103 protein-coding genes, 3 tRNA genes and 1 pseudogene (2 of these 107 running past the window's edge) are annotated in these 112688 nt (G+C 65.6%); 37 read left to right on the top strand and 70 right to left on the bottom strand.

The window, feature by feature from the left end:
* The 9 genes from H8F24_RS18715 to H8F24_RS18675 form a co-directional block, all read right to left on the bottom strand.
* Nucleotides 1-1708 carry the 5' portion of a V-type ATP synthase subunit I gene (locus H8F24_RS18715; RefSeq protein ID WP_197170489.1) on the bottom strand. 101 nt of this gene lie to the left of the window's left edge, so only the first 1708 of its 1809 coding nucleotides appear in the window; its start codon is at nucleotides 1706-1708; its stop codon lies beyond the left edge, outside the window.
* The gene (locus tag H8F24_RS18710; RefSeq protein ID WP_197170488.1) at nucleotides 1705-2316 is read right to left on the bottom strand and encodes a V-type ATP synthase subunit D; all 612 of its coding nucleotides are present in this window, start codon (nucleotides 2314-2316) and stop codon (nucleotides 1705-1707) included. Before H8F24_RS18710 ends, H8F24_RS18715 begins: the two co-directional genes overlap by 4 nt.
* Nucleotides 2313-3764 carry a V-type ATP synthase subunit B gene (locus H8F24_RS18705; protein ID WP_231597971.1) on the bottom strand — a complete coding sequence of 484 codons (1452 nt, stop codon included), beginning with the start codon at nucleotides 3762-3764 and terminating at the stop codon, nucleotides 2313-2315. Before H8F24_RS18705 ends, H8F24_RS18710 begins: the two co-directional genes overlap by 4 nt.
* 408 nt (nucleotides 3765-4172) lie before the next feature.
* Nucleotides 4173-5504, bottom strand: coding sequence for a S41 family peptidase (locus H8F24_RS18700; protein WP_197156526.1), 1332 nt, complete (start codon nucleotides 5502-5504; stop codon nucleotides 4173-4175).
* 95 nt (nucleotides 5505-5599) lie between these two features.
* The gene (gene ispG, locus H8F24_RS18695; protein ID WP_231597970.1) at nucleotides 5600-6877 is read right to left on the bottom strand and encodes a (E)-4-hydroxy-3-methylbut-2-enyl-diphosphate synthase; all 1278 of its coding nucleotides are present in this window, start codon (nucleotides 6875-6877) and stop codon (nucleotides 5600-5602) included.
* 44 nt (nucleotides 6878-6921) lie between these two features.
* Nucleotides 6922-7410, bottom strand: coding sequence for a solute carrier family 23 protein (locus H8F24_RS18690; RefSeq protein WP_197156524.1), 489 nt, complete (start codon nucleotides 7408-7410; stop codon nucleotides 6922-6924).
* On the bottom strand, nucleotides 7371-7844 hold the full coding sequence (locus H8F24_RS18685) for a cache domain-containing protein (protein ID WP_231597969.1): 474 nt from the start codon (nucleotides 7842-7844) through the stop codon (nucleotides 7371-7373). Before H8F24_RS18685 ends, H8F24_RS18690 begins: the two co-directional genes overlap by 40 nt.
* Nucleotides 7841-8551: a uracil-DNA glycosylase family protein gene (locus tag H8F24_RS18680; RefSeq protein WP_197156520.1), complete on the bottom strand. Its 711-nt coding sequence runs from the start codon at nucleotides 8549-8551 to the stop codon at nucleotides 7841-7843. The genes H8F24_RS18685 and H8F24_RS18680 overlap by 4 nt, the downstream gene beginning before the upstream one ends.
* A gap of 81 nt (nucleotides 8552-8632) precedes the next feature.
* Entirely contained in the window at nucleotides 8633-9571 is a 939-nt protein-coding gene (locus H8F24_RS18675) for an urea transporter (protein WP_197156518.1), read from the bottom strand.
* A 151-nt stretch (nucleotides 9572-9722) separates the two neighbouring features.
* On the opposite strand from H8F24_RS18675, the pseudogene H8F24_RS18670 reads away from it, so the two are divergent.
* Nucleotides 9723-11000 (top strand): annotated as a pseudogene (locus H8F24_RS18670) (IS256 family transposase).
* A gap of 195 nt (nucleotides 11001-11195) precedes the next feature.
* On the opposite strand, the gene H8F24_RS18665 reads toward H8F24_RS18670, so the two are convergent.
* Nucleotides 11196-12008: an urea transporter gene (locus H8F24_RS18665; protein ID WP_197156516.1), complete on the bottom strand. Its 813-nt coding sequence runs from the start codon at nucleotides 12006-12008 to the stop codon at nucleotides 11196-11198.
* A gap of 246 nt (nucleotides 12009-12254) precedes the next feature.
* Here H8F24_RS18665 and H8F24_RS18660 point away from each other — a divergent pair, with 246 nt between their 5' ends.
* From H8F24_RS18660 to H8F24_RS18640, 5 genes are all read left to right on the top strand, one after another.
* Nucleotides 12255-13433: a pyridoxal phosphate-dependent aminotransferase gene (locus tag H8F24_RS18660; protein WP_197156514.1), complete on the top strand. Its 1179-nt coding sequence runs from the start codon at nucleotides 12255-12257 to the stop codon at nucleotides 13431-13433.
* Between the two features lie 51 nt (nucleotides 13434-13484).
* Entirely contained in the window at nucleotides 13485-14423 is a 939-nt protein-coding gene (locus H8F24_RS18655; RefSeq protein ID WP_197156512.1) for a putative selenate ABC transporter substrate-binding protein, read from the top strand.
* Between the two features lie 113 nt (nucleotides 14424-14536).
* Complete coding sequence (locus H8F24_RS18650; RefSeq protein ID WP_197156510.1) at nucleotides 14537-14773, top strand: hypothetical protein; 237 nt, start codon at nucleotides 14537-14539, stop codon at nucleotides 14771-14773.
* 815 nt (nucleotides 14774-15588) lie between these two features.
* Nucleotides 15589-17976 (top strand): phosphoketolase, encoded by a 2388-nt coding sequence (locus tag H8F24_RS18645; RefSeq protein WP_197156508.1) that lies wholly within the window; start codon nucleotides 15589-15591, stop codon nucleotides 17974-17976.
* Between the two features lie 2 nt (nucleotides 17977-17978).
* Complete coding sequence (locus tag H8F24_RS18640; RefSeq protein ID WP_197159352.1) at nucleotides 17979-19112, top strand: acetate/propionate family kinase; 1134 nt, start codon at nucleotides 17979-17981, stop codon at nucleotides 19110-19112.
* Here the strand turns inward: H8F24_RS18640 and H8F24_RS18635 are convergent.
* The 5 genes from H8F24_RS18635 to H8F24_RS18615 all read right to left on the bottom strand — a co-directional run bounded on the left by H8F24_RS18635 (nucleotide 19097) and on the right by H8F24_RS18615 (nucleotide 24920).
* Nucleotides 19097-21025: a glycogen-debranching protein gene (locus tag H8F24_RS18635; RefSeq protein WP_231597968.1), complete on the bottom strand. Its 1929-nt coding sequence runs from the start codon at nucleotides 21023-21025 to the stop codon at nucleotides 19097-19099. The genes H8F24_RS18640 and H8F24_RS18635 overlap by 16 nt on opposite strands.
* Nucleotides 21026-21141: 116 nt before the next feature.
* Nucleotides 21142-22152 (bottom strand): 2-hydroxyacid dehydrogenase, encoded by a 1011-nt coding sequence (locus tag H8F24_RS18630; protein ID WP_304623200.1) that lies wholly within the window; start codon nucleotides 22150-22152, stop codon nucleotides 21142-21144.
* Between the two features lie 303 nt (nucleotides 22153-22455).
* Nucleotides 22456-22749, bottom strand: coding sequence for a hypothetical protein (locus H8F24_RS18625; protein WP_197156504.1), 294 nt, complete (start codon nucleotides 22747-22749; stop codon nucleotides 22456-22458).
* A gap of 569 nt (nucleotides 22750-23318) precedes the next feature.
* The gene (locus H8F24_RS18620) at nucleotides 23319-23783 is read right to left on the bottom strand and encodes a hypothetical protein (RefSeq protein WP_197156502.1); all 465 of its coding nucleotides are present in this window, start codon (nucleotides 23781-23783) and stop codon (nucleotides 23319-23321) included.
* 225 nt (nucleotides 23784-24008) lie between these two features.
* A complete protein-coding gene (locus tag H8F24_RS18615; protein ID WP_197156500.1) occupies nucleotides 24009-24920 on the bottom strand; it encodes a cation transporter in 912 nt (303 codons plus the stop codon).
* A gap of 720 nt (nucleotides 24921-25640) precedes the next feature.
* On the opposite strand from H8F24_RS18615, the gene H8F24_RS18610 reads away from it, so the two are divergent.
* The 4 genes from H8F24_RS18610 (at nucleotide 25641) to H8F24_RS18595 (ending at nucleotide 29862) form a co-directional block, all read left to right on the top strand.
* Nucleotides 25641-26405, top strand: a complete 765-nt coding sequence (locus tag H8F24_RS18610; RefSeq protein WP_197159350.1) for an ATP-binding cassette domain-containing protein — start codon at nucleotides 25641-25643, stop codon at nucleotides 26403-26405.
* A complete protein-coding gene (locus H8F24_RS18605) occupies nucleotides 26402-27976 on the top strand; it encodes an ABC transporter permease (protein ID WP_197156498.1) in 1575 nt (524 codons plus the stop codon). The genes H8F24_RS18610 and H8F24_RS18605 overlap by 4 nt, the downstream gene beginning before the upstream one ends.
* Before the next feature lie 140 nt (nucleotides 27977-28116).
* Nucleotides 28117-28812 carry a GDSL-type esterase/lipase family protein gene (locus tag H8F24_RS18600; RefSeq protein ID WP_197156497.1) on the top strand — a complete coding sequence of 232 codons (696 nt, stop codon included), beginning with the start codon at nucleotides 28117-28119 and terminating at the stop codon, nucleotides 28810-28812.
* A 102-nt stretch (nucleotides 28813-28914) separates the two neighbouring features.
* Nucleotides 28915-29862, top strand: coding sequence for a sigma-70 family RNA polymerase sigma factor (locus H8F24_RS18595; RefSeq protein WP_197170486.1), 948 nt, complete (start codon nucleotides 28915-28917; stop codon nucleotides 29860-29862).
* Here the strand turns inward: H8F24_RS18595 and H8F24_RS18590 are convergent.
* On the bottom strand, nucleotides 29834-30610 hold the full coding sequence (locus H8F24_RS18590; RefSeq protein WP_197156493.1) for a DUF92 domain-containing protein: 777 nt from the start codon (nucleotides 30608-30610) through the stop codon (nucleotides 29834-29836). The genes H8F24_RS18595 and H8F24_RS18590 overlap by 29 nt on opposite strands.
* 95 nt (nucleotides 30611-30705) lie before the next feature.
* Here H8F24_RS18590 and H8F24_RS18585 point away from each other — a divergent pair, with 95 nt between their 5' ends.
* Nucleotides 30706-31098, top strand: coding sequence for a hypothetical protein (locus H8F24_RS18585; RefSeq protein WP_197156491.1), 393 nt, complete (start codon nucleotides 30706-30708; stop codon nucleotides 31096-31098).
* A 33-nt stretch (nucleotides 31099-31131) separates the two neighbouring features.
* On the opposite strand, the gene H8F24_RS18580 is transcribed toward H8F24_RS18585, so the two are convergent.
* Both H8F24_RS18580 and H8F24_RS18575 read right to left on the bottom strand, forming a co-directional pair.
* Nucleotides 31132-31992, bottom strand: a complete 861-nt coding sequence (locus H8F24_RS18580) for a 16S rRNA (uracil(1498)-N(3))-methyltransferase (protein WP_197170485.1) — start codon at nucleotides 31990-31992, stop codon at nucleotides 31132-31134.
* 38 nt (nucleotides 31993-32030) lie between these two features.
* Entirely contained in the window at nucleotides 32031-32486 is a 456-nt protein-coding gene (locus H8F24_RS18575) for a DUF3531 family protein (protein ID WP_197156488.1), read from the bottom strand.
* Between the two features lie 97 nt (nucleotides 32487-32583).
* Between H8F24_RS18575 and H8F24_RS18570 the strand changes: the two genes are divergently transcribed.
* Nucleotides 32584-33258 carry an ABC transporter ATP-binding protein gene (locus tag H8F24_RS18570; RefSeq protein ID WP_197156486.1) on the top strand — a complete coding sequence of 225 codons (675 nt, stop codon included), beginning with the start codon at nucleotides 32584-32586 and terminating at the stop codon, nucleotides 33256-33258.
* Nucleotides 33259-33397: 139 nt separating this feature from the next.
* On the top strand, nucleotides 33398-34312 hold the full coding sequence (gene hslO / locus H8F24_RS18565) for an Hsp33 family molecular chaperone HslO (RefSeq protein WP_197156484.1): 915 nt from the start codon (nucleotides 33398-33400) through the stop codon (nucleotides 34310-34312).
* Nucleotides 34313-34353: 41 nt separating this feature from the next.
* Here the strand turns inward: hslO and H8F24_RS18560 are convergent, their stop codons facing one another.
* The 3 genes from H8F24_RS18560 to H8F24_RS18550 form a co-directional block, all read right to left on the bottom strand.
* Nucleotides 34354-35028 (bottom strand): CPP1-like family protein, encoded by a 675-nt coding sequence (locus tag H8F24_RS18560; protein WP_197156482.1) that lies wholly within the window; start codon nucleotides 35026-35028, stop codon nucleotides 34354-34356.
* 57 nt (nucleotides 35029-35085) lie between these two features.
* Complete coding sequence (locus H8F24_RS18555; RefSeq protein WP_197156480.1) at nucleotides 35086-35310, bottom strand: hypothetical protein; 225 nt, start codon at nucleotides 35308-35310, stop codon at nucleotides 35086-35088.
* A gap of 117 nt (nucleotides 35311-35427) precedes the next feature.
* Entirely contained in the window at nucleotides 35428-37095 is a 1668-nt protein-coding gene (locus H8F24_RS18550) for a peptide chain release factor 3 (RefSeq protein WP_197156478.1), read from the bottom strand.
* Between the two features lie 93 nt (nucleotides 37096-37188).
* Here H8F24_RS18550 and H8F24_RS18545 point away from each other — a divergent pair, with 93 nt between their 5' ends.
* The gene (locus tag H8F24_RS18545; RefSeq protein ID WP_197170484.1) at nucleotides 37189-37383 is read left to right on the top strand and encodes a hypothetical protein; all 195 of its coding nucleotides are present in this window, start codon (nucleotides 37189-37191) and stop codon (nucleotides 37381-37383) included.
* Nucleotides 37384-37465: 82 nt separating this feature from the next.
* Here H8F24_RS18545 and H8F24_RS18540 read toward each other — a convergent pair whose 3' ends face one another.
* Nucleotides 37466-37864: a GGDEF domain-containing protein gene (locus H8F24_RS18540; protein ID WP_197170483.1), complete on the bottom strand. Its 399-nt coding sequence runs from the start codon at nucleotides 37862-37864 to the stop codon at nucleotides 37466-37468.
* 183 nt (nucleotides 37865-38047) lie between these two features.
* The gene (locus H8F24_RS18535; RefSeq protein ID WP_231597967.1) at nucleotides 38048-38827 is read right to left on the bottom strand and encodes a trans-aconitate 2-methyltransferase; all 780 of its coding nucleotides are present in this window, start codon (nucleotides 38825-38827) and stop codon (nucleotides 38048-38050) included.
* Between the two features lie 171 nt (nucleotides 38828-38998).
* On the opposite strand from H8F24_RS18535, the gene nrdJ reads away from it, so the two are divergent.
* Entirely contained in the window at nucleotides 38999-41392 is a 2394-nt protein-coding gene (nrdJ, locus tag H8F24_RS18530) for a ribonucleoside-triphosphate reductase, adenosylcobalamin-dependent (RefSeq protein ID WP_197159348.1), read from the top strand.
* 151 nt (nucleotides 41393-41543) lie between these two features.
* Here nrdJ and siaD read toward each other — a convergent pair whose 3' ends face one another.
* The 4 genes from siaD to H8F24_RS18510 form a co-directional block, all read right to left on the bottom strand.
* Entirely contained in the window at nucleotides 41544-42344 is an 801-nt protein-coding gene (siaD, locus tag H8F24_RS18525; protein ID WP_231597966.1) for a biofilm regulation diguanylate cyclase SiaD, read from the bottom strand.
* Between the two features lie 5 nt (nucleotides 42345-42349).
* Complete coding sequence (siaC, locus tag H8F24_RS18520; RefSeq protein ID WP_304623199.1) at nucleotides 42350-42658, bottom strand: biofilm regulation phosphoprotein SiaC; 309 nt, start codon at nucleotides 42656-42658, stop codon at nucleotides 42350-42352.
* Between the two features lie 95 nt (nucleotides 42659-42753).
* Nucleotides 42754-43302, bottom strand: coding sequence for a biofilm regulation protein kinase SiaB (gene siaB, locus H8F24_RS18515; RefSeq protein ID WP_197156473.1), 549 nt, complete (start codon nucleotides 43300-43302; stop codon nucleotides 42754-42756).
* 101 nt (nucleotides 43303-43403) lie between these two features.
* Nucleotides 43404-44558 carry a SpoIIE family protein phosphatase gene (locus H8F24_RS18510; protein WP_197170482.1) on the bottom strand — a complete coding sequence of 385 codons (1155 nt, stop codon included), beginning with the start codon at nucleotides 44556-44558 and terminating at the stop codon, nucleotides 43404-43406.
* 233 nt (nucleotides 44559-44791) lie between these two features.
* On the opposite strand from H8F24_RS18510, the gene H8F24_RS18505 reads away from it, so the two are divergent.
* Nucleotides 44792-44876: transfer RNA gene (locus H8F24_RS18505), tRNA-Ser, on the top strand.
* A gap of 387 nt (nucleotides 44877-45263) precedes the next feature.
* On the opposite strand, the gene H8F24_RS18500 is transcribed toward H8F24_RS18505, so the two are convergent.
* The 5 genes from H8F24_RS18500 to H8F24_RS18480 all read right to left on the bottom strand — a co-directional run bounded on the left by H8F24_RS18500 (nucleotide 45264) and on the right by H8F24_RS18480 (nucleotide 48966).
* On the bottom strand, nucleotides 45264-45764 hold the full coding sequence (locus H8F24_RS18500) for a tellurite resistance TerB family protein (RefSeq protein WP_370594652.1): 501 nt from the start codon (nucleotides 45762-45764) through the stop codon (nucleotides 45264-45266).
* Nucleotides 45765-45975: 211 nt separating this feature from the next.
* Complete coding sequence (locus H8F24_RS18495; RefSeq protein WP_197156462.1) at nucleotides 45976-46269, bottom strand: hypothetical protein; 294 nt, start codon at nucleotides 46267-46269, stop codon at nucleotides 45976-45978.
* A gap of 162 nt (nucleotides 46270-46431) precedes the next feature.
* Nucleotides 46432-47358: an MlaD family protein gene (locus H8F24_RS18490; protein WP_197156460.1), complete on the bottom strand. Its 927-nt coding sequence runs from the start codon at nucleotides 47356-47358 to the stop codon at nucleotides 46432-46434.
* Complete coding sequence (locus tag H8F24_RS18485) at nucleotides 47355-47993, bottom strand: hypothetical protein (RefSeq protein WP_370594774.1); 639 nt, start codon at nucleotides 47991-47993, stop codon at nucleotides 47355-47357. The genes H8F24_RS18490 and H8F24_RS18485 overlap by 4 nt, the downstream gene beginning before the upstream one ends.
* A 91-nt stretch (nucleotides 47994-48084) precedes the next feature.
* Nucleotides 48085-48966 (bottom strand): PfkB family carbohydrate kinase, encoded by an 882-nt coding sequence (locus H8F24_RS18480; RefSeq protein WP_231597965.1) that lies wholly within the window; start codon nucleotides 48964-48966, stop codon nucleotides 48085-48087.
* A 51-nt stretch (nucleotides 48967-49017) separates the two neighbouring features.
* On the opposite strand from H8F24_RS18480, the gene H8F24_RS18475 reads away from it, so the two are divergent.
* A complete protein-coding gene (locus H8F24_RS18475) occupies nucleotides 49018-49320 on the top strand; it encodes a hypothetical protein (protein WP_197156456.1) in 303 nt (100 codons plus the stop codon).
* Between the two features lie 61 nt (nucleotides 49321-49381).
* Here the strand turns inward: H8F24_RS18475 and H8F24_RS18470 are convergent, their stop codons facing one another.
* Entirely contained in the window at nucleotides 49382-50848 is a 1467-nt protein-coding gene (locus H8F24_RS18470; protein WP_197156454.1) for an FAD-linked oxidase C-terminal domain-containing protein, read from the bottom strand.
* Between the two features lie 265 nt (nucleotides 50849-51113).
* Here H8F24_RS18470 and hemL point away from each other — a divergent pair, with 265 nt between their 5' ends.
* Complete coding sequence (gene hemL, locus H8F24_RS18465) at nucleotides 51114-52352, top strand: glutamate-1-semialdehyde 2,1-aminomutase (RefSeq protein ID WP_231598337.1); 1239 nt, start codon at nucleotides 51114-51116, stop codon at nucleotides 52350-52352.
* Nucleotides 52353-52361: 9 nt separating this feature from the next.
* Here hemL and H8F24_RS18460 read toward each other — a convergent pair whose 3' ends face one another.
* Nucleotides 52362-52616, bottom strand: a complete 255-nt coding sequence (locus H8F24_RS18460) for a Nif11-like leader peptide family natural product precursor (protein WP_197170480.1) — start codon at nucleotides 52614-52616, stop codon at nucleotides 52362-52364.
* 185 nt (nucleotides 52617-52801) lie between these two features.
* Between H8F24_RS18460 and H8F24_RS18455 the strand changes: the two genes are divergently transcribed.
* The 6 genes from H8F24_RS18455 to H8F24_RS19810 all read left to right on the top strand — a co-directional run bounded on the left by H8F24_RS18455 (nucleotide 52802) and on the right by H8F24_RS19810 (nucleotide 57045).
* On the top strand, nucleotides 52802-54214 hold the full coding sequence (locus tag H8F24_RS18455; protein WP_197170479.1) for an NAD(P)/FAD-dependent oxidoreductase: 1413 nt from the start codon (nucleotides 52802-52804) through the stop codon (nucleotides 54212-54214).
* A gap of 16 nt (nucleotides 54215-54230) precedes the next feature.
* On the top strand, nucleotides 54231-54800 hold the full coding sequence (locus H8F24_RS18450) for a DoxX family protein (RefSeq protein ID WP_231597964.1): 570 nt from the start codon (nucleotides 54231-54233) through the stop codon (nucleotides 54798-54800).
* Between the two features lie 4 nt (nucleotides 54801-54804).
* Nucleotides 54805-55050: a hypothetical protein gene (locus H8F24_RS18445; RefSeq protein WP_197156448.1), complete on the top strand. Its 246-nt coding sequence runs from the start codon at nucleotides 54805-54807 to the stop codon at nucleotides 55048-55050.
* Nucleotides 55051-55061: 11 nt separating this feature from the next.
* Nucleotides 55062-55289, top strand: coding sequence for a hypothetical protein (locus tag H8F24_RS18440; RefSeq protein WP_197156446.1), 228 nt, complete (start codon nucleotides 55062-55064; stop codon nucleotides 55287-55289).
* Between the two features lie 71 nt (nucleotides 55290-55360).
* Nucleotides 55361-56287 carry a TolC family protein gene (locus H8F24_RS19815; RefSeq protein ID WP_231597963.1) on the top strand — a complete coding sequence of 309 codons (927 nt, stop codon included), beginning with the start codon at nucleotides 55361-55363 and terminating at the stop codon, nucleotides 56285-56287.
* Nucleotides 56230-57045: a TolC family protein gene (locus H8F24_RS19810; protein ID WP_231597962.1), complete on the top strand. Its 816-nt coding sequence runs from the start codon at nucleotides 56230-56232 to the stop codon at nucleotides 57043-57045. Before H8F24_RS19815 ends, H8F24_RS19810 begins: the two co-directional genes overlap by 58 nt.
* Here H8F24_RS19810 and H8F24_RS18430 read toward each other — a convergent pair.
* Genes H8F24_RS18430 through H8F24_RS18420 form a run of 3 tightly spaced genes read right to left on the bottom strand, consistent with a single transcriptional unit; the run spans nucleotide 56973 to nucleotide 59385 of the window.
* Nucleotides 56973-57239, bottom strand: coding sequence for a hypothetical protein (locus H8F24_RS18430; RefSeq protein WP_197159374.1), 267 nt, complete (start codon nucleotides 57237-57239; stop codon nucleotides 56973-56975). The two genes, H8F24_RS19810 and H8F24_RS18430, sit on opposite strands and share 73 nt — an antisense overlap.
* Nucleotides 57236-58549: an NHLP bacteriocin system secretion protein gene (locus H8F24_RS18425; RefSeq protein ID WP_197170478.1), complete on the bottom strand. Its 1314-nt coding sequence runs from the start codon at nucleotides 58547-58549 to the stop codon at nucleotides 57236-57238. Before H8F24_RS18425 ends, H8F24_RS18430 begins: the two co-directional genes overlap by 4 nt.
* A gap of 17 nt (nucleotides 58550-58566) precedes the next feature.
* Entirely contained in the window at nucleotides 58567-59385 is an 819-nt protein-coding gene (locus tag H8F24_RS18420; RefSeq protein ID WP_370594773.1) for an SDR family NAD(P)-dependent oxidoreductase, read from the bottom strand.
* Between the two features lie 37 nt (nucleotides 59386-59422).
* On the opposite strand from H8F24_RS18420, the gene H8F24_RS18415 reads away from it, so the two are divergent.
* Both H8F24_RS18415 and H8F24_RS18410 read left to right on the top strand, forming a co-directional pair.
* Nucleotides 59423-60352 (top strand): DMT family transporter, encoded by a 930-nt coding sequence (locus tag H8F24_RS18415; protein WP_197156444.1) that lies wholly within the window; start codon nucleotides 59423-59425, stop codon nucleotides 60350-60352.
* Nucleotides 60349-61335 carry a VOC family protein gene (locus tag H8F24_RS18410; protein ID WP_197170477.1) on the top strand — a complete coding sequence of 329 codons (987 nt, stop codon included), beginning with the start codon at nucleotides 60349-60351 and terminating at the stop codon, nucleotides 61333-61335. The genes H8F24_RS18415 and H8F24_RS18410 overlap by 4 nt, the downstream gene beginning before the upstream one ends.
* Before the next feature lie 27 nt (nucleotides 61336-61362).
* Here H8F24_RS18410 and H8F24_RS18405 read toward each other — a convergent pair whose 3' ends face one another.
* From H8F24_RS18405 to H8F24_RS18370, 8 genes are all read right to left on the bottom strand, one after another.
* On the bottom strand, nucleotides 61363-62973 hold the full coding sequence (locus tag H8F24_RS18405) for a GMC family oxidoreductase (protein ID WP_197170476.1): 1611 nt from the start codon (nucleotides 62971-62973) through the stop codon (nucleotides 61363-61365).
* Between the two features lie 92 nt (nucleotides 62974-63065).
* A complete protein-coding gene (locus H8F24_RS18400) occupies nucleotides 63066-65801 on the bottom strand; it encodes a glucosidase (protein WP_197170475.1) in 2736 nt (911 codons plus the stop codon).
* On the bottom strand, nucleotides 65798-67318 hold the full coding sequence (locus tag H8F24_RS18395; RefSeq protein ID WP_197170474.1) for a GMC oxidoreductase: 1521 nt from the start codon (nucleotides 67316-67318) through the stop codon (nucleotides 65798-65800). The genes H8F24_RS18400 and H8F24_RS18395 overlap by 4 nt, the downstream gene beginning before the upstream one ends.
* The gene (locus H8F24_RS18390) at nucleotides 67315-67926 is read right to left on the bottom strand and encodes a heme-copper oxidase subunit III (RefSeq protein WP_197170473.1); all 612 of its coding nucleotides are present in this window, start codon (nucleotides 67924-67926) and stop codon (nucleotides 67315-67317) included. Before H8F24_RS18390 ends, H8F24_RS18395 begins: the two co-directional genes overlap by 4 nt.
* Nucleotides 67927-67929: 3 nt before the next feature.
* Nucleotides 67930-69621 carry a cbb3-type cytochrome c oxidase subunit I gene (locus H8F24_RS18385; RefSeq protein ID WP_197170472.1) on the bottom strand — a complete coding sequence of 564 codons (1692 nt, stop codon included), beginning with the start codon at nucleotides 69619-69621 and terminating at the stop codon, nucleotides 67930-67932.
* Between the two features lie 10 nt (nucleotides 69622-69631).
* Complete coding sequence (locus H8F24_RS18380) at nucleotides 69632-70582, bottom strand: cytochrome c oxidase subunit II (RefSeq protein ID WP_197156430.1); 951 nt, start codon at nucleotides 70580-70582, stop codon at nucleotides 69632-69634.
* 57 nt (nucleotides 70583-70639) lie between these two features.
* Nucleotides 70640-71263, bottom strand: a complete 624-nt coding sequence (locus tag H8F24_RS18375; protein ID WP_197156428.1) for a DUF2231 domain-containing protein — start codon at nucleotides 71261-71263, stop codon at nucleotides 70640-70642.
* Nucleotides 71263-71760, bottom strand: coding sequence for a DUF2231 domain-containing protein (locus H8F24_RS18370; RefSeq protein ID WP_197156426.1), 498 nt, complete (start codon nucleotides 71758-71760; stop codon nucleotides 71263-71265). Before H8F24_RS18370 ends, H8F24_RS18375 begins: the two co-directional genes overlap by 1 nt.
* Nucleotides 71761-71901: 141 nt before the next feature.
* Here H8F24_RS18370 and H8F24_RS18365 point away from each other — a divergent pair, with 141 nt between their 5' ends.
* Complete coding sequence (locus H8F24_RS18365) at nucleotides 71902-72426, top strand: HdeD family acid-resistance protein (protein ID WP_231597961.1); 525 nt, start codon at nucleotides 71902-71904, stop codon at nucleotides 72424-72426.
* 77 nt (nucleotides 72427-72503) lie between these two features.
* Here H8F24_RS18365 and ggt read toward each other — a convergent pair whose 3' ends face one another.
* From ggt to H8F24_RS18290, 14 genes are all read right to left on the bottom strand, one after another.
* Nucleotides 72504-74468: a gamma-glutamyltransferase gene (ggt, locus tag H8F24_RS18360; protein WP_197170470.1), complete on the bottom strand. Its 1965-nt coding sequence runs from the start codon at nucleotides 74466-74468 to the stop codon at nucleotides 72504-72506.
* Nucleotides 74468-78478, bottom strand: a complete 4011-nt coding sequence (locus H8F24_RS19805) for a hydantoinase B/oxoprolinase family protein (RefSeq protein WP_231597960.1) — start codon at nucleotides 78476-78478, stop codon at nucleotides 74468-74470. Before H8F24_RS19805 ends, ggt begins: the two co-directional genes overlap by 1 nt.
* A 5-nt stretch (nucleotides 78479-78483) precedes the next feature.
* The gene (locus tag H8F24_RS18345) at nucleotides 78484-79458 is read right to left on the bottom strand and encodes a GNAT family N-acetyltransferase (RefSeq protein WP_197170469.1); all 975 of its coding nucleotides are present in this window, start codon (nucleotides 79456-79458) and stop codon (nucleotides 78484-78486) included.
* 76 nt (nucleotides 79459-79534) lie between these two features.
* A complete protein-coding gene (locus tag H8F24_RS18340; RefSeq protein WP_197170468.1) occupies nucleotides 79535-80725 on the bottom strand; it encodes a DUF3419 family protein in 1191 nt (396 codons plus the stop codon).
* Nucleotides 80726-80736: 11 nt separating this feature from the next.
* The gene (locus tag H8F24_RS18335) at nucleotides 80737-83520 is read right to left on the bottom strand and encodes a PEP/pyruvate-binding domain-containing protein (protein WP_197170467.1); all 2784 of its coding nucleotides are present in this window, start codon (nucleotides 83518-83520) and stop codon (nucleotides 80737-80739) included.
* Nucleotides 83499-84461 carry a hypothetical protein gene (locus H8F24_RS18330; RefSeq protein ID WP_197170466.1) on the bottom strand — a complete coding sequence of 321 codons (963 nt, stop codon included), beginning with the start codon at nucleotides 84459-84461 and terminating at the stop codon, nucleotides 83499-83501. Before H8F24_RS18330 ends, H8F24_RS18335 begins: the two co-directional genes overlap by 22 nt.
* Nucleotides 84458-84961 (bottom strand): hypothetical protein, encoded by a 504-nt coding sequence (locus H8F24_RS18325; RefSeq protein ID WP_197156413.1) that lies wholly within the window; start codon nucleotides 84959-84961, stop codon nucleotides 84458-84460. The genes H8F24_RS18330 and H8F24_RS18325 overlap by 4 nt, the downstream gene beginning before the upstream one ends.
* Before the next feature lie 16 nt (nucleotides 84962-84977).
* A complete protein-coding gene (locus tag H8F24_RS18320; protein WP_197170465.1) occupies nucleotides 84978-85997 on the bottom strand; it encodes a hypothetical protein in 1020 nt (339 codons plus the stop codon).
* Nucleotides 85988-87259, bottom strand: a complete 1272-nt coding sequence (locus H8F24_RS18315) for a radical SAM/SPASM domain-containing protein (protein WP_197170464.1) — start codon at nucleotides 87257-87259, stop codon at nucleotides 85988-85990. The genes H8F24_RS18320 and H8F24_RS18315 overlap by 10 nt, the downstream gene beginning before the upstream one ends.
* Nucleotides 87260-87399: 140 nt before the next feature.
* Complete coding sequence (locus tag H8F24_RS18310; RefSeq protein ID WP_197156407.1) at nucleotides 87400-87888, bottom strand: YajQ family cyclic di-GMP-binding protein; 489 nt, start codon at nucleotides 87886-87888, stop codon at nucleotides 87400-87402.
* Nucleotides 87889-87935: 47 nt separating this feature from the next.
* Nucleotides 87936-89288, bottom strand: coding sequence for a diguanylate cyclase domain-containing protein (locus H8F24_RS18305; protein WP_197170463.1), 1353 nt, complete (start codon nucleotides 89286-89288; stop codon nucleotides 87936-87938).
* Between the two features lie 3 nt (nucleotides 89289-89291).
* Nucleotides 89292-90152, bottom strand: coding sequence for an RNA polymerase sigma factor RpoD/SigA (locus H8F24_RS18300; protein ID WP_197170462.1), 861 nt, complete (start codon nucleotides 90150-90152; stop codon nucleotides 89292-89294).
* A gap of 301 nt (nucleotides 90153-90453) precedes the next feature.
* Entirely contained in the window at nucleotides 90454-93351 is a 2898-nt protein-coding gene (locus H8F24_RS18295; RefSeq protein WP_231597959.1) for a chemotaxis protein CheB, read from the bottom strand.
* 161 nt (nucleotides 93352-93512) lie between these two features.
* A complete protein-coding gene (locus H8F24_RS18290) occupies nucleotides 93513-93656 on the bottom strand; it encodes a hypothetical protein (RefSeq protein WP_197170461.1) in 144 nt (47 codons plus the stop codon).
* A gap of 38 nt (nucleotides 93657-93694) precedes the next feature.
* On the opposite strand from H8F24_RS18290, the gene H8F24_RS18285 reads away from it, so the two are divergent.
* Complete coding sequence (locus H8F24_RS18285; protein WP_197156394.1) at nucleotides 93695-94759, top strand: helix-turn-helix transcriptional regulator; 1065 nt, start codon at nucleotides 93695-93697, stop codon at nucleotides 94757-94759.
* Between the two features lie 82 nt (nucleotides 94760-94841).
* Nucleotides 94842-95315, top strand: a complete 474-nt coding sequence (locus tag H8F24_RS18280; protein WP_197156392.1) for an MAPEG family protein — start codon at nucleotides 94842-94844, stop codon at nucleotides 95313-95315.
* Nucleotides 95316-95342: 27 nt separating this feature from the next.
* On the opposite strand, the gene H8F24_RS18275 is transcribed toward H8F24_RS18280, so the two are convergent.
* Complete coding sequence (locus tag H8F24_RS18275) at nucleotides 95343-96257, bottom strand: SPFH domain-containing protein (protein ID WP_197156390.1); 915 nt, start codon at nucleotides 96255-96257, stop codon at nucleotides 95343-95345.
* 58 nt (nucleotides 96258-96315) lie between these two features.
* Between H8F24_RS18275 and H8F24_RS18270 the strand changes: the two genes are divergently transcribed.
* Nucleotides 96316-96735 carry an NfeD family protein gene (locus H8F24_RS18270; protein WP_231597958.1) on the top strand — a complete coding sequence of 140 codons (420 nt, stop codon included), beginning with the start codon at nucleotides 96316-96318 and terminating at the stop codon, nucleotides 96733-96735.
* Between the two features lie 13 nt (nucleotides 96736-96748).
* Here H8F24_RS18270 and H8F24_RS18265 read toward each other — a convergent pair whose 3' ends face one another.
* The 3 genes from H8F24_RS18265 to ebsA all read right to left on the bottom strand — a co-directional run bounded on the left by H8F24_RS18265 (nucleotide 96749) and on the right by ebsA (nucleotide 98834).
* Complete coding sequence (locus tag H8F24_RS18265) at nucleotides 96749-97261, bottom strand: DNA recombination-mediator protein A (RefSeq protein ID WP_197156386.1); 513 nt, start codon at nucleotides 97259-97261, stop codon at nucleotides 96749-96751.
* 65 nt (nucleotides 97262-97326) lie between these two features.
* Entirely contained in the window at nucleotides 97327-98403 is a 1077-nt protein-coding gene (locus H8F24_RS18260; protein ID WP_197170460.1) for a phosphotransacetylase family protein, read from the bottom strand.
* Nucleotides 98404-98453: 50 nt separating this feature from the next.
* Nucleotides 98454-98834 carry a type IV pilus biogenesis protein EbsA gene (gene ebsA, locus H8F24_RS18255; protein WP_197170459.1) on the bottom strand — a complete coding sequence of 127 codons (381 nt, stop codon included), beginning with the start codon at nucleotides 98832-98834 and terminating at the stop codon, nucleotides 98454-98456.
* A gap of 67 nt (nucleotides 98835-98901) precedes the next feature.
* On the opposite strand from ebsA, the gene H8F24_RS18250 reads away from it, so the two are divergent.
* Entirely contained in the window at nucleotides 98902-99675 is a 774-nt protein-coding gene (locus H8F24_RS18250) for an NAD-dependent epimerase/dehydratase family protein (protein WP_197156380.1), read from the top strand.
* A 16-nt stretch (nucleotides 99676-99691) separates the two neighbouring features.
* Here the strand turns inward: H8F24_RS18250 and map are convergent, their stop codons facing one another.
* Nucleotides 99692-100546, bottom strand: coding sequence for a type I methionyl aminopeptidase (gene map, locus H8F24_RS18245; RefSeq protein ID WP_197156378.1), 855 nt, complete (start codon nucleotides 100544-100546; stop codon nucleotides 99692-99694).
* A gap of 65 nt (nucleotides 100547-100611) precedes the next feature.
* On the opposite strand from map, the gene H8F24_RS18240 reads away from it, so the two are divergent.
* The 5 genes from H8F24_RS18240 (at nucleotide 100612) to gltX (ending at nucleotide 104110) form a co-directional block, all read left to right on the top strand.
* Nucleotides 100612-100965 (top strand): peptidase, encoded by a 354-nt coding sequence (locus tag H8F24_RS18240; RefSeq protein WP_197156376.1) that lies wholly within the window; start codon nucleotides 100612-100614, stop codon nucleotides 100963-100965.
* Between the two features lie 270 nt (nucleotides 100966-101235).
* Nucleotides 101236-101652 (top strand): 50S ribosomal protein L19, encoded by a 417-nt coding sequence (rplS, locus tag H8F24_RS18235; protein ID WP_197159339.1) that lies wholly within the window; start codon nucleotides 101236-101238, stop codon nucleotides 101650-101652.
* 34 nt (nucleotides 101653-101686) lie between these two features.
* Nucleotides 101687-101759, top strand: a tRNA-Trp gene (locus H8F24_RS18230).
* Nucleotides 101760-102491: 732 nt separating this feature from the next.
* A tRNA-Asp gene (locus H8F24_RS18225) sits at nucleotides 102492-102565 on the top strand.
* A gap of 27 nt (nucleotides 102566-102592) precedes the next feature.
* Nucleotides 102593-104110 (top strand): glutamate--tRNA ligase, encoded by a 1518-nt coding sequence (gene gltX, locus H8F24_RS18220; RefSeq protein ID WP_197170458.1) that lies wholly within the window; start codon nucleotides 102593-102595, stop codon nucleotides 104108-104110.
* Nucleotides 104111-104201: 91 nt separating this feature from the next.
* Here gltX and H8F24_RS18215 read toward each other — a convergent pair whose 3' ends face one another.
* Both H8F24_RS18215 and H8F24_RS18210 read right to left on the bottom strand, forming a co-directional pair.
* Nucleotides 104202-105482, bottom strand: coding sequence for a cation:proton antiporter (locus H8F24_RS18215; protein WP_197170457.1), 1281 nt, complete (start codon nucleotides 105480-105482; stop codon nucleotides 104202-104204).
* Between the two features lie 21 nt (nucleotides 105483-105503).
* The gene (locus H8F24_RS18210) at nucleotides 105504-105746 is read right to left on the bottom strand and encodes a hypothetical protein (protein ID WP_197156369.1); all 243 of its coding nucleotides are present in this window, start codon (nucleotides 105744-105746) and stop codon (nucleotides 105504-105506) included.
* Nucleotides 105747-105857: 111 nt separating this feature from the next.
* Between H8F24_RS18210 and polA the strand changes: the two genes are divergently transcribed.
* Nucleotides 105858-108953: a DNA polymerase I gene (gene polA, locus H8F24_RS18205; protein WP_197156367.1), complete on the top strand. Its 3096-nt coding sequence runs from the start codon at nucleotides 105858-105860 to the stop codon at nucleotides 108951-108953.
* Between the two features lie 49 nt (nucleotides 108954-109002).
* Here polA and H8F24_RS18200 read toward each other — a convergent pair whose 3' ends face one another.
* The 4 genes from H8F24_RS18200 to H8F24_RS18185 form a co-directional block, all read right to left on the bottom strand.
* Nucleotides 109003-109749: a hypothetical protein gene (locus tag H8F24_RS18200; protein WP_197156365.1), complete on the bottom strand. Its 747-nt coding sequence runs from the start codon at nucleotides 109747-109749 to the stop codon at nucleotides 109003-109005.
* A gap of 70 nt (nucleotides 109750-109819) precedes the next feature.
* Nucleotides 109820-111061, bottom strand: a complete 1242-nt coding sequence (gene glnT, locus H8F24_RS18195; RefSeq protein WP_197170456.1) for a type III glutamate--ammonia ligase — start codon at nucleotides 111059-111061, stop codon at nucleotides 109820-109822.
* A gap of 63 nt (nucleotides 111062-111124) precedes the next feature.
* Nucleotides 111125-112165, bottom strand: coding sequence for an alpha/beta fold hydrolase (locus H8F24_RS18190; protein WP_197156361.1), 1041 nt, complete (start codon nucleotides 112163-112165; stop codon nucleotides 111125-111127).
* Nucleotides 112162-112688: the 3' portion of a fatty acid desaturase gene (locus H8F24_RS18185; RefSeq protein ID WP_370594651.1), read on the bottom strand. Its footprint extends 526 nt past the window's final position; the window shows 527 of its 1053 coding nt (coding positions 527-1053); its start codon lies beyond the right edge, outside the window — the gene reads right to left on this strand; it ends in the stop codon at nucleotides 112162-112164. Before H8F24_RS18185 ends, H8F24_RS18190 begins: the two co-directional genes overlap by 4 nt.

The raw sequence follows: 112688 nt of genomic DNA, 5'->3' as shown, positions 1-112688 counted from the left end.
CAAATCCACTGATGATCGCCAGCAACAGATTGATGCCATGGCCCAGCACCAGAATCAACAGTGCAATCGGCACACCCAAGGCCAGGCCCGAGTGTGAGACCTGCCCAGCCAGCTGGTTGAAGGTGATCGCCAGGGAAGCGCTCGCCAGGCCCAGGGCAAACAGACGGAGGTAACTCATCACATCGCCGAATAACTTCGAGATGGCGGTGAGCGATCCCAGCCCGTCCAGCAGGCGCAGCAGCAGATCGGCCGGATGGCTGATACGGCGTTCACTGCTGAGCAGCAGAACGGTGAGCAGTCCACCCGCAATCAGGCCGATGCCCAGGTGAAGGAAGGGAGTCTCGGCCTGGCTGAGATAGAGCGTCAGCCCGCCCAGAATCACCGCCATCCAGCCGATCGGTGGTGCCGTCTGGGCCAGCGACTGGCCCCGCAGGGCCACCACGCCATTGGCCAGGAGCAGGTGGGCACAGCCCACCACCAGCGACAGCTTCATCATCGCGGCGAAATCATTGAGATCCAGCAGCTTGCAGTGCGCCAACAGGGAACCAGCTGGAGGGGCTACGCCGAAATAGCTGCCGGCCAGAATTCCATAGATCAGCGCCATCACCAGGCCCACAACCGCCAGAATGCGGAAGTGGCGTCCACCGGACGAGCGCCCCATCGCTGTCCACTTCAGGCCTACCACCAGCCCCAGCACCAGGGCATAGCCGGCGTCCGCCATGATCATGGCGAAGAAGAACGCGAACGAGAAAAAAACCACGATCGAGGGATCCCAGTCGCGGTAGCCCGGGGTCTCGTAAAAGGTGACCAGATCCTGGCCGCCGCTCAGGGTGGCGGGGTTGCGCAACAGGGTGGGTGGGGAGTCCTTCGGCTCCGGCACCTCGGCGAGATAGGCCAGACCGTGCTGTTGCGCAAACGCGTCGAGACGGGGCAGGGCGGGGCGAGGAATCCAGCCCTGCAGTTGCACCAGCGTGTCGTCATCGAGGGCCATGCCGCTGGCCTGCTCCCGCGCCTGGGCGTCCTCGGCCCGGGTGAGGTGTTTGGAGAGCAGAAACACCCAGCGGCTGAGCGATTCGTGCTCGGCCTCCACATCCTCCAGGGCGGTGCGGGCGTCATCGAACTGGCGCTGCACATCCCGATGGGATTGGGCCCCCACATGGGAACGGGCCACGGGCAGGAGTGCCTGATCGGGTTCCTGCTCGGCGATCAGGGCGTAATACCCATGGGCGGGGGATTCGTGCAGCAATTGCCAGGGCAGACCAAGACTGCCAAGGGCACCACGAAATGCGGCGGCCTTGGGGTGGGGCACCCGGTAGAACCACAGGAGATTGCCCGCCAGTCCATCCTGATCGGGAAGGCTGAAGTCTCCCCAGGGCTCCAGTTCATCCAGTCGCTTGCCCAGGGCCAGCACCCGATCCTCGGCCTGCTGCTTGCGTTGCCTGTTGGCCAGGGCTTCGGCCACGATGCGGTCGAAATCAAACGTGGCATCGACCCTCGTCTGATGGCGCCGTCGCCGGACATCCATCAGATAGCGCAGGGCCTTGCGGGCGTCTTCGCTGGGCCGTGCGACCACGAAATTCTCGTCTTCCGTGGTGCTGGTCAGGGGGATCAGATGCACGCAGCCGAGGCTCTGGAGGCCATCGAGCAGGGGTTTCCGGTCGGCCGAGAGCCCGAACAGCGTGAGCTTGGCCAGAGGAATGATCGTCATGGCGCCACGGCGATGTCCCGTTGTTTCTTGCGTTTGGCGATCTTGGAATTGACCACCCCGGCGCGCTCCGCATCGGCCAGGTAGATGGTGATCTGTCTGATGTTGCTGCGGGTCCGGGGGATCAGCACCCGATCGAACAGATTGAACCGTTGGGTCACCTTGCGCTCGGCCTGTCGCAGCAGCTCCAGCCGCTGCTCGGCCACCTGCAGTTGCAGCTGATTGCGCAGGGCCTCCTGCAGCCAGCCCACCACGGCATCCACCCAGAAGGGCCGGCTCAGCAAGCCATAGTCGGCCACCCGGAAGTCCACCCCTTGCAGTTTCGGCAGGCGGGTGCCCATCAGGTTTTCCTCCTGTTGATGAACGGCGGTGATGGTCACCAGATCCGAGAGGTCGATCCGCTCGTGGGCCAGCATCGGACAGGATTTCCCAACCTCCGCCTCGATGGCGGCCGCCCGGGTTCGGGCCTCCTCCAGCTGCTGGCGGGCGGCTTCTCGCTCCGCACTGAGTTGACGACGTTTGAGGTCCAGGGACGGCAAGACGTCGTGATAGGTCTTGAGCAGACCCTTCTGCCGGCTGAGGGAGGCTTTGGTGAGGGAGAGTCTGCTCATGCGACGGTGGTTGTCTGCGGGCCTGATGGCGGAGAGCCTGGCTGCGAAGAATCTGTTTGCGTTGAAGCCGGCTGCGTTGAAGTTGGCTGGGCAGGAGTTGGCTTCGGAGGAACTGGATGGGGAAAGTACTTGTCGATCAGTTCCTGCTTCATCAGCAACTCCTGAGGCTCGAAGCACTCGGCCAGGGTCTGCCAGGCCAGATCCAGGGCTGCCTCCAGCGGTAGATCCACATTGATGTCCATGAAGCGATCACGGAAGAGGTCGCCGAAGTGGATCAGTTTGCGGTCGTAGTCCGAGAGCTCGAATGCCATGGCCTGCTTCTGCTGCGCATCCCTGGCGCCGGCATACAGCCGGATCGTGGTGTTCATGATCTGGCTGTGGTCTTCCCGGGTCACCTTGCCGATCACGTTCTGCTTGAGCCGCGACAGAGAGCCGAAGGGATCGATCATGCCGTCGTGCAGATAGAACTGCCCTTCGGTGATATAGCCGGTGTTGTCCGGCACCGGGTGGGTCACATCGCCGCCAGGCATGGTGGTGACGGTGAGCAGCGTCACCGAGCCCCCCTTGGCGTAATCGGCAGCCTTTTCGTACCGGCGCGCCAGCTGGGAGTAAAGGTCTCCCGGGTAGCCGCGGTTGGCCGGTACCTGATCCATGGCGATGCTGATCTCCTTGAGACCATCGGCAAAGGAGGTCATGTCGCTGAGCAGCACCAGCACCCGTTTTCCTTCTTCCACGGCAAATTTCTCGGCCACCGCCAGGGCCATGTCGGGGATCAGGATCCGTTCCACGATCGGGTCGGAGGCCAGATTGACGAACATCACCGTGCGGGGGAAGACACCCGCTTCTTCGAAGGTCTTGCGGAAGGCGTAGTAGTCGTCGAAGATCAGACCCAGACCGCCGAAGACCACCACATCGGCATCCGCCTGAATGCCGATCCGTGCCAGGAAGGGATTGAACGGTTCGCCGGAGATGGAGAAGATCGGAATCTTCTGGCTTTCCACCAGACAGTTGTAAATATCAATCATCGGCACGTTTGTGCGGATCAGCTTGGAGGCCAGGATGCGGCACATCGGATTCACCGATGGACCGCCGATTGGCACCCGGGGATCCTGCGAAAGTTCGGGTCCACCATCCATCGGCTCGCCGGTGCCGCGAAACACCCTGCCGAGGATGTTGTCGGAATAGGTGGCCGTCATCGGATGGCCGAGAAAGCGTACCTGCGAGTTGGTCGAGACCCCCTTGGTTCCACGAAACACCTGCAGGGCCACCGAGCCCTGCTTCAGATCAATCACCTGGGCCAGAGAACCACTGCCGTTGGCGTTCTGCAGGACCGCAAGATCGTTGAAGCGGGGTGTATTCTCACCCACTTCTTCTCCGGCAGGAACCTCCACCCGGATGATGTCGCCCACGATCTCGAGGATCTTCGAGTAACTGGCGAAAAGGCTCATGTCGTGGCAGTCGCAGCCCCTAGGCTTCTGGGTTGAAGTTTCACTCCGGAGAACCGGAAGGTTCTTCTTGCACCCTAGGCATTCAGCTTCAGATCGTCAGCTCCCTGCGGCATCTTTGTCATCTAACCTGCCAGCGGCCGAAGGGTACTGAGCTGTCATCCACCTGCAGCCCTATCACCAGTCAGGGGTTGCGATCGGACAGGGGTCACAAACAATGTGGCTTTCCAAGGGCAGAAGCTGCTGGACATCAAGGCCTGGGATGGCAGTGGATCAGCGGCAGTGGCTCCAAAGGGAATGGCTGAAAAGAATGGGGTCTCTCAAGGCACGTGCAGGCCAAAGCCCGGATCACGGGCTGGCAGTGGGCCCCGCTGGCCTAATGAGGCTTGACTGTTGCCCCAGAATCCCGATTCAGCGGCTACCCAGGGCCGCCGGCAGGTTTGCGCTGCCGGGCTTGTAGGTGCTACCGGACGTGGCGGTGATGCGCAGCTGCTTCATCAGGGTGGATTCGGCGGCCCGGTACTGGGTGTCCTTGGCGGTACCCAGATCCTCAAGCTTGAGCTTCTGAGCCTCCGCCTCAGTCATCTTGGCCGGCACGTCGGGATCGATGCCGTGCTTGTGGATGTCGCGGCCACTGGGTGTGAGGTACTTGGCAATCGTCACGGTCATGCCGGAGCCGTCCGACAGGCCACGCACGGATTGCACCAAACCTTTGCCGAAGGTCTTCTGCCCGACCAGCACGGCCCGCTTGTTGTCCTGCAGAGCACCGGAGAGAATTTCGCTGGCGCTGGCAGATCCTTCGTTGACCAGGATCACCAGGGGCTTTTCTGTGAGTGCCCGGCCGGTGGCCCGCTTCACATCCTGGATGCCGTCCCGGGTCTTGGTCGATACGATCGTGCCCTCGTTCAGCCATTGCCGGGCAATCTCGACGCTGGCCATCAGCAGGCCGCCGGGATTGCTGCGCAGGTCTAGTACATAGCCCTGCACACCCTTCTCCTCAAGATCCTTCACCGCCAGCCGCATATCCTTTGTGGCATTGGCGTTGAATTGTTTGAGGCGGATGTAACCGACCTTGAGGCCTTCCCGGGTTGTGTTGATCTGATGATCCACCGCATGCAGTTCAATCCTCGCCCGCATCAGTGGCACCTCAATCAATTGACCTTTGCGGCGCAGCGTGAGATTCACCTTGCTTCCGGCCTGGCCGCGGATCAGCTTGACCGCATCCTCGGTGGTCATGCCCTTGGTCGTCTTGCCGTCGATCGCCGTGATCACGTCCTTCGGCTGCACCCCCGCTCTGGAGGCCGGTGACCCGTCGATCGGGCTCACCACGATCAATTCCTTGGTCTCCTTGTCAATGCTCAACTGGATTCCCACCCCGGAGAGCTCTCCGGAGGTGTCGATCTGCATCTCCTTGAATTCCCGTGGATCCAGGAAACGGGTGTAAGGGTCGTCAAGGCTGCCCAGCATGCCGCGGATGGCCTCATAGGCCTCCTTGGGGTTGCCGTAACTCTTGGCCAGGATGTCGCGACGCAGCTGCCGCCAGCGATCGGGGGTGTACTTGCCGGTGGTGTCCAGATAATCCCGGAAGACGATCTGCCAGGCCTGGTCCATCACCTCCTTGGGGCTGTCGCTCACCAGGGGACTGCCTCCGGGGGCCATCACCAGTTCGCGGGCCATGACGGCAGTGGCCGCACAGGCGCTCAAGCCAACCAGCACCAGGATGCCGGCGCGACCTCTGGCCATCAGCTTGCGCTCCCGTCGTCAGTGAATGTCCCTTTAACGTAACCCCCGTGGCCGATTCCGTCGTAACGGATCTCCGCACCATCACCGGCGAAGGTTCAGGGATCCACCCAGCGGCCGTCCTCGCGGATCAGGGCGATCAGCGCCTCCACCCCCTCGGCCTCCGGCACCCGGCGGATCTCCTCGCGGCCGCGGTACAGGGAGATGGTGCCGGGGGTCTTGCCCACGTAGCCGTAGTCGGCATCGGCCATCTCGCCGGGGCCGTTTACGATGCAGCCCATCACGGCGATGTCCAGACCCGTGAGGTGGGCGGTGGCGGAGCGCACCTTGTGCAGCACCTCCTCCAGGTTGAAGAGGGTGCGGCCGCAGCTGGGGCAGGCCACGTACTCCACCATCGTCTTGCGCAGCCCCAGGGCCTGCAGGATCGAGTAGCAGACAGGGATCTCCTTCTCCGGCGCCTCGGTGAGCGACACGCGGATCGTGTCACCAAGCCCCTCGGCCAGCAGGGTGGCGATGCCGGCGGTGCTCTTGATGCGGCCGTAGTCGCCGTCACCCGCCTCGGTCACTCCAAGGTGAAGCGGGTAGTGGAAGCCCTCGGCATCCATGCGGTCGGCCATCATCCGGTAGGCGGCCAGCATCACCGGCGCCCGCGAGGCCTTCATCGACACGACGATGTTGTGGAAATCGAGGCGGTCGCAGATGTGGATGAACTCCATGGCGCTCTCCACCATTCCCAGAGGGGTGTCGCCGTAGGTGAACAGCATCCGCTCCGCCAGGGAGCCGTGGTTCACACCGATGCGCAGGCCCTTGTCCTGCTCCTTGAGCAGGCTCACGAGCGGTTCGAGGGTGGTCTGGATGCGCTCGCCGATGGCGGCCACCTCCTCGGGGGTGAATTCGGTGCGGTTCGGGTCGGGCTTGTCGAACACGTAGAGCCCTGGGTTGATCCGCACCTTGTCGACGTGCTGGGCCACCTCCAGGGCGATCTTCATGCCGTTGTGGTGCACGTCAGCCACCAGCGGTACCGGGCGGTAGCTGTCTTCCAGGCGTTTGCGGATCTCGCCCACCGCCTTGGCATGGGCGAGGCTCGGCACTGTGAGGCGCACGATCTCACAGCCGGCTTCATGCAGGCGGCGGATGCCGGCGGTTGCGCCAGGGATGTCGAGGGTGTCCTCGTTGATCATCGACTGCACCACCACCGGGTGGTCGCTGCCCACCAACACGTCGCCTACCCGCACGCTGCGGGTCTTGCGACGGCGGATCACCGTGTCGTAGCGAGGGTTGTTGGCCCAGTCGGGAATGGCCGCATCGGCACTGTGGGCGGCGCTGTTCACTGCACTGTCGGCGGCGCTTGGGTTGCGGGCCGGGGCGGCGGTCATCGCTGTGGGGCCGGAAGACGCGCCAAGCCTGTCACACAGAACCGTCAGCTGGCGGCTGGACGCTGCAGCAATCGCAGCAGCTGGGTGAGCAGGATCGCCACCACCGTGGACAGGGTGAGTGAGGAGCTGAACAGGGGGCGCAGCCAGGCCGACAGGTGGAGGTAAAGCTGGGGCAGGATATCCAGACTCAGGCCCACCACCAGGGCCGTTCCCAGCACGTAGCCGGATGCGGGGCTGAGCGGCTTGCTGACCATCATCCGCAGGCCCGAGCTGATCACCAGGGCGATGATGTACACCAAGATCGCCCCCACAACGGGGTCGGGGATCAGGGCCAGCACGGCGGTGAGGCGCGGCGAGAATGCCAGCAGGGCGAACAGGCCGCCAGCCCAGTAGGCGAGCACCCGGCTGGTTGCCCCGGAGGCCTGGCTGAGGGCCACGTTGCTGGCGGACGTGTCGGAGGCCATGCCGCCCAGCAGGCCCGAAAGGGTCACCGTCAGGCCGTCGGCGAGCAGCCCCCCCTGTACCGAGGCCATCTCCGGCTCCTGCCAGTCGGCGTCGTTGACCCGCTGGCCCTGGGCCCCGGCCTGCGGGCCATAGCCACGATCCGATCCACCACCGGCTGGCCTGTCACATCGCGCAGCTGACCCATGTTGCGGCCTTGAAATTCAGGGAAAATGGGATGAAAGAGGTTGGTGCCATCGGCGTCGTAGACAAACAGATAGTCGTTGCCATGGAGCCAGCGTGACCCTGGCCTGGAGAAGTCCTTGAGGGCCTGCAGACCCTTCTGCTCCAGGTGGGCCGCACCGTCCTCCACCAGGCTCACCAGGTCGCGGGTGTCGCGGAAGCGATAGAGCGGCGCAGCCTTCTCGGCCTGCGGTGGCCTGCCGCAGGCGGCGAGCAGTGGCGCGAGCACAGCCCCCACCAGCAGGCGCCTGCATTGACCTGCTGCCATGCGAGCGGTCTTCACGCCGGATCGCCCTGGGAACTGCCGGCCGCGGCGGCCTCCAGTTCACCCAGGCGCCGCCGCACCTCCTGCAGGTCCTGCCAGGTGAACCACTTGGGGCTGCCCTGCTGCCGGGAGGGATTGCGCAGCAGGTAGGAGGGGTGGAACAGCGGCATCAGCCAGCGGCCACCCAGCACCGTGCCGCTGCCCTGGCGCCACTGGCCTCGCAGCTTGGTGATCCCCCCCTTCACCCCCAGCACCCCTTCCAGGGCGGTGGCGCCGGCCAGCACGATCACCGCTGGATCCACCAGCTGGATCTGCCGTTCCAGCCAGGGGAGGCATGCCGCCATCTCCTCGGCTGTGGGCTTGCGGTTGTCGGGTGGGCGGCACTTCACCACGTTGCAGATGTAGGCATCCCGGTTGCTGTCCAACCCCACACTCGCCAGCATCTGGTCGAGCAGCTGGCCGGCGCGCCCCACGAAAGGCAGCCCCGTGGCGTCTTCCTGGGCCCCGGGCCCCTCACCGATCACCATCAGGCGCGCGGTTGGATTGCCGCGGCTCACAACCACCTGCTGGCGCCCCAGCACCAGACCACAGCGGCGGCAACCGGCACAGGCGGCTGCGAATTCAGCGAGTGAAGCGTCTCTGGTGGGCTGCAGGGCCGGGCTGTAGCGCTCGGCCTGGAAGACATCCGGCTGCTGGCCCTCCTGGGAGGGGATCAAAGGGTTCATAGGCAGCGAAATGTTCCGCGGAATCCTGTCTCGGGGCATCGGAGATCCGCCGACCATGACCCTACGGCTCACATGAGTGGTTCAGCTGAGCAGAAGTAGATCCACAAATTCACCCCAGGTCAGGGGGCGCTGCTGTGGACCGAAGATTCTGACCTCCTCTTCGGGCTGTAGGGGACGGGCACCGACACTGCGCAACAGCCGCTGGAGTTCAGCCCGATCGAGGTGACCATCGGCATTGGCATCGACGGGCAGCAGGTAGGTCAGCAGGCGTTCATGGCCCTGGGAAAGGCGCTGCAGCCGCAGGACCATTTCCACGAATTCCGCTGCATCCAGGCGGCCGTCCCTGTTCAGGTCCATGTGCCGCAGCACCCGATCCAGCAACGCTCTGACCTCCGCAGGACTCTGTTGAGCACAATCGCCCGCCAGGGCGCGCCGTAACTCCTTCAAGGAAAGACAGCCGCTGGAATCGAGGTCGAGCTGGCGAAAGAGCTCCAGCCATTTCGCCACCAGAGCGGGTTGCATGAAGGAGGCCAGAGATGGACCTGGACCCGTACCCGGGGAGGCGGCATGGTGCAGGCGGTGGCGGAAGTCGGCCAGCAGGCGGCGGGCCACTCGAAAACGACGGCGATGCTCCTCGGGGGTGAGGATCGCGTGAAGGGCCACCGGAACCAGGGCCGGCAGTCTTCGCCGCACCATCACAAGCATCAGCCAGGTGGCGAGGACGAAGGGGAGTGAGGAGAGGGGCAAGCCAACCCTGGTCAAGGGTGCCAGAAGGATCCGCTCCAGCGGAATGGTGAGAGCGGCACCGGCGATGGCGATCGGCACACTCCGGCGGGTGGGTGCAAAAAAGATGCCGCCCAAGGCGATGGCAGCCAGGACAGCGTTGAAACCGTACGCTCCTGAGATCACCTCTTCCCACGAGTTCAGCCCCAGCAGAAGGCCTGTCAGAGCTGCTGTCAGTGCCCCCAGGGCCCCGAGGAGTGCCGCCACTGGACTGGCCAAAAGGACCGACAGGAGCACCAGCAGCTGGCGTCCCCAGCAGTGGTGTAAATCCCCTGGGCCTCAGCCCCGGCGTAGCCGGGGCTGAGCGAGCACACCTCAGACGCCTGGCGTTGCAAGGGGTGGGCAGGCCCGTTTCCCTGGTTCGAGAACCACCTCAACCAGACGAACCATGCCCAAGACCCATCGTGCCGCAGTTGACCTGGCGCCGCTACTGGATGGCAGCAGTGCCGGCGAGCTGATCCCGGAGCTGGCCCGCCACGGCCTGCAGCAGCTGATCGAGCTGGAGGTTGCCGCCGTTCTGGGTGCCGACCGCCATGAGCGCAGCGAGGAACGGCTCGGCTACCGCAACGGCTACCGGCCCCGCAGCCTCACCACCCAGGTGGGCGACATCGACCTGCTGATCCCCAAACTGCGGGCCGGCAGCTTCCTGCCCTCGATCCTTGAGCCCCGCCGCCGGGTGGATCAGGCCCTCTATGCCGTGATCATGGAGGCCTACATCGGCGGCGTCTCCACCCGCAAGGTCGATGCCCTGGTGGGGGCCCTGGGATCGCAGAGCGGCATCTCCAAATCCCAGGTCAGTCGCATCTGCCAGGAGATCGACCAGCAGGTGCAGGCGTTCCTGAGCCGGCCCCTGCAGGAGTCCGGCTACGCCTACGTCTACCTGGATGCCACCTACCTCAAGGGCAGGCTGGGCAAGGCCCTGCAGGTCTGCTCACGGGCTGTCGTCGTCGCCATGGGGGTGAACGCGGACGGCCGCCGGGAGTTGCTGGGTCTCAAGGTGACAGGCAGCGAAACCGAGGGCTTCTGGAGCGAGTTCATTGCCTCGCTCTAGCCGAAGGCTTCTGCGAAGCAGTAGGAGCGCGGCCTCACTGGCGTCAAGCTGGTGATCAGCGACGCCCACGTGGGCCTCACCAAGGCCATCAGGCGCCAGCTGCAGGGCTGTGTGTGGCAGCGCTGCCGCGTCCACTTCGCCCGCAACCTTCTCCAGCGCGTCCCCAAAGCCCACCAGGGCATGGTCACCGCCGCCCTGCGCTCGGTGTTCGCTCAGGAGGATGCCGGAGAGATCCTCAGCCGCTGGGATGACCTGGCCGCCTCGCTGGCGGAGCGCTTCCCCAAGGCCACCGAGCTCATGAACGAGGCCAGAGAGGACGTGCTGGCCTTCCGTCACTTCCCGCAGCCTCACTGGAAGAAGGTCTGGAGCACCAACCTGCTGGAGCGGGTCAACGAGGAGATCAAGCGCCGCACCAGGGTGGTCGGCATCTTCCCTAACGACGCGTCGATCACCCGCCTGGTGGGCGCGGTATTGCTGGAGCAGCACGAGCACTGGCAGCTGGAGGGACGCCGCATGTTCTCAGCCGAGAGCATGGCCGCCATCCCGGAGCTGGAGGATCTGCCGGCCCTGCTCAGCGCCGCCGCCGCAGAGGTGCAAGACGCAGGCCCCAGGTGATTGAGGTGGCAGCGCCCCCACAGGGCGCAGCGGCCTCGATCGCCGCCCGGGGGCCGGCGCTGTAACCCCTGGGCTGCATAGAAGACTCCTGCCGCTCACAACACAGCCGCGATCAGACGAGAGACTTGACAAGTCAATCGTCTCGTTTCATCGTGGAAGAACGAGGTGCATCTGCACCTCAGGAATGACAGCCCGTCATTCCACCCTGTTCACCCTCTGAGTCAGGGCATTCGGGCCTCGGGTTTTACACCACGCAAAGGGACGCGGCCGCACCAGCATTCCGCTGGGTAATCCTGTACAGAGAAAAACCTGACCGAAACCCCGTACAACACCTTGCACCAGCCATGGCAAGGGGGAACCCTCCCCGGCAAAGGGCAAGGAAGCGGACAATGAAAGTGATGGTTCCACCGGATCGGTCTGGATGCCGATTGCGCCGAGACCAGCCAGCAGCAGCGGCAGCAGCCAGCCGATCAGGCAAGCCGGCAGGGAAAGGGGAGGCAACCCTGTCCTCCCAAACCACCAGCTCCTCAGCCCCTCCAGGCAGGCCGCACTCAATGCACCCGCGAGCGGTACCAACACCAACCAGAGCACCAGGGCGGGGCCAGAAGGGGGCGCAACCAAGGCAAGGGCGCATCCCACCAAGGCCCCGTTGAAGCCCACGATCCCCTGCCTCCTGGAGGAGGGATCCCATGCCATGGCGATTTCCATGGCATGGGCACCGGCAATGCCGAGCACCGCGAATGCGGCCATCCAGCCGGACTGCAGCAACAGTGCGAGTAGCAGCACAGCCCCACTGAGGGGATTGTTGATCAGGATGACCTGGCCCACCGATCGCAAGCCGCAGAAAAGCTCGGCCAGATGGGAACGTCCGGCGATCCAGGGATCCGTGCGGGCGTGCAGGGTTCCGCTGGTCGGAAGGAGGCGCTCAAGAAGACTGCTGGGCCGGGGTGCCTCGGGCAGCAGAGCCTGCAGCAGTCCGTAGGCAGTGACCTGGGGGGCGTTCTCCATTCCGGGTCCGGTTGCAGGCGATGTCATGGAGAGCGACGCCGCGGCCTACTCCGCGAACCCCGTAGCAGAACGCTTTGAATCTCCATCGACGCGACCGGAACTGCCGTCACCCTGGCTACCAGGACCTCACGGGCATGCTCCTGATGGGCGGCGTGGCGATTGGTGAAGGGCCCAGGCCAAAGGCTGCAGGGCATAGGGCAGGATGACCCCTTCGCCGAAGCTGCGCCCCGTTGGCGCGCCTGTCCCATGCCGGCCCCGTTGACGCTGTCTGCCCGGGCGCAGGCGTTGCAGCCCTCTCTCACCCTGGCGATCGCCGCCAAAGCCAAGCAGCTGCGCTCTGAGGGGCGGGATATCTGCAGCCTCAGTGCCGGCGAACCTGATTTCGATACGCCAGCCTTCATCCGCACGGCCGCAGCGGAGGCCCTCGAGAGCGGTCATACCCGCTATGGCCCAGCCGCTGGTGAGCCGGAGCTGCGCCAGGCGATCGCCACCAAGCTCTCGGCGGAGAACGGGGTGTCCACCAGCAGTGACCAGGTGCTGGTGACCAACGGTGGCAAGCAGGCGCTCTACAACCTCTTCCAGGTGCTGCTGGGCCCTGGCGATGAGGTGTTGCTTCCCTCCCCCTACTGGCTCAGCTACCCGGAACTCGCCCAGCTGGCCGGTGCTTCGGTGAAGCTGCTGCCCAGTGATGCCAGCGCAGGCTTCCGCCTGCGGGCCGAGCAGCTGGACGCCGCCATCACGCCAGCCAGCAAGTTGCTGGTGCTGAACAGCCCCTCCAACCCCACCGGCATGGTGCTCAGCCGGGCTGATCTCGAGGCGATCGCCGCGGTGCTGCGCCGCCATCCCCATGTGGCTGTGGTCTGCGATGAAATTTATGAATTCCTGCTGGCCCCGGGCCACAGCCACCACAGCTTCGCGGCGGTGGCCCCCGATCTGGCCGACCGGATTTTCATTGTCAACGGCTTCGCCAAGGGCTGGGCGATGACCGGCTGGCGCATCGGCTGGCTGGCGGGGCCCCGGGCCGTGGTGGCCGCCGCCAGCGCCCTGCAGAGCCAGAGCACCAGCAATGTCTGCAGCTTTGCCCAGTACGGAGCCCTGGCCGCGGTGAGCGGCCCGCGCGACTGCGTGATCGCGATGGCAGAGCAGTTCAATCAGCGCCGCACTCTGCTCACCGAAGGCCTGCAGGCGATTGCGGGTGTGACCCTGCGCGCGCCGCAGGGGGCTTTCTACGCCTTCCCGGACGTGAGCTCCTATGGCCTCGATTCGATGGCGCTCTGCAGGCTGCTGCTGGAGGAGGTGGGCCTGGCGGTGGTGCCGGGTGTGGCTTTCGGAGATGATCGTTGCATCCGTCTGTCGTGCGCCGCTTCGCCTGCCACGATCAACGACGGCCTCGGGCGTCTCCAGCGTTGCCTGGCCACCCTCTGATCTTGCGGCGCTGCCGCTGCAGCGCGGTTTTTTCCACCCTTGCAACCAACCATGACGCCCCGCGCCCGCTGGGCCGCCGTGCTGGCAGGTCTCTCCCTGGCCCTGCTGCCGGCGGTCCTGCCTCCGCTCAACCCCCAGGCCGCTCCGCTGCTGAGCCGGGCTGAGGCCCAGCAGACCGTGCTGCGTATCAGCGCCATCCCCGACCAGAACCCCGAGAAGCTGAATCGGCTCTACGGCCTGGTGGCCGATGAGCTGAGTCAGCAATTGGGCGTGCCGGTGAAGTACGTGCCCATGACCGACTACACCGCTGCCGTGAGTGCATTCCGCACCGGCAATCTCGATCTGGTCTGGTTCGGTGGCCTCACCGGCGTGCAGGCCCGTCTGCAGAAGCCGGGGGCGACGGTGATTGCCCAGCGCGACATCGATGCCGCGTTCCACAGCGTGTTCATCGCCAACACCGCCAGTGGCCTCAAGCCCCTCAGCAACCAGAAGGGCCTGACGGCTCTCAAGGGCAAGCGCTTCACCTTCGGGTCCGAGAGTTCCACCTCCGGCCGGCTGATGCCCCAGTATTTCCTCAATCAGGCCGGTGTGAGCCTCAAATCCTTCGCCGGGGGTGCACCGGGGTTCAGTGGCAGCCACGACGCCACGATCGCCCTGGTGCAGAGCGGTGCGTATCAGGCCGGCGTGGTGAATGAGCAGGTCTGGAAGAGCAGCCTGCGGGAGGGCAAGGTGAACCGAAGCAAGGTGATCGCGATCTGGCGTACACCGCCCTATCCCGACTACCACTGGATCGCCCAGCCAGGCCTGGACAAGCGCTTTGGCAAGGGCTTCACGGGCCGTATCCAGGCGGCGATCGTGAGCTGGAGGCAGAAGGATCCCGAGCAGAAGCAGATTCTTGAGCTGTTCGGCGCCCAGCAGTTCACCCAGGCCCAGGCGTCGGACTACCAGAAGATCGAGCAGGTGGGACGGCAGATCGGCAAGATTCGCTGATCTGCTCAGGCGAGGGCAGAACTGAGCCTTGGAGGCTGGGGGTTGGCCTGGCCTCCTGTGGAAAGCGGCCGAAATTGTGCTTAGCGTTCCCTCAGCTTCATGAAGGTCCGTCCATGCAGTTTTCCGGAACCCTGGAGGAGTTGCGCAGCCTCGTGGAGCGCCTCGGCCATCCCGGCCACTGGGAGCACAAGGGGGCCTACGAACTGTTTGTGTTTGACGAGCAGCAGACCAATCTGCGGCTGAACTGGTGGCCTGAAAGCGGCGCGCTCACCCTGGTGGGGGACCCCGCCGAACGGGTGCAGTGGGAAGCCGATCTGCAGGGCTTGCTGGACCAGCACCAGGCCGAATGATGCGTGGGGGCCTCTGCTGTCGGTTCAGGTGGAGCTGCGCTTCAGCCTTGACCGATCCGGTGGGATGGTCAATCGATTCTGGAGCTTGGATTGCAAGGCTTGGCAACGATGTTCAACCGTGCTGAAGATGCATGAGAATATTGAGGCTTAGACTGTGGCGATCGCGGGAATCATGCCCCTGAGCGATGGGCCTTCAGGCGTCAATTCTGGACTCTTTCTTCAAGCGATTTCTTCAATCGATAGTGATTCTGGCTTGGTCCTCTGGGTGACCTTGTCATGGTCTTGCCTGCGACTGAGCGTGAGGTCTTTGGCGGCGTATTCCGGAGCGGTCTCGGGCCAGGTAGCGAGTGTTCTCCATCCGCAGCGGAGTGCTGCTGACGGTCTCTGGCTACCGCGATAGGTGTTTAGGCTTTCAGGTTGGCGCTTCCCTTCATGGATGGCATTGCAGCAGGGGCGGGGCGGCCTGAGGCTGTGTTGGGGTGGTTGTGGCTCTGCAGCAGTCGTGTAGGCGTTTTGAATGGTTTTCGGGCTTCTTCTCTGGCGCTAAAGCTGCTTCAAGTAGATTTAATCTGCTGAACAGTGTGTCCTGGTGGATTTGATTCTTCTGCGCAGAGGTTTCCTCGCAACTGGCTGGCCGCTGGCTGCCCTTGATCCAGCTGTTTTCGCTTTCTGAATCAACAGCTCTCCTTGGAATTCCTCCCTGGAACTCCTCTCTGGACTTCTACGCCGATGCGTCAGGCGTTAACGCGTGGTTAGGATATGCCTATCAAGGCTTCAGCGGCATGCGAAGATAGTGAGAATCGCTTGCTGCTCCTATGGACCTCGATCGTGACCAGGAGCTGAATCTTGTCGACGCCTGGTGGCGTGCCGCCAACTACCTTGCCGTGGGGATGATCTATCTCCAGGACAACCCCCTGCTGGCGGAACCCCTGCGCTTTGAGCACATCAAGAAGCGTCTGCTGGGTCACTGGGGTTCCAGTCCGGGCCAGGCGTTCATCTGGGCCCATGCCAACAGGGTGATCCGTCATCACGACCTGGAGATGATCTACCTCTCCGGTCCGGGCCACGGCGCTCCGGGGGTGCTGGGGCCCACCTACCTCGATGGAAGCTACAGCGAGGTTTATCCCGACAAATCACAGGATGCCGAGGGGATGCGGCGCTTCTTCAAGCAGTTTTCCTTTCCGGGCCATATCGGTTCCCACTGCACCCCCGAAACCCCAGGCTCGATCCACGAAGGTGGTGAGCTGGGCTATGTGCTGTCGCACGCCTGCGGGGCGGTGTTCGACAATCCGAACCTGATCGCCCTCGCCTGCGTCGGGGACGGTGAGGCTGAAACCGGACCCCTGGCCACCTCCTGGCACATCAACAAGTTCCTCAACCCGATCAGTGATGGCGCCGTACTGCCGGTGTTGCACCTGAACGGTTACAAGATCGCCAATCCCACCTTGCTGGCCCGCATTCCCCACCAGGAGCTCGAGAGCCTGATGCGGGGCTATGGCTGGGAGCCGATCTTCGTGGAGGGCAGTGAGCCCATGGCGATGCATCGCGCCATGGCCGATGCCATGGATCAGGCCATTGGGACAATCCAGCGGGTGCGGGAGGACTGCCGCACATCTGCTGAGGCCCTGCGACCAGCCTGGCCCATGATCGTGCTTCGCTCCCCCAAGGGCTGGACCGGTCCGCAGGAATTCCACGGCAAGAAACTGGAAGGATTCTGGCGTTCCCACCAGGTGCCGCTGGCGGCGCCCAACAAGGATCCGGAACAGCTGGCCATGCTCGAGAGCTGGCTGCGGAGTTACCGGCCCGACGAGTTGTTCGATGCCAACGGAACCCTCCGCTCCGACCTGCAGACGCTTTCCCCCCGGGGTGATCGCCGCATGGGCTCAAGCCCCCATGCCAATGGCGGCCAACTGCGCCGCAGCCTGCGGCTGGCGCCGATCGAGGCTTATGCCGTGCCGGTGGAGCAGCCGGGTCAGACGGAGTACGAGAACACGGCCGCTCTCGGAGCCCTGCTGCGTGACACGATCGCCCGCAACCCCGATTCCCTGCGGGTGTTCGGCCCTGATGAAACCTCCTCCAACCGCCTTCAGGCCATCTACGAGGTGAGCAAGAAAGTCTGGATGGAGGAACTCCTGCCGGAGGATGCCGGCGGCAGTGAACTCGCCCGCGACGGACGGGTGGTGGAGATGCTCTCCGAGCACACCCTGGTGGGAATGATGGAGGGCTATCTGCTGACGGGACGCTATGGCTTCTTCCACACCTACGAAGCTTTCGCGCATGTGATCGCCTCGATGTTCAATCAACACGCCAAGTGGCTGGAGTCGTGCATTCATCACGCTCCCTGGCGCGCCCCGATCGGTGCCTGGAACTGTCTGATTTCTTCCACCGTCTGGCGGCAGGATCACAACGGTTTCACCCATCAGGACCCGGGTTTCATCGACCTGGCCGGTAACAAGAGCGGTGAAGTGGTTCGGGTCTATCTGCCGCCCGATGCCAACTGCCTGCTGGCGGTGGCTGAAGAGGCGCTGCTGGAGCCGAACGTGTGCAACATCATCGTCTCCGATAAGCAGAAGCACCTCCAGTATCTCACCCTGGAGCAAGCCCGTGTCCATGTGGCCAAGGGCATCGGCATCGTGCGCTGGGCCAGCAACGACGATTGCGGAACTGAGCCTGATGATCCGGATGTGGTGATGGCCTGCGCCGGCGACATTCCCTCCAAGGAGACCCTGGCAGCCGTGGAGATCCTCCGCCTTGAGATTCCGCAACTCAAGATCCGGGTTGTCAATGTGGTCAAGCTGTTTGCCCTCACCCAGCCCACGGAGCATCCCCATGGCTTGTCGGATCGCGATTTCGATACGATCTTCACCACCGACAAGCCGGTGATCTTCAACTTCCACGGCTATCCGTGGCTGATTCACCGCCTCACTTATCGCCGCACGAACCATTCCAATTTCCATGTGCGCGGCTACAAGGAAAAGGGCAACATCAACACGCCGCTGGAGCTGGCGATGAACAACCAGATTGATCGTTTCAACCTGGTGATGGATGTGATCGATCGTGTTCCGTCGCTTGGCTCCCGGGCCGCCCACCTCAAGGAACGCATGAAGGAGGCGATTCTTCGGCACCGTGAGTACGCCCATACCCACGGAATGGATGCACCGGAAGTCACCGACTGGCGTTGGACCCTGCCGGTCGCGACCTAGGTATGGCTGGCCAGATTCCTGCGCCAGATGTAGCGCTCCTGGTTCTCAATGCGGGTAGCTCCAGCCTCAAGGCTGCCCTGTTCACTCCAGATGGAGCCTGCCTCTGGCGTGATCAGCGCCCCTGGCACCCCGGCGACCAGGACGGCGACGCTGCCGCAGCGGCAATCGGGGAGGACAGTCGCGCCGTCGGTGCTTTGGAGCAGGTGCTCGCAGGCTGGTTGCCCGCAGCGCTGGAGGCTCTGCAGGTCGATCTGCTTCTGGTGGCCCACCGCGTGGTTCATGGCGGCGAGCGGTTCATCGGTCCCACCCTGCTCGACCCGGAGGCTCTCAAGGCTCTCGAGCAGCTGGTGCCCCTGGCACCGCTGCACAACGGTCCGGCCCTGAGGGTGATGGGCTGGGTGGGCAACTGGCGGCCTCAGCTTCCCCAGTGGGCCTGCTTTGACACCGCCTTCCACTGCACCCTGCCACCCGAGGCCAGCACCTATGCCCTGCCCCAGGCCTGGCGGACTCAGGGCCTGCGCCGCTTTGGCTTCCATGGATTGAGCCATCAGCATGTCAGTGAAACGGTCAGTCGGCTCTATGCCGATCGTCCGAGGACGGCTGCTCAGCCCCTTCGTCTGATCAGCTGCCATCTGGGGGCCGGCTGCTCGCTCTGCGCCATCCGAGCTGGCCGCAGCCTCGACACCACCATGGGTTACACGCCGATGGAGGGCCTGGTGATGGCCACCCGCAGTGGCTCTGTGGATCCGGGAGTGCTGCTGCACCTGCTGGAGCAGGGCCTGTCGCCGGCGCTCCTCGAGCGCGGCCTTCAGACCGAGAGCGGTCTGCTCGGCCTCTCCGGTCTGAGTGCCGACATGCGGGAGTTGAGGGTTGCTGCCACTGCTGGCCACGAGGGGGCCTTGTTGGCTCTGGCGGTGTTCCGGCACAGACTTCTGGCCGGTATCGGTGCGATGGCGGCGTGCCTCGGGGGTGTGGATGTGATCGCCCTCACCGGAGGCATCGGCGAGCACGACGATGCCCTGCTGGCCGAACTGGAGGAGGCCGTGGCCTGGCTCAGGCCCGTGGATCTGCTGAGGATTGCGGCCGACGAAGAGGGCCTGATCGCGCGCAGTTGCATGCCTCATCCAGTCGTATAAAGAACGACGACGGATCGTTCTGCGGCTGCGTATGTATTCCCGCTGTGTGATGGGGCCATCTCCCAAGGCACGATATCGTTGGGAGAAGCGAGCGATGTGTCTAACCAGCGCCGCCATGATGTGACAGTGTTTGTGCCGATCAAGGGAAGCTCGAAGTCAAGGGGCTTCCAGTAGCCATTCAGGATCAGATGAAGCCAGCTGTTTTCACGCTTCAGCTGAATTGTGAGGCCAATGCTGTGTGAGTCCTCCCCCCAGTCGGGGTTGTTGAGACGACTGCCATGCCAGGCCTTGGTGGCATCACGGATCAGAACATTCAGGGGGGTTCGTTCCTGTTCCGAGTGAAGGTCGCGTAGCAATCGTCGGCTGATCATCAGTTTCACAAAACGATGCAGATCGGCATGCTGTTGCAGCAGGGTCCAGTCGAACCAGTTCACGGGATCATCCATCCCATAGCTGTTGTTGTTGCCGTGCTGGGAGCGTCTGACCTCATCGCCCATCAGCAGCATGGGGATGCCCAGAGACAGCAGGGTGACAGCGATGAAGTTCCGGATCTGCCGAGCCCGCAACTGTTCCACTGCGGGGTCGTTGCTTGGTCCTTCCACGCCACAGTTCCAGCTACGGTTGTCGTCGCAGCCGTCGCGATTCTGTTCCCCATTGGCCTCATTATGCTTGTGGTTGTAGGAAACCAGATCGTTGAGCGTGAATCCATCGTGACAGTTCACGAAATTGATACTTTGCTCCGCTTCACGCTCTTTATGCCCGTAGATTTGGGGGCTGCCAATCAGTCGGTCGGCGAATCGTCCTAAGGAACCCGGTGTGCTGCGAAAGAAATCACGGGCATCGTCGCGGAAACGGCCGTTCCATTCACGCCAGCTGTCGCCAACGAAACTGCCAACCTGATAGAGCCCCGCCGCATCCCAGGCTTCAGCAATCAGCTTGGTGCCCGCCAGCTGCGGGTCCGACTCAATGTCCCAGAGAACCGGGGGATTGGGAAGCACATTCCCGGCCGAATCGCGGGCGAGGATGGAGGCAAGGTCAAAACGAAAGCCATCGACGTGCATCTCGCCAACCCAGTAACGAAGGCTGTCGATAATCATCCGTTGCACAACAGGGTGGTTGGCATTCAGGCTGTTCCCACAGCCTGAGTAGTCGGCGTATTGACTCCCGCCGTCCTTGAGCAGATAGTAATTGGGATTGTCGATTCCCCGGAAGCAGAAGGTGGGCCCGTTCAATCCTCCCTCGGCCGTGTGGTTGAACACCACATCGAGAATCACCTCAATCCCTGCACGATGCAGGGCCTTCACCATGTCGCGGAATTGGTTGACAGCCGCCAGCGGGTCGTCCCCACAGCTGTAGCCGGGATGGGGGGCGAAGAATCCCAGGGGCTGGTAGCCCCAGTAGTTCGTCTGACCAGCGGGTGCAGCCTGGCGATCAAAGGCGAACACCGGTAACAGCTCCACAGCAGTGATGCCGAGATCCTGGAGATAGGGAATCTTGGCGATCAGACCGGCATAGGTTCCTCGCTTCTCCTCGGAAACTCCGGAACTCGGATGGGCCGTGAAGCCACGGATATGCATTTCATAGATGATCGTGCGGGCACAGGGATGGCGCAAAGGTTGATCACCCTGCCAATCGTAGGCTCCTGGATCAACAACCACACTTTTCATCAATCCCGTACCTTCTGTTATGGCCACAGCGCGTCCATAGGGATCGAGCAACACCTTCGCAGCATCGAAGCACAACCCGCGCGAAGGGTCCCACGGCCCGTGGACGCGGTAGCCATACAGCTGACCGGCTTCCACCCCTGCCACAAAAGCGTGCCAATAGTGGTAGGTGCGATGCTCCAACGGATCCAGCGTCACCACCTGTGATGGGTGAGAATCGTTCACCCCGTCGAACAACAGCAGCTCCACAGCCTATGCCGTTCTGGAAAACAGGCAGAAGTTGGCCCCACCGCGCTCCACAGTGGCGCCGATCGGGTGGCTCCTTCCATTCGTGGACTTGGTCATGGAGTTGTTGAGGGGGGGGGTCACGTGAGCACGGAGCCATCCACGAAGGAACCTCCTGCTGCAAGAGCCCGAAGATTTGCCCCTGTGGTGCGAGCGATGTCCATCAGTGCTTCATGGGTGAGAAAGGCCTGATGAGCTGTGATCAGCACATTCGGAAAGGTCAGCATTCGTGCCAGAAGATCATCCTGCAGCACGGTTCCGGAGAGATCCTCGAAGAATACGCCTTCCTCCTCTTCGTAGACGTCAAGAGCTACGCCACCCAGACGGCCGGATTTCAGTGCATCGATCAAGGCTGCAGTATCGATGAGTGCTCCCCTACTCACATTTACCAAGACGACTCCGGGCTTCATGCGTTCTATGGTTTCGCGGCGGATGATGTGGTGTGTTTCGGGAGTGAGTGGGATGTGGAGGGAAATCACATCACTGAGGCTTGCCAAGGTGAATGGATCCACGTAAGTGATGCCTTCACGAGCTGCCCATGCTGCATCAGGGTAGGGGTCGTAGGCTACAACCACCATCCCAAAGCCGCGCAGGATGCGAGCAACAATGCGGCCGATTTTGCCGGTTCCGACAATGCCTGCAGTTTTGGCGTTCAGATCAAAGCCCACTAGCCCCTGCAGGGAGAAATTCAACTCTCGAACGCGATTGAAGGCGCGGTGGATCCTGCGGTTGAGAGTGAGCAGCAACGCCACAGCATGTTCCGCTACAGCGTTGGGCGAATAGGTTGGAACCCGGGTGACAGTGATGCCATGGTCACGAGCTGCGGAGAGATCCACATGATTGAATCCTGTGCAGCGTAGGGCCAGTAGTTCGGTGCCTTGAGAGGAAAGCTGCTGGAGGCAATCCCTGTCCACAGTGTCGTTGACAAAGGCGCAAACGGCACGGTCGCCAAGTGCCGCGGCGGCGGTTTCGGCAGTGAGGCGAAAGTTCAGGAAACGCAGCTGAACGTCTGCGCCCGTTGCCGCGGGAAGGTGAATGCGATCGTAGGGTTTCGTGTCAAACACCGCTGCCGACAGGCCTGGACTGTTCAAGGTGATGGCCTCTGCTGATGCTCAGGTGTGACTGGCAATCTAGCCGTGATTCCGTTCAGATCAGATTTGTGCAGGGGCGAGGAACTGTGAATTCAGAGTGTGAATGCAGAGGTGCCTGGTTGTGCCTCGGTTGTTGCTGGGTTGATCCGGCCAGGAATCTCACTGCCGAGCTCTCTGGCAACCTGATCGGCGATGCGCAGGTAGCCCGCTCTCTGTTCTGTGGAAAACCTATTGTCGCCCTTGACGAAATGGCTTGGATGCTGCATTCCCACTGAGCGTCTACTGCTGGCTCCAGGGCCAGCTTTATTCTCCAAATGCCACCTGGCACGAAGCATTGAGCAACTGGGCTTCTTCTGGGGTGGCCGGTGGCTCCCCATCCAGCAGGCCCTGCTCGCAGTCTGCAGTGAGCTGATAAATCGTGTTCTCTCGCTCGGCCCAGAACGTGGTTGATGTGCTGTCGACCGGCTGAATACTCTCGTAACGGAGGCCCAGCTGCGTATCGGGAACGATCACGGTGGGATTGCCGGCGTCGACGGCGGCGTCGATCAGGTTGTTGATCAGCGATGAGGCCGCCAGGGCGCCGAGGCCCCAACCCACTGCCCTGGAATTCCACCACCCCCAGCTGGGTCTGCGCGAGCGTCCGTACCAGCCCCAGCCCCAGGGACGGGCCCGGCGCCAGCCTTGCCGCGCCCACCCCGGAGTCCGCCGGATGAGTGTGGTTGGCCGGCGAGCCCTCCCCCAGACGGCGCCGGACGATCCCCTGCCCCGCCAGATGATTCCGCTGCTGTTCCGGGGAATGCTTCGGGGGAGGTTTCGGAGGCCATGGCTGCTGCGGCCCCAGCCACTGGTGGGCCGGTAACTGCCCCGGTTGATTCCCTGTCGACCGAAACCCGTTCGACCACCGCTACTGGGCCCGATTCTGCTTCCGCTTCGCCCTCGACTGCTGCCGCCTCTGCTACCGCCGCCGCCTCTGCTTCCTCCGCCTTTTTTTGCCAACTCTCGATTGAGCCGTTCGTGCCCGGGCGAAGGGTTGACCCCGCTGGCAAGACTCTGGGTCCATCCCAGCGATTCAGTTGGGAGAGTTTCAGCGCCACAGGGCATGGCCACCATCGCGCTCAGCAGGAGTGATGACGCCGCAAGCGTGAATCCGGAGGATTGGATACGTCTCACAGGTCGGCTCCAATGCGCCGGCCGCAGCCGTCATCAAAGCAGGACGCCTTCACTCTGCCGTTGCTGTCAAACATCACCTCGACTCGATCACGCTCTCGGTATTCGCCGGGGCGCTGCTCGTAGAGGCTGTTCAGAAAGTTGGGATTGACTACGCAGAACTCACGCCCGTTGAAGCAGATCGTATTGGTTGAGAATTGCCCTGACGCTGACGCGACGGAAACCCAGGCTTTTCCCTTGGGGTCGAAACGTTCGATCCGATTCTCAGGGTCATCGGAGATTCTGATCAGCTCAACCTGCGTGCCGATCCGGTGCCGGTAGTAGGTCACAGTACCCTGATCGTAGACATCCACCCGGCATTTCTGCATCGGCCCCTGCTTGATCGAACAATCGGTTTCCAGTTCGTACAGCGGTTTCTGATCGGGTGGGATGCTCTGGGCTGTGCCAGGAGAGGGATGCAGCATTGCTCCAGCCAGGATCGACGCCCCTGAAAGCAGAAGCGCGAAGTATCGGCGTGCGTGACGTGGCATCACTGGCGTTTATTCCATCTTGCTTCTACTACACTGAGAAGAGATCTTGGTTTGTCCGCTGGCTTAGGCGATTCCGAAACCAAACGTTATGTGCTGACCGGAGATGCGTTTGATTGACTGCCAAAGACGTTTGGTCTTGCCCTTCTCTCTTTCTTTCCCTCAGAGAGGATCACGACAGGTCAGCACCAGTTCCAGAGCAAGATTCTCAAAGCGTTGACGGCAGGTCCGCTCCAGCTGATCCCGCAGGAGATCCACATCCAACGCCGAAAGGGCCATGCCGGGATCGATGTACAGCAACCCCTGAACAGCCCGTCCTAAGGTGAACACGGCGTCGTCAACCAGGCGGATTCCCTGTGCATTAAGTTCCTGCCGGACGATGTTCAGCACTGCCTGGCGGACCGTGGATCTGGCGGCTACGCCACCGAGTTCACTGACCGCATCTCTGAGGCTGCGCAGCGGAGCCACCACTAGGATCCCAGAGAGCAGCAGAACGATCCAGGCATCACTCACCGGCACCATGCCCGCCAGTGGTGTGTCGAGCAGGAGGGGGGTGACGGCAAAGGCCAGTCCCAGGCCGGCACTGATGGCTGCACCCACCAGGGTGGCGCGACGCTCCATGGCCAGCAGCTGGCTCTGTCTGCCCCCTATTTTCCAGTGCCGGTGATGATTCCAGGCGACCAAGAGCCCCAGCGCGGCCATCAGGCATGCGTAGATCACGATTCCACCAATCCAGGGAGGGGTGATGCTGGCTCCATGCCGCTGAGCCAGAATCCTGTCGATCGAGCTGATCGCCGCAAACAGCAGAATCCCCAGCAGCAGGAGGGATCGACTGCCGACATACAGGGTTTCCAGTGCCCAGTAGCCAAAGGGAAAGCGCCTGTCGGGTGGCCGCAGAACCTGGGTGCTCAGGTGTCCGCCGGCAAGAATCATCAAGGCGTTCAGCCCTGATACCAAACCATCGAGGGCGAGAGCCTGGGCATTGCAGAGCCAGGATGCGATCGCCCCAGCCACCGCCATGATCAGATTGACTCCAACCGCAAACTGCAGAGCCCGCGAGTCCTGATTCACCATGACGAGCCTGGACGGTTCTCTTATTTCCAGACAACCGTACTTCAGTGTTTAAGCACGGGGCCGGAACAAGGCACCATTATCTTAGTTGGTCGCGTTCAGATCGCCATCGATCGGATTGAGAGTGTTGAGCCTGTTGGCTGTTCGCCTCAGTGATTCCTGGCTTTCCTGCCTTCATGGCTCTCTAGCCTTCTTCATGATGAGCGTTCAAGATGGTCTTTTTCTCCGTGAGACTTTTGGTGGTCTGGCGTTGAACCGGTGTCCTGTCTTCTATCTGATTGATGGGAAAGGGCTGTTGTTGATTCACTGACTGCTGGCATCAGATATCACTGCTGCTGCGGCAGGTGTTGTGCAGCGTCCATGGGATCGCGTATGAATCACATCCGTCGATGTGTCGGGCGTTGTCTCTATCCGCGTTATTCTTGCGACAGCACCGCCGCCAATTCCAGTCGTTGGCAGGTCGGGCACAATCTGGACCATGGCCATTACGATGTTGGCTCCGCCTATGTGCAGGCCTTCAACTGCCGCTTTGGTCCGAATGACAAGGTTGTGGATTGATGCGGGAACTGAATTCGCCTGAATCCGCAGAGAAGCGACCCTGAATCTGGCAGGGTGCAAGGGATTCCGCCCAGTCGACGCCCCCTTCCCCTGGTGAGATCTCCACAGGCCCCTTCCCTTGGTGCTGCCGCCTCCTCCGCTGCCACGCACACCTCCGCTTCGCCAGTGCTTGAGCTGCTGGACATCGCTGTGGCCGGAAGGGTCGTGGCTGGTGTGGAGCGCCCCCGGCTCCAGGGGGTGACGCTGCGGTTGCAGCCTGGCGACAGCGTGGCGCTGCTTGGTGCCAGCGGCGCCGGTAAGAGCACTCTGCTGGCCGTGGCCAATGGTCTGCTCGAGCCCACGCGGGGTGTGGTGCTCTGGCAGGGGGAGACGCAGGCCCGCACAGGCCGGCGGCGGCGGCGCCAACAGGCCCGCATCGGCACCCTCTGGCAGGACCTTCGCCTGATCGAGGAGCTCAGCGTTCAGCAGAATCTCAACGCCGCACGCCTGGCCCAGTGGGGTTGGCCTCGGGCCCTGCTGAATCTTCTGCTCCCCCTGGAGACGGAGGTCAATGCCCAGGCCCTGCGCCAGGTTGACCTCGATCCCGCCCTGCTCGGTGAGCCCGTTGCCGCTCTCTCGGGCGGGCAACGCCAGCGGGTGGCCCTGGCCCGTCTGCTGCGTCAGCAGCCCACCCTACTGCTGGCGGATGAGCCACTGGCCAGCCTGGATCCGCGCCTGGCCCAGGATCTGCTGGCCCTGTTGCTGGCCCAGGCCGCCCCCCCCCGTGCCCTCTTGCTGAGTCTGCATCGACCTGACCTGATTGGCGGATTCTCAAGGGTGGTGGGCCTGCGCCAGGGCCAGGTGGTCTTCGATGGCCCGCCCAGCGCGATCAGCCCCGAAGCCCTGAAGGCTCTGTATGCCGGAGAGCCCAGCACCGTGGAGGCCCGATGACCACGCTGCCGGCGGTGGACAGGCCCAGGCTGCGGCCCGCCGTGCCGCTCTGGGTGCTGCTGCCGGCGCTGGCGCTGCTGCCGGTTGCTGCCCTGCTGCCCCAGCTGATCCACGGCGGTGGCTGGGATCTGCTGGGTCGTTTCGTCTCTGCGGCGGTGACGCCCTCCCTCGACCCCTTGGTGGTGGGTTCCGCCCTGCAGGGGCTGGGGATCACCCTGGGTGTGGCCCTGCTCGGCTGGGCCCTCAGCCTCGGCCTTGGACTGGCCCTGGGGCTGGCCAGCTCGCGCACGGTGTGGGCCACCTGTGGACTGGGTTCAGCTCCGGCGGGGCTGATCCGCCGTCTGCTGGCGCTGCCCCGCTCGATCCATGAGTTGCTCTGGGGGCTGTTTCTGCTGCAGCTCGTGGGACTGCAGCCGGCGGTGGCGGTGGTGGCCATCGCCCTGCCCTACGGCGCCCTGGTGGCCCGCGTCACCGCAGACCAGCTCGATGCCCTTCCCACCCGCACCCTTGACGCGTTGCGCGCCTGTGGCGCTCCCCCTGGCGCGGCCCTGCTCACGGCCATCGGCCCGCCGCTGTTCCCGCAGGTGCTGAGCTACGGGGGGTATCGCCTCGAGTGCGCCCTGCGCAGCGCCACCCTGCTCGGAGTCTTCGGTCTGGGGGGGATCGGCACCGACCTGCGTCTGACCCTGCAGTCGCTCGCTTTCCACGAACTCTGGACCAGCCTCTGGCTGCTGCTCGCGGCCATGCTGCTGCTCGAGGCCCTGGTGGGTTGGCTGCGGCGGCGCTGGGGCATGCCGGGCCGCCTGGGCCTGAAACGGGCGAGCGTGGGCCGCAGGGGCCGCGAGATCCTCGTCACGGCCCTGGCCTTGCTGCCACTCCTGCTCGCGGCGGCGGCACGGCTTGAGGTGCGCCCCCAGGATCTGCTGCAGTGGCAAGGCCTGCCGGGCCTGGGCCAGGGCGACTGGTCTGGGGTGCTGGCTCTGCCCTGGGGCGACCTGATCGGCACCACTCTGGTGATGACCCTGCTCGCATCAGCCCTGGCGGTGGGCGTGGCGCCGTTGCTGCTGCTGCTGGCGGCACCCTGGGGCTGGGCCCGGGCCGCTCTGCAACTGATCTGGGCCCTGGGCCGGCTCTGGCCCCCACCCCTGACGGCCCTGCTGCTGTTGTTTCTGCTGCAGCCGGGGTTGATCACCGGGGCCCTGGCTCTGGGCTTCCACAACCTCGGCATCCTGGGGCGCTTGCTGCTGGAGGCGGTCGAGAGCGCAGATCCTGGCCCTGAACAGGCCCTGCGCGCCGGTGGCGTTGGCCCCCGACTGGCCCTGCTTTATGGCCGTTACAGCCGGCTGGCCCGCTCCTACCTGGCCTATGGCGCCTATCGGACCGATGTGATCCTTCGGGAATCGGTGGTGGTGGGCCTGGTGGGCGCCACGGGCCTGGGCACCCAGCTGCTGGAAAGCCTCAGCGGCTTTGCCTGGGATCAGATCGCGGCCCTGCTGGCGGTGTATGCCGTTCTCACCCTGCTGGGGGAGGAACTCAGCGACCGGTTGCGCCAGCGGTTGCTGCTCGCCTGAGGCCACCTGGAGACGGCGAAGTTGGCATCAGGGGACCTGCGAACGGCGAACCAGACAACTGCGGGCCCGAAAGCAGCTGACCGGGAAACTGGCAGGGCTGTCGGATCCAGCGGCGAGACTTCCAAGCTCCGAGAACCCCCATGGCGTCGATCGTGCCCGGCCCGACCCGGATTCCCCGAAAACTGGTGGTGCTGGGGGACAGCCTGGTCTACGGCTGGGGCGATCCGGAGCATGGCGGCTGGTGTGAGCGGCTGCGGCGCCACTGGATGGGCCTGCCCCAGGGCCCGGTGCTCTACAACCTCGGGGTGCGGGGCGACGGCCTGGAACGCCTCTCCGCTCGCTTGCCGGCAGAAGTGCACTGCCGTGGCGAGCTGCGCCGCCAGCGACCCCAGGGGATCCTGATCGGCATCGGCCTGAATGACACCGCCCGGGTGGGCCGCTCGGATGGCCGTGAGCAGCTGGAACCGGAAGCCTTTCTGTTCGGCATGCAGCAGTTGCTGCGGGAGGCCCGGCGGATTGCGCCGGTGCTGTTGCTGGGGCTCACCCCGGTGGATGAGGCGGTGATGCCCTATGCCGAGGTTCTCTGGTTTGACCTGGGGTCGGTGCGGCGTTACGAGGGGCTGCTGGAGGAGGCGGCCATGGAGGCGGACGTGCCCTTTCTGCCGCTGCTGGAGACCCTCACGGCCGATCCGCGTTGGTTGCAGTGGATCGAGCCCGATGGGCTTCACCTCAACGCCGAAGGCCACCGGCAGGTGTACGAGCGGGTGTGCCGCTGGCCGGCGCTGCAGCGCTGGGCCGAGCTGGATCCCCGTGTCACCGCCACGCCGGCTGTTTGAGGCGGCAAAGATCACCCGAATGGGTGAGCTGGATTCACCGGATCAGGGGATGTGGGCGCCTGGCCTCCAGGCCGACCGTGAAAGGACGGACGTGATTCCCCCATGGTCGGCTCGATCGTTCCCCTGTTTCGCTCGTCACCCACGGCAGCCTCCACGGAAGCCAGTGCCGCTGCCGCTGGTGCCCCAGCTGCCATGCGGCGCACGGCAGGACCGGCGGATCCGGCCGCCATCAACCGAGCCTGGTTGGCGGCCTACGCCTGCAGCAGCGAAGCTCATGTGCGGCTGCACTGGCGCAATGCCCTGGTGCAGGTCAATCTGCCACTGGTACGGCTGCAGGCCCGACTCCAGGCGGCCAGCACCGATCTGCCCCTCGACGACCTGATCCAGCTTGGAGCGATCGGCCTGCTGCGGGCCATCGAGGCCTTTGACCTTCAGCGGCGCGTCAGCCTCAGCAGCTTTGCGGTTCCGTACATCCGCGGCACGATGCAGCAGTATCTGCGCGATCGGCACCGGCCCCTGCGGGCGCCCTGGCGGCTGCGGCAGCTGCAGCAACGGGTGGAACGGCTCCAGGCGCTTCGCCTGCACGACGGCCAGCCACCGCTGTCCGCCGAGGAGCTGGCCCGCCAGCTCTCCTGCAGTACCGAAGCCCTGGGACAGGCGGCGGATCTGCAGACCTGCGAGCGGTTGCGCTCCCTGGATGCCCCGATCGGCGGGGATGACGGCGAGGGCTGCGGCAGCTGCCTGCTGGACCAGTTGGCTGATCCTTCGGCCTCTGTTTCTCCTGCCTCATCCTCCGCGGAAACCGATCCAGATCCTCAAGATCAGGCCAGCCTGCACTGGCTGCGGCAGCGCCTGGCCCAGCTCAGTCCTCAGGAGCGGCAGCTGCTGAACGGTCGCCATCTGCAGGGCGACACCTGGGTGGCTCTGGGGCGCGAGCTCGGCTTCCATCCACGCATGGCCCAGCGTCAAACCGACGCCCTGCTGCAGCGGCTGCAACGGGAGGCGCAGCAATGGCAGGAGCTCAACCGCCCGGCAATGCAGCAGACGTGAGCAGACGAGCCGCCCCCATCGCCAGCAGGGCGGCCACCAGGGTCTGGAGGCCATTGATCACCTCGTTGGTGAGCCAGGCGACCCGTTGCTGCACGGTGGCGCCGAGCCAGCTCTCCAGCAGGGTGGCCGCCAGCCCCACGGCCGTGACCAGGCCCCAGCTGAACCAGTCCGGCAGCACGCCCAGAGCCAGCAGGATCAGGGCCATCAGGGCACTGCCGGCCAGGCTGGCGGCCGTGCCTTCAAGGCTCACGGCTCCTTCCGTGCCGGGCGGTACCGGCCGCAGGCTGGTGATCAGCAGCGTGTGCCGGCCCCAGCGCTTGCCGATCTCACTGCCGAAGGTGTCCGCCAGCTTGGCGGCAAAACTGGCGGCGAAACCGATCAGCAGCAGCGGCTGCCAGTGCGGGGGGCTCAGGGGCACCAGCACCGCCAGAACGGTGCCGGTGAGGGCCGATCCCCAGACATTCTCCGGCCCGCGGCGGCCGCCTCTGGCTTCGGCGAGACCCTGCTCCTGTTTGCGGCGCAGCCCCAGGCGGGTGACGGCCGACCCCAGAGCCAGGTAGGCCACCACGGCCCACCAGCCGGCGGCCCCCAGGCAGCCCCACAGCAGGGTGCCGAGCAGGCCGGCATGGATCCAGCCGGCACGGGTGAGCAGCGGCAGGGGCTGGGCCAGGCTGATCAGGATTCCATTCAGGCCCAGGGCCAGCAGCCAGTGCGCGGCGGTCTGGGCCGGGATGGCGTTGCTCAGCACAGGGCCAGGGTCGATTGATGTGTTGCACAGATCTAAGCGCTGGGCCGCATCGTGCCGCCGGGAGCGGATAATCGGGCCAGTCTTTCGACGCCGCCATGGTGTTCAAGCTCAAGCCGTCGTTCTTCCTTGAGCTGGGCGGCGACGCCAAGACCCCAGACAGCAAGAAGCCCGCCGTGGTCGTTGCCCCGGCGGCTCAGGAGAAGGCGGAGGCCAAAGCCCCCAAAGCCAGCAAGGACAAAGGTGTCACGGCTGCTGAGGCAGTCGCTCCCGCCATCCAGGAGGCTGCGCCCTCCTCCGGCGTTGAGCTCACCACCGCTGAAGCCATCGCCGCCGAGCTGGCTGCCGCTGCCGCCAGCCGGCCGGCCCCCAGCCTGACCACCTTCGCGCCCGATTGCCTGGTGCCCGGCGCTGCCGTGACCCGCCGCCGCCGTGGTGGCGCCAACCTGGCCGGCTTCCGCAGCATGGCCGCCGGCATGTTCCGCAGTTGAAGTCTGCGGGCATCGCCCCGGCTCAGGTCTGAATCAGCTGCTCCCCAGCTGCGCCCGCCAGGCCACCAGGCGGGCCACGCCGGCCACAGCAGCGGTTGAGCTCCGCAGGATCGTGGGTCCAAGCTGCACCAGCTGCCAGCCAGCGGCCACTGCGAGTTCCTCCTCGCGCTCAGACCAACCCCCTTCCGGCCCGATCGCCAGGGTGATGGTGGCCACAGCCGCGGATGCAGCTGCCGGTGTTGTCGCTGCTGGCAAGGTCGCAGCAGGCGATGTCGCAGCCGAGCAGATGGTCGCTGCAGGTGTAGGACGATCCATGGGCTGCCAGTCCTCACAGGCCTCCTCCAGGCCTGGCAGCTCTCCCTGACGCGTCGTGGCCAGCAGACCCAGTCCCTCCACCGGCACTGACAGGTAGGCAGCCCCGCTCCGCAGCGGTTCCCAGCGCGGCAGCCACAGCCGCTCGCACTGCTCCGCCGCTTCCCGCACGACCGCGCGCCAGCGCTCCGGGATCGCCGGGTCCGCCGCATCGCCGCGCCGGACGCTGCGCTCGGCCTGCAGGGGGCCCAGCTGATCCACCCCCAGCTCGGTGGCCATGCGCAGCACCAGTTCCCCGTCGCGCCGTGGCATCGCCAGGGCCAGGCCAATCGGCAGGGAGGTGGGCTCCTGGCGCTCCAGGGGCTGCCCCAGCGGCTGCTCCAGGTCGGCGCGGCCCGGTTCCTGCAGCTGCGCGGTCCAGAGGCCCCCGCAGCCATCCACCACGGCGAACCGGTCGCCGGGCCGCAGCCGCAGCACCCTGTTGAGGTAGTGGCTCTCCTCCCGGCTGAGGGCGATCCCAGCGTCGCCGCCCTGCCGCAGTCGGTTCGGATCGATCAGTAGGCGGCGCAGTTCCCGGGCCATCGCTCTGGCTCACCCCAAGCCGCTACCCCACCGGTACCTCATTCGTCCTCCAGCTGGGGAAAGAGGCTGTCGGGCTGCTCCTCGATCGGCCAGTCCTCGTTGATGCCGCCCACGACCACCTCCTCGATCTCCACCACGTCGTTGTTGAGTTGCCGCAGGGCGTTGAGCAGCACATCCAGGGCAAAGACATCGCTGGTGCCCATATCCACCCAGCAGCGGGCCCACTCCCCCTGCAGCTCCAGCGGCCCCATGTTGTGCATCAGGGCGGGCAGGGCCCGCTCCGCTTCCTCCTGGTCCACCACCAGCCAGCTCAGATCGGCCGCCTCTTCGTGCAGCTGCAGGGTCTCGGCATTGAAACCGCCGAGCTTGCCGAGGAAAAACCAGCTGTCGAACACCGTTTCCACGTAGCCCCTCTCCCCATGGCCGAGGGGATGGGAGAAGCGCATCCAGATCCAGCAGTTGAACGGGTCGACCTCGCGGAAGCGGATCTCCATGGGGCAGTGCGAACCGGCGTGGTTGCGATCGATGTCTCTCCATCAAACACGCCGCCTCGACCGACCGACTCAGGCGGCGGCCCAGCATGCTGGTGCCATGCTCGAGCTTCAGAACCTTCGTTATCAGCCCGCCACGGCTGCCACACCGGTGCTGCTCGATGTGAGCCTGCGGCTGGAGGTGGGAGAGCCAGCCCTGGTGACGGGGCGCAGTGGCTGCGGCAAGACCACCCTGCTGGAGGTGATCAGTGGCCTGGCCGAAGCCGATCGTGGCCGCATTCTCTGGAACGGTGAACTCCTCTCCAGCCGCCGACGGCGCTGGCTCTGCGGGCTGGTGTTCCAGTTCCCGGAGCGCCATTTCCTCGGCCTCACGCTGGGCCAGGAGCTGAAACTCGGCCAGCGGCGCCTCACCCAGGAGCGGGCCGAGGCGGCGCTGGCCAAGGTGGGGCTCACAGGGGTTTCGCTTCAGCAGGCACCGGAGCGGCTCAGTGGGGGCCAGCAGCGGCGGCTGGCCCTGGCGGTGCAGTTGCTGCGCGATCCGCGGGTGCTGCTGCTGGATGAACCCACCGCCGGGCTCGATTGGACCGTGCGCGATGAGGTACTGCAGCTGCTGCGCAGCATCGCCCGCGAACGGGCGGTGCTGGTGGTGACCCATGAGCCGGAGCTCTTTGGCGATCTGGCACCCCAGCGCTGGCTCCTGGAGAACGGCACCCTCCAGGCCTGCCAACCCCACCCGGGCCAGTCGGCGCAGCGTTCAACCGCCCGACTGGGCTGACCCACGGGCCAGGACACCCCACCGGCGCATCGCCTACCGCCGCATCGTCCACGGCCGCATTGCACTCCGTCGCATCCCCTCTTGGCCGCAGCGCACTGCCTACGATGCCCGTCAGTTGGGTTGCGGGCGGGCCGGTGTGATGGGCGATCAGCTGGTGCGTGCCACCGCCGCCGGGGGCGGTATCCGACTGGTGGCGGTGACCACCACCGTGGCCAGCCGCTATGCCCGCCGTCGCCACGACCTCTCCTTCCTCACCACCGCCTTGCTGGGCAGGGCGATGACCGCCGGTCTGCTGCTGGCCAGCTCGATGAAGGTGGCCCATGGCCGGGTGAATCTGCGCATCGCCTCCGATGGTCCGCTGCGCGGCCTGATGGTGGATGCAGGCCGCGACGGCACCGTGCGCGGCTACGTGGGCCAGCCCAGCCTGGAGCTGGATCTGGTGCGCGAAGCCGATGGCGGCTCCCACTTCGACTTCCGCACGGCCACCGGCACCGGTTACCTGCACGTGGTGCGAGACCTGGGCGAGGGAGAGCCCTTCAGCAGCACCGTTGAGCTGGTGAGTGGTGGCATCGGCGAAGACGTCGCCTCGTACCTGCTCCATTCCGAGCAGACCCCTTCGGCGGTGTTCGTGGGGGAACGGATCGACAGCAGCGGCGTGCGATGTTCCGGAGGGGTGCTGGTTCAGGTGCTGCCCAAGGCGGCCCGGGAACCGGCCTTGGTGGCCCTGCTGGAGGAGCGGTGTCGTGAGATCCGAGGTTTCAGTACTCGGCTGGTCGCCTGTGAGGGCAATCTCAAGGCCCTGCTGGAAGATATCTTCCCGGATCTGGATCCCCAGCTGCTGCAGGAGGGAGAGCCCCACCAGGCGGTGCAGTTCCACTGCCCCTGCAGCCGCCGTCGCAGCGTCAGCGCCCTGAAACTGCTGGGCCGCGACGAACTGAGCGCCATCCTGCAGGAAGACGGCCAGGCTGAGCTCGTCTGCCACTTCTGCAATGAGACTTACCAGGTCAAGGCCCCTGAATTGCAGGAGCTGATCGACGAGCTTGCTGTGGCGTGAGAGTCGCCCCTGAGCCGTCGGCTTGAGGCCACCGGGGGGCTTCAACCGATCAGAAGGGCACCCAGCAGCAGCAGCAGCAGGGCCGGCAGGCTCTGGACCTGGAGAGGCGACAGGGGCAGGGACGGATCGAGGCCGCCGGCCAGCAGGCCGCCGATCACAAGCCCGATCGAGAGCAAGGCAAAACCCCAGCCGACCGCCACAAGCAACCGACCGAGACGGCGCTGCAGGTTGATCACGGCCACGCCGGTGGCGAGGGCCAGCAGCAGTTCCGGTGCTGCGCTCGGGGTGAACAGCAGCAGGGCCAGCAGGGAACCGATGCCGGCCAGGGGAATCCAGAGTTCGGTGCCACTGGCCAATCCCAGGTTGGGCATGCGCAGGGCGGCGCCGGAGAGCCTGGGAACCGCCAGCTGCGGCAACTGGGGCAGGGCGGGCAGGGCCGGCCGGGCTGGCGGCGGCGAGGCCTGTTCCCGCTGGGAGGCGGAACGGGCAGCGAAGCTCACCCGTCCCTGCTGCCTTTCCTTGAGGCGCTCCATCAGCACGGCGTCGTAGGCGGCCTCGATCCGGGAGCGGGCCAGGGGGTCATCGCCCACCTCGTCGAGACGAGCCAGCTTGGCGGCTTGCACGGCGTCGAAACTTGCGTCGGCGGCGATCCCGAGACGCTCATAGGGGTCGAAGGCATCGGCCGCGCGGGACGGCTGATCGGAACCTTGATTCATGGCCAGCTCTGCGTATGGAGGAGCGTATCGAGAACCGGCCACCCTGGGTGGTTCAGCTCAGAACAGCGGATCGCTGCGCTGGTATCCGGATTCCTGCTGCAGACGGCGACGCCAGGCTTCTGCTTCGTCAAAAGGCAGGCGCTGGCGATGCTTGAGCAGCGGCATCTGGGGAGGAAGATGGCTGCCCTCACGCATCTCGACAGCCCCCTGGGCAGGGAGGAAATTGACGTAATCACAGCCCCCGTCGCTGCGGGGACGCACCAGCCAGACCGGCAGCGGCATGACCTATGACCTTCTGTTGCAGAACCTTTCGGTTGGTGAAGAGCAGTCTGGCGGATCCTGCGCCCATCCGCGACCAGCCGAGCTCGCTCCGCAGTCCGGCTGCCCGATGGGCTGCGTTCAGAGCGCGATCGGTTCGACGCCGCTCACCACGGGCGCCACTGCACTGAGCTCAAGCTCGGGATGGTCGTCGTGCAGCTGGTTGAGATTCCAGGTGTTCTTGAACAGCAGCACGGGTCGGTCCCAGGCATCCCGCACGGTTTTGCAGTTGAAGACGCGGCCCACCTGCTCGAGCGCTGGCCAGCCCCCCACCACCCAGCGGGCCACCGAGAAGCCCAGGGGCTCCAGGCGGGTCTGCACGCCGTACTCGTTCTCGAGGCGGTACTGCACCACCTCCAGTTGGAGCGGGCCCACGGCCGCGAGGATCGGATCGCGCTTGCTCTGGTCGGTGTCGTAGAGGATCTGCACGGCGCCCTCCTCGCGCAGCTCGTTCACGCCTTTGCGGAAGCTCTTGAAGGCTGAGGGGTTGGGGTTGCGAAGCCAGGAAAAGATCTCCGGGCTGAAGCAGGGAATTCCCTCGTATTCCACTCTGGGGCCCACATAGAGCGTGTCACCGATGGCGAACATGCCCGGATTGTTGAGGCCGATCACATCACCGGGGTAGGCGTCTTCCACCACCTCCCGGTCCTGGCCGAACAGTTTCTGGGGCCGCGAGAGCCGAATCGCCTTGCCGGTGCGGGCGTGCTGCACCGTCATGTCCTTCTCGAATCGGCCGCTGCAGACCCGCACGAAGGCGACCCGATCGCGGTGCCGCGGATCCATGTTGGCCTGCAGCTTGAACACGAAGCCGCTGAAGCCCGGCCGGATCGGATCCACCGTGCCGGCGCTGCTGCTGCGGGCGATCGGCTTCTGGGCCAGTTCCAGGAAGGCATCGAGAAAGGGCCGCACGCCGAAGTTGGTCATGGCCGACCCGAAGAACACCGGACTCAGTTCCCCGGCGTGCACCAGCTCGAGGTCGAGCTCGGCACCGGCCCCATCGAGCAGGTCCAGTTCTTCCAGGGCGGCCTCCAGCAGATCCGCTTCCACCAGATCGCTGCCGACGGCCTCCTCGACGGACAGCAGCTTCTCTTCGCTCTGGCGGCCCCGCTCGGCCCGCTGAAACAGGATCACCTGCCGGCTGCGGCGATCGATCACGCCGCGGAAGCGATCACCGCTGCCGATCGGCCAGTTCACGGGCCAGCAGGCCAGACCGAGATCGGTCTCGATTTCATCGAGCAGCTCCAGGGGTTCGCGCCCTGGCCGGTCCATCTTGTTGATGAAGGTGAAGATCGGGATCTGTCGCATGCGGCAGACCTCGAACAGCTTGCGTGTCTGAGGCTCGAGTCCCTTGGCCGCGTCCTCCAGCATCACCGCGTTATCTGCGGCCGCCAATGTGCGGTAGGTGTCTTCGGAGAAGTCCTGGTGGCCGGGGGTGTCGAGCAGGTTGATCGTGCTGCCGCTGTAGTCGAACTGCAGGACCGTGGAAGTGATCGAGATGCCGCGCTGCTTCTCCAGCTCCATCCAGTCGGAGGTCACCTTGCGCTGTTCGCCCTTGGCCTTCACGGCACCGGCCTGCTGGATGGCGCCCCCGTAGAGCAGCAGTTTTTCGGTGAGGGTGGTCTTACCGGCGTCCGGGTGGGAAATGATCGCGAAGTTGCGCCGCCGGCCCACCGCCTCGGCCAGGGCGGCGAGCTCGGGGTCGGCGGCGCTGCTGGCCGCTGCTGAGGGGGACTGGGCTGTGCTCGTCATGCGCCCCAGCCTGACAGGCAGCCCCTGCTCTGGGCTGACTGGAGTTCACCTGCCCTTATCCCGAGGGTCGCTGTGATCAGAGGCCCGCTCAGCATGCGGATCCAGGACCAGCTGAATTGGCGCCTTGGTCTGGTTCCCCACGACTCCCTGCCGGATCCCACCCTGCCGCTCAGCCTCCGCAGCGGAGTGGTGCTGATCAATTCCGGACAGCCGATCGACAGATTGATGCCGATCGACAGATTGATTCAGCAGGCCGATCAGGGGATGGATGAGGCCAACCATGGCTGAGGCAAAACATGGCTGAGGCCAAAGGGCTCGGGCGCAAGCGGGGGGGTGCCGATCCAGGTGCCATGGGAATCGTAAAACTGAATCAGGCTGAGCCCGGGCCTGGGTCCAGGATCACGCAGATGCGGCCTGCCTCCTTGGCCCGATAGAGGGCTGCATCTCCTCGGGCCAGGGAATCGAGGATCCGGTCTTCGGAGTTCTCCTCAAGGCAGCCGCCGATACTCACCGTCACGATCAGGTCAAGCCCATTCAGCTGCACAGGCTCGGCTGCCATGGCGCTGCGCACTCGTTGAGCCAGCTCCGTCAGGCCCGCCAGAGGTGTGCCACGCATCAGCACGAAGAATTCCTCTCCTCCAAGGCGACCCGCCGTATCAGAAGTGCGCAGGGCTCCCTTCAGCTTCTGGCTGAAATGCTCCAATACCAGATCCCCACTGGCGTGGCCGTAGGTGTCGTTCACCCGTTTGAAATGATCCAGATCCAGCATCAGAATTCCCAGCCGTCAATCCGTGTTGCGTTGACACACCAGCCAGGTCTGCCGCAGTTGTTCCATGAAGCCGCGATAGTTGGCCAGATTGGTGAGCCCATCGGTGGTGGCCTGCAGCTCCAGTTTTTCATAGGCGCGAGCTTCTCGCTGGATGCTGCTGAATCGGTTTGTGGACCGACCGACTTAAAGCTGCCCCCAGATCTCCAGGTAGCGGTCGTCCAGGGGAGCCACCCGCAACCCTGTCAATCCCGCCTGCAGCAGCTGCGCTTCCACCTCGTCGGGGCGGAAGGCCGCGTGCAGCGAAGCCAGGTAATCCCGCTGCAGGACCTCTGGTGCCTGGCCCAGGTGGCGGTGCAGCAGATCCTCAGCGGCAGCCGCTGATTCAGGTCGTCGCAGATCCTTGATGTAGACGACGGTTGCCCCGGGTGCGGAGAGCTGGCGGACCGTGTGCCAGAGCACGGCGGGGTCATGCAGATGGTGGAGCAGGCTGTTGCTGAGCACGGCATCGCAGGCCTGGACCAGATCAGGGCTCTCGAGGTCGGCACACGGCAACACAAGATGGCGGAACTCCAGATTTCCCCCGAATCGTCTGTCGCTGGCCCTGGCTCCGCCGGTGCTGGCAGGGCGCGCGTTGTCACCGGTTGCGCTGAGGTTCTCGCGACTGTCCAGCCGTTCCCGGGCGATCGCCAGCATCGCCTCCGCCCCGTCGAGGCCCACCACATGGGCCTCGGGATACTGCTCAGCCAGTAGGAAGCTGATGTTGCCGGGCCCGCAACCGAGGTCCACCAGGCGATCGGGGCACCGGCCTGGGGTGAGGGTTGTCAGGATTTCGGCGAAACGATCGACCACCAGCCTGTCGGTGGCAGCGAAATCGGCCGCGGCATAGGCCGTTGCCTGGGCCGGTTCGTCCATCAGCTCCGGCTCAGGCCGCCGCGGCATGGGTTCGGGATCGGGGCTGGGCATGGCGAACACGTTTGCGAAGAGTTTCCAGCCTGCTGCGTCAAACGCCAGGCAACATCCGCTGTTGGTCCGCCGCGGCTGATCGGACCTGACCACTGCCACTGGTGCAGGGCGAACCTTGATGGCCCCACCAGTGGCGTTAAGGTGGCCATCAAGTACCTGGCCTCAGCAGCGGTGACCCTCACCCCCCTTCGCCCGGAGTCGCTCCAACGCAGCGATCCCCAGTCTGTGGCTGCCGGTGCGGCGGCGGTTGAACGTGGCGAGGCTGGTGGCCGGCAGGGGCAGTGCGAGGCTGATTTCCCCGCCACCGCTCCCGCGGCCAATCCGGTTTTCTACCGCACCTACTCCCGCAAGACGGCCACCGGTCGCGAGAGCTGGCATGAGGTGGCCGAACGCAACCTGGCCGGGCTACGCAGCCTCGGAAACCTCTCAGACGAGGAAGTGAGCCTGCTGCGTCGGATGCAGCAAGAGCAGAAGGCCTTGCCCTCCGGTCGCTGGCTCTGGATCGGAGGCACCGACTGGATCGAGCAACCGGAAAACTTCTCCGGTGCTTACAACTGCACCTCCACCAATTTGGTGGATTGGGAGGCCTTCGGTCTGATGATGGACCTCGCCATGATGGGCTGCGGCACCGGCGCCATCATTGAGCCCCGCCTGATCAACCGGTTGCCGGCGGTGCGCAACCAGTTGGTGATCACCGGCGTCAGTGACATTGGCGCCACTCCTGCGGGCCTGCGGCAAGAGACCACCAGCCACACGATTGAGGGCAACAACGTCCACATCCGGGTGGGCGATACCCGCCGCGGTTGGGTGGACAGCTATCAGCTGCTGCTGGAACTCTGCAGTGACCCGCGCTTCGGTGAGTGCGAGCAGGGCGGCACCGTCGAGATCTCGGTCGATCTCTCCGATGTGCGTCCCGTTGGTGAAACCCTCAAGGGCTTCGGCGGCATGGCCAATCCGGTGAAGTTGAAAGATCTCTATGGCCGGGTGGCCAAGATCCTCAACAATGCCCGTGGCCGCCAGCTCAGCTCGGTGGAATGCTGCCTGCTGATTGATGAGGCGGCGGTCACGATCGTGGCGGGCAACATTCGGCGCAGTGCAGGCATGCGCCAGTTCGCCGCCGATGACCTGGCCGCGGCTGGTGCCAAGGAGAACCTGTGGCAGCAGGATGCTGCCGGCAACTGGCGGATTGATCCCGAGCGTGATGCACTCCGGATGGCCAACCACACCCGCGTCTTTCACACCCGCCCCAGTCGTGAGACGGTGCTGGAGGCGGTGACCAAGCAGTTCCACTCCGGCGAGGGTGCCATCCAGTTCGCGCCTGAGGCGATCGCCCGCTCCAACGCCGATCTGCTGCACACCCCGGAGCTGCGCAGCGAGTTCATTGAGATCTATGTGGATCAGGGCCGCGAGGAAGCCGGTCGCTGGCTCACGTTGCACCACCCGGAGATCAGCCCGGCGGAACTGGAGCATCGCCTGGGCCGCTACGGCCTCAATCCCTGCGGTGAAATCCTCGGCGACGATTTTCACTGCAACCTGGCTGAGATTCACCTCAACCGCATCGATCCGGCCGACCACAAGGCCCAGGAGGAGGCCTTCACCGCCGGCGGCCTGGCTGTGGCCTGTCTGCTCAACCACCGCTTCGAGGTGGAGCGTTACCGCCAGAGCCGCGCCTGGGATCCGATCGTGGGGGTCAGCTTCACCGGCCTGTTCGACTTCTTCGTGCACGCCTTCGGTACCCCCTGGCTGAACTGGTGGGAGGCCGGCCGTCCGGCCACGGCCGAGGGGCTCAGCTTCAAGGCCCAGGAGGCCGCTTACCTGGGCCGCTGGAAGGAGATCGTCAATCAGGCGGTGTGGGACTACTGCGATCGCCACGGGATGCGCCGCCCCAACCGCTGCACCACAGTGCAGCCAGCCGGTACCAAGAGCCTGCTCACGGGTGCTTCCCCCGGCTGGCATCCGCCCAAGGCCCAGCGTTTCATCCGCCGGATCACCTTCCGCAAGAATGATCCGGTGGCTCTGGCCTGTATGGATTATGGCTACACCATTGTCCCCAGCCAGAGCGATAAGGATGAGCAGGGCCGGCTCCTGGATGATCCGTTCGATCCCCGCTGCACGGAGTGGCTGGTTGAAATTCCCACGCAGGTGAGCTGGGCCAATATTCCAGGTGCCGATAGCGTGGAGATCAACAACTTCTCCGCCTTAGCCCAGTTTGATTTCTATATGCAGGTGCAGCAGCATTACACAGCTCATAACACTTCGGCTACCGTTGAATTTCGTGAGCATGAAGTCGTACCTTTGGCTAATGCCATCTTCGAGGCGATTGAAGAAGGAAAAGGGTATATTTCTGCAGCTCTTCTGGCGCGTTTTGATGCCAATGCTACCTTTCCAAGATTGCCATTTGAACCGATTGACCATGCCACCTATGAGCGATTGCAAATTGAGGTGGAGAACCGTCGCACCACTGCAGATTTCTTTGAAGCCCTCCGGCGTTACGATGGCGGTGAGCTGATGGAAGCCGGTCCTGCAGGTTGCGATTCTGATAAGTGCCTGCTGCCACTTGCCTAGCCGGCTGCATCCTAGCCATTTGGCTCATGGTGTGTCCGAACCTTTGGGAGCCATGGGTCCATAGGAATAGCTGTCTCAAAGGAGATGGCCATCTAAGATCAATCTCTTTCCGGCCAATGAATTAATCTATCACCCTACTTGTCTTTTCTCGTTATGATGCCTCAAAGCGATGAAAAACACATCGGTTTCGGCCAGTTTGCTTGGCTTCGTATAGAGCGGTATCGGCTCTTGTGAATGTTTCAATATAAGTTTCGCCGGGTTCGTGTTCCGCTAGCCCGACACTCATCGTGACCCGAAGTTCATGCCCATCGGTGGGTATGCTTAGATTTCGGACTTCTAGTAAGATTCGATCGACTATCTCTTGACTTTGCGTGGCTGTACTCCCAACAAAAAGTGCGAGAAATTCTTCGCCGCCCCAACGCGCGCAAAGATCATATTCACGCATACTCCGTCGCAAGGTTGAAGCCAGCTTAATCAGCACCTGATCTCCTATATCGTGTCCATAGGTGTCATTTACTGCCTTGAAGAAATCAGCATCAAATATGGCCATACAGTAGGTGGTGCCATGCCTGGATGCACGCTCATCCTCATCTCGACAGCGGTCTGCCATTAAACGGCGGTTGGGGATGCCTGTGAGTTGATCGTGGGTTGCAGCTTCCTTTAGGCTTACATTCATATCCTTCAGCATGGCTTGGTAGCGATCCGAAATCTTGATCACACGTTCCAGCCGGCGCAGCTGCTTGTCATAGCGATGCATCAGACTCAGCTCTTCTGAAGAAGCGGCTGAATGGCTGTGATCAGATGCAGTGACGTGCTCAAGCTTCGCTAACTGCATGGCCATACGTTGCCAAAGCTGCTCCAGGGCGGCATGCAAGGGATGGCCATGATGCGATTCATCATCCAAGAGCTGTTGTATCAACAGCTCAAGTTCATCAACCTCCTTGCGAACCATGGTAATCAGCTCTCTGTGGTCAAAAGAATCTCAAAGGGAAAAGAATAATCTTCTTTGAATTCTTCTCCTAGTTCTGCTGATCGGGGATTGCGACAGTCATAAAGCCAATGAACAGAAACATCACCTCCTTCGTCGTAACTTCTCTGAAGAAGATCAAAGATATCAATCATTGCGCGTATGCTGCTTGTGTTTAGATAGTTAAGCTTGAGGTCGACTCTGAGCGGCGCTGATATTATTTGTAAATATTGCTCCACCCAAGAGATCACTTGGTCAAACAGTTCGTACGTATTCTCTGGATAGGATTCGCCGGTCATAACAGGAGCCCTGCGTTCCAATCAGCGTCGATCGCAGGCGTTGACTGGCTGGCGGGAAGGCTCATGTTCAAGCCGGTAGGAGAATTCATAGGCACTCAGATAATGGCGCGGATAGTGAAGAAAGCTCGTCCGTCGTCCAGCAAGTCAAGGGTAGCTTCCAAGGGGCGGGAGGCGATCCTGGAGATTTGAATCAAGCCAAGGCCCGCACCGGTGACAGAGTCTTCCTTGCGTGGCTGGCGCAATTGTTGTTTGTAGAGCGCTTTCAACTCTATCTTATCAAGTGAGGCAAGCTTTTGGATCCGCTCCAACAGTTTGTTCCCATCGGCACGCTCAATGACGTTGCCAGCCGAAACAGAATAATGCGATTCATCCGTTGCGGCAATGACCACGGTGGCTGAAGCATCTTCTTCATTGTATTGACGCGTACTCATATAATGACGGATGTTTTGACTCATTTCTACGTACACACTGAAGACATCAATTGCTGCCGTTTGGCTAGTCTGTATCGATTCGATATGATTTTTTAGCGCGAGGCCAATTTCCCCGATAAGGCTACGCGAAATAGGACCATTAAAGCAAATGAAAATGCGTTCATTACAAAAATAATGGCGTAACGTTGATAGATTGTGAATGGAGATGGTCATGGTAGATTCAGATTCAGCTGCAGATATGGAGCGACTGGGCTTGACGGTTCCAAGTCATGAATAAATAAGCAAAAAGCACAGAAGCAAATGAACATCAAACTCTATGGCAGGCGGAACGACAAGACGGTAACATCGTCTCTTTGGGGAAGATTTCCTCGAAAATTGGCTAAGCTCTCGGAAAATGCATGGCGTTGATCTTCTAGAGGCTTGTCAGCATGTTGGAGCAGCCAAGAGGAGAAACGTTCACTGCCGAGCCCAAAGCCATGATCACCTCCAGATTGATCTAGATATCCATCGGTGGTTAAATAGTATGTGAATCCCTGGATGAGCTTGATGTCATGATCTTGAAAATTTCCAGGATGACGACCGCAGATGGCGCGATTGTCACCCTTCTGCTTGTACACATTGGTGCCATTACTCCAATAGAGTGAAATCTTGGCACCTGCGAATCGTATCAAGCCGTTCGAAAAATCAATTAAGGCTAGACCCATATCCATGCTAGTGGCAATTGCTCGGCTCAGCTGGGCATCACTCAGCAGGCTGCGCATTGATGTATCAATTGCCATCAACAAGGCCGCTGGCGAACTGATTCCAAGATCTTGTACCGAGCGATCTACCCCTGCCCTGGCCATCATCGTCATCATGGCTCCTGGAACGCCATGGCCGGCACAATCAGCTACTCCGACCAGGGTACGATCGGCTTCGGTGTGGAGAATGTAGTAATCACCACCAACGGTGTCACGAGGCTGCCAAAGGATGAAATGCTCGTCGCCAAAAACATCTCTAAATTGTCGATCTGGCAGAATTGAGCGTTGGAGTAATCCTGCGTAACGGAGGGACTCGGATATTTTAGAATTTGCATGGACTAACTTATTGTTGGAGGCCTCAATTTCGCTGAAGGCTTGACGCATCTTTGATAGTAAAATATTAAACCTGTGAGCAAGGAGGCTGACCTCGTCCCTTCCTCTTACGGTGAGATAGACTTCATCGTTGGTATTGCTTTCAATCTTGCGGGTTTCTTCTACAAGATGTGCTAATGGCGAGACGATTCTGGCAAAAATAATACGATAGGAAATGATGGCAAGTGCTGACAAGATCATTGTCAGGAGGAGCGAAACGTAGATCGATGAATGCGCTCCCGCTTCCCCTCTTAGTAAAGTGAAGTTATATATGGTCAAATAGGCCAAGACGCCGCCGTTGATCGTCGCGATCAAGGTGAAAGTCTTCTGGATCGATAGATGCTTTTGGGTGGCCATCAAGCTCCGACAGATGTCTGCTCCGAGTTGGGCGGGGGAGGTGACCCGCGGGTTTGAGTAAACGACCTAAAGAATGGTAAGGGAATTGGAGCTAGGCCGACGTTTGGAACCATGGCGACTGAAACAGCAGGTGACGGTGCCAAAGGCGGTTCCGCCGGTTGAGGGAAATGACTATGGGATAATGGGGAGGCGTTCGTACGGCGGACGCTGGTCCGCATCTCGCGGCGGCCCAAGGAGGGGTGGTCGAGTGGTTGATGGCTCTGGTCTTGAAAACCAGCGAGGTGAAAGCCTCCGCGGGTTCGAATCCCGCCCCCTCCGTTTCTGAATTGGCGTTTCGGGATTCAACAGAGTGTTGAGGCGCCTACTTATATGATGTCTTTGACTTGAATGTTCAAGCTTTGCTTGGTATATAAGAGCTCCTTGCTTTTTCCCTTTCGCCATAGGACTTGATCACAGCGATTCCCATCGAGCCTTGTGGCCTCCAATGTCACACGATGCGATTGTTCGGGATCTCGGCTGTGTCCCTCTCGCCTCCCTGTGTCTGTGCCCGGTAGCGGCCTCAGGATCGACTGATCGTTCCAGTGATGCTTACGAACACAGATTAGGGGAGAATAATCGCATAGGGGAAGCAGGTGAAAGAGAAGTGGGGGTATGACATTGCGGCTGCGGACCGTCGTGATGGATCGCAGTCCGTGATTCAGCGTTTCAGACGGCCACCGTTGCAACGGGCTTGTCTGTTGTGCGCAGGGTCCCGTCGGTTGGCGTTAACCAATTCGGATCGTCCAAGGCAGCGTGAAGGATATCCATCACCTCCAATACCTTGGCTGTTTCGAGAAGGTCAATGCTGAGCGTTTCGGCAAGATGCTCAAGGATCAGCTGCTCCTGTTCGAGCAGCGGTCCATCAGAGCGCATGATTTCTGCAGCCATGGCATAGGCGGTGTGCCGTTGTCGCGGGTCGAGAACGCTGGCTGCCCGCTCCATCAGTCCTTCAGCTCCGAGCCGACGTAATTCGGCTAGAAGGTCATCCATCAGCGCGATCATCTGGGCTTCGCTGCGCTGGTTGTAAGGAGCTCGGTAATCCAGCAGGTGGCGTAGAGAACGGGTGCCGGCTCGCGTGAGACTACCGTCCCATGAGACAGCAGCCAGGGCAACGGCTGCAAGCGCAGTGGGGGAATCCATGGAAAAGTCCGGGGAGGTCTGCTCCATCACCAGTCAGGACCCAATCTCACTTCGGTCGCCAATGCAACAGACCAGGCTGACCTGTCATGCAGATTTACATCGGCTGAACCGCCGCTGTGCGAATTCGCTCACGTTGAACAGCTATCGGATGACATTGATACAGTTCAAGCAAGTGATCACAGTCTGCCGACCATTAGGCCAGTGACTTTGTAGGCCATCAACTTTGGTGCGATGAGTCTCAGTCGAATGATTTGGAAGGACACTGCTTGCGAATGCCGCCGTAGAAGAGTCCGTTGAAGCGATCTTCCCCCAGCTTTTCGACAAAATCAGCCTGCTTGGGGTACTGGCCGAAGATGAATCCGATCGCCATGCCTTCGTAGAGCCCTCGGTCGTAATCAGTCATCCGGCCGGGATTTTCGCTCTTCATGCTGCCGCAGTAGAAGTCCACGGCCTGGCGTACCAGGAATTCGTTGTCGGCGGCCTCGGCCGTTGCCGCGGGACTCAGGAGAAGGGCGAGGGCCGTGGCCAGCATGGGAGCCATTCTGTTCAGCAGCGGTTCCCGTCCGCCAGTCCCAGACTCTGCAGCCTGCTGGCCCATTGTTGCTGCGTTGGAGCCAGTTGCGTGCATGTCATTCAAGGCTGACTCCCGCGTGAATCCGGAGATCTTCCCATGCATCCCCAATCGGCTGCAGCCTCAGTTGGCTGTTCTTTCAGATGGATTCGCCTTGCTTGAGGGACTGGCCAGAGGACTGGCCGGTTCCTGTTCGGCGGGAGGGTCGACCAGCAGGGGAGCGGCGAACATTTCCAGCAGGCGATTGGTGCCGGCGGTGAAGCGGCGGATTTCGCGCAGCGCTCCCACCAATTCCGGTGTGGTCTTCTGCAGCACAGCATCCACCCGGGTGGAGGTCTGGCCCACCTCCGCGCCCGTTCGCTGGTAGGCGCGCAGGGTGTCGCGGGTCACGGCTGCCGTGCTGCCGGTCTCGCGGTTGAGGGTGCCGGCCAGGCGGCTGACGTCGGCAAGGGTGCCGTTGAAGCGGCCGATGGCGCCGGGAAGGTCTTTCTCGACCACCTTGACCGTGCTCTGCAGGGTGCGATCCAGCTGCAGACGGGTCTGGGCCAGCTCCTGCAGAAGATCGGCCACGTCGGTGGGTGGGTCGTAAGGGATCAGAAGATCGGTGCGTGCCAACGCAGAACCCGGTGGGCTGGGGTCGGCCGTAATGGCGATTTCACTGTCGCCGATCACCCCGGGCCGGGTGCCGTAGGCGCGGCTACGCGGACCGAGCAGCGAGCGGTAGCGCTCCACGATGCGCAGATCCACGGCCACCACACCATCAGGTCCGAGCTGGACCCGATCCACCCGACCGATCCGATAGCCGGAGAGGGTCACATGCACGCCTGGCCAGATGCCGGTGGCGTCGCGGGTGCGCATCCGGGCTTCAAAGCTGTTGCGCCAGCGGAGCTGCTCCATAACCATGCCCCGCACCACCCAGCCGCCCATCAGCAGGGCGCCGATGATGAACAGCCAGCTCAGGCGGCTGACCACCGGCCGGCGGGGCGGCCATGCCGGCAGCTGGCCGGGGCCGGAAGGCTCTCCTGGGCCGGCGGGAAGGAGCTCTGTCATCGCAGGATTCCGTGGAACGGGTCGATCAGGGTGAGCCAGGCCGCCTCCAGGACGATCACCGCGAGAAAGCACTCCGGAATCGCATCGGCGATCAGGCGGGGCAATTCCTCAAGAGACGTCTGCAGCCGGCGGCCCTTGCGCAGGCAGAGGGCTTCGGCCACCGCGGCGAACAGGGCCGTGCGCAGCAGCGTCTGCATCAGATCACCCGGGCTGATCTGTCCCATCAGCTCCCACAGCTGCCCCGCGTTATCGAGACGGGGTGTGGCCACCACACCGGCCAGCAGGATGGCGCCCACGAAGTAAGGCAGTAGCAGCACCGCCGTGATCATCGCCGCAGTCAGTTCCCTCCAGAGGCGCGGGCCGCCGGCATCGGGCCGTTCACCCAGCTGCATCTGGTGCCAGCGGTGTCGCGCCACCAGGCCCACCCGCAGCGGGGCCGACCGACTGATCCAGATCAGGTTCACACCCACCGGCCCGAAGATCTGCAGGGTGCCGATCATCAGAGCCTCCATGCTGAGGCTGCTGTTCTGGCCCAGGGCGCTCGCGAGCATGGTGGTGAGGCCATAACCGAGCGTGGCCCCCACCAGCACCGCCAGTGGTGCCGCCTCTGCAAGCTCCTGGCGGATCCGCACCAACATCCGATCTCAGGCGGCGTGAGGGCGCCCCACGATGCCACAGGTGCCCGAGCCACTGATCAGGGCGGTGCCAGGGGGGGCAGAAAAAGGGTCAGCGGAGCTGCAGCTGGCTGGCATAGGGCCCCAGCTCGTCGAGGCAGGCCCGGCCGCAGTGGCAGCCAAGGCTGAGCGCGGCGGCCAGGGACCAACCGGCGGCCAGACCGGCGCTCACGCCGGCGGCGAAGCTGTCCCCGGCCCCGTAGCTGTCGACCACGGGCCGCAGCTGGGGCAGCGCCTGGAAACGTCCGCCTGGTCTGCAGTGGCCACCCGCTGCGCCTTCGGTACCGATCCAGATGGCCGGGGCTGGATCGATCGCGTCGTCCGGCAGCTGCTCGCCAGGGTCGAGGGCACTGCCGATCAGGGCATCGAGGGCTACGCCCGCCTGCTGGAGCACCGGCAGTCGCAGCCGGGGCGTGGCCGCCAGCCACGCCGCCCGGCGAGCCAGGCGCAGGGCCTCCGGATCGGCTGCGGTGACGAACACGCCCCGCATCGCCGCCAGCCGCTCCCAGGGCAGGGGATCGCTGGCCTGGGGGGCGAGTCGCTCGCCGATCACGCAGATGCCGCGCTCCCCGCTGGCATCGGTGAAGCTCACGCCCCGGCGGGTGGGGGCATCGCGCCAGGCCACATGCAACTCCAGTCCCAGGGCTTCGAGCCGTTCGGCAGCCTGCTGGCCGATTCGATCGCGTCCGAGGGCGGTGAAGAAGGGCACGCGGGCTCCGGTGAGGCGGGCCAGCTGCACCGCCACCACGGCCCCTCCGCCGGCGGGTTCCTCTGCGAAGGCGTTGGCGTGCTGAATCAGTCCGGGACGCGGCCATCGCGTCACTCCCAGGAAGCTCACCATCTCCACATGGCCCACCACCGCCAGGGGCAGGCCGTCGGGCAGCGATGGCAGTTCTGCGAGCGGCAGGACAGTGAGCGGCAGCGGTTCGATCACGGGGCCGTGGTTTGCTGGTTAAGACCGACGCAGCATCGAACCAGGGCACCCATGGCCTGTCCTTCCTGCGGCAGCTGGGCGGTACGCGCCGATCGCAGTCTGGCTGGCCGCATGGTGTGTGGCCGTTGCGGCCGCCCCCTCACCGGCACGGTGGTGGAGCTGGAGCAGCACCGCCGCCGGCGTCGCGGCTGGATGCGGTTGTTGCCGCGCCTGCCACGACGCAACCTGAGTCGGCGCTGGTGGGCTCTGATCGCCCTGCTGGCGATCTCAGCCCTGCTGGCGACGCTTCCTGAGCAGCCTTCGCGCCCCCGCGCTCCCTCCCCGATCGGCACCCCCGATGCCCCCCTCTTCTGACCTCAGCTCTACCCCAGCCGCCTGAGGCCCAGCCACCGAACGGCTGACTGTGGCACCCCGATCAGAAGGCGGCCACCGGCAGCGTCACACCTTGCTGCTGCAGGTGCACCTGGCGGCGCATCGATTCACCGCAGCTGCGGGGGGTGGGAAAGATCTTGCCGGGATTGGCGAGGCCCTCGGGATCGAAGGCACGGCGCACCAGTTGCATGGTGGCCAGATCGTCGGGGGCGAACATCCAGTCGAGATAGCAGCGCTTGTCGTTGCCGACGCCGTGCTCGCCGGTGATGCTGCCGCCGGCCTCGATGCAGAGGCGCAGGATGTCGGCTCCGAGCTGTTGCACCCGGTCGCTCACGCCAGGTTCGTCGGCCCGGTAAAGGATCAGAGGATGGAGGTTGCCGTCGCCGGCGTGGAACACGTTGGCCACCGGCAGCCCGTACTGGCGCGCCAGCCGCTCGATCGCCGCCAGCACCGAGGGCAGGGCACTGCGCGGCACCACGCCGTCCTGCACGTAATAGGTGGGGGTGATCCGGCCCACTGCTGCAAAAGCACTCTTGCGGCCCTTCCAGAGCAGGGCCCTGTCGGCCTCATCGGTGGCCTGGCGGATCGTGCGGGCGCCGGCCTGGCGGCAGAGCGAGCCGGCCAGCTCCACCGCCGCGCTCACCTCCCGCTCCTGGCCATCGAGTTCGACCAGCAGCACCGCCGCCGCATCGCGCGGGTATTCATCGCGGCCGAACAGATCGTCCACGGCGTTGACCGTGAAGTTGTCCATGATTTCCATGCCGGCCGGCAGCACACCGGCCGCTGTGACCAGGCGGACCGCCTCCCCCGCCGCCTCCATCGAGGCGAAGTCGGCCAGGAGCACGGCCACGCTCTGGGGAGCGCGTAGCAGCCTCAGGGTGATGGCCGTGGCGATGCCGAGGGTGCCTTCACTGCCGATGAAGGCGCCGCGCAGGTCGAGTTCGGGCTGTTCGGCCAGGTCACCCCCCAGGCGGGTGATCGTGCCGTCCGGCAGCACCACCTCCAGAGCCAGCACGTGGTTGCTGGTGACGCCGTATTTGAGACAGTGCACCCCGCCGGAGTTCTCGGCCACGTTGCCGCCGATCGAGCAGACCACCTGACTGGAGGGATCGGGGGCGTAATAGAAGCCGTCTCCGGCCACGGCCCGGGTCACCCAGCTGTTGATCACACCGGGCTGCACGGTCACCTGGCGGTTGTCGAGGTCCACCTGCAGGATCGAGCGCATGCGGCTGGTGGCCACCACCAGCGCCTCCTGTTCAGCCACGGCACCGCCGGAGAGGCCGGTGCCACTGCCCCGGGCCACGAAGGGGATCTGCCCCTGGTCGCAGAGGCGCAGCAGCGCCGCCACCTGCTCGGTGGTCTCGGGCAGCACCACCAGGGGTGGCTGGTGGCGATGCAGGGTGAGCCCGTCGCTGTCGTAAGCCAGGAGTTCCTGGCGCTGTGCCACCACCGCTCGCGCCGGCAGGATGCGGCGGCATTGCCGTTCCAGAGCGGCCCAGTCGATCGTCACACGCCCCTGTCAGCCACCAAGAACTTACCGAGGCTGCACGCGGGGGTTCCGTTCTGGGTCAGGATGGGGGTCATTCCTGCGGTGTCGGGGAACACGACCCGTGGCAGCTTCCTCAGAGAAGCGCCACCAGATCGCTCCTGTCCGCTGGATTCTTCCACCGTTTTCGGACTCCGCCTTGACCTCGGCCTCCACCACGGCTCCAGCATCGGCTCCGGCCCTGAACACCACCCGTTCGGAGGAGCTCTTCGCCGCCGCCCAGACGCTGATGCCCGGCGGTGTCAGTTCGCCGGTGCGGGCCTTCCGCTCGGTCGGCGGCCAGCCGATTTTCTTCGATCGGGTCAAGGGCGCCTACGCCTGGGATGTGGACGGCAACCGCTATGTCGATTACATCGGCAGCTGGGGTCCGGCGATCTGTGGCCACGCCCATCCCGAGGTGATCGCCGCCCTGCACGAGGCTCTCGACAAGGGCACCAGCTTCGGTGCCCCCTGCGCCCTGGAGAACCAGCTGGCGGAGATGGTGATCGAGGCCGTGCCGTCGGTCGAGATTGTGCGCTTCGTGAACAGCGGCACCGAGGCCTGCATGTCGGTGCTGCGGCTGATCCGGGCCTTCACGGGCCGCGAGAAGATCATCAAGTTCGAGGGCTGCTACCACGGCCATGCGGACATGTTCCTGGTCAAGGCCGGCTCCGGTGTGGCCACCCTCGGCCTGCCGGATTCCCCCGGGGTGCCGCGCAGCACCACCGCCAACACCCTCACCGCTCCCTACAACGACCTGGAGGCGGTGAAGCAGCTGTTCGCCGCCAATGCCGGCGAGATCGCCGGCGTGATCCTGGAGCCGGTGGTGGGCAACGCCGGCTTCATCACCCCCGAGCCAGGCTTCCTCGAGGGCCTGCGCGAACTCACCAAGGAGCACGGCGCGCTTCTGGTGTTCGATGAGGTGATGACCGGCTTCCGGATCAGCTACGGCGGCGCCCAGGCCCGGTTCGGCGTCACCCCCGATCTCACCACGATGGGCAAGGTGATCGGCGGTGGCCTGCCGGTGGGTGCCTATGGCGGCCGGGCCGACATCATGGCGATGGTGGCCCCAGCCGGTCCGATGTATCAGGCCGGCACTCTCAGCGGCAACCCCCTGGCGATGACCGCCGGCATCAAGACCCTGGAGCTGCTCAAGCAACCCGGCACCTACGAGCGGCTCGAGACGATCACCAAGCGCCTCTCGGACGGCATTCAGCAGGGCGCCCGCGATGCCGGGCTGCCGATCACCGGTGGATCGATCAGCGCCATGTTCGGCTTCTTCCTCTGTGAGGGGCCGGTGCGCAATTTCGAAGACGCCAAGGCCGCCGACACGGTGCGCTTCGGCAAGCTGCACCGCGCCATGCTCGAGCGGGGCTTCTACCTGGCCCCCAGCGCCTTCGAGGCCGGCTTCACCTCCCTGGCCCACAGCGACGCCGACATCGACGCCACGATCGCCGCGTTCCGCGAGTGCTTCGCGGCGATCGCCTGATTCAGAGCGTCAGTCTTTGTCGGTGGCGCCGAAGCACACCATCAGGGCATCAGCCCAGCTGTTGATGCCCTCAAGGTGGTGATCGGGGGTCTCGGCCACGGCGCGGGCCTGCTCCCGTAGCAACGTGGTCTTGGAGATCGTGTCGCCCTGTTCCGCAGCGATCGCCACCACCTCGTCGAGACCGTTGGCGGCGTGCACCTTGTCCCGCAGGGCAGGGTCAGCGGCGAGGCGGGCGGTGAAGGAGCGCAGGGCGGCCAGGGTCATGGCGGAACAGGAGAGGACGGCCCCAGCATGGCCAAGGATTCGCTGCTCGACCGGTTACCCCGCGCGACCGTTGCATCCGCTCCACTGCTGCGCAGCTTGTCACTGCGTCGCCTGACCGCAGCCGGTGACATGGAACAGACTGATCCGGATGGCGTGAATAGGTTGCGCCCAGTGGCTGTGCGTCGATGGTGATGGAACGCTTCTTCCTGGAACTCGAGCCCGCCGACGCCAGCCTCAAGGATTGCCCGCACGTGGTGATCGTGGGTGGAGGCTTCGCCGGTCTCAAGGCGGCCCACGTGCTGGCCCGCCAGCCGGTGCGGGTCACGCTGATCGACAAGCGCAACTTCAACCTCTTCCAGCCGCTGCTTTACCAGGTGGCCACGGGCCTGGTGTCCGAGGCGGATGTGGCCTCACCGCTGCGGCAGATGGTGGGGCAGGCCCCCAACGTGCAGGTGCTGCTGGGGGAGGTGGTGGATCTCGATCCGGTGGCGCAGGAGGTGGTGTTCAACGATCGCCGCTACCGCTACGACCACCTCATCCTGGCCGCCGGATCGGGCAGCACCTACTTCGGCCATGAGGAGTGGCGCCCACTGGCGCCACCGATGAAGATCCTCGAGCACGCCGATGAGATCCGCCGTCGCCTGCTGGAGGCCATGGAGGAGGCGGAGCAGACCCCCGATCCGGAGCGCCGCCGCCTGCTGCAGTCTGTGGTGGTGATCGGCGGCGGTCCCAGCGGCTGTGAACTGGCTGGCTCTGTGATCGCGCTGATGGGCCATGCGATCGCCCGGGATTTCCGCCAGCTCGATCCGGCCGACACCCGCGTCACCCTGGTGGATCCTGGCGATCGGCTGCTGCGGGCCATGCATCCGAGCCTGTCGAGCAAGGCGGGCGACTACCTGCGCAACGTGGGGGTCGAGCTGCTGCTGGGCGGGCGGGTGCAGAAGATCGAGGCGGACCGGGTGGTGGTGGGCACGGCCGCCGGCGAGCAGATCCTTGAGGCGGCCACGATCTGCTGGACCGCCGGTGTGCGTGCCTCCCACCTGGGCCGGTTGTTGGCGGAACGCTGTGGCTGCCCGGTGGATCGGGGCGGCCGGGTGGTGGTGGAGCCGGATTTCTCCGTGCCGGGACACCCGCAGATCCGTGTGGTGGGAGATCTCTGCTCCTACAGCCACACCGCCGATGGCAAGCCGCTGCCGGGCATGGCCGGCCCCGCTGTGCAGATGGGCGGCTGGGTGGCCCGCGATCTGCTGGCGATCAGCCGCGGCAGTCGCCAGGCCCCGTTCCAGTGGCTGGATCTGGGCAGCATGGCGGTGCTGGGGCCCTTCAATGCCGTGGCCGACCTGCGCGGCCTGCGGGTGAGCGGTCCCATCGGTTGGCTGCTCTGGGGCCTGGCCCACCTGGCCTTCATGCCGGACAGCGAGAACCGGCTGACCCTGCTCACCAAATGGCTCTGGCAGATCGCCACCCGTGAGCGCGCCTCCCTGCTGATCACCGGCCGCGCCAATCAGCACCTGCAGGTGGAGGTGGGGCTGGAGCGGCGAGAGGCGCAGGGGAAGGCCTCCAACGCAGCGGAAAGCAGCCCAGAGGCTGCAGGGTGAGCGGGTTCTCCCTACGGTGGCGGCAGATCCGGGCCACCCCCTGAGCGCCATGGAGCTCACCATCCTTGAATGGCTGCCGGTGGCCCTGCCGGCCTGGCTCGCCACCGCTGCTGTCTGGCTGGCTGGGGATTCCGGCTTGTTGCCCTGGGCCCTGTTGCTGCTGCGCCTTTTCCTGGGGGTGGCCTTCATCCGCCACGGCTGGCCCAAGCTTCGCCATCTCGATACCTGGGCGCGAGCGCTGAACACGCCGGTGTGGCTCTGCTTCCTCTCCGCCTTCTCGATGTGGGGCTCGGGCATCGCCCTGCTGCCGGGGCTGTTCACGCCCCTGGCGGCCCTCGCCATCCTGGTGTCAATGGCCTACGCGATGGTGCTGGAGATCGCCAAGGGCACGCCCTTCATCGCCCCGGATCCCTACCAGATTCCTCCCGGTGACTACGCCGGGCCCGGGGGGGTGGGGGAGCCGCCCAGCTGGGAGAAGGCCGCCGTCTATGTGGTGATGGCCCTGGTTCTGATCTGCAGCGGCGGCGGTGCCCTGTCGCTCGACAATCTGCTGATCGCCGACCTGATCGAGGCGGCCCTCGACTGAGCCCATGCCCGCGTCGCTCCGCTTCTGGGTGTATGGCCCCTGGGCCGCCTCCAGTCTTGTGGCGGTCCTGGCCGTGCGTCTGCTTCGCGCCGACGACGAAAGCCTCCACCCCCATGGCTGGGGCCTGGTGGGAAGCGCGATGATCTGCTTCTCGATCGGCTGTGTGGCCAAGCTCTCCTGGGAGCTGGCCCGGGCCAATCAGCGCCTGGCCGAGGAGCGCCGGATGCTCGAACGTCTCACCTCCCGCTGATCCCCTGCCCGATGCTCCCGAACCGGTTGCTCCTGGTGGTCACCCTGCCCTGGCTGGCGGCGGCTCTGGTGGTGCTGCTGGCCCTGCGGCAACGGGACACCAGCCTCCGCTGGGACTGGGGGCTGTTCGGCAGTGGGGCCATCTGTTTCTCGATCGGCTGCCTGGCCCGCACCAGCGCGATGGTGGCCGGAGCGTCCCGCGATGGCTCCAGCGGCCCTGGCACGCCGCCGCGGTCGTGATCGACGCTGGCGGGAAGGAGTGCCACCCTCGCCGCCGCCGTGGCTGGTTGCTGTCCGGGCTGATCGCACAGGTGCTGATCGCACCAGTGCTTCTGGCCCCGGGTCTGGCGGAGGCGGGGCGCGCAGGCCTGCCGCCCCCCTCGGAGCTGTTGCTGCGCAGCCTGGAGCGCTTCGAGCGAGATGCCGCTGCCCTGGATCAGGTGGTGCCCGCCGATGCGGTCGACCCCGCCGCTCCGCCCGGCCCGGCCGGTGGCGATGGTCTCAGCCCCGCCGAGCGGGGCCTGCTTGAGCAATTGGCCGCCCCGGCAGCGGCAACGATTCCAGCCGCCGCCGCTGCCGTGACGATCGAGCAGGAGGCGCGCCTCAGCCTGCCCGTTGCCCTGGCGCTGGCCCTGCGCAACAGCCCGGCCCTGGCCCAGGAGGTTGCCAGCGTGCAGGAGCGCCGCCAGTGGCTCCGCTCGGTGCGCGGCCGCTTCTGGCCGGAGCTGTGGCTGGAGCTCGGCGGCGGCGGCCGCCAGATGGCCAGTTACAACAAGGTGTGGCAGGACAACGCTGGTCTTTACCCAGCCGGATCCCCCTTCCTGGTGGATCCAAACGGCTGGAACCGGATCCGGGAAAACCGGCTGCTGGGCACCGCCGCTCTGGCGCTGCGCTGGGACCTGGTCAACTTCGAGCGGGGCGCGGCTCTGGCGGAGAATCGCCAGGAGCTTGAGGCCGCTGAACACCGCTACGCCAACCGTCTGCGCCAGCTGCAACTGGAGGTGAGCCTCAGCTTCTATTCCCTCCAGCTCGCCCAGCAGCTGCGGCGAATCCGCCAGGCCGTGGTCGAGAGCGATCGGGCTGTCTTGGCGGAGGTGATCGCCCTGGAGGGCAGCGGCCTGGTGCCCCGGCTCGAGATCGGCTGCGGGCCGAGGCCTCCCTGCAGCAGAGCCGTTTCCGGTTGGCCCAGACCGAAGCCCAGTGGCGCAGCCGCCAGCGCCAGCTCAGCAACCTGCTGAACGTGCCCTTCACGGTGACGCTCACCACACCGGAGGCGGTGCGGCTGCAGCCCCCCTGGCCCCTGGATCTGGAGCGCACCGTGGTGGCGGGCTTCCGCGATAACCCGGAACTGCTCGCCCTGCAGGCTGCCCGTCAGGCCCTGCTGCGCCAGGCCGACCGCCGTGCCGCCGAGTTGCTGCCGCAGTTGCGCCTCTATGCCAGGGCCGGCTACGGCGAGGGGATTGCGGACAAACCCGAGATCGAGCTGCGCGGCTGCTGCGCGGCCACCAACATCCCGCAGCTCTATCAGCAGAACGGCGCCTGGGAGGCGGGGCTGGAGCTGCGCTGGCGCCTGTTTGACGCCGGGGTGAGCAGCGGAGCCGCCGGAGCGAGCCGAGCTGCCGCTGAACGCACCACCCAGGCGCTGGCCGAGGGGCGCAATGCCATTCGCCAGCGGGTGGAGGCCGCCTTCTTCGAACACCGCGCCGCCCTTGAGCAGATCCTGGCGGCACGGGCCTCCTATGGCTCCGCCCGCGAGGCCTTCCGGGATGTGCGGGCCCGCTACCAGCTCGGGCTGGCCAACTACACCGATGTGAGCGACACGATCCGCCTGCTCACCCAGGCGATGGAGGGGGTGGCCGAATCGATCACCCTGGCCAACGGCAGCTACGCCCAGCTGCTGCGGGAGCTGCTGCCGGTTCCGGATCAGCCCGGCGCCCCGGTGTCGTTGCCGCTGGTGCTGCCGGCCGCTGCCGCCGGGGAGTCGACAGGCTCCTGAGGCCCCTGCGGCGCCCTGGAGCGCTGGACGCGCCGCGTCTGCCAGGCCAGGAAGCGCCAGAGCAACAGCAGCAGCAACACCGCAAACCAGAACCACACCTCCGGAGCGTTGGCATGCAGCAGCACCACCAGCAGGGCGATCTCCACGATCAGCAGCGGCAGTTCCCGGCCCAGCGGCGAGTTGGACAGCTTCATGGCAAGGATCCCTTCTGGCGCAGGGCCGGCACGTCCTGGCGCTCCTGGCCGAGGTTGCGGTAGGAGCCGGTGAGATCGCGGAACACCGGTAGGAGATAGCTGATCGGCGTGCGCCATTCCACGTAGCCATGGGCCCGCAGGGTGAGCCCGGCCCGGATCGGGAACACCGTGCTGCCGCGTGAGAGGGTCCAGCGGTAACCGGCAGAGCTGGGGGCCGTGCTGTCGGGGTCAGTGCTGTTGGGGGCCGTGCGGTCGTCAGAGTTGAGCAGGATGTCGACCCGCATCACCGGGCCGCCTCCCCCCAGCGCCTCGGCCAGCTGGGGATTGCCCAGGGTGGTGTCGATATCCTCCCGGGTGGCCGGCAGCAGCCCCACCTGCTTCACCTGGCCGGTGATCCCCCCGAAGCGGCCTCGCTCATCCCAGTCGGGCACCACCTCCATCGGCAGCGGCGGCCGCAGCCGGCGGGCATCGGCCGGGGCGAAGTAGGCCACGGCCTTCAGGGGGCCCTCCTCACCCTCGGCCAGGGTGCCGAGCCGCTGGCCCGGTTTGACCGACTGTCCCCGCACCACCTGCAGATCCAGCAGGGTGCCATCACGATCCGCCAGCAGGGTGCTCTCGTAGGCCAGGCGGGCACGCAGCACCCGCAGGCTGCGGCGACTGTCCTCGATCCCGTAGCGGCGCCGTTGCCGCTCCGTTTCGATCTCGAGCTTCACCTTCTCGAAGGCATCAAGGGCCTCCTTCTCGCGGATGCGCACGGTCTCGATCGCCACCGCCAGCTGGGTGCTGCGGTCTTCGGTGGCCACCACCTCCTCGGCAAGGGGGGCGACCACCCGTCGCTGGGCCAGCAGCTGGAAATCGGCCGCCTTCTGGTCGTAGGTGCGGCGCAGCGCCCCCAGTCGCTCCTCCTCCCGCCGCAGGTTGGCCAGCGCCGTGTCCCGCACCCGCCCCGCCGCCGCCAGCCGGAGCCGGTCGCGGCGGCTCAGGTCGGCATCGATGCTCTGGAGCTCACGCAGATCCCGCTCCTGTCGCTGTACCTCCTGTTCCAGGGCCGGCAGGTCGAGGCGGAACAGCACGGTGCCGCGCCGCACCCGCTCTCCCGCCCGCACCGGGATGGCCAGGATCTGACCCTCAGCGCGGGCGTCCACCACCCGGGCGGCGTTGGGCACGATGAACACCCCCCGGCCCCGCACCTCGGTGGGCACCGGCCAGAACAGCACCCAGGCCGCCGTGAGCAGGGCGACCCCTCCCTGGGCCAGCAGCACCTGCCCCTCCGGATCGGCGACCTGGCGCCCCAGCCAACCGCGCGTCATCTGTCGCTGCTTCCGATTCAGAGGCCCGGGCTGCTCTGCATGATGCCGCCATCGGCGAAGATCGTGGTGGCGGTGATGTAACTGGCGTCGTCGCTGGCCAGGAAGGCCACCACATTGGCCACTTCCTCCGGCTGCGCCATGCGCCCCAGGGGAATGGCGGCATCCAGTTTGGCCAGCAGTTCCGGGTTGTTCATCGTGGAGTCGTTGATCGGGGTGGCCACAGCTCCGGGCCCCACGTTCACCAAGGTGATGCCGTGGGGGGCCAGTTCCAGGGCGGCGGTGCGGGTGAGCATGCGGACGCCCCCCTTGGCCAGGCAGTAGGGGGTGTTGTTCGGCATCGGCCAGTCTTCGTGCACCGAGGAGATGTTGATGATGCGGCCGCCGCCGCCCTGGGCGATCATCTGCTGGGCGGCGTACTGGGTGGCGAAGAACACACCGCGCAGGTTCACATCGAGCACCTTGTCGTAGTCGTCGGGTGTGGTGGTGAGAATCGAGGTGCGGGTTTCGATGCCGGCATTGTTGACCATCACATCCAGGCGGCCGTATTTCTCCACCGCTGCCTTCACCAGGCGCTGGAGATCGTCGAGCTTCGAGACATCCGCCTGCACCCCATAGCTGCTGCCGCCGAAGGCTCCGATCTCCCGTTCGATCTCCTCGGTGGCTTCGGGATGGGAGCGGTAGTCGATCACCACCTTGGCGCCGCGATGGGCCAGGGCTTCCACGATCGCCTTGCCGATGCCGCTGTTCCCGCCAGTGACGATCGCCACCTTCCCTTCCAACAGGTGGGCCAGGCTGCGGGCGGCTTCAGGATTGGCGGTGTTGGTCACAGTACCCACGGGTGACAGGGATGCCCTTGACGCTAAGCATGGGGCGATGGCGGAGACCACAATGGGCTCGTTGATGCTGGGTTCCGGCCTTCTGGTGCTGGCCTTTCTGGCCAACACCGCCCAGAGCGCCTTCGGCAAGGCCCTCGGCAGCGGCATGGGGGCGATGCAGTTCACCTGGCTCACCTTCGTGATCGCCCTTGGGCTGATCCTGCCCTGGCTGCTCTTGCGGGGCGGGCGGGATCTGCGCACGACCGTTCTGCATCTGCATGTGCTGCGCAGCTGCACCGGTCTGGCTGGATTCTTCCTGTTCATCACCGCGGCTCGGCTGGTGAATCTGGTCAATGCCAATGTGCTGCTGAACACCACGCCACTGTTCATCCCCCTGCTGGCCTTGCTGGTGCTCGGTCAGCAGGTGCCCCGCGCCCTCTGGGGGTGCCTCGCGATCGGCTTCGCCGGGATGGTGATCGTGGTGCAGCCGAATGCGTCACTGCTCACCCGTCCCGGTGATCTGCTCGGGCTGGCGGCCGGTCTGCTCTGCGCGGTGGAGTTTCTGGCCGTGAAACGGCTGGACCGCAGCGAATCGCCGCTCACCCAGATGGCCTACTTCCTGATCATCGGCAGCATCGGCGCCACCCTGGCGGTGCTCGGCCCCTTGCGGCCGCCAGGCGTTGGCGCAGCATTGCTCAGCGGTATTGACCCAGCGCAGTGGGCCACGGTCGTGGCCTCGGGAGCTTGCCTGGCCTGTTTTCAGTTCCTGTTGATCAAGGCCTACACCTATGCCGAACCGGGGGCGATCGGCGCTTTTCAATATTCCTCGGTCGTGTTTGCCGGTCTGATCGGCTGGATCTGGTTTGCCGAACAACCCACCCCACCGGTGTGGTTCGGCACCGCGCTGATCACCCTGGGGGGCGTGCTCAGCATCGTGCTGCAGCGGCCCGCCGTATCCGTTCACCCCGCGGCGGGCACCGAATCATGAGCCCCTCCATCTGCCCCCGGCCGCAGATCCAGTCCGTCGCCTTCACCTGCCGCGATGCCGAGCGCAGCGCAGCCTTCTTCTGCGACAGCCTGGGCTTCACGCTGCTGGGGCAGGACTGCATCCAGGGGGGCGCTGAGGCCGCATTGCTGGGGCTGGGCCAGGGCCAGCTGCGCCGCCTGCGGCTGGGGGTGGGGCAGGAGCGGCTGGATCTGCTGCAGGTGCTGGATCCCGGTGCGGGCCAGCGGCCAGGCCGTGCGATCCCTCCCGAATCGCGCAGCTGTGATCTCTGGTTCCAGCACCTCTGCCTGGTGACGCCCGATCTCGAAACCCTGCACGGGCACCTGCAACCGTTGCTGGCCAATGGCTCGCTCACGGCCGTGTCGGAGGCCCCCCAGCGCCTGCCGGACTGGAACACCGCCGCCGCCGGCATCCGGGCGTTCAAATTCCGCGATGCTGATGGCCATAACCTCGAGCTGCTGCAGTTCCCGGCCGGCAAGGGCGATGGCCGCTGGCACCAGCCTTGCCCCGGCCCCCTCCCGAGGCTGCTCGGCATCGATCACAGCGCCATCGCCATCGCGGACACGGCCCGCAGCCGCGCCTTCTACGCCGCCGTGCTCGGCCTGGAGGCGCTGCCCAGCGGCGACAACAGTGGCCCGGAGCAGGATCGGCTCGACGGCCTCCGGGAGACGAGGGTGACGATCACGCCCCTGCGCTGCCCACAGGGCATGGGCATCGAGACCCTGGATTACCAGCCGCCCAACCGGGGGCGGCCGATGCCGGCCGATCAGGCCCTGCAGGACCTGGCCCACTGGCACATCCGTCTGGCGGTCAGCGATCTTGACCCGGTGGCTGCCCAGGTGGCTGCTTACGGCGGCCAGCTGCTGTCAGCCGGGGTGCTCGACCTGGGCGAGGCTCTCCCCCCTTGGCAGCGGGGATTGAGGCTGGCTGATCCCGATGGCCATGAGTTGATTGTCTTGGAGTGAGCGTTTTCGGGGGGGGGGGCAGGGATTTCAGCGCAGCCGTTCGATCAGGTGATCCCCCACCCGCAGGGCGTTGGCGATGGCGGTGAGGGATGGATTCACGGCGCCGATGCTGGGCATGAAGCTGGTATCCACCACGTAGAGGTTGTCGAGCTCGTGGGCTTTGCAGTTCAGATCCAGCACGGAACTGGCCGGATCGGAACCGAAGCGGCAGGTGCCGGCCTGGTGCCCCACCGCCGCGATCGACATGGCGCTCTTGATGTAGATCTGCCGCTCCACCAGATGCTTGCGCAGGTAGAGGCGCTCCAGCAGGCCGGTGAGCCGGTCGGAGAGGTGCTTGGCGGCGCTCTGGTTGTTGGGCGTGTAGCTGAGGTGGATGTGGCCCTGGCTATCCACCGTGACCCGGTTGTCGGGGTGGGGCAGATCTTCCGAGGAGATCCAGAAATCGAGTGCGTGTGCCGCGATCCGGTCCATCGACCAGCCCGGCATCAGGAAGGTTTCCAGGGGCGCATAGCCCTTCATGATCGCGCCGTTCGTCTTGCCGGTCATCTGGATATTGCCCATCGGGTAGGCGAACTCGGCATCGCCGAGATACCAGTCGTTGATCGACACCGTTTTCTGAAACACGGTGGTGTTGGGCTCATGGGCCAGGGCCACCATCGCCTTGCTGTTGTGGAACATGTAATTGCGGCCCACCTGATCGGAACCGTTGGCCAGCCCCTGGGGGTGCTGGTCATTGGCCGATTGCAGCAACAGGCGGGCGCTGTTGGCGGCGCCGCAGCTCACCACCACCACATCGCCGCTCACCCGCATCGGCTCCCCATCCCGCTCAAGCTCCACCGCTGTGATGCTGCGGCCCGTGGCATCGGTGAGCAGACGCTGCACGTGGGCGCGGGTCAGCAACGACACCGTGGCGGCGGCCAGGGCCGGACGGATGCCGATCACCTCGGCATCGGACTTGGCGTGCATCAGGCAGGGAAAACCGTCGCAGCAGTTGCACTTGCGGCAGCGGCTGAAAGCCATGTTGGCTTCATCGAGCAGCACGCCGCTGGGGGCATGAAACGGATGCAGTCCCGCCGATTTCAGATCATCCACCAGCCGCTGCATGCGTGGCTCATGGGCCACCGGCGGATGGGGATAGGGACCGCTGGCGGGCGGCTCGGTGGGATCCTCACCGCGCATGCCGTGCACGTGATACAGCTGCTCGGCCCGTTGGTAGAAAGGCTCAAAGTCGGCGTAGCGCAACGGCCAGGCCGGCGACAGGCCGTCGTGATGGGTCAGGGCCTCGAAGTCCTGCTCCCGCAGGCGGAAGTGGGCGGCGCCGTACATCTTCGTGGCACCCCCCACCATGTAGTGACTGCCGGGTTGAAAGGGCTGGCCCCGCTTGTCGAACCAGGTGTCTTTCGAGACGTAACGGCCTTTCTGAAACACCTCCTCGGCATCCCAGTTCTGGGGCTCCTGCGGCAGCCAGTCGCCGCGCTCCAGCACCAGAATCCGCAGGCCAGTCGTCGCCAGATGGCGGGCCAGGGTGCCGCCACCGGCGCCGCTGCCGATGATCACCACATCGAAGTGATCGCCATTGTTCACGATCAACTGGCGCGGATCAGGCAGGGCTGAGGTGTGCAGGGACGGACCGGTCATCTCCATGGGAGCAGGGGGATCGGTGGAGAGGGAACAGTGCGGTGAGCTGAGGCTGCTCTGGCAGGAATGGTGGGATCATTGGGCTGTCCAGCTCAGCTCTCCGGATAGCGGGCCAGCTGTACCAGCATCTTGCAGACCATCGCCGTCCAGCCAGTCTGATGGGAGGCGCCGATGCCGCGGCCGTTATCCCCATCAAAGTATTCGTTGAACTGGATCAGGTCGCGCCAGCGGGGATCGTTGCGGAAGCTGGGCGTGTCTCCCCAGAAGGGCCGGGCGCCATCGTCTCCGAGCCGGAACAGGCCCACCAGGCGCTTCTCCAGCTCCAGCGACACCTGCCAGAGATTCAGCCAGCGCCCCGAGCGGGTCGGGAATTCCACCTGGAAACTGTCGCCATAGAAGTGGGCGAACTTCTGGAGTGCCTCGATCAGCAGATAGTTGATCGGCACCCACACCGGCCCGCGCCAGTTGGAATTGCCGCCGAACATCGCCACCGGACTGTCGGCCGGTGCATAGGCCAGGGTCTGGCTTTCACCAGCTTCGCAATAGGTGTAAGGGTGCTCGCCGTAGACCTTGGAGAGGGAGCGGATGCCGTGGGGTGAAAGAAATTCATCTTCGTCGAACAGCCGTTCGCAGATGCGCTGCAACCGTTCGCGGGGCACCAGGGCGAACAGGATCCGGTCGTTGTTCCAGAGGCCCAGATGCTCCGCCACCCAGGCCGGAGTGGTGCGCTCATGAATCAGCCAGGCCAGGGTGTTGCGCACATCCAGCACCGGCAGACGCAGCACGGTCTCCACATCGAAACTGGTCACGGCCAGCAGGGGGATCAGGCCGGTGATCGAGCGGCTGCGCAGATAATCAAAGCTGCCATCGGGCCGCTGGATCACGTCGTAATAGAAGCCATCCTGCTCATCCCAGCTGAGCACGCTGTTGTCGTCCTGGGAATTGAGCGCGATGGCGAGCTGCACATAATCCACCACGAAGCGCTCGCAGAGATCAGCCACATCCGGTTGCTCCCGGCTGAGTTCCACCGCGATCTGCAGCAGATTGAGGCTCAGCGAGGCCATCCAGGCGGTGCCATCGCACTGCTTGATGTGGCTGCCATCGGCCAGCGGGAAGCGTCGATCGAAAACGGCGATGTTATCGAGGCCCAGAAAGCCGCCGTCGAACACGTTGTCGCCGCTGCGGTCGTTGCGGTTGGCCCACCAGCCATATTCCAGCAGCAACTTGCGCAACGACCTGGCCAGGAAGGCTGAATCCGCTTCCTCGGTGTTCTTGCGATCGATCTGAAAGATGCGCATCGCCGCCCAGGCCCCGATCGGCGGATTTGGATCCGACAGGGCCCATTCGTAGGCCGGTGTCTGGGCGTTGGGGGCGGTGTAATGGGGGCTGCGCAGCAGCAGGCACTGCTCCTTGGCGGTGGTTGGATCAATGCCGGCGAAGGCCACCGCGTGGAACATCAGATCCCACTGGCAGAAATAGGGATACTCCCAGGCATCGGGCATCGCAATCACATCGTGCGCATGCAACCTCTGCCACTCGGCCGTGGCACTGCCCCAGCGCTGCGCCGGTGGGGGCGGCTGGGTCGGATCACCTTCCAGCCAGCGCAGCACGCTCCAGCCGTAGTACTTCTTGCACCACAGCAGACCGGCTGAAGCCGCCAGAAAGATGCGCCGGTCGTCGTCCCCGAGCCCGGGGGCGCACTGGCTGAAGTAGTCGTGCCATTGCTGCTCGCGCAGGTTCAGCAACCGCGAGAACTCCGCCCCAAAGGGATCCGGCGGCAAGGGATCGTGATCCGTCGAGTGCGGGTCGCTCGAAGCCGCGCTCGACGCGCCGTCGAGGGCCTGCAGCCGCAGATCCACCACCCACTCTTCGCCCGGTTCCAGCAGGCGCTGCAGCAGGATCGCCGCTTTGCTGCCACTGCCGGCCGGGTTGACGGCGCCCGTCTCGGCCGCGATCACATAGCGGTGAAACCCATCTTTCTGAAAGGGCGTTGGATTGGGCTTGCCGTACAGACGCGCGTGGTTGGTTTCGTTGTCGGTGAACAACCAGCGACCCGCTTCACCGCAGCGCAGGCCGTAGCGGCCCAGGTTTGGAATGGCCTCGCTGATCAGACCATCACCGCTGGCCTGCAGGCGATGCTCCACCTCTTCGGGATAGCCCCAGCTCCAGGTGTTACGCAGCCAGAGGGTGGGCAGCAGGGTCAGGGGCGCGGCCACACGGGCCCGGTTCACGGCCCGCAGGCGGATCAGGATGTCGGTGGCTGAGGCTTTGGCATAGGTGATCTCGAGATCGAAGTAGCGATCGTCCTCGAAGATGCCGGTGTCGATCAGTTCGTATTCCGGTTGATCGCGGCCGCGCCGGCCGTTCTCCTCCAGCAGCTGCTGGTAGGGAAACTGCCGCTGCGGATAGCGATACAGGCCCCGCATGAAGGCATGGGTGGGCGTGTTGGCCAGGTGGAAGTAGTAGTCCTTGATGTCTTCGCCGTGGTTGCCCTCCGGATTGCCGAGCCCGAAGGGCCGCTCCTTGAGGATCGGATCCACGCCGTTCCAGAGGGCCACCGAGAAGCAGAGCCGGCACTCGGCATCGCACAGCCCCAGCAGACCGTCTTCCCCCCAGCGGTAGACGCGCGAGCGGGCCTGGTCGTGGGGAAAGGAACGCCAGGCATCTCCATCGGCGGAATAGTCTTCCCGCACGGTGCCCCACTGGCGATCCGGCAGATACGACCCCCACAGATCCCAGGGCGCCAGTCCCTGATCCCGTTCAGCGATGCGGCGCGCCTCGCTCGCGTCGGAGTCGGCGGCCGTTGCGGTTGCGCTGGCCTCCGTCATCGCAGGCTGGCTTTGAGGCGATCGGCCAGGCGCAGGGCCAGGGCGATCACGGTGAGGCCCGGACCCACCGCCGGACAACTGGGCAGGATGCTGGCATCGGCGATCGAGAGGTTGGCCAGCTGATGGCAGGCTCCATCGAGATCCACCACCGACCGGGCCGGATCGCTGCCCATGCGGCAGGTGCCGCAGGCCAGACCCATCACACTCAGCGGCGCCTCGCCGCGGGGATAGATCGGCGCCGCCTGCACCACCGTGGTTTCGGGATCAGCCTCCACCTTCTTCATGGTGTCGAGCCAGCGGTACACCAGCCGGTCGTGGGCCTCCAGGTTGTTGGCCAGGTAGTTCACCTGCAGACTGCCGCCGCGGCGCAGGCTGATGCGGTTGTCGGGATCGGGCAGCACCGCGCTCATCGCCCACCAGCAGACCGAGCGCTTGGCCAGCCACTCGAGGGCGCTGTCCGGCAGCAGGCGACTCACCAGCGACAGCACCGGTGGTGATTCGGCGAAGAGCGTGTCCTGAAGTACGCCGCCGCCGTTCTGGATCGATCCCAGCGGGAACGAGACATTGCGATCGCCCCAGTAGTAATCCGTCAGGCCCAGGCTGGGCCCGTAGCTGCCGCTGCCGGGTTGGCTGGCGCGCTGCAGCAGGGCGCTGAGCTGCGGCTTCATCAGGTTGCGCCCCACCTGATCGGAGCCGTTGGCCAGGCCATCGGGATGGCGGTCGCTGATGGAGCGCAGCAGGATGGCGGGGGTGTTCACCGCACCGGCCGCCAGCACGATCTGATGGCCGCGGAACAGCCAGCGCTGGCCATCGATCAGGGCCTCCACCCCACGCACCTCGGTGCCGCTGGGGCTGACATGCAGTGTCTCCACTTCGGCGCCGTACCGCAGGGTGAAGCCCGACTGTGTGGTGGCCCGATCGATGCCGAACCGTTCGGCATCCCCGCTGGGATCGAGCGCCGAGGTGGACCAGCTCAGCGGCAGCGGGTAGGGATGCAGCCCCTGCCGCTCCAACCCCTGCTGCAGCTGCTCCAGCAGCGGATCGATCGGCCGGGGCGGGTGGGCATAGTCGCCCTGGCGTGGTGGTTCGCACGGATCGAGACCGGCGCGCCCATGGACGCGGTAGAGGGTTTCGGCGCGGTCGTACCAGGGGGCCAGGTCGCTGTAGCGCAGCTCCCAGTCGGGCGCGACCCCCTCCTGCAGGGGCAGCCCGCTGAACTCGGCCTCCCGCATCCGCTGCAGGGCACCGCCCCAGATCTTGGTGTTGCCGCCCAGGGCATAGACCATCTGCGGTGCGAACGGATCGCCGTCGCTGCCGAACCAGGGTTCGTCGGGGTGAAAGCGGGGCCGGCGGAACAGGTCCACATCGACCAGGTTCTGCTCGGCCAGGGGCAGGGGACCGCCCCGTTCCAGCAGCAGCACCGAATGGCCGGCGTCCGCCAGCTCACCGGCGAGGGTGCCGCCGCCGGCGCCACTGCCGACGATGACAACGTCGTAGAAGTGGTCGTCGATGATCATGAGCGCTGCCAGACGTAGATCAGAACGAACAGCACGATCCAGATCACATCCACAAAGTGCCAGAACAGCGAGACGGCCACCACGCCGGTTTCGCCCTGGTCATAGTTGCCGGGGCGGAACGAGCGCTGCAGCATCAGGCCCATCAGCAGGATTCCCGTGATCACGTGCAGGCCGTGAAAGCCGGTGAGCACATAGAAGGTGCTCCCAAAGATGCCATCACCCAGACCGAAACCGAGGTGGAGCCATTCCACGGCCTGGCCATAGACGAAGAAGCTGCCCATCGCCATGGTGAGCAGCCACCACAGCCGGAAGCCCACCAGCTGCTGGCGCTTGAGGCAACGCTCCGCCAGCCAGGCCACCCCGCTGCTGCTCACCAGCACGACCGTATTGAGCAGGGGCTCGCGGATCTCCAGCCCCTCCACCCCAGCCGGTAACCACACCGGCGACGACATCTTGAACACGGCGTAGCCGGCGAACAGGGCAAGAAAGATCACGCTCTCCGAGAGCAGGAAGATCACGAACCCGGTCAGGGTGTGATTGGCATGGCCGTGATGCGAGCCGCTCGCCGCGGCGGGGTCGTCGGCAGGTAAGGGTGAGGAGAGGGTCATCGATCAGGCCTCCAGGGCGCGGGCGACATAGTGCGCTTCGTTCTCGACCAGGGGCTTGTTCAGGCCATAGCCGTAGGGGCCGCTGATCACGGTGGGAACGTCGTCTTCGAAGTTTTCAGCTGGCGGTGGTGAGGGCAGCAGCCACTCCAGCCCGATCGCCTGCCAGGGGTTGGGTGGCGCCTTCGGTCCGCGCGCCCAGGAGCTGACGATGTTGAGGATGAACGGAATCATGGCTACCCCCAGCAGGAAGGCACCGAGGCTGGCGAGCACGTTGGCGAAGGCGAACTCCGGGTCGTAGGAGGCCACCCGGCGGGGCATGCCCATCAGCCCGGCCCAGTGCATGGGGATGAAATTGAGCTGGGCACCCACGAAGGTGAGAGCGAAATGGAGTTTGCCGAGGCCCTCATAGGTCATGCGGCCGGTGAATTTGGGGAACCAGTGGTAGATGCCGGCATAGACCCCAAAGGTGATGGTGGAGAAGATCACCGTGTGGAAATGGCCCACCACGAAGTAGGTGTTGCCCACATGAATATCCACCGGCACGGTGGCCAGCATCACACCGGTGATGCCGGCGAAGATGAAGTTCACCAGGCCGCCCAGGCAGAACAACATCGCCGTGGTGAGCCGCAGCTTGCCGCGCCAGAGCGTGGCGATCCAGGCGAACACCTTGATGCCGGTGGGAACGGCGATCAGCATGGTGGTGACCATGAAGAGGTTGCGCATCCACTGCGGTGTGCCGCTGTAGAACATGTGGTGCACCCACACGATCAGGCTCAGCACGGTGATGCCGAAGGAGGCGATCGCCACCACCTTGTAGCCGAACAGGGGCTTGCGGGCGTAAACGGGGAACAGTTCGGAAAAGATGCCGAACACCGGGAGCACCATCACGTAGACGGCGGGGTGGGAATAGAACCAGAAGAAATGCTGATACAGCATCGGATCCCCGCCCCCTTCCGGTCGGTAAAAGCTGGTACTGAAGCTGAGATCGAACAGCAGCAGCACCGCCCCGGCAGTGAGCACCGGCAGCCCCACCAGCTGGATGGTCTGGGCGGCCATCGCCGTCCAGCAGAAGATCGGCAGGCGGAACCAGCCCATGCCCGGGGCCCGCATGCGGATGATCGTGGTGACGAAATTGATTGCCCCCATGATCGAGGAGATTCCCGACAGGGCCACCGCCAGGATCCAGAGGAACTGGCCGTTGACAAAGTGGCCGAGCGGGTTCTGGATGCTCTGCGGCGGATAGGCCCACCAGCCCGAGCCTGAGGGTCCACCGGGCACCAGAAAGCTGGCCATCAGAATCACGCCGAAGACGGGAAACAGCCAGAAGGCCGCGGCATTCAGGCGGGGAAAGGCCATGTCCGGCGCGCCGATCATCGGCGGGATCAACAGGTTGTTGAAGCCGTTGAGGATCGGAAACAGGAACAGGAACAGCATCACTGTTCCATGCATGGTGTAGAGGCCGTTGTAGACGGATGGATCGACCAGATCCGCCGGTGGTGTGATCAGCTCACCCCGCATGATCATCGCCAGCACACCCCCCACCAGCAGATAGAACAGGGCTGTGGCGATGTACTGGATGCCGATCACCTTGGCATCGGTGTTGAAGCTGAAGAATCGCTTCCAGTTGTCCGGTGCTCCCGGCACTGGATGGGGTGTCTTGAGAACCCGCGGATCGAACGAGACGGAGGACGACATGGTGGCAGGCTCAGGACACATGAACGGCGGCGGGATCGGTACTCACATGCACCAAGGGGGGTGGGGCCGGCGGCACGGTGGCCCAGCCGCGATCTCCCTCGGCCAGTCGCTTCTCGTAGAGCAGGCGGGCCTCGTTGTAGCCAGGTTTCAGCGGCTGCCGGGCGGCCTGCTCCAGCCAGCGCTGGAAGTTGGCCTCGCTTTCCACCACCACGTCGGTCTGGTTGGAGGAGAAGTAACCACCGCTGAACATCGAATCGCGCAGCCGGTAACGGCCCTCGCGGGTGGGGATGAGGCTGTAATCGATCACGCTGCCGGGGATCATGTCCTGCTTCAACCGGAAGGCCGGGATGAAGAAGCCGTGGATCACATCCGTGGCGATCAGGTGGAAGCTGGAGCGCAGGTTCAACGGCAGGTGCAGTTCGGTGCTGTGCACGCCGTTGGGATAGACGAACTCCCACGACCACTGTCGGCCGATCACCTCGATCGGGCCGAAGCCGCCGGCTGCTGCCACGCCACCCGGCTCAGCCAGCGCCATGGCTTCGGCCGTGCCGGTGACGCGCACCTTGCCGCCGAGGGTGGCGAGGGTGTCGCTGACGCGGATGGCGTGCCAGGCGATCAGCATCACGATCACCAGGGGAATGATCGTCCAGGTGATCTCCAGCCGCAGGTTCCCCTCGATCGGGTCACCGTCGTCCATGTCGTATTTGGGGGCACGGTTGAACAGCAACGTCCAGCCGATCACGGACACGCACCCCAGGAAGATGAAGGTGCCGATCCCCGTTTCCAGGGCGAAGAGATCGTCCACGTAGGGCGCCGCCGCTGATGCTGGCAGCGGCAGCCACTGGTGCGACCAGTCGGCCATACGCAGGCTGGCGACCCCATCGAGCAGCAGCGCGATCGCCACCAATCCCAGGGTCCTGGGGCGGAGCGGGCCAGCGCTGGCGGCGGAGAGGTCGGTCATGGCGGGGCGGGACTGGGCGGAACTGAACGGGGCGAGGTTTTGGGGGTCAGGCGGGGATCAGGGCAGCCCCTCACCCAGGGCGAGACCCGCCGCCAGCAGTTGATCGGCGGTGACGTGCACGCCGAATTCGGCGGCCAGTTCGGCGCCGAGGGTGCCGTGCAACCCCAGCACCGCAAACAGGCCCAGGCCGACCAGCAGGTAGCTCCATTGCACCTGGCGGCCCAGGTCCTGGCGCCAGCGAAAGCGCTGCAGACCCCGCCAGATCGTCATCGCCACGATCACCAGCAGCAGGGCCACGCCGCCGACGCCGTGCCACACCATGGTGGCCATGCTCTGCAGGCCAAGGGCGCTGGTCACATCGGGCAGCGGCACCGCCAGCAACATCTCGCCGAAGCCTGCCGCCACGGTGAAGAAGCTGAGCACCGCACAGGCCAGCAGGTTGTACCAGCCCACATCGTGAAAGCCGGAGCGCGTGATCGGCAGCGCCAGGAAGCGGAACACACGCTTCTCAAGGGGATAGAGCGCACCCACCACATCAAAGGCAATGGCGATCACGAACAGGCCGATCGTGAAATGCACCAAGGTGGGGTGAATCGGAATCGCATAGGGCAGCCCGTTCGGCCCCAGGCGTGCCGCAATCTGCTCGATCGGTGGTGGTTCGGGCAGGTAGAGAAGGGCCATCAGATCTGGGCGGCGCGCAGGGCTTCCACCACCTTCACGGTGTGCAGGCCGTAGATCCAGATCAGCTGGTTGCCCAGGGTGACCTGTACGGCCACGAGCACACCGAGCACGGCGCCAGCTCCGAGAAACGGCAGGGGCAGGCTGCGGGGATCCCGGCTGCGGATCACGTAGCGCCAGGCGGACAGCACCGCGAGCACGGCGGCCAGCGACCAGCCGATCGTGCTGTGCAGATTGAGGATGTCGCGCGAGGCGCCGTAGGGCGAGGCCAGGCCAGCCTCGATCTGGCCGAAGATGATCGCCACGAAGATCGCCACCGTGGCGACCAGCAGATTCCAGAAGCTCACCTCGAACAGGTTGGGCCGTCTGGCGAACACGCCGATGAAATCAAAGATCACGCTGATCACCGCCATGGCGATCACGAAATGGACAACGATCGGATGGATCGTGTCCATCCAGGGGAGGTTGTGATCGTTGAGGGGGGGCAGCAGCTCGAGCATGCGGACAGCAACGGGCCAGCATTACATCCAACCTTGCGCGGAGCTGGCAAGAAGCGCGGGCTCTGTGATGGATTGCGACAGTTGCATCGGCATTTGCACACCGAAAGTCGCGATGGCCGCGATTAGCTTTTCAAGACGCCGTTGTTGATTGCTGTGGCTGCTCCCGCCTCTCCCCTGCTGCGCTGGATCACCGCCGGACTGCTGTTTGCAGCGGCCGGTCTGGCGATTGTGCTGCCCTTCGTCTCCGCCACCCTGCTCACCATCGGCATCGGCGGTGTGGCCATGGCGGCCGGTATCTCCCAGTTTCTGCGCATCAGTGGCGTGCCCACCACCCAGGCCAAGGTGCTGCGCGGTCTGTCGGGCCTGCTCTATCTGGCCGGTGGCGTGTGGATCCTCTTCTTCCCTGTGAGCAGCGAAGTGAGTCTCACCCTGTTCGTGGGTTTCCTGCTGGCCTTCGAGGGTGTGATGGAGCTGGCAGCGGCGGCCGGCAGTGCGGCTCCGGCCCGCGGCCTGGTGCTGCTGGATGGCATCGTCACGGCGATCCTGGGGGTGATGCTGATCGCCGAATGGCCGGCCGACAGCCTCTGGGCGATCGGCACCCTGTTCGGTATCGCCCTGGCCTTTTCCGGGGTGAACCTGCTCACGGCTGCCCCTGCCGCTGAGTAAGGGAAGGCATCGGCGCAAGGCTGACTGAGCCAAAGCTTCAGGGCCGAATTCAGTCTGAGCTGCAGACCAGTGGATCTTCACTCCGCCACAGCGGCTCCTTCGGGGCGGCGCGGATCCGCGACCCCGAGGCTGCCGCCACCGGCTGCCTTGGGCACCACCTCCACGCTGTTGGCCGATCCCATCGCCGCCGTCTTCACCACGTGGTGGCCCAGCTTCTCGAGCAGATCGATCGTGTCTGGGCTGAAGCCCTGCTCCAGGCTGATCTGATCGGGCCAGAGCTGGCTGTGCAGCCGCGGTGAGGCCACTGCCCCGGCCAGGTTGAGCCCGAACACCAGGCGATTGAGCAGTACCTGCAGCACTGTGGTGATGATGCGGCTGCCGCCGGGGGTTCCGGTGGCCAGCCAGGGCTCCCCATTGGCGCGGAACACCAGGGTGGGGCTCATCGAGCTCAGCGGCCTTCGGCCTGGGGCGATGGCGTTCGCCTCGCCCTGCCGCAGCCCGAAGGCATTAGCCGCACCGGGCAGGGCGGTGAAATCGTCCATTTCATTGTTAAGCAGATAACCCGCGCCCGGCACGCTGACACCGTTGCCGTAGGCGAAGTTGAGCGTGGTCGTGAGGGCCACCAAGCCTCCCTGGGCGTCTGCCACCGAGAGGTGGGTGGTGTTGGTTCCCTCCCGGCCCAGGGCTGGTTCGGCCGCCAGCTCCGCCGCGGGCCGGTGCCGTCGCCCGTTGATGCTGCGCCGCTGGGCGGCGAGCCGAGCCGGATCGAGCAAGCGATCCAGGGGCACCGCCACCTGATCGGGATCGCCGAGCAGGGCGTTGCGGTCGCTGAAGGCCAGATTCATCGCTTCCACCATCGGGTGGATCGTGGCGGCACCATTGAGGCCGCTCGCTTCGAGATCCAGCGGTTCGAGCAGCTTCAGCAGTTGCAGCAGGGTCACGCCGCTGCTGGGGGGCGGCTGGGTGAGCACGGTGGCACCGCGGAACTGCGTGCTGAGCGGCCGCACCAGCTGGGCCCGGTAGGCCTGCAGATCGTCGTGGCGGATCAGGCCACTGCGCTCGCGCATCAGGGCCACCAGGTTCTCGGCCGTGGGCCCCCGGTAGAAGCCGCGCTCCCCCTCGGAAGCGATGCGGCTGAGGGTGTCCGCCAGCTCCGGCTGGACCAGCAGCTCCCCCGGCGCGAGGGGGCGCGGTGCAGCGGCAGGGTGGGAAGTCGAGGCCGGCGCATTCGCCCCGAAGAACAGGCGCCGGGAGGTGGGATCGGCCTGCAGCAGCGGGGCGGCAGCGGTGAGGGAATCGCTCAGTACCCGGCCGACCCGGAAACCCTCTCGGGCGAGGTCGATCGCTGGTGCCAGAACGTTCCGCAGCGGCAGGCGGCCATAGCAGTGCTGGGCCAGGGTCAGGCCCGCCACCGTGCCGGGCACACCGGTGCTGAGCAGGCTGCGGGTGGCCCGCTGCCGGTCCACCGTGCCATCGGCGCGCAGGAACAGGTCGGGCCGGGCCGCCAGGGGCGCCTTTTCGCGGAAATTCACTGCCACGGCAGTGCCACCCCCCAGACGCAGCTCGGGATCGCGCTCCAGCGGGCAGCCACGGGCCGCTGCCGGTGAGGCTCCGGGTAACCAGAGCACCAGGAAGCCGCCGCCGCCGATGTTGCCCGCCTGGGGCAGGGTCACCGCCAGGGCGAAGGCCGTGGCCACCGCCGCATCCACCGCATTGCCCCCGGCCCGCAGGGTCGCCGCACCCACCTCCGAGGCGAGGCGGTCCTGGCTGGCCACCACCCCCCGCGGCGACCAGAGCGGATAGAAGCGCTGCCGTCGCTCCTGCAGATCGGCGGCGGCCGGCTGGGGCGGGCCCGGAACGGCAGCGGCGAGCCGAGTCGATTGTTCAAGGGCTGAGGCCGAGCCGATTGGCTGGCCCAGAAGGGCCAGGACGCCTGCCGCTGCCAGAACGCCAGTCGAAGGGCGAATGCCGCCTCGGAGCTGGGCTCGGCGGTTGCCCTCTCGGAGATGGTGATGGGGGGAGGGCCCGGGTGAGCGGTGCATCAGACGTCTCCCTGCTCCATGGCGCCAAAGCCGCCGCCGCCCGGAGTTTCCACCACCAGCCGATCGCCGGGCTCCACGGCAAGCTCAGCGCAACCGGCCACGGCCTCCAGGCTCCCATCGGCGCGCCGCAACCGATCGGTGCCGCACAGGCCCGGCTGTCCGCCCGCCAGGCCGAAGGGTGGCACCCGCCGCGAGCCGCTCAGCAGCGACACGGTCATCGGCTCCAGGAAGCGCAGGTCGCGCACCACCCCATCCCCGCCGGGCCAGTGGCCGGCACCCCCGCTGCCGCGGCGGATCGCAAAGCGCTCCAGCAGCACCGGGTAGCGGTCTTCCAGGATTTCCGGATCGGTGAGGCGCGAGTTGGTCATGTGGCTCTGCACCGCCGCCGCTCCGGCGAAGCCCCGCCCCTGACGATCGATGCCGGCACCGGTGCCGCCACAGATGGTTTCGTAGTACTGGCAGCGGTCGTTGCCGAAGCTGAGGTTGTTCATCGTTCCCTGCGCTGCTGCCATCACGCCCAGGGCGCCGAACAGGGCATTGGCCACCGCCTGGGAGGTTTCCACATTGCCGGCCACCACCGCCGCGGGCGGCTGCGGATGGAGCAGGCATCCCGGTGGCACCACGATCTCCAGGGGCTCGAAGCAACCCTCGTTGAGCGGAATCTCCTCCCCCACCAGGCAGCGGAACACGTAGAGCACCACGGCCCGGGTCACGGCCAGGGGCGCGTTGGCATTGTCGGGCTGCTGGGGGGAGGTGCCGCTGAAATCCACCACGGCCCGGCGGGCCTGCCGATCGACCCGAACCGCCACCTGAATCTGGCCGCCGTGATCGAGTTCGACCCTGTGCTGTCCGCCCTGCAGGCTCTCCAGCAGGCGGCGCACCGCTGCTGCGGCGTTGGCCTGCACATGCCCCAGGTAGGCCTGCACCTCCTGCAGCCCCTCCCGCTCGATCAGGCTCTGCAGCTCCCGCACCCCCAGCTGATTCGCCGCCACCTGGGCCTGCAGATCGGCCAGCAGCTGGCCGGGGTTGCGCACCGGTGGTGTGGCACTGCCCAGCCGCTCCTCCCAGGCCGCTCGATCAAAGTGGCCGCCCGCCAGCACCGGCACGTTCCGCAGGAGCACGCCCTCCTCGCCGATGCTGCGGCTGAAGGGCGGCATCGATCCCGGCGTGATGCCGCCCACATCGGCGTGGTGGCCGCGGCAGGCCACGAACAGGACCGGCGCGGCACCGCCCGCTGCCCCGGCGAACACCGGCGTCACCACGGTGATGTCCGGCAGGTGGGTGCCGCCGTCGTAGGGGTCGTTGCTGGCGATCGCATCGCCGGGGCGCAGGGGTGGCAGGCGACCCTCAGCCACGGCCCGCAGCAGGCTGAGCACGCTGGCGCCCATCGAGCCCAGATGCACCGGGATGTGGGGGGCGTTGGCCACCAGCCGCCCCTGGTGATCAAACAGGGCGCAGGAGAAATCGAGCCGCTCGCGGATGTTCACCGACTGGCTGGTCTGCTGCAGGCGCACCCCCATCTGCTCGGCGATGGCGGCGAAGCGGTGGTTGTAGAGCTCCAGCCGCACCGGATCGGCAGCTGCCCTGAGCTCGGCTTTCGCCGTGGGGGCTGCCGGATGGGCGGGCTCGGCTGCTGAACCGCTGGATGCTGGCGAGGCGGACGCGATCGCCTGCAGCAGCAGCTCGCCTCCGGCCAGTGTTCGGGCTGACCAGCCGGGTTCGAGCACCACCATGCCGGTGGTCTCGGCGATCAGGGCCGGGCCGTTCAGGTCACCGCCGCCCTTCAACTGGTGGCGTTGCAGCAGCGGCACCCGGCACCAGCCCTGGGCCGGCAGATACAGCCGTGCGGTGTCTGCGTCCTGATCGGGTTGTGGATGGGGCTGCGTTGCTGGCTCAGACCCGGACCAGGGCCCGAACGCGGATCCGGACTGGGACTTGATCTCAGACTTGGTTTTGGACTTGGTCTCGAACTTGGTTTCTGACTTGGTCTCGGCTTCGGACCGGCCTGAAGGCTGGCCTGGGCTGCTTCGATCTCGGTCCACAGGCCCGGCGCTGGCTGGCTTCGCTGAACCCCGACCACTCACCACCTCCAGCTCCAGCAGCTCCACCATCAGGGGCAGTTCAGGCATCAGGGGCAGTTCAGGCAGGGGCAGTTCAGGCAGGGGCAGATCAGGGGCGTTCGCCTCCTCCGCCCGCTCCTCCAGGGGTGTTGTCGAGGCTGCCGAGCTCCCGGGCACATAGCCGAAGCGCCGTTGGTGGGCGGCGATGAAGCCGCGCCGCAGCCCGGCCAGGTCGTTGGGCCAGCTCAGCCGCAGCCCCTGCTCACTGCCCGGCAGCCGCAGCTCCAGCTGCACCTCCACCGCCAGATCCACGAGGGAATCGCCAGCGGCCTCGAGCCGGGCCCGGCCCTGGGCCAGCAGCTGCTCCGCGTGGCCGGGCAGTGCCTCGAGCAGGGCGGCATCGAGGGGTTGGCGCAGGTTCCGCTGCAACAACTGCCGTTGTTCGGCCAGCCCGATGCCATAGGCCGACAACACGCCGGCGAGGGGGTGCAGCAGCACCCGGCGCACCCCCAGAGCTTCCGCCAGGCGGCAGGCATGCTGACCGCCGGCGCCGCCGTAGCAGACCAGCACCGCCTGACGGATGTCGTGGCCGCGTTGGATCGAGATCCGCCGGATCGCCTCAGCCATCCGCTCGATCGCCACCGCCAGCGCGCCCTCGGCCACCGCTTCCGCCGTGTAGGCCGTACCCATGCAGGCGGCGCCCATGGCGGCCGCCAGAGCCGCAAACCCCTGCTCGACCACGCCCCGATCGGGGGGCTGGTCGCCATCGACGCCGAACACCGCCGGAAAGTGCGTCGCCTGCAGGCGACCGAGCAGCAGGTTGGCGTCGGTCACCGTGAGGGGGCCGCCGTTGCGGTAACAGGCCGGACCCGGATCGGCGCCCGCCGAGCGGGGCCCCACCTGCAGCCGCTCGCCGTCGTAGTGGAGCACCGACCCGCCACCGGAGGCCACCGTGTGGATCGGCAGCCGGGGCGCCTGCAGCAGCAGGCCGCCGATCTCGGTCTCGGCGCTCCGGTCCCAGGCCAGGGCGCCACGGCCGGGATCGAAGTGGAACACATCGGTGGAGGTGCCGCCCATGTCGAAACCCACGATCGGGCTCGATCCCAGCCCCGCCGCCTCGGCCACGCGCACGGCACCCACCATGCCGCCGGCGGGGCCGGAGAGGATCGTGTCCTTGGCATGGAGCTGGCGTGGCGCGGCCAGGCCCCCGCTCGACTGCATCACCCGCAGGCGCGTGGCCGTGCCCAGGGCCGCCTCCACCTGGGCCAGATAGCTGCCCAGCACCGGGGCGATGCTGGCCTCGGCCAGGCTGGTCTGGCAGCGAGGCAGCAGCCGGGGCTGTGGACTGAGCCGATGGGAGAGCACCACCGGATCGAAGCCGAGCTGCTCCAGCCAGGCCCCCAGCCGCCTTTCGTGGTCGGGATTGCGCACGCTGTGGAGCAGGGCCACGGCACAGCCGCGGATGCCCTCGGCCAAGGCGGCACGCAGCTCCGCTTCCAGGCGTCCATCCAGCTGCAGGGGGCGCAGCTCCGCTCCCGATGCCGTGAGCCGACCCTCCACGGCGATCACCCGCTCCAGCAGGGGCTCGGGCCGTACGATCCGCAGCGCGAACAGATCCGGCCGGTGCTGATCTCCGATCCAGGGCAGGTCGCTGAGGCCCTGGTTGATCAGCAGCACCGCCGGCTGGCCGCAGCGCTCCAGCAGGGCATTGGTGGCCACGGTGGTGCCCAGACGCACCTCCTCGATCAAGCCGGCGGGGATGGGCGCCTGCTCCGCCAGCTCTGCCATCTGCCTCAGGGCCCGCACGGCGGGATCGCCCCGGCGGTGGGGCTGCACCGACAGCACCTTGGAGACGTGCAGCTGGCCCTGGGGATCGCGGCCCACCACATCGGTGAAGGTGCCACCCCGGTCGATCCAGAACCGCCAGCCGGAGGCGGGCTGATGCGTCATGCCGATCACTCCCCCGGGCCGGGGCCGAGGCGGCGGCCCAGCAGCACGTAACTCCTCAGGGGGCGAGCGTAGTGCCGGCTCAGGGCCTGCCCGGCTCCGTTCTCCAGCATCAGGGCATGCACCACCTGCCGGAAGCCCCGCTGCTGGGCCGCGGCGTGGGCCTGCTCCAGCAGCAGCCTCCCCAGCCCTGCCCAGGGGCGGCCCGGCAGCACCGCCAGGGTGCGGATCACCAGGGTGGTGCCGCTGGCATCGGCGGGATGGGCCAGCAGCAGACCCACAAGCTGCTCGCCGGCGAAGGCCAGCAGGCTGCTGTGGGGATCGATGCTGGCCAGGCCGCCGCTCTGGAGCTGGAGCCGGCAGAAGGTGTCCAGGGGCAGCGGCAGAAACCAGGGTTGCCGCTGGAAGGCCCGATGCAGCAGGCCGTGGACCTGGGGCAGCAGAGCCTGGACCTGGGCCAGCCCGGCCGTCGCGTCGAGCTCCGAGGCTCTGCGGATCCGCAGGGTCTCCAGGCGGGTGGGCCTGCCGCGCCGCCGCCGCTGGGTGAGGTCGTTGCAGAGAAAGGAGTGGTAGCGCTGCTGCACGCGGAAACCGCAGCGGCTCAGGGGCGCGATCCATTCGGGGCCGGGCAGGGGCTCGCCCGCGAAACCCGCCAGCGGGTCAGGTGCTGCAGCTGCCGGACTGATCGGCTCGCGGCAGCGGTAGGGCTGCCAGCTGCTGCCGTTCATCGGGGCCAGCACCTGGGTGCAGCCCTGCGTCTCCAGGCGCCGGCAGGCGTGATCGAGCAGGGTGCGGGCGGCGGTGAGATCGGTTGCGAAATCGGTGGAGAGATCGGCGGCGACAGCATCGCCGCCGGTGGGTTGGAACGCGCTCGGACCACGGCCAGACAGGGCGCCGATCGTTCCCAGCCGCCCACCGGCGATGGTCGGCGTGTGGTTCCACCAGAGGGTGCAGCGGGCCCGCTCCCGCCCATCCACCACCACCCTCCAGGCCTCATCGCCGGCCAGCAGAGGGCTGCCGGCCAGGGGATGGGTGCCGGCCGCTGCAGCCGAGCCTGGATCAAGCGGCAGAACGGCGGCGTTGATCGCAGACCTCCCGGGCCAGGCTCCAGTCCATCCTGGCGTCCGCCACCACCAGGCGCTTGTAGAAGAAGACCCGGTCGCGCCGGTGCAGCTCTGCTGCCAGGTCCGCCTGGTCCTGCCAGCTTGCCGGCGGCGCCAGGCGGCAGTCGCGGTCGGCGTGGCGGTTCCAGCAGACCAGGCGGCCACCTGGGGCCGAACGGCGGCGCAGGGCGCCCAACAGCTCCGCCGTGGCAAGTGGCGACTGGTAGTCGAAGAGGTTGCTGAGGTTGAACCGATCGAAGCGCTCGGACGGGTGGGTCGAGGCCAGGTACGCCTCCAGAGAGGTGGTCTGCAGGCGGAGCGCCGCCAGGTTGCGGCGCACCAGCGGCACCACCTCAGGCCGCAGGGCCCGGGGCAGATGGGCTCCGAAGCGGCCCCTCAGGATCCAGTGCAGGTAGGGATTCTCGGCGGGATCCAGGGCGATCAGGGCATGGCGCAGGCGCTCCACCAGCTGCCGGCTCTGGGAGCCCTTGCCGTAGAGCACCTGCTCCGGGCTGGTGCCCAGTCCGCCCAGCAGGAGACGCGAGAACACCAGATGGAGCAGCAGCCGCTGGCCGCGGCTCTGCCAGCGGCGCTGGAACCAGGCGCTGCGTTCCTCAGCATTCAGCCCCTCCAGCAGCGCCTGCCAGCCGTCGGGATCCGCCAGGCGGGGCACGATCCAGCGGCGGAAACGGGCCAGGTAGCGCTCAAACCGTCCGGCCTGCAGCACCCCCGCTGCGATCAGCTGCGGCTGCCGGTCCCAGAACTGGAGGGAGGCGGCATCGAGCCGCTCGCGGCAGCGCCGGTAGAGCTCCAGCCGGTGCAGGCCCACGGCTGGAGAAGAAGACTGCGGGCCCGCGAGTGACAGATCCCCAGTCGCTGGCTCCTCAGGTTGTTCCCAGGCCCCCAGAAACACCAGCAGCTCGCTCGGATCCAGGCAGCCGTAGGCCGCGGCCTTGAGGGCGAGCAGGGCGATCTGGGCGGGATGGCGGTCGATGGCGACCACCTGGCTGGCCCCTTCAGCGAGCAGGGCCAGGCTGTTCTCGCCGCCGGAGGCGATCGAGAGCACGCGGCAGCCCTGCAGGGGTGCCAGGGCCTCCACCAGCCGATCGGCATCCTCCCAGCACTGGCCATAGAGCAGGTGGGACATCCTTGGCCCCATCACCAGGTGCCGGGTTCGGGGCCAGCGCAGCGGCGGACCAATCCGCTGCCGCCATCGATCTCCAGCCAGTCGTCGTTCTGCAGCAGGGAGCTGAGGCCGGCCAGCTCGGTGACCATGGGCAGCCCCAGCTCCCGCGCCACGATCGCCACATGGGAGAGCACGCTGCCCCGCTCCACCAGCAGGGCGCAGGCCTGGGGGAAGAGCAGCACCCAGCCCGGATCGGTGCAGGCGGCCACCAGGATGCGCGGTTCGTTGGCGGTGGCCCCCGGCCCCTCCAGCCAGGCCCGCGGATTGTTCACCAGTGCCACCTTGCCCCGCACGCGCCCGGGGGAACAGGCCGTGCCTTGCCAGACGGATTCAGCGGTGGATGCGGCCACCTGTTCTGCGGCCGAATCCCCGGGATCGCTGAGGGGAGAGGCTGGCTTCGGAGGCGGCGGCAGGTCGAGCGTCGGCAGGCCCCGGGTTTCAAAGCGCCTCGGCAGGGGCGGCTGACGGCCGTGCCGCTGCCATTCGGCGCGGCGCAGGGCGACGAGGCCGCGCAGGTCTGTGGTGGTGCCATTGCCCTCCACCACCGCCATCACCTCGTCCACCTCCAGGAAGAACACATCCTCGGCGCGGTCGAGACGATCGAGGGCGGCCAGGCGACGGCCCAGCTCCAGCAGCAGGCGCCGGGCCAGGCCGAACACGCGGGTGCGCTCGAAGCGCAGGTTCTCCCGGTTCGCCACCAGCCGCCGCAGCTGACGACGTAATCCGAACAGCAGCCAGCGCTGGGGCCCGCGCAACACCCGTGCGGACTGCAGAGGTGCCGAGTCCGTGGCTTGAGCCGTGGCCTGAACCTGAGCCCTGGCCAGGCCTTGAGCCGGAGTCTGGTCCCGTGGAGCTGCCGGTCCCGAGGAAGGTCCCTGTTGGCTTCGCGCCGTCATCGCGGCCGCAGCAGCAGCAGCGGCCCCGAGGGTGCGCAGCAGGGGCAGGGGATCGTCGCGGAGGGTGAGGCTCTCGAGCTTGAGTTCCTCCAGGCAGCGATCGCCGAACACGGCGAGGTAATCGTTCAACGCTGCCTCCAGCTCGGGCACGGTGGCCAGGGCGCGGCGGATGGCCGGCAGGGAGCCGCGCCGCAGCAGGGTCACCAGAGCAGGCTGCTCCACGTCCAGTTCCACCACCAGCGCCGCCATCGCGGCGATGCGACGGGGCGGTTCGCTGCTGATCACCGATCCGATCTCGCTGATCCAGGCATTGCGCAGGCCCCCGCCCGCATCGAGGCCCCAGCGTTCCAGCAGGCGGCCCAGTACGCCGTGCAGCACCATGGCGTAGAAGTCGTTGATCAGGGGTGCATCCCAGCGGTTGAGCAACTCCGCTTCGATGGCGCGGTAGCGCTCCACCAGCTGATCCGGCCGGGCTTCCGCCAGCGCCGTGGCCTCGTGGGCAGCGGGCAGCACCCGATCCAGCCGGGCCAGAAAGTTGCGCCGCCGCCGCTCCAGAGTGAGGTAGTTGCCCAGCAGGGAGCCGCTCGCCCTCACCAGCCGCAGCAGATCCCGCAGGGGAGGGACCGGTGGCTCCAGCCGCAGCCGCTCCCGTTGACGGGTCTCCAGTGGTTGCTGCACCCCCAGCATCTGCTCGAGGAAGGCGGCATTGAGCCCATACCCCGGCAGCAGCGACAACACCCGGTACCAGCTGTGGAGGTTGTAGTAGATCCGCCCCTCCAGGAAGCCGATCATGGTGGCGAACACCCGCCGATGCCGGCGCACGCGGCTGGCGGGCACCCCCATGAACAGACAGAACTGGGTGTAGACCTCCGTGTAGGCCTTGCGGGCGAAGGAGAAGGTGAGCGGGGTGGTGACGCCGCTGTAGCTCTCCACGATGTTGCTGTTGTCCCACAGCGCCACGACACCGTCGGGATCGGCGACCCGCGCGAGGGTGGTGATCGGTCGGGCCTGCAGCAGCCAGAGGCGCTCCGGCCCCCCTGGGTGCTCCGGAGCCTCCAGGGCCCATTCCACGTCCTGGGGGGTGCCGCAGTCGCGGGCGACCTGGCGTACCAGGTGATGCACCGCCAGCAGACGGGCCCTGTCCAGCAGGGGGCGGCCGGCCTGGAGGGGGCGACTCTCCAGGACCCGGTCGTCCCAGCTGAGGTGGTACAGGTCGCCTTCGGCCGTTCCCGCCAGCAGATCGGCGGCCACGCCCGCCACCGCCTGGATCACGGTCACGCCCCGCTGGCCGGTGAGGGGATCGGCGCTGAACGCCACCCCGGCCACCAGCGGGCGGAGCATCGGTTGCACCAGCACGGCTGGCGCTGTGAAGGGGGCTGGGGTGGAGGCTGCTGCCGAGCTGTAGGCCCGCACCGACGGCTCGAACGCCGAGGCCCACACCGCCAGCACCGCTCGAGCGAGGTCGTCTGGCTCCACCTCCAGCACGGAGGTGTATTGCCCCGCAAAGCTGCGCTGTCGTCCGTCTTCCTGAGGCGCAGAAGACCGCACCGCCAGCCGACCTCCGCTGGGCAACTGACTCTGCACGGCCCGGCGCATGTCGGCCTCCAGCCAGTCGGGCAGGCGGCGGGGGCAGGGGTGGTCGGGTTCCAGGGCCAGGGCGAAGGCCTCCGGCAGGATCACAAGCGCCGGCCCCACGGGATGGCCCAGGCCTGCCAGCCGGCGCAGGGCAGCCGCCTTGCCGCCCAGCCGTTTTGCCAGCTCCTCCTCCCGTTCCGGGGTGACCTCAGGCCCTTGCTCCAGGGGGATCCACCAGGCCTCGCGGCCATGCACCTCCATGCTCAACCCCGTCCCACCAGCCATCCAGGCCAGCCCAGGCTGAGGTAGAGGGCCAGGATCCACAGGGCCGTCGCCAGGGCCAGGGGTTCGGCGCCCCCCTCAGCGGCACCTTCAAGCAGGGCCGGTAGCCGGCGCAGCCGCAACCAAAGCACCACCAGGAGCGGCACCAGCACCAGCGCCACCAGGGCACCAGCCTGGATCTCCATCACGCCACCGCCGACAGCCATCGCCGCCAGCAGCGCCGCCCCGCCGGAGGCCAGCAGGCAGCACCACCACAGGGTCAGAGCCGGCCGCAGGCCCCAGAGGGCGCTCCAGGTCTCGACCCCCGGCTCTTCGGCGATCGGTGCCCGGATCTTGCGACCGAGTTCGATCACCAGTCCGGCCAGATAGGCGGTGATCAGATAGAGCAGCAGAGGGACCGGCGGCAAAGCCCCGCCCTGGACGGCACCGCTCTGCAGCCCGATCAGCAGAAGGGCCAGCAGCGGCACGATCACCATGTGGCTCAAGACGTAGACCACCAGGTGGGCCTTGAGCCAGCGGCGACAGCCGAATTCGGCGCACATCAGCAGCAGGTAGCCCCAGAGCACGGCCAGAGCCCCCAGAGCCGTGGGCGCGATCGCCAGCACCAGGGCCAGCTGCACGGCCGCAGCCACTACCCCCACCCCGGCCAGCTCCCGCAGGCTCACCAGTCCGCGCGGCACCGCCCGGTAGGGCCGCCAGCGGCGGTCGTCGTCCAGGTCCTTGAATTCATCGGCAATGCGCATCTGCAGAAACAGCAGCAGGGCCACCACCGATCCCGCCAGCAGCGCCAGCACACTCGCGGCCCTGGCCTGCAGGGCGGCGCCGTAGCCCACGGCCGCGCCGCTGAACACCAGGATCAGCGGCCCATGCTTCAGCAGGGGAAAACGTTCCCGCTGGTATTGCCACAAGCGCAGCGCCAGGGGGGAGCGGATCACCCCGGTCATGGCTGGGCTTTGGTTGGGTGGGAATCGGCGGGGCGGGAATCGGTGGGGCGGGAATCGGCCAGGGCCGCCTCGATCTGCACCGAACTCCAACCGCCACGGGCCAGATCCCGGCGGATCCGCTCCGGTGCCATGCCCTGCTGCTGGGCACGGCCGGCATAGGTGGTGAGCCGCGTCACCATCGGGTCGCTGCCCGTCGCGGGCAAGGTCAGGGGCCTCCGCAGTGGGCCGGGCAGGATCAAATTCAGCATCCAGCCGATCAGCAGGGCCAGGGCAAGCCAGAACACCCCGCCGATTCCGGCCGTGCAGACCACCGAAACGAACAGAAGTGCTGCGGCATTGCCCACGGATCCTGTCATCACCACCAGGCCGATCAGCAGCACCGGCAGGCCCAGCAGCAGCAGCCACAGCACGGCTTGTAGCGATGGGGCTTTCCGCCTGGGTGCGGGGCGCTTGGATGGGGTGCCCGGCAGTGACGGCGGTGGTGGAGAGGCGGAGGTCATGGATGCATCAAGCCGTTCAGAGATGGTTGTCGATCACGATGTCCCAGTAGCGAACGAAGCAGATGATCAGGGCCAGATAACAGGGAATCGCAAAGGCGATTTCAATCGGAGCCCCCAGCAGCGGAATCGTGAATCCCGAGAAGTTCGCCACGGCGCTGGCTCCATAAACCCGGATCCCCAGGCTCCAGAGGGTGTATTCGATCGGCAGGGCGATGGAGGTGGCCACCATCAGCGCCAGCACGAATCTCTGGGCGATCGGACGGTGCGCAAAGGAAGACGACACAACGGCGGCGGTGATGGCGATCACCAGGATCCAGAGGCCGCTCATCAACACACTGATGTCGCGATAGAGCATCGACCAGGCCGGAAATCCACGGTTGTCGACCATGGGCTCCACCATCACTTCGAACAGCAGCACCGCCACCAGGGTCAGGCCCAGGCCGCGTCCCCAGTGAATCTGCCGCATCGGCAGCAGCAATGGATCTTCCAGCACCAGGCACCAGTACTTGTAGAAGCACAGAACCAGGGAGGTGAACACGGGCACATAGAACAGCAGCTGCAGCGGCACCCCAGCCACGAAGCCCCCCACCACGGCATCCAGCACCTCGGGCGCATAGCTGCGGATGCCCAGGTGCACCACCAGAATTTCCAGGGGCAGGGTGAGCAGCGTGATCAGCAGCAGTTGCAGGCTGAAGCGCCGCCAGGCCCGCCAGCGGGGCCGGAGTTGGTCGATGATCTCCACCACCAGCAGGAAAAAGACGCTCCAACCGAAGGTCAGAACCCAGCTGACATCCTGGTAGAGATAGGCCCAGCGGCCCAGGTGGGCGTTGTGCCACATCGGCGCCGTGAACAGCTCGAAGATCAGCACCCCCACGGCCATCAGACCCAGCCGGCTCGGTATCCGATCCCGGAAGCGTGCCAGCCAGGCAAGCGCCGCCAGGCCGAGCAGGATCACGGCGGCCACAAAGCTGAAGGAGGCACCGGTGAGGCTGCGATCCACCGCACAGGCAGTGAGCAGCAGGGGGGTCAGGGCCATGGTGAAGGCTCAGCGGCACTTCCGGCAGACACGGTCTGATCTGGCGAGGGAGCAACCGATGGAACAAGTGATGGAGCAATCGATGGAACAGTGGTGGCCGCCCCGCCCCGCACGGTGGGTTTGGCGCGAAACCCGGAATCCTTCACCTTGCAGCCGCCCCACTTGGCCCGCTGGAAATCTGGATCGTCGCTGAGGCGCTGCCAGACCCGCCAGAGCGGTTCCTGCACGGCATTGCCGAAGATGGCGTGGTTGAAATCACACGACATCACATCGCCATAGGGCGATAGATAGAAGTAACTCGTGCCGCAGGCGCAGCCCACACTGCGGTGGCTGCTGATGTAAGCCGAAAACACCACGCCGGGATAGCGCGGATCCGCATTCCAGCGATCGGCCGAGCGGATCATCCGCTCCACCCAGTCGTCGCCACCGGCATGGCCCTCGCGATCCACCAGATCATCGCGGTGCTGCAACCGACCGCTGGGCAGCGCATCGAAGACCAGCACTTCGTGGGCACCGACCCGGCGGGCCAGCTCCACCAGCCGCTCCAGTTCGCCGGCGGCATAGTCCTCCGGGGTGAGGGTGGCCGAGATGCCCACCGACAATCCCTGCCGGCGCGCCGCCCGCAGCCCCTGCAGGGCCCGCACGAACAGCCCCGGCAGGCCCCGGCGCTGGTCATGGCGAGCCGCATCGGCGGCATCGAGGCTCACGTAGACGCTGTCGAGGCCGGCGCGGCGCAGGGCCACCGCCTGCTCCGCCAGATGCCAGCCATTGGTGAACAGCAGCACGGTGGAGAGATCCTTGTCGACGCTGCGGATGATCTCGCTCAGATCGGGTCGCTGCAGCGGTTCCCCGCCCACCAGGTTGATGATCGAAACGCCCAGCTCCTGGGCCTGACGGATCAGCTCCCGGGTCTGCTCAAGGCTCAGCAGCGGGCGGCCGGGTTCCTCGACGCCCTGATAAAAGCTGCAGTGGCTGCAGCGAGCGTTGCAGCCGTCGGTGACGGCCAGACTCATCAGATTGGGGATGTTGCGATTCTGGATGCCGCGGTAGAGCGTGCGGGCAATGAAGTGATGGGCCGGGCGGCTGAACAGTGCCGGGGTGGAGAGGGAATAAACAGGAAATCCATCACGAAAATGGATGATCTTGCTGTGATTCAGATAGATGCGGTAGAGCACATCCACAAAATCATGGGCACTGCCCAGGCCATGGCTGAGCAGGAACCAGCTCAGCCGTAACTTCCGCAGCAGGGCGAGTCCGCGCATCGTGCCGCAACGTTTCGACTCTTCAAGGTATGGGGCCCGTCTGCGCCTGGACGTTTCTAACGATTATCTTAAGAAAGCCACTGGCGCCTCAGGGTCCTGGCGCGGCCTGGGCTCAGTGTTTTCAGTTCAGCGGTTTCAGTTCAGCGGTAGTTCTCGAACTGGAGCGGCACCTCCAGATCTTCGCTCCTGAGCAGGGCGATCACCTGCTGCAGGTCATCCTTGTTCTTGCCGGTGATCCGCAGGCTTTCGCCCTGGATCGCCACAGTGACCTTCTTGATGGTGTCACGCACTTTCTTGCTCAGCGATTTGGCCAGCTCCGGGCTCAGACCCTTGCGGAGGGTCACCACTTGCCGCACCCGGTTGCCACCGGCCGGTTCGGGAGTCTGGAAATCGAAGATCTTGAGCGAAAGATCCCGTTTGGTCGCCTTCTGGCGCAGCACGTCTTCCACCGCCTGCAGGGTCATCTCGCTGGCGGTGGTGATCACCAGGCTGGTCTCCTCCAGCTCGATTTCGGTGCCGGAGTCCTTGAGGTCGTAGCGCTGGATCACCTCGCGGCGCACCTGATCAATGGCGTTCACCAGCTCCTGGCGATCGAAATCGGACACGACATCGAAGGAGTAGGAGCTCATTCGCGCAGAGAGTGAAGGCCTGAAGCAAATCGTATGTGTCTGGCGGCTCAGCAGCAGCTGGCCAGATCCGGATGGGCAGCCTGCAGCGGCGGCACTGCCACGGGAAAGCCCCGATTCCCGCCCTGGGACTTGGCCTGGCGCAGGGCTCGGCAGGTGCGGCTGAGCAGATCTTCGGGGCAGTCGCCCGGCTGCTCGAGGGTCACCCCCACGCTGAGCCGTGGCCGGATCCAGTGGCCGCTCACCGGCAGCGGCAGTGCCAGAACCCTGCGGATCGATTCGGCCAGTTGCACCACTTCCTCGAGGCTGCCCATGCCGGCGAAGACCGCCACCAGCTGATCGCCGCCCAGACGGGCCATCAGATCGCTGGGCAGCACCAGCCGGCGCAGGCGATCGGCAAGGGAGCGCAGCACCTGATCGCCGGCCTCGCGGCCATAGCTCTGGTTCAGGAGCCTAAACGCATCGAGATCCCAGCAGGCCAGCCCCACGGGCTGGCAGCGGCGCCAGCGGGAATGATCCAGCTGGCTCAACCGTTGCACGAGGGCCGTGCGGTTCATCAGGCCTGTGAGGCGATCGCTGCCGATGCTGGCCTCCCCCTGTGGTGCCCGTCGATGGGAGCTGTCGCCGTTGATCCGCTCTGCGGCGGCCCCATCCTGAAAGGCAAGAATCCAGCCACAGCAGGCACGTCCCTCGCCGGCCAGGGGCCAGCAGAGGCAGCGCATCCATCGGTCGGTGCCATCGCTGGCCCGAAGGCGCAGCACACTCTGCTGATCCGGGCAGAGGGCGAAGGCCTGGGCGGGATTGAAGTCCGGCAGGAGATCGACGTCCGGCAGGAGTTCAGCGAGGCTGCCACCCAGCAGTTGATGGGAGGTCCAGCCGAGCAGGGATCGCACCGAGGGGGTGATCCAGCGGATGAAGCGGTCTGCGTCGATTTCCACCAGAAACGCCGAGAGCGCCTCGGTCAACAGCCGGTGTCGGTAGGTCTCACTGCCCCGATCGAGGTGTACTGGAGCCAGGCCGCTCAGATCGGTGGCAACCAGACACTGGGTCTCGAGGTCACCATTGCGGAGGCCGCTGCTGCTCATCAGGGTGAGAACGGGCTCCCCGTTGCGATGCAGCAGCACCAGCTCGGCCTGTTCGGTGCGGCCTGGAGACACCTGCCGCAGGCGATCCACCGTGGGCCATTGGCTGGAGGGCGTCAGCGCGGTGAAGGGTTGCCCGCAAAGGGTCTCACGGGCATGGCCGATCAGGTCTGCCAGAGCCTGATTGGCGTAGTGCACCGCACCGGAACTGGAGAGGGTGAGCACGCCATGGCCCATCTGCTCGACGATGGCGCGGTAGGGCTGATCGACATCGACTTGAATGATCCTGGCAGCATTGGCAGGACCCAGTTGCGCAGTCATGGCTCAGGCCGTGCAGGGATCAAGAACCGGCGCCAGACAACGGCGCAGCTTCCGAAAGGTCTGCCGCTCCAGATTCTGAACCACACCTTTGGTCAGCCCCATCATCTCTGCGGTGGAGCTCAGGGAGCGACCATCCGGTTCGGCATATCGCAAGCTCAGAAGACGGCGCTCCCGGTGATCCAGTGCCTCCACCTGTTCCCGCAACCACCGGTAATCCTCTTCCAGCACCGGAACACGCTCATCGGCAATCGCATCGATGAGGCAGAGATCGTCTGTTGCGCCGGCAATCGGCTGATGCAGGGAGGTCATGCGGCTGTGCCGAACGGCACGAAGCGAGGCCTCCAGCCGCTCCTCCTCCACATCAAGCGCAGCAGCCAGCTCGCGGGTTGTGAGGCTCCGATCGGAGCGGGCCTGCAGCCTATGGGCGCGGCTGACCAGGGTGATCATCGGGACCGGGATGCGGATGGGAGAGCCCGATTCCCTCAAGCAATTGCCGATCGCTTTGCGAATCCACCAGAAGGCGTAGGTAGAAAACTTATAGCCTCGTTTCGGATCAAATCGCTCCACGGCCTCAATCAAGCCCAGGTTGCCGGCCTGCAGCAAATCAAGCATTTCCAGATGAAGGCCATCGAGACGACTGCTGTATCGGCGTGCAATCATCACTACCAGCCTGAGATTGGCGGACACCATCCGGTTTCTGGCTCTCTCCGCACTGCAACGCAGAGCTTTCGTGGGCTGGGGATCCTTCAGCCATTGCTGCACGATGGCGGCCAGGTGAAGTTCCTCTGATGCCGTGAGCAGCGGAACTCGTCGCAATAAATACAAATATTCCGTGAGTCCATCGGACCCTGAATCAAGAGGCAACGGAGAGTATGGCATTGGAAGGAAAGATGAACAATCAGGCGTTACGGGGTCTTGCGCCCCTCTTTCAGTCAGCCAGAGTCCATGGGTCTTTCGGGTTGGAAACGTGCCCCTCCGGTATGGAAAGCCGGTGAATGGATCACCTGCTTTTGGTTTCACAGTACGCCGGAAGTGCCGATAGATACATCTGTTTGGCGTGGGCTGCACCTTTACGTCAAACAAGCACCTCTTCGATAGTTATCTCGACGCTTGCCGCCGTTTCCTGTACTCCATGCTTCAGGTCTTGTAGGGCTTGCAGGCCTTGTTAGGCCGCCTCCGCTCGCTCCCCGAGGCCGAGGCCAGGCGTCACCTCGGTGAGCGTGCCCACCACGAAACGATCGTCGCCGTCCTTGACGACCCGGCCCGCCTCAACCACCCAGAGCGGCCGGCCTGAGCGGGTGGTGAGGCGGTAGCGCACGGTCCAGCGACCCTGGGTCCAGTCGCGGGCCGCCTCCACGCGGCCACGATCATCAGGCACGATCGCCTTGACGAACCGCTCTGGGTGTTCACAGAGTTCGGCGGGGGACCAGCCCGTCAGGGAGTGGATGCGCTGGCTCACGTAGAGAAGCTCGCTCATGCCCTGATTCCACTTCCAGACCACCGCATCGAGGGCATCAGTGAGGCTGGAGAACTCGTTGAGGGCCGCCTCCGCCGCCCGGCTCATCTCCATCAGCTCGGACACATCGGTGAGGGTGACGATGGCGCCGCGGCGTCGACCTTCCAGATCCTGGTAGGGCAGCACCTGAATCAGGTAGGAGACATCTTCACTGCTGGCCTCGAGGCTTTGCCGCGGTTCGCCCTGCAGCACCGCCTCCAGGGCCTCCGGCAGCTGCGGCAGCGGCAGGGTGGTGGGAATGCGCAGCAACGGCTTGCCGAGATCGCTGGCCATCAAGGCGAAGACCCGCACCGCCAGAGGGGTGAAGCGGGTGACACAGAGTTGGCGATCGACGATCACCATGCCCTGGCTGAGCGAACTCTGGATGTTTTCCAGATCAGCGTTGAGCCGCTCCAGCTGTTCGCCGCGGCAGCTCAGCGTCTGGTTCAGCGTCGCCAGTTCCTGGTTGGTGACCTGCATCTCCTCGTTGGAGGCCTCCAGCTCCTCGTTGGACGACTGCAGCTCCTCGGACGAGGCCTGCAGCTCCTCGGAAAAGAACTCCAGATCAGCATTCGCCTGCTCCAGTTCCATCAAGGAGCGCTGTAGGGTCTCCTGACTGCTCAGCAGTTTACGCTCAAGGCGCTGGATTTCGCGATCGAAGGCGGCATCCCGTTCCCCCGGTGGCGCCGTTGTGGTGAGGCCGGCCTCCTTCTCCCCCTGCGGCACAAAGCTGAGCAGCAGGATGGAACGGCCATCCACCGTCAGGCAGCGAAGCTCCAGCCGCACCCACTGGTCGAGGTCTTCCAGATGCACGGCGGTACTGCGTGCGGTGGTGTTGACGGCGGGGGTCAGCAGAAACAGGGCCCTGGCCTCGCTGCGCAGTTCGGGCCGGAGAAACGATTGGGCGGCTGTCGTGAGTCGCCCTTCCGGCAGGCGGCAGTAGGGGGTGATGTCGCCGATCACTTCCACCAGATCGTGCCGTTCATCCAGCACGAGGCTGGGCTGGCAGAAGGCACGGATCAGCACCTCGAGCAGGGCCATGTGCTGCTCGGGGATGGTCTCTCGCAGCACGGTGATCGAACGGGTCGGAGCTGCAGCGAGCCCCTGCCGGCCCGCGGCAGGACCAGGCGGCAGGGGCTGGCGCGTGAGCGTGTCGCCGGAACGGTGGTACAGGTTCTGTTCCCCATCAGCCAAATGGAAACCGCTGATGCGGCTTCCGAGGGCGTCCGCATGGCCGAGGAACAACAGTCCTCCGGGCACCAGGGCAAAACTGAACAGGGCCAGCACCCGTTCCTGAACGGGTGCGGTGAAATCGATCAGCGTGTTGCGGCAGGCGATCAGATCGAGCCGCGGAAATGGTGGGTCCTTGCCCATGTCGTGGCGGGCGAAGACCATGCAGGTCCGCAATGATTCACAGATCACGTGTTCGGCTCCCCGATCCATCAGGAAGCGCTGGCGTAATTCCGCTGGAATCCCAGCCACTGCGGCATCTGGATACACTCCGAGGCGGGCGATCGACAGGCTCTGCTCACTGAGATCCGTGGCGAAGATCTTCAGCTGGGCAGCCAGATCGTGGGGATGGCCGAGCAGCTCACTGATCAACATGGCGATCGAATAGGCCTCTTCGCCGCTGGCGCAGCCCGGCACCCAGACGCGCAGGAAATGCGGTGCCGGGCGCCTGGAGAGGCCATCGAGCAGGAGCCGTCTCAGGGCCGAAAAGGCCTGGGGATCGCGAAAGAAGGAGGTGCCTGACGCCAGCAGGGTCTGGGCCAGTGCCTGGGCCTCTTCAGGGTCACCCTCCAGCAGGGGCATGTAGGCCTCCAGGTCGCTGAGCTGGTGGGTCGCCATGCGTCGTTCCACCTGGCGGCGCAGCGACGCCTCGGTGTAATGGGACGCATCCAGACCGGTGGCGCGCTGCAAGGGCTCGATCAGCGCGGACAAGCCGATCGGGGTGGCCGGCAGGCCGGAGCCAGGCGCTGGGGCCTCCTCGGCTGCCGCTGGGGTGAGGCTGTTCAGTCCGGCCAGATGCTGCCCGATCGCGCCCGCCTCCAGCACCAGCACAGCGCCGCCGAGGGTGATGGCTGCCCGCGGCATGGCGCCGAACTTCGCCTCTGCCGGGCTCTGGGCCAGGGTGAGTCCGCCCGCTTCCTTGACCGAGCGCAGCCCGAAGGCGCCATCGCTGCCGGTGCCGGACAGCACCACGGCCACTCCGTTGGCACCCCACTCCCTGGCGATTGAGGCCAACAGCAGGTCGATGCTGGGGGCTGGACCGTAGCGAGGAGCCGGCGCCTGAAGACTGAGGCGGTTCGCCACGACCGTGACGTCGTGGTTGGGCGGAACGATGGCGATCACATCGGGCTGCAGCGGTGCCCCATCGCGAGCCAGGACCACGGGCAAACGGCTGGTCCGGGCCAGCAGCTCGAGCAGGTGGCTGTGGTGGTCGGGATCAAGGTGCTGAGCCACCACATAGGCCTGTCGTCCGCCGGCCGTCAGCTGGCTGACCAGATCCGTCAAGGCCGCCAGGCCCCCGGCCGAGGTTCCGATGCCTACCACCCGGGTGATCGTCATGCCCTGGAAGGTTCTCATTCTTGGCGCACCGCGCTGGAGGAGCACGCCATGGGCAAAGGAGAGCCGCTGATCAACTTCAGCCTAGATCTCTGGATCGGTGATGCATCGGCTGGCGAAAGAGGCCAGGATCCAGGGGCCAGCGGCACTGCCACCAGTTTTTATCAGAACCATGCAAAATCGTTGGTGATGTGCAAGTTGCTGTTCAGCGGACGGTCGGTCCTTTGGCTTCGATCCATTAGCGTTTTCTGACTGTCGAAAACGGCGGTGGCATCGATGAACCAACTCGCGATCAGCCGATCTGCCATCCGATCAGCCTGCGGAATTGCGCTGGTCAGCCCTTAGCGTGGCCACCTCGATCCCGCACCCATTCGAGCCGCACCCCCAGGCCGCCGGTCTTACCAATCCCTTTCAGGCCAGGTTGCTGCGGATTGAGGACATCGCCCGCAGTGCCGAGTTGATCAGCACGGTGGTGCCACTGCAGCAGCTCGAAGCCGCCTCCGCTTCCGTGCCGTGGTGGCACTACGGATTCGAGTCGTCGTTCGGTGGCGTTGCGCTGGTGGCTGGCATCCTTCCCCCCTGTCATCTGCAAACGCAGGAGCACGATGGACTCACCGTTGTGCTGGGCTATGGAGGGGAGCAACGGGTCCGCCAGGAGTCCCACGAGTGGTCCTGTCAGGCGGATGACTGCCTGATTCTCAATGGCGCCGCCTATTGCTGCGACACCACAGCGGTCAGCGCCCTGCTGTGTCACCTGCGGCCGGAACGACTCCTGAGGACGGCCATGGTCATGGGAGGGCTCCAGCATTGTCCAGCGGCCTGGAAGGACTTGATGCAGCAGAGTCAGTGCAGGAAGCTCTCCGCCGACAGCGACGGGCCACCGCTTCAGGCCCTGGTTCGCCAGGAGATCAGCCTGGTCAATCAGCTGGTTGATGCCAGTCCGGTGTTGATTGAACGCCTGCAGGTGGATGAACGGATCTACCGGCTGATGGCGGCGATGATGCTGCCGGACTTGCTTCTGGACAGCCCTCTGGATCGGCTCAACCAGAAGGATCGGCAGGGCCGCGATACGTTTGATGAGTTGCTCGACTATATCAAGTTCAACCTTGCCCAGCCGCTCAATCTCACGATGCTGGAGTCGTATAGCCATTACTCCAGGCGCGCTCTGCAATATGCCTTCAAGGAGCGGTTGGGATGTACGGCAACCCAGTGGATCCGCAACCAGCGGTTGGATCAGGCGCGCCGTTGTCTGCAGAATCCTGCGCCTGGTGATTCGGTGGCTCAGATCGCCACCCAGTGCGGCTATCGCTCGCTCAGCCTGTTCAGCGTCGATTTTCAGCAGCGGTTCCATGTCAAGCCCTCGCAGTTGATGCGGGAGGCCCGGGCCACCCGCCCGCCGGAGTCGCGCTGAAGCTCCTGGGCGTCTGCCCTGCCTTGGGAAGGTGGAAGGAGTCGAGGCTTAGAACGGCTTTCGTTTCTCAGGCCCTCAGCTGATGCCGCCCTTCGCGCTTGCCCTGCTACTCCCTCCGCTTTCGGCTGCTGCGCCGGGCGCCGCCTTCGCCTGGTCGCTGGTGCTGGCGGGTGCCGTGGTGATCGCCAGCCTGATTCCCCTCGCTGCCGGCCGCAGCCAGGCCGATTTCAGCCTGGCGGATCTCTCGGCGCCGCGGGCGATGTTCGAGCGGTTGCCGGCCTGGGGGAAGCGGGCCCAGTGGGCCCATCAGAACAGCTTTGAGGCCTTCGGCCTGCATGCGCCGGCCTGCCTGCTCTGCCTGATCCACGCCCCGTCGATACAGGCGGCCGTCCCCTGGATCGCCCTGGCGGCCTGGCTGCATCCGGCTGCGCGCTTGCTCTACATCGGCGCCTACCTCGCCGATCTGCCGCCCCTGCGCAGCCTCTGCTGGATCAGCGGCCTGCTCTGCACCGCGCTGCTGTATCTGGCCGGCCTCCAGGGGGTGCTGGCCGGCTGATCGGGCGGGAGTCCGCCCCATGGGTGATCAGCTCTTGTGATCTTGCAGGCCCTTGAGGGCGGCGAGCAGGGAGGCGGGGCTCTGGGGATCCACCATCAACACCGAGCCGCCTTCGGCCCGGGCCATTTCCTGCCCCATGGCCATCCAATCCTTGGCCAGCAGCAGCCGCAGGCTTTCGGCTGCGGCGGGATGGGTCTCGATCACCCGGGCCAGTTCCATGGCTGCTGCGGCCCGGGCCGCAGCCAACACTTTCTGCTGATTCGCCTGGGCTTCGGCCTCCATCACCAGCGCCGTCTTCTTCGCTTCGGCGTCGAGCACGAGGGCATCGGCGCGGCCCTTGGCGCCGTTGAGCTGGGCTTCTCGCTCCCCCTCGGAGCGCAGGATCGCCGCCCGCTTTTCCCGCTCGGCGGTCATCTGTTTCTCCATCGCCTGCTGCACCCCCTGGGAGGGCACGATGTCGCGCATCTCGACCCGGGTCACCTTGACGCCCCAGGGATCGGTGGCGGTATCGAGTTCCTTGAGCAGCGCCTCGTTCACCTCCTGGCGGGTGGTGAAGGTCTGGTCGAGGTCGAGCTTGCCCATCTCAGCGCGGATCTGGGTCAGCACCAGGTTGACCATGGCCGCCTGGAGGTTGTCGACGCCGTAGTAGGCGCGGGCATGCTCCAGCAGTTGCCAATACACCACCGCATCCACCTCGATCGAGACGTTGTCGCGGGTGATGCACTGCTGCGGCGGGATGTCCAGCACCCGCTCCTTGAGCGATTCGTGGCTCACCACCTTCTCCACCATCGGCATCACGAAGGAGAGGCCCGGCGTGAGCTGGCGGTCGTACTTGCCCAGGCGTTCCACCAGCATCGAGCGGCCGCCGCTGGTGATCTTGACGCTGCTGATGCCGAGGACCGCCAGCAGGGCCATGGCGGGAAGGGAGAGCAAGGCTTCCATCGGGTCGCTGCCGCAGTGGCTCCAACCTAGGCAGGATGAGAGCAGCGACAACCCGCCCTTGGCCTCTCTGATCTGGCTTGCCATTGCCGGCGGCCTGCTGCTGCTGGAGCTGGTCGGCGCCGAATTCGACGGTTGGCTGGTGGGGGCCGTGGTGGCCCTGCTCCTCTCGATCATCACCGCCCTGGTGCCCCTGGCTCCTGCCTTGCAGGGCCTGCTGGCTGCGATTCTGGCCGGAGCTGGATACACCCTGCTGTGGCGGTGGTCGCACCAGCGGCGTAGGCGGGCCCTGCCACAACAGGCGGGGCAGGAGACTGCCGAGGTGATCACTGGCTTTGACCGGCAGGGCCAGGGGCGGGTGCGCTGGAACGGTCAGAGCTGGGCAGCTGAGAGCCTCGAGCCGGAGCGGCTCCTTGAGGCGGGCCAACAGGTGACCGTGATGGGCCGCGAGGGCAATCGGCTGCAGATCCTGCCGCGCTGAACCGGAAGGCTCCTCAGTCGAAGAACAACAGGCTCACCACCTTGCCCATGTCCTCGGCGACCCGGCAGCTGGCCAGCAGGGTTTCGCTGTCGTGGAAGGCGTAGCAGATCAGCTGATCGCAGCGGGTGATGATGTCCTGGTTGCAGAGACTGCTCGCCATCGGCAGGGGCAGCTCATCGTGCTCGGGCTTCTCGACCAAGTGCAGCACCCGATCCAGTTGCTCGCGTGATTCGACGGGCTGGCGATCGAGACTCTGGGGCAGCAGCACCGTGAGGCGGGAAGCATCCACCTCCAGCACGCTGCGGATCACGGCGGCGTTGACACCCTGGGCTCCAGAGGTGATCAGGTTGTGACCCTCCTGGGCCAGGGAGCGGGCTACCACCTCCACCAGGTGCACCGAGACCACAGGCACATGGCGGCTGCCGAGGATGGCGATACGCCGCTTGCTGCGGTCCTGGAGCATGGCCAGCTCCTGGGCCAGCGTGTCGATCCGGTCCATGGCCGGCAGATCAAGGGACCGGGTCACCAGGTGCTAATCGCCGCAGTGGTTGGGGTGAAACTAGCAGCGTTCCGGAGGGTTCCGGGATCCGGCTACAACGCCGCTGGCAATTGCAGTCGCTCGAACAGCTGGCTGAAATCGCAGTGCTCTTCCACGAGGCGCACGGCATAGGTGGCCTTGACGGACTCATGCAACCGCACATGTCCGAATGCTCGCTCGATCACTTCCACGGTGGTGAGGGTGTCATGCTCTACCTTGAGCAGAGGCACCTCCAGTTCCTCGGCACGGTTGATCAGCTGCGGCAGGGGATCTCCGGCCCCGGTCAAGATGAGGCACTGGGTGCTGGCCTCCAGCGCCGCCAGCTGGATGTCGGTGCGGTCTGCCCCTGTCACCACGGCCATATTGCGGCGACGCCGAAAGAATTCCATGGCGGAATTCACGTTCATCGCTCCGATCGAGAGTGTTTCCACCAGCAGGTCGAGGCGATCGCGGCAGCAGAGCACGTCGGCTTCCAGGCGCCGGCCCAGCTCCTCCACGGTGACGCTGCGCAGCAGCGGACTGCGCGGCATCACCCCGTAGACCGGCATGCCCAGACGCTCCAGGGCCGGTTGCACGTCTTCGCGGACCCGCGCCACCGCCTCCAGGGACACGGCGTTCAGCACAACGCCGGCCAAGCGCTCGCCGAGAAGCTCCCTGGCCTGCAGCAGCGGATCGACGCTGCTGCTGTCGGCCCAGAGATGCACAAGCACCACGGAAGCATCAAGCCCTTCCGCAAGCTGGGGCAGGCTCAGGCCATACAGCATCCCTTCGCTCAGGCTGCCGGCGGCTTCCAGAAGGGCCAGGCCGTCTCCGAATCCGATCAGGGTCTGGTGCAGCTGCTCCAGGGCCGGATCACTGGAGAGATCGCCGCGCATCAGCCGGTCGCGGGCATTGTCCGGATCGAGGACAGCCAGCGATGGCAGCAGATGGTCGTCGTCGAGGTGCAGGGTTTGGGCAATGAAGCGGACGTCGGCATCGATCCCCGTGGCTCCCGGTTCGGGGGTGGTGGCCAGGGGCTTGCCGAAGCGGATGACCGCCCCCAGGTGCAGCAGCTGCCTGGCCAGCCCCAGAACCACGGCCGATTTGCCGCTGAAGGGTTCACAGGAGCCGATCAGCAGGGGGGTGGGCATGAAATGGCCTCGCTGACCAGAGGATTGGTGGTCAATTTAGTCATCGTGCTTCAGGCGGTTCCTGACGGAGTGCCCTGCCCGATCAGCAGCCAGCGCCAGAAATTGGCCGGCAGCACCTCACCCTCCCGTTCCATCAGCAACGACAGCAGCTGATGGGTGGGGATGTTGAAGGAGTAGGTGATCGGCTGCCCATCGGGACTGAATTGCTCAGTGAATGTGAGTGTGCAGCGGGCCGGTTCCAGAGGGGCCGGCTCCGCCTGCCAGCGGAGCACGAAGGGATGGGTGCCGCCGCCGCGCAGAGGCCGCTTGCCTTGAAATTGCCCCAGAGCCAGCTGTCGCAGTGCCTCCTCGATCAGTGACTGACGCCCGAGTCCGCCGCAGTAGGGGGCGAACAACGGCAGAAGTGCTGCGTCCAGCAGGGGGGTGGGCATCAGCCTTGAAGGGATCCGATCGTGCTGCGATCCATGCTGGCGCGAAATCCCTGCCCCGCGCCAGACCATGAGTGGCCCGTCTGCCGACCTTCCGCTCCGCAGCCGCCCCACGGTGGCCATCACAGGCGCCAGCGGCGCCCTCGGGAAGGCCCTGCTGAAGGCCTGGCACTGCCGCGGCGCCGAACTGGTGGCCCTGACCCACGGCACCACGATGCTGAAGCTCCAGGACGAGGCCGGCGAGGCGATTCCCTTACGTCAGGTCACCTGGCAGGTGGGGCAGGAGGAGGAACTGAGTCCAGTGCTGGAGAGCGTGGATGTGCTCGTGCTCAATCATGGTGTGAATCTCTACGGTGCCCGTGACAGTGCCGCAGTCGCCACCTCTCTGGAGGTCAATGCCCTGAGCAGCTGGCGTCTGCTGGAGCTGTTTGCCCAGGTTGCCGAGCGGCGCAGCGCGGTTGAACGGCAGGGGCGACACCGCCCCGAGGTGTGGCTCAACACCTCGGAAGCGGAGATCCAGCCGGCCCTCAGCCCTCTCTACGAGATCAGCAAGCGCCTTCTCGGGCAGGTGCTCAGCCTGCGGGCCCTGGATCTGGCCGGCAAGCCAGGCTCAGGTCTGCGGCTCCGCCGCCTGGTTCTCGGGCCGTTCCGCTCGGCCCTCAATCCGATCGGGCTGATGAGCAGCGGCTTTGTCGCCCGGGAGATCCTGCGCCAGGCGGACTGGGATCTGGGGCTGATCATTGTGACGCCCAATCCTCTGACCTATGTCCTGATGCCGTTGACGACCTTGAGCCGCTGGCTGTACTTCAGGTTGTTCAGTGGTCGCTCAGGGGCCCCAGCGTAGCCCTGAACGGCCTGCTTCAGAAGTCGCGGTCGGTGAGGATCTCACAGCCGTCGCTGGTCACCACGATGGTGTGCTCCCACTGGGCTGAGAGGCTCCCGTCGACGGTCACCACCGTCCAGCGGTCGCGCAGGGTGCGGCAATCCTTGCTGCCGGCATTGAGGATCGGCTCCACCGCCAGGGTCATGCCCGCCCGCAGCTTCATGTTGGGCAGATCGCGGGTGCGGTAGTTGAACACCGAGGGCTCCTCGTGCAGGTTGCGCCCGACGCCATGGCCGGTGTAGTCCTCCACCACCGCATAGCCATGCGCTTCGACGTGATCCTGCACGGCACCGGCGATGTCCAGCAGGGTGTTGCCGGCCTTGATGCGCGCCAGCCCCTGCATCAACGATTCCTGCGCAACGCGGGACAGGCGCTCGGCTGCTTCGCTGACTCCCTCACCGACGCAGATGGTGACGCAGCTGTCGCCGTGGTAGCCGTCGAAGTAGGCACCGGTGTCCACCTTGACCAGGTCGCCGGGCTTGATCACCCGCTTGGGGCTGGGGATGCCATGCACCACCTCGTTGTTGATGCTGGCGCAGATGCTGGCTGGAAAGCCGTGGTAGCCCTTGAAGCTGGGCACCGCCCCCATGGCACGGATGCGGGTCTCGGCATGGCGGTCGAGATCGGTGGTGGTCATACCCGGCTCCACCAGCTCGATGATCTCGCGCAGCACCGTGGCCACGATGCGGCTGGCCTTGCGCATGGTCTCCACCTCGCGCGCCGATTTGATCTCAACCCCGCGGCGACTCTTCTGAATCCGAGGCCCGGTCTGGGTGACCCCATTGGTGGTGGCGGCCGTGGTGCTGGCCAGCAGATCGGCGAACAGATTCATCGGGCCATGCACGAGGCGTGGTTGCAAGTTATCAATGGCGGGGATGTCACTGCCGTGGAGTAACGATGGCGGGAAGGAACCCGGCGGCCCCACGCCCCTCCCTGGTGGTGCGTCTGCGCCAGTGGCACGGCAGCCTGGCCCCGGTCGTGCTGGCGCCACTGCTGCTCACGGTGGCCAGTGGGGTGGCCTACCGCGTCCTGCGCGACTGGGCCGGCTGGGATCGGGATCGGGCTCACCTGCTGATGGTGCTGCACGAGGGCGAATGGCTGCGCCAGTGGTTCGGTCCCCATGGTGAAACCGTTTACGTGGTGCTGAATGGCCTGGGGCTGGTCTCGATGCTGCTCAGTGGTTCGGCCATGGCCTTCCAGCGCCTGCGGCGCCAATGGCAGAAGCTGCGTCAGGGCGTTGCTCAGGGCTGATGCCAGGGGGGGAGGCCCGAGGCCGACACGTGAGAAGGTAATCTCCTTGTTTGGCCAGGTGTCGCGGAGCTGGATGGCTCCCGCTACGGCACCCTTTGAATCGCAGGCTCCGGACTGCCATTCAGAGGACTCGCGGTTTCAGGCTGCGAGAGTGCCCCACGGACCTTCCGCCATCCCCCAACCTCCGGACCACCCCCGAACACCGACCAGCCCGTGACTGAGACCGCAGTGACAGAGACCGCAGAGAACCAGGCTGAAGCGACAGCCGACGTGGCGGAAACCAGCGCCGTGGCCACCCCCGCTGCCGCGGCTGGCGCCTCCACCGGCCGGCTCAGCCCCCAGGATCTGATCCGCGCCTTTGAGGCTGAGCAGCTCAAGAGCGATCTCCCCGACATCTATGTGGGCGACACTGTCAAGGTGGGCGTCCGCATCCGCGAGGGCAACAAGGAGCGTGTCCAGCCCTACGAGGGGGTTGTGATCGCGAAGCGCCACGGTGGCCTCAACTCCACGATCACCGTGCGCCGGATCTTCCAGGGCGTCGGTGTGGAGCGGGTCTTTATGCTCCACAGCCCCCAGGTCGCCTCCATCAAGGTGGAGCGCCGCGGTAAGGTTCGTCGTGCGAAGCTGTTCTATCTGCGAGACCGGGTGGGCAAGGCCACCCGTGTGAAGCAGCGCTTCGATCGCTGAGGTTCAGCCCTCGTTTCAACGGGGACATCGCCTTGCGCCGTTAGTTCAGTTGGTAGAACGCAGGTCTCCAAAACCTGATGTCGGGGGTTCAAGTCCTCCACGGCGCGTTCGATGTCCCCCCCCATGCCGTTTCGTCATCCAGAACATGGAGTTGGATCTACAGCCCGGCGATGTGGTGAAGGTGCTTGAGTCAGCTGCCCTCGGCTGGGTTCGTGCTCGTGTGATCCGTGTCAAGTCGGGTGGCCGTGTGGTTGTCCAGAGTGATCAAGGTCGTGAATTCACAGCCCGTGGTAATCAGGTGCGCCTGATTGAGCCGGCCGGTTTCAGGCCCTGACCGAGCCAAGCCTTGATGGTGGTGTAGAGAGGTAGCTTGGTTGAAAGTTGTGAGTCTTCACGGCATTCGCCTTGATTCTTTCTGATCATCACTTTCAAACTTCATCTGCTTCTCGTCTTCAGGATTTCTGCTGCTGAGGTTGTCATCCTTCCTCAGCCATGCCGCCATGGCCGATTCCTCACGGACTCGGTCTTTTGGCGGTTTTGTGGTGCTGGTTGGATGGCCGTGGACCACGCCCGATCTTTCCCTTTCCAGGTCTCCGCACGGGTGCCGCCAGGCCTGATCCGCGGCCGGTTTGGCTGCCGGCCTGCGGCGCTGCAATCGGTTGACGAATGGACGGGTGAACGCCGATACTCATTGGGTCGGAGGGCGGTAACGTCCGCCGCCACGGCCACCGCGTTCAGGTTTGATCTTCGGGTTTCAATCCAAAGGACTTTGATCCAGCGGATCTCTTCGAAGATTGTTGCTGTTGTAGGTTGCCACTGGTCGTGCTTCTGGCCCGGCTGGGACTGTAGTTCAATCGGTTAGAGCACCGCCCTGTCACGGCGGAAGTTGCGGGTTCGAGCCCCGTCAGTCCCGTTTTGATTCATCCGGAGATCGCCGAAGGTGACGGTACGGGTTCGTCTGGCTCCCAGTCCTACCGGCACGCTGCACATCGGCACTGCGCGGACAGCCGTGTTCAACTGGCTCTTCGCCCGGCGCCAAGGTGGCCAGTTTCTGCTGCGCATCGAGGACACTGACAAGGAGCGCAGCCGGCAGGAGTACACCGACAACATCCTGGAGGGCCTGGCCTGGCTGGGTCTGGACTGGGACGGGGAGCCGGTGATTCAGAGCACCCGTCTGGCGGAGCATCGGATGGCGATCGAGCAGTTGCTGGCCAGCGGCCATGCCTATCGCTGCTACGCCACCGAGGCCGAGCTGACGGCGATGCGGGAGCAGCAGGCGGCGGCCAGCAAGGCCCCCCGCTACGACAATCGCCACCGCGATCTCAGCCCCGAACAGGAGGCGGCCTTCATTGCCGAAGGCCGGGAGGCGGTGATCCGCTTCCGCATCGATGACGATGCCACGATCAGCTGGACGGATCTGGTGCGCGGTCCGATGCGCTGGGCCGGCAGTGACCTCGGCGGAGACATGGTGGTCGCCCGCAGGGCCCCGGCCGATCGGATCGGGGACCCGCTCTACAACCTGGTGGTGGTGGTAGACGATGCCGCCATGGCGATCACCCACGTGATCCGCGGCGAAGACCACATCGCCAACACGGCCAAGCAGCTGCTGCTTTACGACGCCCTGGGGTTGCCCCAGCCGGTCTTCGCCCACACGCCGCTGATCCTCAACAAGGAGGGCCGCAAGCTCTCCAAGCGCGATGGTGTCACCTCGATCAGCGACTTCCGCGGCATGGGGTATGACGCTGTCGCCCTCGCCAATTACATGACCCTGCTGGGCTGGTCGCCGCCGGAAGGCATGGGGGAACGGTTCACCCTCAGCGAAGCTGCCGCCGTGTTCGATTTCGAGCGCGTCAACAAAGCTGGCGCCCGCTTTGACTGGGACAAGCTGAACTGGCTGAACGGCCAGATCCTGCATGCCCTGCCTCCCAGCGAACTGAGAGAGCAGCTCCTGCCGCTCTGGGCCGAGCAAGGCTGGATTCCATCTGCCCAGATCGAGGCTGATCCGATCCAGTCGTCAGACCCGATCGAGTCAGATCCAATCAAGCCAGCACAGATTGCAGCGTCACAGAGTCAATCCTGGCAACAGGCGCTTTGCGAGTTGATCGGCCCCTCCCTCACCTTGCTCGCCGATGGTGTGGACCAAGCCAAACCCTTCTTCGAGCGGCCGGAGCTGGATCCAGCTGCGCGCGACCAGATCGGCTCCGCCCCAGCCCAGGCAGCCTTGGCTGCCCTGCTGGAGTCGCTGCGCGGCCATGGTGTCGAGGCCCCGATGGAGGCGGAGCAGGCCCAGCAGCTGCTGGGCGCTGCCTGCAAGGCGGCCGATGTCAAGAAGGGAGTCCTGATGAAAAGTCTGCGGGCTGCCCTCTTGGGCAGCCTCCAGGGCCCAGACCTGCTCAGCACCTGGTTGCTGCTGCACCATGACGGCGAGGATCTTCAGCGCATCGAGCGCTGCCTGTGAGGCCCACGGCCATCCGCTGAGCCCCGATCAGCTAGCTGGCCACCTGATGGAACCTTCTTCACCCCCTGAGCAGGGGTTGCATCGCCTGGCCTCAGGCTGAGGCTTCTGCGGTGGCTTTGCCGGCGTCTGCGTTGCCGCTCCGGGGGTCGCCGGCCTCAGGGCAGTCGGCCTCGGGATCGACGGGACTGATCAGCTGCAGCCGTTGGGCCAGCAGCCGGGCACTGAGTCCCTGCAGCCCGACGGTCATCAGGATCGTGAGGAAGACCAACCCCTGCAGCCGGCCTGCCCCAACCACACCCGCCTCCTCGAGACGAATGGCGAACAGGCTGGCCACGGCTGCGGTGACGATCCCTCGTGGTGCCAGCCAGCTGAGCAGGGTGCGCTGGGGCAGGGTGTACCCCATGCCCCAGGTGGCCAGGCCAATCGCCACCGGACGCACCACCACCATCAGGGCCAGCACGCAGGCCACCCCGCCCCAGCCGAGCGGGCTCAGCTCCGCCCAGCTGACATCGGCCGCCAGCAGCGGAAACAGCATCGTGATCGCCAACTGGGCCAGCTGACGAATCAGCCCGTCGAGTTCCTCCGCATTGGTATCGGGGCGGCGCCCCACCACCACTCCAGCCGCTACAGCAGCCGGCAGGCCCGATTCAGGCAACCAGTGTTCGCAGGAGGAATACATCAGGAACAGCACCCCCAGGGTGAGCTGCAGCCGCAGGCCGGCCCGGGAGCTGGAGGGCAGGCGCCTCAGGGCTTCAGCCAGCAGGGCTCCGCAGATCAGGCCCACCACCAGTCCCACGCCGAGGCGCAGCAGCAGACCGGTGGCCACGGATCGCCAGCCCTGCAGATCGCCCAGCACCAGCTCAAGCAGCAGCAGCGCCAGCACCGCACCGATCGGTTCGAGCACCAGCCCTTCACCCTCCAGCACCTCCCCCAGGGGAGGCATCAGGCCGATCTGCCGCACCAGCGGCGTAACCACCGTGGGCCCGGTGGCCAGAACGATGGCGCTGAACACACTGGCCAGTTGCCAGCTCAGACCAGCCAGCCAATGGGCCGCCAGCAGGCCGCCCACCAGGGCCAGCACCAGACGCACCAGCACGATGCGCACCACGAGCCACTTGAGGGCATCACCGGGCAGACGCAGGTTGATGCCGCCGTCGAAGAGCACCAGGCTCACCAGCAGGCCCACCACGGTCTCGAGGCCGATTCCCAGATCGAGCGGTTCGACCAATCCCAGCCCCGAGCGGCCGATCAGCAGGCCTGCAGAGAGCAGCAACACAACCCCCGGCAGACCGGTGAGCAGGGCGAGGGTCTGGGCCACGGCTCCGGAGAACACCGTGATGCCCCACAGCAAAGTCAGCTTCTCCGGAGTCATGCGGGAAGCCTCCGGTGGAGCTCAGTCATCCACCGATCCGAACTGGGGCTCGACCCGGATGCCGATCACAGCACTCGGGCGCACCACCAGGTATTCACCCTCCAGATCCCTGATCGGCACATTCACAAAGGCTTCCGGTGCGGATGCGGTGAGAACTTCGCCGTACCATTGCTGAAAGGCCTCCAGCGTGGCGAAGTGGATGACTTCGCGTTGGCCGCCGACAAGTAACAGATGAATGTCATAGCGGCGGGCGGTGCGGGCCATGGCGGCGAGTCGCAGCTGCGGTTCGGACCCAGGATGCCGCAAAGGACCGGGAAGGGCTTGCCCTCCTCTGGCAGGCTGGAGTGATCTGCAGGGTCCGACCGGCATGGCGGCATGGCATCGTTGATCGAGAAGGGCCATCCCGCTGCATCGCAGCCGTGCGCGACCGACGAGGTTGTCTCCCCTCCCGGTAGCAAGAGGCCACTTCTGCTGTTGGTGGATGGCCATTCCCTCGCTTTCCGCAGTTTCTATGCCTTCGCCAAGGGAGGTGACGGCGGCCTGGCGACCAAGGCCGGCGTGCCCACCAGCGTGACCTACGGCTTTCTCAAGGCTCTTCTTGACAACGCCCGTGGTCTGTCGCCCCAAGGGGTGGTGATTGCCTTTGACACGGCCGGCCCCACCTTTCGTCATGAGGCGGATGAGGCCTACAAGGCCCACCGGGATGAAGCCCCGGAGCACTTTTTCGAAGACCTGGCCAACCTGCAGGACATCCTCGCGGGCCCGCTCGACCTCCCCATCTGCATGGCCCCGGGGTTCGAGGCCGATGACGTGCTCGGCACCCTGGCCAATCGCGGGGCGGATGCCGGCTGGCGTGTGCGCATCCTTTCGGGCGATCGCGATCTGTTCCAACTGGTGGATGACCAGCGGGATATCGCCGTGCTGTACATGGGCGGCGGTCCTTACGTGAAGAATTCGGGTCCTGTGGAGATCCGCCGCGAGGGTGTGATCGCCAAGCTCGGTGTGCCGCCGGAGGAGGTAGTGGATCTCAAGGCTCTCACCGGCGACAGCTCCGACAACATTCCCGGCGTGAAGGGCGTGGGTCCCAAGACGGCGATCACCCTGCTCCGCGAGAACGGTGATCTCGATGGCGTCTATGCAGCCCTTGAAGCGCTTGAGGGCGCCAAAGCCAGCAAGGGCGCGATCAAGGGGGCTTTGAAGGGCAAGCTCAGCGCCGACAAGGAGAACGCCTATCGCTCCCGCATGTTGGCGGAGATCCTTGTGGACATTCCCTTGCCCAGGGAGCCGCGCCTGCGGCTGGGTCAGGTGAATGGGGAGGCTTTGGCCGGTGCCCTTGAGGAGTTGGAGCTGTTCAGCCTGATGCGCCAGGCCCCCAGCTTCAGCCTCGTTTTCTCGGCCGATGCACCGAACCCTGCTTCGGTGGCGGTGGAAGCCACGGCCGCGACAACGGCCTCCGGGGCAATGGCTGCCGTTGCAGCGGTCACCCCCGCGGCCGAGGTCAGTTCATCCCCGGCCGCGACCACTGGGGCTGGGGTGACTTCGGGTGCTGGGGAGGAAACATCCGCCCCGCCAGCTCTCAAGCCCGAGCTGATTCACAGCAACGAGCAGCTGGAGAGGCTGATCGTCCGGCTGATGGCTGCCACGGATTCTTCGGCCCCCATCGCCCTTGATACCGAAACCACCAGCCTCAATCCCTTCCAGGCTGAACTGGTGGGGATCGGGTTCTGCTGGGGGAATGGCCTGGAGGATGTCGCTTACATCCCGATCGGCCACGAGCCTCCGGATCCTGCGGCGCTGCAGGAGGCTTCACCGCTCCCCATGACCCAGCTGCCACTGGATCAGGTGCTCAGGGCGCTGGCTCCCTGGCTTGCCAGTGCCCAGCATCCCAAGACCCTGCAGAACGCCAAATACGACCGGCTGGTGTTGCTGCGGCACGGCCTGCCTCTGGCCGGGGTGGTGATGGACACGCTCCTGGCGGATTATCTCCGCGATGCCAATGCCAAACACGGTCTCGAGGCCCTGGCCCAGCGCAACTTCGGCTTCAACCCAATCGGATTTTCGGCGCTGGTGCCGAAAGGTGCCACTTTCGCCGCGGTGCCGATCGAGGCAGCTGCCTCCTACTGCGGCATGGATGTGCACTTGACCTGGAGGCTCACCGGGCTGCTGAAGCAGCAGCTGAGCGAGCTCGGGGAGGCTCTGCCCACGCTGTTGGAACAGGTGGAGCTCCCGCTCGAACCTGTGCTGGCGCTGATGGAAGCCACAGGCATCCGCATTGACAGCACCTATCTGAGCAGCCTGAGTCAGGAGCTCGCCGACGCTCTGGCCAGCCTGGAGCAGCGAGCGAAGCAAGCCGCAGGCGTTGAGTTCAACCTCGCGTCACCCAAACAGCTGGGTGAGCTGCTGTTCGACACCCTGGGTCTTGACCGCAAGAAATCGCGGAGGACCAAAACCGGCTGGAGCACCGACGCAGCCGTTCTGGAAAAGCTGGAAGATGCCCATCCGGTCGTACCGCTTGTGCTGGAGCACCGCACCCTCAGCAAGCTCAAGAGCACCTACGTGGATGCGCTCCCGGCCCTGGTTGAGCCTGAAACCGGTCGGGTACATACGGATTTCAACCAGGCCGTGACCGCCACCGGGCGGCTCTCGAGCAGCAATCCCAACCTGCAGAACATCCCGATCCGCACCGAGTTCAGTCGCCGGATTCGCAAGGCGTTTCTGCCCCAGGAGGGCTGGCAGCTGATCAGCGCCGATTACTCCCAGATCGAGCTGCGCATCCTCACCCACCTCTCGGGCGAGGAGGTGCTGCTGCAGGCCTACCGCAGTGGCGACGATGTGCATGCCCTCACCGCCAGGTTGCTGCTCGAGAAGGAGGAGGTCACTCCTGAAGAGCGCCGCCTCGGCAAGACGATCAACTTCGGGGTGATCTACGGCATGGGTGCCCAGCGCTTCGCGCGCGAGACCGGCGTCAGCCAGGCCGTCGCCAAGGAGTTCCTGAGCAAGTACAAGCAGCGCTACCCGAAGGTGTTCGCCTTCCTGGAGTTGCAGGAACGGCTGGCTCTCTCCCGTGGCTATGTGGAAACGATCCTGGGCCGCCGACGGCCCTTCGCCTTTGATCCCCATGGGCTGGGGCGCTTGCTCGGCAAGGATCCGCTTTCGATCGACCTCGCGGTGGCCCATCGTGGCGGTCTGGAAGCCCAGCAGTTGCGGGCGGCTGCCAACGCACCGATTCAGGGCTCTTCGGCAGACATCATCAAGCTGGCGATGATTCAGTTGCAGAGAGAGCTGCAGAGCCGCTCCCTGGCGGCTCGGCTTCTGCTGCAGGTTCACGATGAACTGGTGCTCGAAAGTGCCCCGGAGGCGGTGGAGGAGGTGCTGGCACTGACCCGTCGCACAATGGAAGGGGCCGTGAGGCTCTCGGTTCCGCTGAGGGTGGAGACCGGTGTGGGACCCAACTGGATGGAGGCGAAGTAGGGCCAATGCCCGTGCTTCGCTCGCATGTCTGGGTTGACGTGAGCGTTGCTCAGGGTGCCGCTGGTTTTGGTGCTGAGGTTTTGGGGGGCGCCGCTTTCGGTGCTGCTGGCTGCGGTGTGGAGGTTTTCGGGGCAGCAGTCTTCGGCACCGCAGGCTTCGGGGTCGTCGTCTTCGGTGCTGCTGACCTGGGGGCCGCATTGTCCGTCCCGGCTGACTGGCCAGCCGGGGGCGGGGTGGCTGGGGTTGAGGCCGGGGTGACGTTGGCGCAGAGGTTGGCCATCATTTCGTCCTCACCGCCCAGGGTGGTGGATTCGCCGCGGGAGAAGGGCAGCCGCCAGGTCTCCCAGGGGCTCTCACCCACCCGGCGGGTAAGTTTGAGGGTGTCACAATGAACGGCCACGCTGCCGGTCACAGGCGGGTCGCCGCACGAAACGCCCGTAGTGCGCACATTGCCCTCGGCCAGCCGCCAGCCGGCCCAGTCGTAGCGGCAGGCGCCAAAGACACGCCAGCGGGGTGCCTTGAGACTGCGGATTTTCTCCAGCAATGCCTTTTCGCGGGCTCCAGGTGCCTCGCCGTTGTCTGAGGCGGGGGCTGGTTCAGTGGCGGCGGGAGCCGGCGCAGCGGCACCACCACCCGGTTGGGCCTCCACCGCTGCAACGCCTCCCGGCTGCAGAGCCAGTTCCAGGGGCAGCAGCAGCGCCAGCAGCGGAACAGCCCCCAGACGCCAGGCCTGAAGGCGGGGTGGTGCGGGATCAGCTCCGGAGGGAGTGGCTGTGTGTGGGGTCGTCGTCGCCATGGGCCTCAGGCCTGCATTGCCTTGGTCTCAAGCCTGAAGCATGGCGGCCCTGCTTGCCAACCGGAACGGATCAGGCCGGTTGCAGGGCCTCGTACGCCGTGCAGAACGCTTCACCGAGCGCCTCACGCAGGATCCTGTCCTGCCGGAAGGCATCACGGGCTTCGGCCAGGCTGGATGGCAGGCGTGCCGCCTGATCGGCGGACGGTGGGGTGGCATCGGTGTCGGCATCGCTGCGCGGGCCGGGATCGAGCTGGCGCGCGATGCCATCCAGGCCGGCGGCCAGCGCCCCGGCCTGCAGCAGATATGGATTGGCGGCACCATCGGGCAGGCGCAGCTCCAGCCGTTGATCGTCTGGAATCCGCACCATGTGGGTGCGGTTGTTGCCGCCGTAGCTGATCCAGCCCGGCGACCAGTTGGAGCCGGAGGCGGTGTTGGTGCGGGCCAGCCGCCGATAGCTGGCAGAGATGGGATTGGTGAGGGCGCAGAGGGCGGGCGCATGGGCCAGCAACCCGCCCAGAAAGTGATACGCCAGCTTCGACAGGCCCAGGGGCCCCGCACCATCGTGGAACAGGTTGCGACCCTGATCGTCCCAGAGGGAGCAATGGAGATGGGCACCGTTGCCGGTGAGCTCGGCGACCGGCTTGGGGGCGAAGCTCACCCAGCGGCCGTAGCGCTCCGCCACCGCCTGGGCCATCACTCGGAAGAAGGCGTGGCGGTCCGCCGTGATCAGGGCATCGGCGAAGGTCCAGTTGATCTCGAACTGACCGTTGGCATCTTCGTGGTCGGCCTGGTACGGGCCCCAGCCCAGGGTTTCCATGCCATCGAGCAGTTCACTGATCAGCGGATAGTTGCGCATCAGGGCAAGTTGGTCGTAGCAGGGTTTGCTCTGCTGATCGTGGCGATCGGCGATCACTCCCCGTTCCGGGTCGAGCAGGAAGAACTCAGGTTCCACGCCGGTGCGGAAATGCAGACCCTGGGCCGCCGCCCGTTCCAGCTGGCGCTGCAGCACCCGCCGTGGCGATTGCTCCAGCGGGATTCCCTCCACCACCAGATCGGTGGCGACCCAGGCCACAGTCGGCTGCCAGGGCAGCACCATCAAGCTGGCGGGATCCGGGATGGCCAGCACATCCGGATCGGCCGGGCTCATGTGCAGCCAGGCAGCAAAGCCCGCGAAGCCGGCACCGCTGTCGGCCATCGCCGCCGCCGCCGTGGCCGGCACCAGCTTGGCCCGTTGCACCCCGAACAGATCGCAGAAGGAGAACAGGACATGACGCAGGTTGTGGTCGGCGGCGTAGCGAGCCAGGTCGGTCATGCGGGGGCTCAACGGTGAAGAGGTGGGTCGAAGTCGGGGTGAGTGGAGAAATGCGAACGGGGATCAGTCGTTCGTCAGCGCGTCGGCGAGCAGCGTGTCCAGTGCCGCTCGGATCACGGCCTGCACCTCCGGAGCATCGCGCGGGTTTCCGGCCCGGTGGCCCAGCACCGACTCGATCCGGCGGAACTGCGCCCCGGGGATCAGGCGGGCCTCGGCGGCACAGTCGTCCGGCGTGAAATAGAGGTCGTGACTGCCGGCCATCACCAGGGTGTCGGCCGTGATCCGGCCCAGGGCTGCCGCGAGATCATCGCCGCAACCTGCCGCGGCGGCCACGTCGTTGGCCAGCCACACATCCAGCATGGTGAGCAGGTCGTGGGGATCGTGGCGCCGGTAGGCCGGCAACCAGGCCTGCTCCACGTACTCCTCCACGCTGGCGTAGCCCTGCCGCCGGTAGGGCTCCGCCCGGTAGAAGGGCTGGCTGGCGGCCCAGCTGGCATAGATCAGTGCAAAGGTGCGCAGCCCCGCCTCTGGAACCCCCTCAAAGCCCGTGCCGTTCCAGCAGGGATCAGCGGTGAGAGCCTGGCGCAGGCTGAGCAGGAAGAGACGATTGTGGGGGGTGGTGCGGGCTGTGCCACAGAGACAGCAGAGGCGCTGAGCCCGCTGCGGTTCCAGCACTCCCCAGTGATAGGCCTGCTGGGCCCCCATCGACCAGCCGTAGACCAGGGCCGGTCGCTCCACCTTGAACACCTCTTCCAGCAACCGCACCTGGGCCCGCAGGTTGTCGCGGTGATCCAGCAACCAGCCGTTCTCCGGCAAGCCGAGGTCGCTGTTGCTGGGACTGCTCGACACGCCGTTGCCGAACTGGTTCACCAGCACGATGCACCAGTGCTCGGGGTCGAGGATCGGTCCCACCACCCAGTCGATGTCGTCTGGCCGGGCTCCGTAGGAACTGGGATAGAGCACCAGATTGGAGCGATCAGCGGCCAGGGTTCCGTAGACCCGGTAGCGCAGCTGGGCCTGGGGAAGGATGCGGCCGCAGGCCAGCGAAACATCACCGAGCTCGAAGGTTTGATCGAGGTTGCTGCCCGGGTCGCCGCTGCTCACAGGGCCAGAGCCGCCAGGTTGCCCAGGAAGCCGCGATGCACCGCCAGATAACCCGGGGAGCAATGGACCAGTTGGGGGGCCAGCTGGTCGTGGGCCTGGGGCAGGGCGTGGAAAGGAAGGGAAGGGTAGAGATGGTGTTCCGTATGGAACGGCATGTTCCACATCAGCCAGCGCAGCGGCGCCAGGGTGAGGGTGGTGCGGGTATTGCGCAACCCATCGGCGCTGGTGCTGCAGCCCCCGTGTTCGGCGAGGAGCACAAACCGCAGCAGCGGCTGGCCCACCGCCAGAGGCAGGAGCCAGTCGAACAGCAGCAGCGGCCTACCCAGCGGAATCGAGACCAACAGAACAGCGGCGTAGACCGCAAATTGGAGGCGCACCGAACGGGCGACCGCGGCGGTGGCCTCCGGGGGGATGTAGGGGGCGCCTGCGAAGTCGCCCCGGAGCGCGCGCCAATGGCCCTGAATCTTGCCGAGCCACCAGGGCAGTCCGCTCAGCTCCAGCAGGTAGGCCGGCAGGGTGCTCG

The sequence above is a fragment of the Synechococcus sp. CBW1002 genome, from assembly GCF_015840915.1.
GTDB lineage: Bacteria > Cyanobacteriota > Cyanobacteriia > PCC-6307 > Cyanobiaceae > CBW1002.
The sequence above is the reverse complement of the archived record's forward strand: the minus strand, read 5'-3'. Positions and strand labels throughout refer to the sequence as shown.

What these genes read in the sequence shown, in the direction of transcription:
- H8F24_RS18445 (WP_197156448.1), top strand. Translation starts at nt 54,805, where the DNA reads ATGCCCGCGTCGCTCCGCTTCTGGGTGTATGGCCCCTGGGCCGCCTCC.
- H8F24_RS18680 (WP_197156520.1), bottom strand. Translation starts at nt 8,551, where the DNA reads ATGAACCCTTTGATCCCCTCCCAGGAGGGCCAGCAGCCGGATGTCTTC.
- H8F24_RS18575 (WP_197156488.1), bottom strand. Translation starts at nt 32,486, where the DNA reads ATGGAGATCCGCTTCCGCGAGGTCGACCCGTTCAACTGCTGGATCTGG.
- H8F24_RS18510 (WP_197170482.1), bottom strand. Translation starts at nt 44,558, where the DNA reads ATGGCCACCCAAAAGCATCTATCGATCCAGAAGACTTTCACCTTGATC.
- H8F24_RS18710 (WP_197170488.1), bottom strand. Translation starts at nt 2,316, where the DNA reads ATGAGCAGACTCTCCCTCACCAAAGCCTCCCTCAGCCGGCAGAAGGGT.
- H8F24_RS18660 (WP_197156514.1), top strand. Translation starts at nt 12,255, where the DNA reads ATGCCGGCCCCGTTGACGCTGTCTGCCCGGGCGCAGGCGTTGCAGCCC.
- H8F24_RS18415 (WP_197156444.1), top strand. Translation starts at nt 59,423, where the DNA reads ATGGCGGAGACCACAATGGGCTCGTTGATGCTGGGTTCCGGCCTTCTG.
- H8F24_RS18425 (WP_197170478.1), bottom strand. Translation starts at nt 58,549, where the DNA reads ATGACGCGCGGTTGGCTGGGGCGCCAGGTCGCCGATCCGGAGGGGCAG.
- H8F24_RS18280 (WP_197156392.1), top strand. Translation starts at nt 94,842, where the DNA reads ATGCCGCCCTTCGCGCTTGCCCTGCTACTCCCTCCGCTTTCGGCTGCT.
- H8F24_RS18250 (WP_197156380.1), top strand. Translation starts at nt 98,902, where the DNA reads ATGAGTGGCCCGTCTGCCGACCTTCCGCTCCGCAGCCGCCCCACGGTG.
- H8F24_RS18535 (WP_231597967.1), bottom strand. Translation starts at nt 38,827, where the DNA reads ATGCCCAGCCCCGATCCCGAACCCATGCCGCGGCGGCCTGAGCCGGAG.
- H8F24_RS18500 (WP_370594652.1), bottom strand. Translation starts at nt 45,764, where the DNA reads ATGGAGCAGACCTCCCCGGACTTTTCCATGGATTCCCCCACTGCGCTT.
- H8F24_RS18330 (WP_197170466.1), bottom strand. Translation starts at nt 84,461, where the DNA reads ATGACCGGGGTGATCCGCTCCCCCCTGGCGCTGCGCTTGTGGCAATAC.
- H8F24_RS18290 (WP_197170461.1), bottom strand. Translation starts at nt 93,656, where the DNA reads ATGGCAGATCGGCTGATCGCGAGTTGGTTCATCGATGCCACCGCCGTT.
- H8F24_RS18690 (WP_197156524.1), bottom strand. Translation starts at nt 7,410, where the DNA reads ATGGCCTCGGTACAGGGGGGGCTGCTCGCCGACGGCCTGACGGTGACC.
- H8F24_RS18375 (WP_197156428.1), bottom strand. Translation starts at nt 71,263, where the DNA reads ATGGCCCTTCTCTACCTGCCCGAACCACCACCGATCGAGCAGATTGCG.
- H8F24_RS18495 (WP_197156462.1), bottom strand. Translation starts at nt 46,269, where the DNA reads ATGCTGGCCACGGCCCTCGCCCTTCTCCTGAGTCCCGCGGCAACGGCC.
- H8F24_RS18405 (WP_197170476.1), bottom strand. Translation starts at nt 62,973, where the DNA reads ATGACCGGTCCGTCCCTGCACACCTCAGCCCTGCCTGATCCGCGCCAG.
- H8F24_RS18440 (WP_197156446.1), top strand. Translation starts at nt 55,062, where the DNA reads ATGCTCCCGAACCGGTTGCTCCTGGTGGTCACCCTGCCCTGGCTGGCG.
- H8F24_RS18595 (WP_197170486.1), top strand. Translation starts at nt 28,915, where the DNA reads ATGGTCGGCTCGATCGTTCCCCTGTTTCGCTCGTCACCCACGGCAGCC.
- H8F24_RS18640 (WP_197159352.1), top strand. Translation starts at nt 17,979, where the DNA reads ATGGCTGGCCAGATTCCTGCGCCAGATGTAGCGCTCCTGGTTCTCAAT.
- H8F24_RS18380 (WP_197156430.1), bottom strand. Translation starts at nt 70,582, where the DNA reads ATGACCGACCTCTCCGCCGCCAGCGCTGGCCCGCTCCGCCCCAGGACC.
- H8F24_RS18305 (WP_197170463.1), bottom strand. Translation starts at nt 89,288, where the DNA reads ATGACTGCGCAACTGGGTCCTGCCAATGCTGCCAGGATCATTCAAGTC.
- ebsA (WP_197170459.1), bottom strand. Translation starts at nt 98,834, where the DNA reads ATGCCCACCCCCCTGCTGGACGCAGCACTTCTGCCGTTGTTCGCCCCC.
- hslO (WP_197156484.1), top strand. Translation starts at nt 33,398, where the DNA reads ATGGGCGATCAGCTGGTGCGTGCCACCGCCGCCGGGGGCGGTATCCGA.
- H8F24_RS18645 (WP_197156508.1), top strand. Translation starts at nt 15,589, where the DNA reads ATGGACCTCGATCGTGACCAGGAGCTGAATCTTGTCGACGCCTGGTGG.
- H8F24_RS18210 (WP_197156369.1), bottom strand. Translation starts at nt 105,746, where the DNA reads ATGGCCCGCACCGCCCGCCGCTATGACATTCATCTGTTACTTGTCGGC.
- H8F24_RS18700 (WP_197156526.1), bottom strand. Translation starts at nt 5,504, where the DNA reads ATGGCCAGAGGTCGCGCCGGCATCCTGGTGCTGGTTGGCTTGAGCGCC.
- H8F24_RS18370 (WP_197156426.1), bottom strand. Translation starts at nt 71,760, where the DNA reads ATGCTCGAGCTGCTGCCCCCCCTCAACGATCACAACCTCCCCTGGATG.
- H8F24_RS18705 (WP_231597971.1), bottom strand. Translation starts at nt 3,764, where the DNA reads ATGAGCCTTTTCGCCAGTTACTCGAAGATCCTCGAGATCGTGGGCGAC.
- H8F24_RS18275 (WP_197156390.1), bottom strand. Translation starts at nt 96,257, where the DNA reads ATGGAAGCCTTGCTCTCCCTTCCCGCCATGGCCCTGCTGGCGGTCCTC.
- H8F24_RS18395 (WP_197170474.1), bottom strand. Translation starts at nt 67,318, where the DNA reads ATGATCATCGACGACCACTTCTACGACGTTGTCATCGTCGGCAGTGGC.
- H8F24_RS18310 (WP_197156407.1), bottom strand. Translation starts at nt 87,888, where the DNA reads ATGAGCTCCTACTCCTTCGATGTCGTGTCCGATTTCGATCGCCAGGAG.
- H8F24_RS18260 (WP_197170460.1), bottom strand. Translation starts at nt 98,403, where the DNA reads ATGCCCACCCCCCTGCTGATCGGCTCCTGTGAACCCTTCAGCGGCAAA.
- H8F24_RS18600 (WP_197156497.1), top strand. Translation starts at nt 28,117, where the DNA reads ATGGCGTCGATCGTGCCCGGCCCGACCCGGATTCCCCGAAAACTGGTG.
- ispG (WP_231597970.1), bottom strand. Translation starts at nt 6,877, where the DNA reads ATGACCGCCGCCCCGGCCCGCAACCCAAGCGCCGCCGACAGTGCAGTG.
- H8F24_RS18580 (WP_197170485.1), bottom strand. Translation starts at nt 31,992, where the DNA reads ATGGCCCGGGAACTGCGCCGCCTACTGATCGATCCGAACCGACTGCGG.
- H8F24_RS18385 (WP_197170472.1), bottom strand. Translation starts at nt 69,621, where the DNA reads ATGTCGTCCTCCGTCTCGTTCGATCCGCGGGTTCTCAAGACACCCCAT.
- H8F24_RS18335 (WP_197170467.1), bottom strand. Translation starts at nt 83,520, where the DNA reads ATGGCTGGTGGGACGGGGTTGAGCATGGAGGTGCATGGCCGCGAGGCC.
- H8F24_RS18650 (WP_197156510.1), top strand. Translation starts at nt 14,537, where the DNA reads ATGCAGTTTTCCGGAACCCTGGAGGAGTTGCGCAGCCTCGTGGAGCGC.
- H8F24_RS18455 (WP_197170479.1), top strand. Translation starts at nt 52,802, where the DNA reads ATGGTGATGGAACGCTTCTTCCTGGAACTCGAGCCCGCCGACGCCAGC.
- H8F24_RS18620 (WP_197156502.1), bottom strand. Translation starts at nt 23,783, where the DNA reads ATGCTGCATCCCTCTCCTGGCACAGCCCAGAGCATCCCACCCGATCAG.
- siaB (WP_197156473.1), bottom strand. Translation starts at nt 43,302, where the DNA reads ATGACCATCTCCATTCACAATCTATCAACGTTACGCCATTATTTTTGT.
- H8F24_RS18655 (WP_197156512.1), top strand. Translation starts at nt 13,485, where the DNA reads ATGACGCCCCGCGCCCGCTGGGCCGCCGTGCTGGCAGGTCTCTCCCTG.
- H8F24_RS18240 (WP_197156376.1), top strand. Translation starts at nt 100,612, where the DNA reads ATGGCGGGAAGGAACCCGGCGGCCCCACGCCCCTCCCTGGTGGTGCGT.
- siaD (WP_231597966.1), bottom strand. Translation starts at nt 42,344, where the DNA reads ATGGTTCGCAAGGAGGTTGATGAACTTGAGCTGTTGATACAACAGCTC.
- H8F24_RS18460 (WP_197170480.1), bottom strand. Translation starts at nt 52,616, where the DNA reads ATGACCCTGGCCGCCCTGCGCTCCTTCACCGCCCGCCTCGCCGCTGAC.
- H8F24_RS18585 (WP_197156491.1), top strand. Translation starts at nt 30,706, where the DNA reads ATGGTGTTCAAGCTCAAGCCGTCGTTCTTCCTTGAGCTGGGCGGCGAC.
- H8F24_RS18490 (WP_197156460.1), bottom strand. Translation starts at nt 47,358, where the DNA reads ATGACAGAGCTCCTTCCCGCCGGCCCAGGAGAGCCTTCCGGCCCCGGC.
- H8F24_RS18410 (WP_197170477.1), top strand. Translation starts at nt 60,349, where the DNA reads ATGAGCCCCTCCATCTGCCCCCGGCCGCAGATCCAGTCCGTCGCCTTC.
- H8F24_RS18215 (WP_197170457.1), bottom strand. Translation starts at nt 105,482, where the DNA reads ATGACTCCGGAGAAGCTGACTTTGCTGTGGGGCATCACGGTGTTCTCC.
- H8F24_RS18340 (WP_197170468.1), bottom strand. Translation starts at nt 80,725, where the DNA reads ATGTCCCACCTGCTCTATGGCCAGTGCTGGGAGGATGCCGATCGGCTG.
- H8F24_RS18400 (WP_197170475.1), bottom strand. Translation starts at nt 65,801, where the DNA reads ATGACGGAGGCCAGCGCAACCGCAACGGCCGCCGACTCCGACGCGAGC.
- ggt (WP_197170470.1), bottom strand. Translation starts at nt 74,468, where the DNA reads ATGCACCGCTCACCCGGGCCCTCCCCCCATCACCATCTCCGAGAGGGC.
- H8F24_RS18200 (WP_197156365.1), bottom strand. Translation starts at nt 109,749, where the DNA reads ATGGCGACGACGACCCCACACACAGCCACTCCCTCCGGAGCTGATCCC.
- H8F24_RS18540 (WP_197170483.1), bottom strand. Translation starts at nt 37,864, where the DNA reads ATGCTGGATCTGGATCATTTCAAACGGGTGAACGACACCTACGGCCAC.
- glnT (WP_197170456.1), bottom strand. Translation starts at nt 111,061, where the DNA reads ATGACCGACCTGGCTCGCTACGCCGCCGACCACAACCTGCGTCATGTC.
- map (WP_197156378.1), bottom strand. Translation starts at nt 100,546, where the DNA reads ATGAATCTGTTCGCCGATCTGCTGGCCAGCACCACGGCCGCCACCACC.
- polA (WP_197156367.1), top strand. Translation starts at nt 105,858, where the DNA reads ATGGCATCGTTGATCGAGAAGGGCCATCCCGCTGCATCGCAGCCGTGC.
- H8F24_RS18475 (WP_197156456.1), top strand. Translation starts at nt 49,018, where the DNA reads ATGGCCTGTCCTTCCTGCGGCAGCTGGGCGGTACGCGCCGATCGCAGT.
- H8F24_RS18545 (WP_197170484.1), top strand. Translation starts at nt 37,189, where the DNA reads ATGCGGATCCAGGACCAGCTGAATTGGCGCCTTGGTCTGGTTCCCCAC.
- H8F24_RS18295 (WP_231597959.1), bottom strand. Translation starts at nt 93,351, where the DNA reads ATGACGATCACCCGGGTGGTAGGCATCGGAACCTCGGCCGGGGGCCTG.
- H8F24_RS18615 (WP_197156500.1), bottom strand. Translation starts at nt 24,920, where the DNA reads ATGGTGAATCAGGACTCGCGGGCTCTGCAGTTTGCGGTTGGAGTCAAT.
- siaC (WP_304623199.1), bottom strand. Translation starts at nt 42,658, where the DNA reads ATGACCGGCGAATCCTATCCAGAGAATACGTACGAACTGTTTGACCAA.
- H8F24_RS18555 (WP_197156480.1), bottom strand. Translation starts at nt 35,310, where the DNA reads ATGCCGCTGCCGGTCTGGCTGGTGCGTCCCCGCAGCGACGGGGGCTGT.
- H8F24_RS18560 (WP_197156482.1), bottom strand. Translation starts at nt 35,028, where the DNA reads ATGAATCAAGGTTCCGATCAGCCGTCCCGCGCGGCCGATGCCTTCGAC.
- hemL (WP_231598337.1), top strand. Translation starts at nt 51,114, where the DNA reads ATGCCCGGCGGTGTCAGTTCGCCGGTGCGGGCCTTCCGCTCGGTCGGC.
- H8F24_RS18325 (WP_197156413.1), bottom strand. Translation starts at nt 84,961, where the DNA reads ATGACCTCCGCCTCTCCACCACCGCCGTCACTGCCGGGCACCCCATCC.
- H8F24_RS18665 (WP_197156516.1), bottom strand. Translation starts at nt 12,008, where the DNA reads ATGGAGAACGCCCCCCAGGTCACTGCCTACGGACTGCTGCAGGCTCTG.
- H8F24_RS18605 (WP_197156498.1), top strand. Translation starts at nt 26,402, where the DNA reads ATGACCACGCTGCCGGCGGTGGACAGGCCCAGGCTGCGGCCCGCCGTG.
- H8F24_RS18550 (WP_197156478.1), bottom strand. Translation starts at nt 37,095, where the DNA reads ATGACGAGCACAGCCCAGTCCCCCTCAGCAGCGGCCAGCAGCGCCGCC.
- H8F24_RS18390 (WP_197170473.1), bottom strand. Translation starts at nt 67,926, where the DNA reads ATGACCCTCTCCTCACCCTTACCTGCCGACGACCCCGCCGCGGCGAGC.
- H8F24_RS18320 (WP_197170465.1), bottom strand. Translation starts at nt 85,997, where the DNA reads ATGGCCCTGACCCCCCTGCTGCTCACTGCCTGTGCGGTGGATCGCAGC.
- H8F24_RS18570 (WP_197156486.1), top strand. Translation starts at nt 32,584, where the DNA reads ATGCTCGAGCTTCAGAACCTTCGTTATCAGCCCGCCACGGCTGCCACA.
- H8F24_RS18315 (WP_197170464.1), bottom strand. Translation starts at nt 87,259, where the DNA reads ATGCGCGGACTCGCCCTGCTGCGGAAGTTACGGCTGAGCTGGTTCCTG.
- H8F24_RS18430 (WP_197159374.1), bottom strand. Translation starts at nt 57,239, where the DNA reads ATGAAGCTGTCCAACTCGCCGCTGGGCCGGGAACTGCCGCTGCTGATC.
- H8F24_RS19805 (WP_231597960.1), bottom strand. Translation starts at nt 78,478, where the DNA reads ATGACGCATCAGCCCGCCTCCGGCTGGCGGTTCTGGATCGACCGGGGT.